Source organism: Sphingomonas phyllosphaerae (genome assembly GCF_036946485.1).
Lineage (GTDB): Bacteria > Pseudomonadota > Alphaproteobacteria > Sphingomonadales > Sphingomonadaceae > Sphingomonas > Sphingomonas phyllosphaerae_E.
Genome location: NZ_JAQIJA010000005.1, coordinates 530243 through 641629 on the forward strand (window position 1 = coordinate 530243; position 111387 = coordinate 641629).

Below are 111387 nucleotides of genomic sequence, written 5' to 3' on the forward strand. Positions count from 1 at the left end.
ATAGGCGAGGATCGCATTGCCCCCCGCCGAGCCGAGGGCCCCGACGAAGCCGCGCGCGCCGTCGAGCAGCACCAGCGGCGTCATCGACGAGCGCGGGCGCTTCCCCGCCGCCACCGCATTGGCGGCCGGGCGGCCGGCGGCGTCGCGCGGGCTGAACGAGAAATCGGTCATCTGGTTGTTGAGGAAGAAGCCGTCGACCATCCGTCCCGAGCCGAAGATCGACTCGACCGTCGTGGTGATCGACACGACATTGCCGCGCGCATCGCCGACGACGAAATGCGAGGTGCCGGTCGGCTCGAGCGTGTGGTCGGCGGCCGCGGCTGGGGCACCGGCGGGATCGCCTGGTGCGGGCGCGGGGCCGGCGCGCGTGCCGATCAGCTGCGCGCGCTTCGCCAGATAATCGGGCGCGAGCAGCCCGGCGACCGGCACGTCGACGAAGGCGGGATCGCCGACGTAGCGGTCGCGGTCGGCGTACATGAGGCGGCTCGCCTCGGCGAACAGGAACCATGCCTGGGGATCGTCCGGCCCGCGCGTCGCGATGTCGGTGCGTTCGAGCAGCCCAAGCAGTTCGAGCAAGCCGACCCCGCTGGCGGGCGGCGGCGGCGCACAGACCAGCAGCACGCGATACGGCGCGCAGACCGGCTCGCGCACGACCGGGCGATAGCCGGCAAGGTCGTCGAGCGTCATCGTGCCGGCGAGCGGCCCCTGCGTGGTGCGCGCGACGATCCGCCGCGCGGTCGCGCCGGTATAGAGTGCGTCGGGGCCCTCGTCGGCCAGCCGCGTCAGGAAGGCGGCATAGGCGGGGTTGCGGAGCCGGTCGCCCGCGCGCAGCAGCCCGCCGCCGGGGCGCGCGAAATAGGCGCGAACGTCGGGCGCGCCCAGCTCGGCATAATTGCCGCCGAGGAAGCGCGCGAGCCGCGGCGAGACGATGAAGCCGTCCTTGGCGGTGCGGCGGGCATCGCCGAACAACGTGTTCCACGGCAGCCGGCCATGTTCGGCCTGCACCATCGCCAGCATCCGCACCGCGCCGGGCACGCCGGTCGCGCGGCCGCTGAGCACCGCCTGCGCGAACGGCAGCGGCTGGCCGCTATCGTCGAGGAACATGTCGGGCGTCGCGCCCGCCGGGGCGGTCTCGCGCCCGTCGTAGATGCGGACCTGCCGTGCGGCGGCGTCATAATAGGTCAGGAAGGCACCGCCGCCGACGCCCGAGCTTTGCGGCTCGACCAGCGACAGCATCGCCTGCACCGCCACCGCCGCATCCGCCGCCGAGCCGCCACGGCGCAGTACCGCCATGCCAGCGTCGGTGGCGAGCGGGTTGGCCGAGACGACGAAGATCTGCGCCTTCGGGGTCGCAGCCGACGGGGCCGGCGGGGCGACCGCGCGCTGCGGGGCGGCGCACGCCCCCAGCAGCAACGCCGCGCCGAACAGGAAAGAGCGGAGGCGCATGGTGCCGTGTCTCGTACCGATCATCCTCGGTTCGATAGCGGCGGGGCGGGACAGCGTCCATGCTGGCGCGGCCGGGAAATCCTTGGCATGACGCAAGGGAAAGGGCGGTTCGCCCGCAAGGAGAGGAGCGGCACCATTATCCGTCGGCTGGAACCATTCCCCAATCTGGTGACGATGTTCTTCACCCGCGCCGCGGAGAAGGGCGACGCGCCGTTCCTGTGGCAGAAGCGCGACGGCCAATGGGTGTCGATCAGCTGGCGCGAGGCCGCCGAGACGGTCGCGCGGCTGGCGACGGGGCTGCGCGCGGTCGGGCTGGAACGCGGCGACCGGGTGATGCTGGTGAGCGAAAACCGTCCCGAATGGTGCCTGTCCGATCTGGCGATCATGGCCGCGGGCTGCGTGACCGTGCCGACCTACACCACCAACACCGAGCGCGACCACGCGCACATCATCGAGAACTCGGGCGCGAAGGCAGTGATCGTCTCGACCGCGAAGCTCGCCAAGACGTTGATGCCCGCGATCCTGCGCTCGATCCGGCCGCAGATGCTGATCGGGATCGACGCGATGCGGCTGGGACAGACCGCGATCGACGTCCACGACTGGCGGACGCTGATCGAACAGCATCCCGCCGACGTCGCCACCGTCGCGGCGCAGGCCGATTTCGCGCGCGGCGATCTGGCGTGCATCATCTACACCAGCGGCACCGGCGGCGCGCCGCGCGGGGTGATGCAGCATCACGGCGCGATCCTGCACAATGTCGCGGGCTGCTCGGCGGTGGTCGCGGAGGATTTCGGCTGGGGCGACGAGGTGTTCCTGTCGTTCCTGCCGCTCAGCCACGCCTATGAGCACACCGGCGGGCAGCATTTCCCGATCGGGATGGGCGGGCAGATCTATTATGCCGAGGGGATCGACAAGCTCGCCGCCAATATCGAGGAGGTGCGCCCGACGATCATGTTCGTGGTGCCGCGGCTGTTCGAGGTGCTGCGCACGCGGATCAGCAAGGCGATCGAGCGGCAGGGCGGCGTGCCCGCCAAATTGCTCGCCGCCGCGCTCGACATCGGGGCGAAGCGCGATGCCGGGCGGCTGCGGCTGGGCGACCGGCCCAAGGCGTTGCTGGTCGACACGCTGTTCAAGCCCAAGATCGCGCGCAAGTTCGGCGGGCGGATGAAGGCGATGATCTCGGGCGGCGCGCCGCTGACCCCGGAAGTGGGCGTGTTCTTCCAGTCGCTGGGGGTCACCTTCCTGCAGGGCTATGGCCAGACCGAGGCGGCGCCGGTGATCTCGTGCAACCGCCCCAGCGCCGGGGTGACGATGGACTCGGTCGGCCCGCCGCTTGCCGACACCGAGGTGCGGATCGCCAAAGACGGCGAGATTTTGGTGCGCGGCGAATTGGTGATGCACGGTTATTGGCGCAACGAGGCCGAGACGGCGCGGGTGCTGAAGGACGGCTGGCTGCACACCGGCGACATCGGCGAGATCGATCCGGCCGGGCGCATCCGCATCACCGATCGCAAGAAAGACCTCATCATCAACGACAAGGGCGAGAATGTCGCGCCGCAGAAGGTCGAGGGGCTGCTGACGCTCCAGCCCGAGATCGGGCAGGCGATGATCGCGGGCGACCGCAAGCCGCATATGGTGGCGGTGCTGGTGCCCGATGCCGAGTGGAGCGCGGAATGGGCCGCGGCGCACGGCAAGCAGGGCGCGGTGCTGGCAGAGGACCCGGCGTATCGGTCTGCGGTGCAGGCGGCGGTGGATCGGACGAACGCGATGCTGTCGGTGACCGAGCGGGTGCGGCGGTGGATTCTGGCGGACGCGCCGTTCTCGATCGAGAACGAGCAGCTGACGCCGAGCCTGAAGATCCGGCGGCATGTGTTGCGGCAGGTGTATGGAGAACGATTGGATGCGCTGTACGGGGCGGGGTGAGGGTTTAGCCTAGCGCCGTCGCCCCTGCGGAGGCAGGGGCCTATGTCTGTTTAGTCGGCGTGTGCGGGTTCGGACACATGGGCCGGTCGTGTGTCAAAACGGTCCCGCGTGACGCGACAGACATGGGCCCCTGCCTCCGCAGGGGCGACGGTGGGTGGATCACATGTTGATCTTATCCCACAGATCTTCCCAGTCGGGGTTCATCTTACCGATCAGGTTCAGCTTCCACGCGCGCTTCCACTTCTTCAGCGCCTTCTCGCGCGCGATCGCCTCCGCCATCGTGTCGTGCGGTTCGACATACACCAGCCGCGTCAGGCCGTGCTCGCGGCAGAAGTCCGAGCCCCTGCCCTCGCGGTGCTGTTGGACCCGCGCCGCGAGGTGGCCGGTCACGCCGATGTAGAGCGTGCCGCTGGGCTCATCAGTCATGATATAGACCCAGCTCACGCCTTCGCGCTCACCCGCCCGCGCTGACCCGCCAGATCGTGTTGCCGACATCGTCCGCGACCAGCAGCGCGCCGGCCTTGTCGGTGATGACGCCGACCGGGCGGCCGTGCGCCTCGTCGTCCTTGTTGAGGAAGCCTGTCAGCACGTCGACGGGCTTCGCGCCCTTCACCGGCCAGCCGTTCGCGTCGAAGGGCACGAAGACGACCTTGTAGCCCGACAGCGGCTTGCGGTTCCACGAGCCATGCTCACCGATGAACGCGCCGCGCGCGAAGCGGTCGCCGAGCTTCGCGTCCGCCGCGAAGGTCAGCCCGAGCGCGGCGACGTGCGGCCCCAGCGCATAATCGGGGCGCTTGGCATATTGCTGCAGCTGCGGGTTCTTGGGCTCGACGCGGGTGTCGATATAGCCGCCCCAGTAATACCACGGCCAGCCGAAGTGGTCGCCCAGCTCGACCGCGGTCAGGTAATCGGGGACGAGGTCGGAGCCGAGCATGTCGCGCTCGTTGACCACCGTCCACAGCCGGTTGGTGCCGGGGACCAACGCCATGCCGTTGGCGTTGCGGATGCCGGCGGCGAAGACGCGATACTTCTTGCTGTCGGGATAGACCTGCAGGATCGCGGCGCGGTCGTGCTCGGCGTCGAGCCCGTCGTCGGCGATGTTGGTGGCCGAGCCGACCGAGAGGTAGAGCGTCTTGCCGTCCTCGGCGACGATCACGTTGCGCGACCAGTGGTTGCCGCCGCCGGGATAGCGGACGACCGTTTCGGGGCGGGCGGTGATCTTTGTCTCGCCGTCACGATAGGGCACGCGGACCAGCGCGTCGGTGTTGGCGACGTAGAGCTGGCCGTTCAGCAGCGCCATGCCCGAGGGCGAGTTGAGCCCGGTCAGGAACGGCGTCTTCACCTCCGCCACGCCATCGCCGTTCGCGTCGCGGAGCAGCGTGATGCGGTTGGCGGAGGGGACGCCCGCGCCGACCTTGCCGAGCAGCTGGCGCATCACCCAGCCCTTGATCCCGCCGCCCGAGCGCGGCGGCGAATTGGTCTCGGCGACCAGCACGTCGCCATTCGGCAGGCGGTAAAGCCAGCGCGGGTGGTCGAGCCCGGTCGCGAACGCAGCGGCCTTCAGCCCGGCGGCGGCGGTGGGCGTCTCGCCGGCCTTCCAGCCGATCGGGTCGGCGGTCTTGACGGTCGGGAGCACCTGCTCGCGCGGCGGGGTGATGTCGGGGCGCGCGCCGGTCACCGCCGCCACGTCGCGGCGGGCGGCGTCGGGCCACGACAGATAGAGGAAGATCGCGACCCCGAGGGCGATCAGCAGGCCGATGACGGCGAGGACGTGTTTGCGCATGGGGCGAATGTAGGCGTGCGCGCGGGGGGACGCTACCGGGTTCGTCTGTGCGGTTCGTCATTGCGAGCGTAGCGAAGCAATCCAGGGCGTCCTGATCCGGCCCTGGATTGCTTCGCTACGCTCGCAATGACGGAATGAATGGTCAGTCCTCGACCCCCTCCGGGACCGGCACCGGCGGGTGGAGGCGCAGGCGGTTGATGCGGCGTTCGTCGGCGTCGGTCACCTCGATCCGCCAGCCGCTGGGATGGTCGATGCACGTCCCCGCCTCGGGCACATGCCCGGCCAGAACCGCGGTGAGGCCGCCGATCGTGTCGACGTCGCTTTCCGCCTCGGCGAGCCGCGCGTCGACGGTGGTGCCGACATCCTCCAGCTCGACGCGCGCATCGACGTCCCACGCGCCGCCGTCGAGCGGCACGAGCAGCACCTCGGGGGCGTCGTCATGCTCGTCCTCGATCTCGCCGACGATCTCCTCGATTAGGTCCTCGATCGTCACGAGCCCCTCGGTTCCGGAATATTCGTCGAGCACGATCGCGAGATGGCTGCGCGACTGGCGCATGTCGGCGAGCAGGTCGAGCGTGCCGCGGCTCATCGGGACGTAGAGCGGCTGGCGGATCAGCGCCTGGATCGTGGCCGGGCGCTCCCCGCCCGCCGCGAGGATCGCGAACACGTCCTTCAGGTGCACCATCCCGACGACATGGTCGAGATTGCCGCGATAAACCGGCAGGCGGCTGACGCCGGCTTCGTGGAAGACATGCACCAGATGATCAAAGGTCGTCGCTTCCTCGACCGCGATCACATCGGCGCGCGGCACACCGACGTCGCCGGCGTCGCGCTCGCTGAAATGCAGCAGGTTGCGGACCATCTGCCGCTCCAGCTGCGTCAGGTCGCCCTTGATCTCAGGCGCGGGATCTTCCTCGTAGCGGTCGATCGCCTTCTCCAGCAATTCGCGCAAGGTCGCCTCGCGCGGCTCGCCGAAGATCATGTTGCGCAGCCCGGTCCACAGGCCGCCTTCATGGTGCTCGCCGCCGTTCGCGGCGCTACTTCGGTCGTCGGCCATGGCCGTGGTGTTCAATCCTCGCGAATCAGATAGGGGTCGGCGATGCCCAGATCGGCCAGGGCATCGCGCTCGATCTGCTCCATCGCGTCGCCCTCGTCGTCGGTCATATGGTCATAGCCTAGCAGATGCAGGCAGCCATGCACCACCAGATGCGTGAAATGATCGGCCGTGCCGATGTTCCGCTCCGCCGCCTCGCGTTCGCAGACGCCGTGCGCGAGGACGATGTCGCCGAGCAGCACCTCGCCGTCGTCGCTGTTCTGCGTGACGGTGTCGATCAGGTCGGGCTGGACCATCGGGAAGGACAGGACGTTGGTGGGCTTGTCCTTCTGCCGGTACTGGCGGTTGAGCCCCTGCACCTCGTCGTCGGTGGCGAGGCGGACGCTGATCTCGACATGCGCGGGGGTGGTGATGAGGTCGCCGTACGGCGTGCGCGCGATCGCGGCGCGCGCGGCGGCGAGCGCGCGCGCCTCCCAGTCGGTGTCGGACCACGGGTCTTCGCGGGTGAGTTCGATGTGGATCATGTCAGCCGAGGTCCGTGTGGGAGAAGTCGTTGCCCTTGTAGAGCAGACGCGCGCCATGAGTCTTGGCGCAGGCGTAGGCGAAGCAATCGCCCATGTTGAGCTGCGCGGGGTGTCCGGTACCCTTGCCGTAGCGCTCGAAGGCGAGGAGCGCTGCCTGTGCTTCGCTCTCGCCGATCGGCACCAGCGTCAAGCCGCTCATGCGCGCGACGCGATCCACGATCGCCCGTGCCTCGTGGGCCGGGATATCGAACCGCAGCCGGGTGGCAGCCACGCTTTCCCACTGCGCCACGGGTGACCAGTAGCGGACAGCTTCCTCGTCCATCCGTGCCGCATGATGTTCCCAGTCCGGTTCGCGCACCGACAACGCCACGACGACCGAGGCGTCCACAAACCAGCTCACAATCCCCCCGACAGGTCATCATAGAAGGCCTTGTCGGCGATCGGGCCATTCGGTGCCGGCAGTGGATGCCGCTCCCAAAGCGCCAGCATTTTCTCACGAGTGGAGCGACGATCTACCTCGTCCAGTTCGTGCTGCAATGCCAGCTTGACCGCCGCCGTCTTGGTCAGCCCACGACGGCGCGCGAGTTCCTCCGCCAGTGCGTTGGCCTCGGGATCCTTGATGTACAGCGATGCCATCACCTACGCTCCGTATATCCCATATTCTTGGCAGGGATATACCACCGCGTCAACCGGACACCCCCTCATACGCCTCCACGATCCGCCCGACGATCGGATGGCGGACGACATCGGCGGCAGTGAAGCGGCACAGAGAGATGCCCTCCACGCCCTCCAGCCGGGTCGTCGCATCGGCGAGCCCGCTCGCACCGACGCCGCCGGGAAGATCGGTTTGGTTGGGGTCGCCACAGATTACCATCCGGCTGTTCTGCCCGAAGCGGGTTAGGAACATCTTCATCTGCGCGGGCGTGGTGTTCTGCGCCTCGTCGAGGATCACGAAGGCGTCGCCGAGCGTCCGGCCGCGCATGAAGGCGATCGGCGCGATCTCGATCTCGCCGCTCGCGATCCGCCGCTCGACCTGTTCGGCGGGCAGGCAGTCGTAGAGCGCGTCGTAGAGCGGGCGGAGATAGGGATCGACCTTCTCCTTCATGTCGCCGGGCAGAAAGCCGAGCCGCTCGCCCGCCTCGACCGCCGGGCGCGACAGGATCAGCCGCTGGACGCTGCCCGAAATCAGCTGCGCGACCGCCTGCGCCACCGCGATATAGGTCTTACCGGTGCCCGCCGGCCCGAGCGCGAAGATCATGTCGTGGGTGGTCAGCTCGCGCATGTAATGCGCCTGCGCGGGCGTGCGCGGGACGATCGTCTTCTTGCGCGTGCGGATCATCACGGACGGCGCCGGGCTGCGCTCGGCGGAGATGATCCCGTCGAGCACCGGCTCGGCCGCCATCGCGATCGAGGCATCGACGAGGCCGGTATCGACCTCCTCGCCGCGCTGGATCCGCGCGTAGAGATCGTGGAGCACGTCGCGCGCCAGCGCCACCTGCTCGGCGGTCCCCTCCAGCCCGACGCGGTTGCCGCGCGCGGTGATATAGACCCCCAGCCGGTTCTCCAGCGCCACCAGATGCTGGTCGTACTGGCCGAACAGCCGGCTCAGCAGTTGCGGACGGTCGAAGACGACCTCGACACGCGAACGCTCGCCCGTCTGGGCGGGGACGGGTTTACGGCTCATGCGGCTCCTTGGGCGATGGGCGTCACGCGACACAAACGCCGCAGGGGGCGGAATGGACGCAGCGCATGACGGCACGATGGCATCGCGGCAGAGTGTGGCAGCGGTTGCGCGTCGCGGGAAGGTGGAATCGTCATGATGGTTGTCACCCCGGACTTGATCCGTGGTCTTGCTTTCTCCGTCTGCCGGAAAGGAAGAAGAAGCGGGGCCCCGGATCAGGTCCGGGGCGACGCAGGGTCACGCCGCCGCCAGCGTCCGCACCTCGCCGGTCAGCGACAGCGGCCCGGCCTGCGTCAGCGTCACGTCGAGCACGTCGCCGATCGCGTGCGGGCCGACGACATGGACCGATTGCAGCCACGGCGACTTGCCGAGCCATTGCCCGTCGCGCTTGCCACGGCGCTCGATCAGCACGCTGCACTCCCGACCGACCGAGGCGGCGTTGAACGCGGCCTGATCGCGGTTGAGCGCGGCCTGCAGCCGCTGGAGGCGATCGTCCATGACCTCGGCGGCGATCTGCTCGCCGAGCGTCGCCGCGGGCGTGCCGGGGCGCGGCGAATATTTGAAGCTGTACGCCTGCGCATAGCCGACCGCGTCGACGAGGCTGAGCGTCTCGGCGAACTCGGCCTCGGTCTCGCCGGGAAAGCCGACGATGAAATCGCCCGACAGCGCGATGTCGGGGCGCGCGGCGCGGATGCGGTCGAGCAGGCGCAGGTAGCCGTCACGCGTGTGCTGGCGATTCATCGCGCGCAACACGCGGTCGCTGCCGGCCTGCACCGGCAGATGGAGGAACGGCATCAGGCTCTCGACATCGCGGTGCGCGTCGATCAGCCCCTGCGCCATGTCGTTGGGATGGCTGGTGGTGTAGCGGATCCGCGCCAGCCCGTGGATGCGGTCGAGCGCACGGATCAGGTCGTGGAGCCCCCGCCCCTCGCCATCGGTCCAGGCGTTGACGTTCTGCCCCAGCAGCGTGATCTCGCGCGCGCCGGCATCGACCAGCGCCTTGGCCTCGTCGACGATCGCCGCGAACGGGCGGCTGATCTCCGCGCCGCGCGTGTAGGGGACGACGCAATAGGTGCAGAATTTGTCGCAGCCTTCCTGCACGGTCAGGAACGCGCCGGGCGCCACCTTGCGGCGGGCGGGCAGCGCGCCGAACTTCGAGGCGAGCGGCATGTCGGTGTCGAGCGCGGCCTCACCCTTCGTCGCGGCGGCGACCAGCTTCGGCAGATTGTGGTAAGCCTGCGGGCCGACAACGACATCGACCTTGGCGCGGCGCACGATCTCCTCGCCCTCGGCCTGCGCGACGCAGCCGGCGACCGCGATCATCGGCGCGCGGCCCTCGGCACCCGCCACCTTGCGGACGCGGCCGATGTCCGAATAGACCTTCTCGGTCGCCTTCTCGCGGATGTGGCAGGTGTTGAGCACGACGAGATCGGCGGCATGGGCGTCGTCGGTAGCGACCATCCCCTCGGCCGCCATCAATTCCGCCATCCGCTCGCCGTCATAGACGTTCATCTGGCAGCCGAACGACTTGACGTGGAAGGTCTTCGGCGGGGTCTTCTGGGGCACGGACATGCCGCGCGCCTTAGCGGAAACGCGTCAGGCTGGCCAGCGCAGCAACATGTCGACGCGGTCAAGCCCCGGGGCATAGCCGTCCGGCACCACCCGCTCCACCTCGAAGCCGAAGCGCGCGTAGAAGCCCTGCGTGTGCTGGCTGGTGTCGAGCCGCACCTGTCGCACACCCGGCGTGGCGCGGGCGGCGTCGAGCCGCGATTGGGTGAGGATGCGCCCGATCCCGCTGCGATGCTGGCGATGGTCGACCATTCCCCAGCAGAAGCCGGCGGTTTCCCCGTCGGCGGCGACGCGGTGTCCGCCGCAGGCGACGATCGTCCCGCAGCGCTCGACCACCTGAAACGCCCAGTCGGCGGCGTGTGTATCGAGGAAGGCGGCGAAATCGACCCGCTCCTCGGCGGCGAAGAACGCCGGTGTGTTGCCGTTGAATAGCGCGAGGCAGGCGGCGCGATCGGCGGCACCGTAAGCGCGGACGCGGGCGTCGGTCATCGCTGGGTCTTGAGATAAGCGATCAGGTCGGCGCGCGCGAGCGGATCGCGGACCCCGGCGAAGGTCATCGTCGTGCCCGGCACGGCGGCGCGCGGATCGGCGAGCCAGGCGTCGAGTCGCCGGTCATCCCACACGCCGCGTTGCGCCTGCAAGGCGTCGGTATAGCCGAAGCGCGGGCGGTTCTGCGCGATCGGCGCGCCATAGACGCCGTGCAGGTTCGGGCCGTTGCGATCCGCGCCCCCGGCCGCGATCGAATGGCAGGCGGCGCATTGCCCAAAGCGGCGCGCGCCCGCCTGTGCATCGGCGACCTGCATGAACTGCGCGAGGGTCGGGTTCGGCCCGAGCCGCGCCCGCCGCTCGGCACTGTCGTCGCGCGAGCAGGCGGCGAGCGCGAGCGCGGTGCACAGGACGAGGCGGGCGATGGTCATCGCCGCGCCGTAGCGTAGCGACACGCAATCAGCCAGCGCGGGGGCCTGCGGCAGGCGCTGCACCTGCCGGCACCTCACGATGCTTGGCCACGCAGATCATCTCAACGCGACGTGCTTGCCTCGATGACGCCCGATCTGCGCAATTTCTTCGTCACCCACTCCGCGAAGTCTGCGCGATAGGCGGCGCGCAGATCGGCCTGAGCCGCTGCGAGATCATCCGGTGTCTTTGGCGGGAATGCCTTCAGCGAGTTCTTCACCTCCCCGCTGCTGATCGACGGCTTGGCCGACGCGGCCCGACCGAAGTCCCGGAACGTCCATCCGGCATTCAAGGTACCACTGACAAGCGGCGTTTTGACATAGAATATCCGGTCGCCAATCAACTCTGCATAACAGGGGGCGGCGGACGACGTCAGCCGGTTCCGTGTTTTCAAGCCAGCACGGATTGCCTCGCGACGTTGTCGAAGTGCCGGATCTGCCTTGGCCGATGCCTTCGACGGAACAGCGGGCTCCGCGATGATCCGGTATCCAGTCAGACCAAGCGCCGAAGCCACATCGGCCCTTTCCAGCTCCTCGATCTGAGCATCAGCCGGCAAGCCCTGCAACATGAGATCGGCGATCGAGGCACGCTCGGACTTTCGTCCGCTGGCATCGGCGGCCGCGCCGATGGCTCCAAACAGACCCAGCGCCCCCATATGAACACCGTCGATCTCGAGACTGGGCCAGATGTGGAGCTCGCACTCCGCTGCATTCTGGCGTTCTTGCGCCTGTACGACGTTCACAGATAGCAGCGCCACGCCCGCCATGATGATCTTTGCCGGCTTCATCACTCTCTCCCGTGGTTTCGCGCACAAACGAGGGAGTGGTGAATTTGAAGCGCCAATTCGGGTCAATTCAAACCGGAATGGAGTGATCGCCTAGTTGCACCTACAGGCTTTCGAATAAGTACGGGCGCTTGTCCGATAATCCTTCGCGATTGAAGCGCTCTGCCGTCTGTTACACAGCCGCTTCAATGCGCGCGCGAGCTTCGGCGGCGATCGCCTTGCGGTCGCCTTCGGGGACGAACGGCGCGAGGAAGTGCAGCGTCGCGACGAACGTGCCGCGGCGGTTGAGGACGCGCTTCGCATGGTCCGCACCATCCTCGGCACCGACCCACGCCACGTCGGGGGTCGCCGCACCATAATCGATCCGCACCGGCTGGACGCGGATGCCGGGCGGCGGCGGGGCGAGCGCGGCGAGCAGCCCGGCCTTGAACGGCCCGAGCGTCACGCCGTCGCCGGTCGTGCCTTCGGGGAAGATCGCCACCGGCTGCGGGCCGGCGAGCTGGCCGCGGAGCGCCGCGACCTGCGTGTCGATCCCCATCCGGTCGCCACGGCGCACGAACAGCGTGTTGTTGAGCGTGCACAGCCAGCCGACCAGCGGCGCCTCGCGCAGTTCGGCCTTGGCGACGAACGCCGCCCCGCTCGCCCCGGCCAGCGCGAGGATGTCGATCCATGTCACATGGTTGGCGAGCAGCACCGCGTCGCGGCGCAGCGGCGTGCCGATCACGCGCACCCGCGCCCCGACGATCCGCGCCACCCAGCCGAGAAAGCGCCGCGGCCACGGCGAGCGCAAGCGGAACAGCCGCCAGATGCCATGCAGGAGCAATGCGGCGAGCAACGTCACCGCCAACGCGGCGAGCCGTGCCCAGCCGCGCGCATTCAGCCGCATGTCAGTCCTTGCGGAGTGCGACGCCGTACAATTCCATGCGGTGGTCGACCAGTCGGAAGCCGAGCCGCTCGGCGATCGCCTTTTGCAGCAGCTCCAGCTCGGGATCGACGAACTCGATCACCTTGCCGGTTTCGACATCGATCAGATGGTCGTGATGCGCCTCGGGCGAGGGTTCGTAGCGCGCGCGGCCGTCGCCGAAATCATGACGGTCGAGGATGCCCGCCTCCTCGAACAGCCGCACGGTGCGATAGACGGTGGCGATCGAGATGCCGGGGTCGATCGCGGAGGCGCGCGCATAGACCTTTTCCACGTCGGGATGGTCCTCCGCCTCCGACAGGACGCGCGCGATGACGCGGCGCTGTTCGGTGATACGCAGGCCCTTTTCGTGACACAGCGCTTCGAGATCGATCTTGCGAGCCATAGTCGCCATGTAATGGATCGCGCTTGTTGCGAAAAGCGCTACCGACTCGCAAAAAAGCGATTATCGATGAATTTCGAGCGCGCGCGCATAGGTGTGTGCGTCGAACGCCTGTCCGTCGCGCCCGCGATAATAGTTGCGGCGCACCCCGGCATGACGGAATCCGTGCGCGGCGTAGAGCGCGACCGCCGGGTTGTTGGCGCGTACCTCCAGATGCAGCTTCGCCACGCCGCGCCCCTCGCACTCCGCGACCACCCCGCGCAGCAACGCCGCGCCGACGCCGCTGCGGCGCGCGGGCGGATCGACCGCGATCAGCAGCAGCTCGGCCTCGTCCATGATCGCGCGGACCAACGCGAAGCCGACCACCGCATCGTCGACGCGCGCCAGCGTCAGCCACACGCCGGGCATCGCGAGGATGCCGATGCACTGGCTGCGCGTCCACGCCTCGCCATAGCGCGAGTCGAAGGCGGCGAGCATGATGCGGTCGACCACCTCGGCGTCGCCCGCGCCGCCGGGTGCCAGCTCGATCAGCCGCACCCGCGTGCTCATGCGGCGGGCGCGGCCGCGGCGGCCGGCAGCTTGGCGTCGGGCGCGCGGCCGTAGACGGGCACCGGCGGCAGCGCGCGCGCCGCGGGCGGCAACAGCAGCGCGTGACGCGCATCGGGCAGGGTTTCGTCGAGCGGCACGCCGGCATCGAGCGCGGCGAGCCAGCGCGTGCCGCTGCCGATCGCGCGTCGGTCGCCCAGCGCGGCCAGCGCCGCCGCCGGGGTGAGCGAGCGGGCTGCGTCGAGCGCGGTGAAGGGAGCGGTGAAGCCCTGCATGAAGACCTCACCGTGCCCGCCTTCCATCACCACCGCAAGCGGGCGCGGATCGGCGGCGAGCGCGGCGACCGCGACCAGCGACGGCGCGCCATAGCCGGCGATCGACGCGCCCCAGCCGAACGCGAGCGCGCGCGCCGCGGCGATTCCGACGCGGATGCCGGTGAAGCTGCCCGGCCCGACATCGACCAGCACGCGGTCGGCGCGGCCACCCTCGGGTAGCGCGGCGATCATCGGCACCAGCCACTCGGCATGGCCGCGCCCGACCACGTCATGCGTGTGCGCGATCAGTTGCTCGTCCTCGAACAGCGCGACCGAACAGGCGGCGGTCGCGGTGTCGATCACCAACGTGCGCATCAGGCGAGGCGGTTGAAGGTCTCGAACGCCGGGCGCGGGTTGCGCGGGTGGAGCGTCGCCGGATCGCCATAGCCGAGCGTGGCGATGAAATTGGTGCGCACCGCGGGCGTATCGGCGAAGAACGCCTTGTCGACCGCGCCGGCATCGAAGCCCGACATCGGCCCGACGTCCAGCCCGAGCGCACGCGCGGCGAGGATCAGATAGCCGCCCTGCAACGACGAATTGCGGAACGCCGACGCCTCGCGCAGCTCGCGATTGCCGTCGAACCAGCTCTTGGCGTCGACGTGCGGGAACAGCTCGGGGAGATGCTCGTGGAACTCGACGTCCATGCCGAGGATCACGCTGACCGGCGCCTTCAACACCTTGTCGCGATTGGTATCCGAACAGGCGGCGGCGAGCGTCGCCTTGGCCTCTTCGGTCACGCACCACACCAGCCGCGCGGGCAATTGGTTGGCCGAGGTCGGCCCCATCTTCACCAGGCCCCACAGGGCACGCAGCGTGTCCTCGCTGACCGGCTCGTCGCGATAATGATTGAAGGTACGCGCGGTGCGGAAGAGCTGGTCGAGCGCATGGTCGTCGAGCGGGGCGGCCATCAAAAACTCCAATAATTTCAGGAAGGTCGGCGCGCGATCAGACCGCGCGCACCTCGGTCACCTCGGGGACGTAATAGCGCAGCAACTGCTCGATGCCGTTCTTGAGCGTCGCGCTCGACGACGGGCAGCCGGCGCAGGCACCCTGCATCCGCAGGAAGACCTTGCCCTTGTCGAAGCCGCGATAGACGATGTCACCGCCGTCGTTGGCCACCGCCGGGCGGACGCGCGTGTCGATCAGTTCCTTGATCTGCGCGACGATGTCGGCGTCCTCCGGGTTTTCGGCGAACGTCTCTTCCTCGGGCGGCACGCTGAACCCCGCACCGCCGGTGCGGAACAGCGGCATCTGCGCGGTGAAATGATCCATCAGGATCGCGAGCACGTCGGGCTTGAGATCGCGCCAGTCGACGCCGGGCGCCGCGGTGACCGAGACGAAGTCGCGCCCGAAGAACACGCCGGTGACGTCGCCGAGCCCGAACAGCGCGTCGGCCAGCGGGCTGGCCTCCGCCTCCTCGGGGGTGGCGAAGTCGCGCGTGCCGGCATCCATGACGGTGCGGCCGGGCAGGAACTTGAGCGTCGCCGGGTTGGGCGTGGCTTCGGTTTCGATCAGCATGGCCGCGATGTGGCGCGTACGACGCGCCGGATCAAGCGCACAGGGCGAAAGCGATCGTTTCGGGCGGGATAGGTGGAGGCATCGTCATTCCGCCACCTCCCCGTCATCCCCGCCTAAGCGACACCACTCCGACAGTACGGGACCGTGCGTTCGCGAAGCCGTACCCCGGCGGAGGCCGGGGTCCAGTCGGGAAGGTGGTGCAGTCGGTCACAAACCTTCCCCAACTGGGCCCCGGCCTTCGCCGGGGTACAGGAAGGGGACTTTGCAGAGGTCTCGCGCAGGCGGGGATTGCGGGCAGTGGCCGATCAGCCGTCCAGCTGCGCCACCGCCGCGTTCCATTTGGCGACGTTCGCGCGCGCCTCCTGCACGAAGGCGGAGCGCCGGACCGCGCCGAGGAACAGGTCCGCGATCCATTTGCCCGGACGACGTAGCGGACGCTCGAACTGGATCAGCAGCACCACGCGCGTGCCGTCGGTGTCGTTCCATACCTCATGGTCGTAGGTGTCGTCGAACACGAGCGTCTCGCCCTCCGACCAGCGGACGATCCGGTCGTGGACGCGCATCCGCACGTCGCCGTCGCGCGGGACGATCAGCGCGAGGTGGCAGGTGATGAGCCCCTTGGTCACGCCGCGGTGCGCCGGGATGTGCGTGCCGGGCGCGAGGATCGAGAAGAAAGCGGTTGTCAGCCCCGGCACGCGCGCCAGCACGTCGCGGGTGCGCGGGCAGCGGGTCAGATTGTCGTCGATCCGATAGCCATAGCCCCACAGGAAATAGGAGCGCCACTTGCCGACCTCGGCGATCGCGCGGTGATCGGGGGAGATGGTGGCGAGGCTGGGCGCGGCATCGCCGACCAGCGCCACCGCGCGCGCCTCGGCGAGAATGTCCTGCCAATGGTCGCGGAGCAAGGCGGTCCAGCCGAAATCGCGCACGTCGAGCACCGGGGCGTTGGCGACCAGCGACGACCCCGCGATCAGCCTGTCGAAGGTGCCGCGCAGCCGCTTGCCGACGCGCACCGGCCACGGACGGCCGCGCTCGGCGACCAGCGCGGACGATGGTGGCGCGGCCAGCGATCCCGATGCGGTAATTCTCAGATCGGACCTCATCATCTGTTTGTCGATCAATCACTTGCCCGCCGCCGGACAATGGGAAAGCGGCAGCGAATAGACCCGCATCACGGCCAGAACGTGGCGCACGACGGCAAAGGAAAGGCGAGCGGGCGTTGCCGCGCGCCCCGCCCGTGCCTACAATCGCGGGATGCTTTCTTATTCGCGCGCGCTCGCGAAGCCGCTCGTCGCCCTCCTGCTCGTCTCCGTCGCGCTGCCGCTCCCCGCGCAGCAGCGTGCGCGGCGCGCGCCGGTCGCGACCTCCACCGTCCCCACCCAGGCGGCCGCGCCGATCACGGTCGACACCCGCCCGTGGCTGTTCGCCGATTCGGACATCCCGCCGGACATCAACTGGCATTTCGGCGCGCTGCCCAGCGGGCTGCGCTATGCGGTGCGGCGCAATGCGGTGCCGCCGGGGCAGGTCGCGGTGCGCGTCCGCATCGACGCGGGGTCCCTTTACGAAACCGATGCCGAACAGGGCTTCGCGCATCTGATCGAGCATCTGTCGTTCCGCGGATCGAAATACGTCCCCGACGGCGAAGCGAAGCGCGTGTGGCAGCGGTTCGGCGCGACCTTCGGCAGTGATTCGAACGCCTCGACCACCCCGACGCAGACCGTCTACAAGCTCGACCTGCCCGGCGCGACCGACGTCAAGCTCGACGAAAGCCTCAAGATCTTCTCGGGCATGATGGCCGCGCCCGCGATCACCGACGCCGGGCTCGCCGCCGAGCGTCCCGCCGTGCTCGCCGAGCAGCGCGAGGCGCCGGGGCCGCAGGTCCGCTACGGCGACGCGCTGCGCCAGACCTTCTTCGCCGGGCAACCGCTCGCCAGCCGCTCGCCGATCGGCACGATCAAGACGCTGGAGGCCGCGAACCCGGCCAGCGTGCAGGCCTTTCACGACAAATGGTATCGCCCGTCGCGCGCCGTGGTCATCATTTCGGGCGACATCGATCCCGATGTCGCGGCCCGGCTGGTGGTCAAGAATTTCGGCGGCTGGCAGGGCAAGGGCGCCAATCCCGCCGACCCCGACTTCGGCACGCCGCAGACCGGTGACCCGATCGCCAAGACGATCGCCGAGCCGTCGCTGCCGCCGATCGTCGCCACCGCGGTGCTGCGCCCGTGGAAATATCAGAGCGACACGATCGTCTTCAACCAGAAGCGGATGGTCGACCAGCTCGCGATGCGGCTCATCAACCGCCGGCTGGAAACGCGCGCGCGCGCCGGGGGCAGCTTCCTGCAGGCGTCGGTCAATCTCGACGACGTATCGCGCTCCGCCAACGGCACCTTCACCAACGTCATCCCGATCGGCGACGATTGGGAAGCGGCGCTGAAGGACGTGCGCGCGGTGATCGCCGACGCGATGGCGACCCCGCCGACGCAGGGCGAGATCGACCGCGAGCTGGCCGAGTTCGACGCCGCGATGAAGAACGACGTCGACACGGCGCGCGTCGAGGCGGGCGCGAAACAGGCCGACGACATGGTCAGCGCGCTCGACATCCGCGAGACGGTCGCGGGGCCGCAGACCAGCTACGACATCCTCAAGCAGGCGCGCACGAAGGGGATGTTCACCCCGGCCGCGATGGTCGAATCGACCAACCGGCTGTTCAAGGGCGACGCCAACCGCGCGTTGGTCAACACCCGCACCCCCGACGAGGGCGCGGCGGCGAAGCTGGCGGCGGCGATGAAGGCCGACGTCTCGAAGCTGGCGGGCAAGCGCACGCAACAGGCGGCGGTCGATTTCTCGCGCGTCCCGAAGCTCGGACAGCCGGGCAAGACCGTCGCGCAGGCGCGTGTCGGCGATCCGCCGATGGAACAGGTGACCTTCGCCAACGGCGTGCGCGCGCTGATCTATCCGAACGCGTCCGAGACGGGGCGCGTCTATCTGCGCGTGCGGTTCGGCCGCGGCTATCAGGCGCTGCCGTCCGATCGGCCGACCCCGGCCTGGGCGGGCGACACCGCGCTGATCGCGAGCGGGATCGGTTCGCTCAACCAGAGCGACCTCGACCAGCTCACCACCGGGCGGCGCATGGGGCTGGACTTCGACATCGGCGACGATGCCTTTCTGTTCGGCGCGCAGACCACGCCGGGCGACTATGCCGACAATCTGACGCTGATGGCTGCCAAGCTGGCCGCGCCGCGCTGGGACAAGGCGCCGGTGGCGCGCGCGCGCGCGGCGATGCTGGCGGGCTATGCCGGGCTGTCGTCGTCGCCCGACGGCGTGCTGGCGCGCGATCTGGAAGGACTGTTGCGCGACGGCGACCCGCGCTGGGGCGTGCCGACACTGGAGCAGATCGAGAAGCTCGATGCGGCGTCGTTCAAGAAGCTCTGGCAGCCGCTGCTGGCGACCGGGCCGATCGAGGTCGATATCTTCGGCGACGTCAAGGGCGACGAAGCGATCGCGGCGGTGGCGAAGAGCTTCGGCGCGCTCAAGGCGCGGCGGGCGGACGATCCGCGCTCACCGACGGTGCGCTTCCCGGCGCATGTCGCGCAGCCGGTGCTGCGCACGCACGACGGCGACGACAATCAGGCCGCGGCGGTGATTGCGTGGCCGACCGGCGGCGGCTCGGCGGATCATGCCGAGCAGCGGCGGCTCGACGTGCTGGCGGCGGTGTTCAACGACCGGCTGTTCGACCGGCTGCGCTCGGTGGCGGGGGCGAGCTATTCGCCGAGCGCGCAGAGCCAGTGGCCGGTCGGCCAGCCCGGCGGCGGGCGACTGATCGCGATCGGCAAGGTCGCGCCCGACAAGGTGCCGCTGTTCTTCCAGCTCTCGCGCCAGATCGCGAGCGAGCTGGTCACGACCCCGGTCAGCGAGGACGAGCTGCGCCGCACGATCGTGCCGATGCTGCAATATATGGCGCGCGCCTCGTCGGGGAACCAGTTCTGGCTGCTCCAGACTAGCGGCGGGACCTTCGACCCCAAGCGGATCGAGGCGAGCCAGAGCCTGGTGAGCGACTTCACGACGATCACCCCCGCGCTGTTGCAGGCGACCGCGGCGAAGTATCTGAAGCCGGAGAAGGACTGGACGATGGCGGTGGTGCCGAAGAAGGCCGCCGCGGCGAAGTGAGGGCGTGAAGGGTAGGTTCGTCCCCTGCCCCACACGCAGTCGCCCCTGCGCAGGCAGGGGCCTATCGCTGTCTCGTGGGTCGATCAGGCTGACACATGGAGCAACGCCCGTGTGTCAGGTGGCGCGCGGCACGATACAGACATGGGCCCCTGCCTGCGCAGGGGCGACGGTGGGTTTGGCGACAGGACTTACGCCAGCAGTTTCGGGCCGTCTTTCTGCAGCTTCGCGCGCAATTGCTCGCCGAACATGCCGAGCAAACCCGGCAATTCGAACAGCGCATGGACGTTGCGTTCGGTGACGTCGAGCTGGACCGCGACGCGCTGGCCCATGCCCTCGATGACGAAATGCAGCGTATCGCCGTCCCAGCGATGCTCGCTGACGTGCCCGCCGGGGATGTAGCCGGCGAGTTTGTCGAAACCGCCGTCGATCCGCGACCGCGCGCCGGCGACGCCGAGCTGGTGCGGCAGGTCCACTTCGATCGGCTTGCTCATGCGATGAATCCATGACGTGTCATGCTGCACTGATACGCCTCGCAACCGTCATCGTCACGCCCTACCTCGCGCGCATGGCTTGCGATGCCGCGCGCGGCGTCGCAGGAGGCGATCGTAACCCGCGGCAAAGGATGCGCTGCCCTGTCCTATCGTTCCTCGATCGAAGCGTTTCCGCGGCGCTATCCGGCGCTTGCCGCACTGTTGCTGGGCGTCGCCGCGGCGTGCGGGTTCGCGCCGCTGGAATATTGGTGGCTGGCGATCGCCGCCTTCGCCGGCTGGATCGCGCTGGTCCATGCCGCGCCGACGCGCGGGCAGGCGCTGTGGCGCGGCTGGGCATTCGGGGTCGGGCATTTTACGATCAACGACAATTGGTTCCAGCACGCCTTCACCTTCCAGGACCAAATGCCGCACTGGCTGGGCTATGCCGCGCCGTTCGCGCTGGCGCTGTATCTGGCGGTGTTCCCGGCGCTTTGCGCGGGGCTGGCGTGGCGCGGGCGGAGGGCGCGGATCGACGCCGGGTTCGTGCTGCTGTTCGGCGCGTGCTGGATCTTGACCGAGTGGATGCGGAGCTGGTTGTTCACCGGTTATGCGTGGGATCCGGTCGCGGTGATGTGGGTGCCGGTGCAGCCGGTGGCGTGGCTGGCGACGTTGGTGGGCACTTATGCACTGTCCGGACTCACCATCGTGGCCGCGGGTGCGCTGTTGTTGCTGCCGGCGGGACGCAAGCAGATCGGCATCGGCATGGTCGCGTTTGCGATCCTGACGGTCGCGGAGCTGCTGAGTTACCGGCCGGGGTCGGCAGCGGCCGCCGCGGACGCGCCGCGGCTCGTCGTCGTTCAGCCCAACGTCCCGCAGGATCAGCGCGGCGAGAGCGATCAGGCGATGATGCTCGCGCGGCTGCTGCGGCTGTCGGGCACGCCGGGCGGGGCGCAGCGGCTGGTGATGTGGCCCGAGGGCGTGATCCGCGACTTCATCGAGGATGATTATCCGTTCTGGGTCTATGGCAACACCAGCCCGTGGCTGACACGGACGCGGATGGCGTCGGTGCTGGGGCCGCGCGACATGCTGCTGACCGGCGGCACCGCCCTCCAGTTCGACGGCAAGGGCGAGGTGACGACCGCGAGCAATTCGGTGTTCGCGCTCGATGCGCGCGGGCAGATTCGCGGACGCTACGACAAGGCGCATCTGGTGCCCTACGGCGAGTATCTGCCGATGCCGTGGCTGCTCAAGCCGCTGGGCCTGTCGCGGCTGGTGCCCGGCGACATGGACTTCGCGCCGGGGCCGGGACCGCGCACGATGTCGGTGCCGGGGTTCGGCGCGATCGGGATGCAGCTGTGTTACGAGATCATCTTCTCGGGTGAGGTCGTCGATCCGGCGCGGCGCCCGCGGTTGATCTTCAATCCCTCGAACGATGCGTGGTTCGGCACCTGGGGGCCGCCGCAGCATCTGGCGCAGGCGCGGCTCCGCGCGATCGAGGAGGGGCTGCCGGTCGTGCGCGCGACTCCGAACGGGATCTCGGCGGTGATCGGGGCCGACGGCGCGCTGCTGGCGACGGTGGCGCATCATGTCGGCGGTGCGGCGATCACGCCGATCCCTCCGGCCCATGCCCCGACGCTGTTCGCACGGCTGGGAAACTGGGCGGCGTTGCTGGTCGGGACAGTGCTGACGCTCGTCGCATTTGCGTTGCGGCGTCGATCGCGGTAACGACATAAAGCTATCTTTATATCGTTATCTGCCGGAGCCTCCATGCGTCAGTCGTTCATCTTCACGTCCGAGTCGGTGTCCGAAGGCCATCCCGACAAGGTCGCGGATCAGATTTCGGATTCGATCGTCGACCTGTTCCTGTCCAAGGACCCCGAGGCGCGCGTGGCGTGCGAGACGCTGACCACCACCCAGCTCGTCGTGCTGGCGGGCGAGATCCGCGGCAAGGGCGTGTACGAGAACGATCAGTGGGCGCCCGGCATCCAGGAAGAGATCGAGGCGACCGTCCGCGCGACCGTGAAGCGGATCGGCTATGAGCAGTCGGGCTTCCACTGGAACGAATTCCGCTTCCTCAACGAGCTGCACGGCCAGTCGGCGCACATCGCGATGGGCGTCGACGAGAGCGGCAACAAGGACGAGGGCGCGGGCGACCAGGGCATCATGTTCGGTTACGCGACCGACGAGACGCCGGGCCTGATGCCCGCCACGCTGTATTACAGCCACAAGATCCTCGAGCGGCTCGCCGCCGACCGTCATTCGGGCGCGGCGCCGTTCCTCGAGCCGGACGCCAAGAGCCAGGTGACGTTGCAGTATGAGAACGGCGTGCCGGTCAAGGCGACCGCGCTGGTCGTCTCGACCCAGCATGCGCCGGGCTATTGCGAGAAGGGCGACAATGCCGACGTCGCCAAGTACAAGGTCCTGCACGACCATGTGATGGGCGTGTTCAAGGACGTGCTGCCCGACGGCTTCATCGACGACGCCACCAAGATCTACATCAACCCGACCGGCCAGTTCGAGATCGGCGGGCCGGACGGCGATGCCGGGCTGACCGGGCGCAAGATCATCGTCGACACCTATGGCGGCGCGGCCCCGCACGGCGGCGGCGCGTTCAGCGGCAAGGACCCGACCAAGGTCGACCGTTCGGCGGCCTATGTCGCGCGCTATCTGGCGAAGAACGTCGTCGCGGCGGGCCTCGCCAAGCGCTGCACGATCCAGCTTTCCTATGCGATCGGCATCGCCGAGCCGCTGTCGGTCTATGTCGACCTGCACGGCACCGGGACGGTCGAGGAGGCGAAGCTGGAGGCCGCGCTGCCGCAGCTCGTCCGCCTGACCCCGAAGGGCATCCGCGAGCATCTGGCGCTGAACAAGCCGATCTATTCGAAAACCGCGGCCTACGGGCATTTCGGTCGTGATGCCGAGGGTGATCTGTTCACCTGGGAAAAGACCGATCTGGTCGACGCGCTGAAGAAGGCCGTCGCCTGATGTGACTTGGGGGGCGGTTTGCTCGCCCTCCTCTCGTCATTGCGAGCGTAGCGAAGCAATCCAGGGCGTCCTGGTCCGGCCCTGGATTGCTTCGCTACGCTCGCAATGACGATGAAATTGGCGCAAGCGCTTCCGTCTTCTCGGACCTCATGCCGGGCCCTTCGACGAAGCTCAGGAGAGCCTTGTTCCGGCATCCACCGGTCCGCACGGCAAGACGCGGCTGGTCAAGCGGTACGGTGGTCCCGGATCAAGTCCGGGATGACGGATGTGGCGAGCGGCCTGTGACCGGCGATCGGTCCGCGATGGCGTCGCCACGCTCGCAGTGACGAGGCTGATGACGCAGCCCCCGCTTTGTTCTACCGCCCTGCCTCATGATCGCGCATCTCAAGGGCATCCTGACCTCGACCGGCACCGACCATGCGGTGATCGACGTCCACGGGGTCGGTTATCTGGTCGGCGCGTCGGCGCGGACCTTGGCGGCGATCGGCCCGGTCGGCGAGGCCGCAACTTTGTTCACCGAAATGCTGGTGGCCGAGGACTTCATCCGACTGGTCGGCTTTGCGAGCGCTGCCGAGCGTGACTGGTTCCGGCTGCTGACCGGGGTGCAGGGCGTCGGCGCGCGCGTCGCGCTGGCGATCCTGTCGGCGCTGGAGCCCGCCGACATCAGCCGCGCGGTGATGGCGCAGGACAAGGCGACCGTGGCGCGTGCCAATGGCGTCGGCCCGAAGCTGGCCGAGCGGATCGTCCGCGAGTTGAAGGACAAGGTCGGCGGGGTCGCGCTGGGGCCGTCGGCGGCGGCGCAGGTGGTGCCGGTCGGTTCGGGATCGGACGCGGTGTCGGCGCTGCTCAACCTCGGCTTTCGGCCGGCCGAGGCAGCGAGCGCGGTCGCGGCGGCGGAGGAGGAACTGGGTGACGGTGCGTCGCTGGACGCGCTGGTGCGGCTCGCGCTGCGCAAGGCGGCGAAGTAGCGGGGACTGCCGCTATTCGGAGCCTGGACGCGCGGAGCTATACGAAGCTGTGTCAGAGGGGCCGGCTGGCCGCGTGCGCGGGGGTGAGAAGGTTGCGACCGTCGCCCCGGACTTGATCCGGGGCTCCGCTGCTTCCGCGCTTTAAAAGAAGAAGAAGCGGGGCCCCGGGTCGAGCCCGGGACGACGGGGCACGTTCGAGCCTCGCACCGCCGTCGTCCCTGCACAGGGGGAATCCAGACATGCCGGTCTTCGTAAGGGCCGCGCACTCAATGGCTCTGGTATTCCGTATGCGCGGGGATGACGAGGTGTCGACCGTCACCCCGACGGCGCTTACGCGCCCGCCGACGCGCCGCTGCCACCGCGACCACGGCCGCGACCACCACGGCTGCGGCGCGCCCCGCCGCCACCGGCGCTGGCGTTCGCATAATTGCGGCCGCCCTGCGCCGAACCCGGCGTCGCGCGCGGGGCGTGGCTGGCCTTCGGCCGCGCTGGGCCGCGCTGCTGGCGGGGGCGATCCTCGCGCGGGGCGGGATCGGCGCCGATCGTCTTGACGCGCTGCGCCTTGAGCTGTTCGGCCTGCTTCGTGAAGTCATCCGGCAGCGGCGACACCGCCACCTTCTGGCGGGTCAGCTTCTCGATGTCCTTCAGGTACGGACGCTCATCGTCCGCGCAGAAGGCGATCGCCTCACCGCTGCGCCCGGCGCGCGCGGTACGGCCGATGCGGTGGACATATTGCTCCGCGACATTGGGCAGCTCGAAGTTGAAGACGTGGCTGACCCCCGAGACGTCGATCCCGCGCGCGGCGATGTCGGTGGCGACCAGGATCGGCACCTCGCCCGACTTGAACAGCGCCAGCGCGCGCTCGCGCTGCGGCTGGCTCTTGTTGCCGTGGATCGCATTCGCCGCGATGCCGTTGCCGGCGAGCAGCTTCACGACACGGTCCGCGCCGTGCTTGGTGCGGGTGAAGACCAGCGCGCGGTCGATCGGCATCTGGCGCAACAGGATCGTCAGCAGCGCCTGCTTCTCGGTCTGGTTGCAGAAGATCACCGACTGGTCGACGCGCTCGGCGGTGGTCGACTGCGGCACGACGCTGACCGTCGCCGGATCGGTCAGGAACTGATCGGCGAGCTGACGGATCGACGGCGGCATGGTCGCCGAGAAGAACAGCGACTGGCGCTTGCGCGGCAGCATCCGCACGATCTTCTTGAGCGCATGGATGAAGCCGAGGTCGAGCATCTGGTCGGCCTCGTCGAGCACGAGGATCTCGAGCATCGACAGGTTGAGGAAGCCCTGCTCCACCACGTCGATCAGCCGGCCCGGCGTGGCGACGAGGATGTCGACGCCGCGCGCGACGTCGTTGCGGTTCTTGTTGATGCTGGTCCCGCCGAAGACGGTCGCGACCGACAGCTTGGAGAACTGGCCATAGGCGCGCGCCGAATCCGCGATCTGGCTGGCCAGTTCACGCGTCGGGGCGAGCACGAGCATCCGGCAATGCGTCGGCAGCACCTTCTTGCCGGCCGACAGCCGCTGGATCGACGGCAGCACGAACGCGGCGGTCTTGCCGGTGCCGGTCTGCGCGATGCCGAGCAGGTCGCGGCCCTCCAGCAACTGCGGGATCGAGTCGCGCTGGATCGGGGTGGGTTCGGTATAGCCCTTGGCTTCGAGCGCGCGGACGAGCGGCTCGGCAAGGCCGAGAGTGGCGAAAGACATGGAAGAACAGTCCTAAATACAGGCGCTATCCGCGACGTCGGAAAGACGCACGAATGGCGGGGAAGATTGACACCCCGCGTGACTTGGGAAGCCTGTGAAAAACGACCGAGGCGGAGCCGGGACCAAACGGTCCGATCACGCTGCCGACGCCTCGATGCTGCGCCACATGGCGAATTCGCTAACGGAAGTCAAGGCGACACCTTTGGCGGGTTGCGCGCAACCGTTGCGAAAGTATCGCGTTCGCAACGCCGCCATGACCGAACAACCGTCCCCCACTTTGCGTCATGCGCCCGATTCACCGCCGCTAGGTCGTTGGGATTGGGACGTCATCGCCGATCGCGTCACCTCCGATGCCGGGTTCGCCCGGCTGTATGGCGTGGCGCCGGAAACCGCTGCGGCCGGGGCGCCGATCGCCGAGTTCTTCCACGGCATCGCGCCGCAGGACCTGCCACGCGTCAAGGCCGCGATCGCGCGCAGCATCGACGAAGGCGTATCGTTCGAGGAGGAATATCGCGTCGCCGGCCCGGGCGGCCGCTGGCGCTGGGTCGCGGCGCAGGGGCGCGTCGATCGCGATGCCGACGGGCGCGTCACGCATCTGCCGGGCATCAGCTTCGACATCGACGTGCGCAAGCGCGCCGAATTGCGGCTGTCGGCGCTCGTCGAGCTGGGCGATCGACTGCGCGATCCCGGCGATGCGGGCGATCTGGCGCTGGCGGCGGCGCGCGTGCTGGGCAATGCGCTGGACGTCAGCCGCGCCGGCTATGGCACGGTCGATCCGGTCGCGGAGACGATCACCACCGAGCGCGCCTTTTGCGCCGAGGGGATCAGCGCGCTGCCCGCGATCCTGCACTTCCGCGACTATGGCACCTATATCGAGGATCTGAAGCGCGGCGTGACCGTCGCGATTTCGGACGTGCGCGCGGACGACCGCACCCGCGACACCGCGGAGGCGTTGCGCGGCCTGGCGGCGATGTCGTTCATCAACATGCCGGTCACCGAACAGGGCGGGTTCGTCGCGCTGCTCTACCTCAATCACGCCGAGCCACGCGAATGGCTGCCCGACGAACTCGCGCTGGTCCGCGAGGTGGCGGAGCGCACGCGCGACGCGGTCGAGCGGCGCCGCGCCGAGCACGAACTGGCGGCGCTCAACGAACGGCTGGAGCAGGAGGTCGAGACGCGCACCGCCGCGCTGATGGCGGCCGAAGAACAGCTCCGCCAGGCGCATAAGATGGAGGCGGTCGGGCAACTGACGGGGGGCCTGGCGCATGATTTCAACAATCTGCTGACCGGCATCTCCGGCGCGCTGGAGATGATGCAGGTCCGCGTCGCGCAGGGACGGATCGGCGAACTGGACCGTTATGTCGCGGCGGCGCAGGGCGCAGCGAGACGCGCGGCGGCGCTGACGCACCGGTTGCTGGCCTTTTCGCGCCGCCAGACGCTCGATCCGCGCCCGACCGACGTCAACCGGCTGGTCGCGGGGATGCAGGAGTTGATCCACCGCACGCTCGGCCCCGCGATCACGCTGGAGGTGGTCGGCGCGGCCGGGCTGTGGAACACGCTGGTCGATCCCAACCAGCTCGAGAATGCGCTGCTCAACCTGTGCATCAACGCGCGCGACGCGATGCCCGATGGCGGGCGGGTGACGATCGAGACCGCCAACAAATGGCTCGACGAGCGCGCGGCGCGCCCGCGCGACCTGCCGCCCGGCCAGTATCTGTCGCTGTGCGTCAGCGACACCGGCACCGGCATGACCCCCGAGGTGCAGGCGCGCGCCTTCGATCCCTTCTACACCACCAAGCCGATGGGCGAGGGCACCGGGCTGGGGCTGTCGATGATCTACGGCTTCGCGCGCCAGTCGGGTGGGCAGGTGCGGATCTACAGCGAGCCCGGTCAGGGCACGACGGTGTGCATCTATTTGCCGCGCCACCACGGCGAGGTGGACGGCGACAGCGAGGCGACGCTCCCGCTCGATCAGGCGCAGCCGGTCGAGGGGATGCCGACCGTGCTGGTCGTCGATGACGAGCCGACGGTACGGATGCTGGTGATCGAGGTGCTCGACGGACTGGGCTATACCGTGCTGGAGGCGGGCGACGGCGCGGGCGCGCTGCGGATGCTCGACAGCGGGATCAAACCCGACCTGCTGGTCACCGACGTCGGGCTGCCCGGGCAGATGAACGGGCGGCAGGTCGCCGACGCGGCGCTGGCGCGCTTCCCGACTTTGCGCGTGCTGTTTATCACCGGCTATGCCGAGAATGCGGTGATCGGCAGCGGGCAGCTCGACCCGCATGTCGCGCTGCTCACCAAGCCGTTTACGATGGAAGGACTGGCCGCCAAGGTGCGGGCGTTGCTGGCCGAGGCCTAAGACCCTAGCCCAACGGCTCCTCGACATCGGTCAGGAAGGCGGTGACGCCGGCGTCCGCCGCGGCGGCGATTGCCGCGAGCCGCTCGGCCAGCGCGCGCATCGCCATTGCGTCGTCGCCCGCCTCGCGCGCGCGGGCGAGCACGTCGCTTACCCCCGCATCGATCTGAATCGCCGCGACGCTGGCCTGACCGACATTGTCGCCGATCGCGCGCCCGGCGACGCCCTGTTCGCGGACCGCGGCGATCACGCTGGCGGACAATTCCTCGATCGCATCCACCGCGCGCACGATCCCGGCGTGACCGTCCGACACCGCGCCGATCGCGGTCCTGATGCGCGCGACATGGTCGGCGATGCCCCCCGCCGCGGCGCGGGTCTGCGTCGCCAGCGATTTGACCTCGCCGGCCACCGCGGTGAAGCCGCGCCCGGCATCCCCGGCGCGCGCGCATTCGATCGCGGCGTTGAGCGCCAGCATCCCGGTCTGCTGCGCGATCGTGTCGATCAACTCGCTGACGGTGGCAATCGCCTCGGCCGCGTCGCTGAGCGCGCGAATCTGCTCCGCGCCGGAATGGGTGCGCGCCACTGCGCGCTGCGTCGCCGCCTCCGCCGCGCGCATCCGCTGTTCGACCGCGTCGAGCGCCCCCGCGAAGTCCTGCGCACGCGTGGCGATCCGTTGCAGATTGACCGCCGCGCCCGCGGCGGCCGTGGCGACGTCCCCGACGCGCGCATCGATGGTCTGCGCGCGATCGGCGATGCGACGCGACGCCGTGCCGACCGCCTGCGACACTTCGCCGAGCCCCTGCGCCAGATCACGCGCGTCGCCACGGAAGCGCCGTGTCGCTTCCTCGATCCGCAAGGCACGGCGGCGTTCGGCCAGATGCGTGCGCCCCGCGCGTTCGGCGGCGATCCGCAACAGGCTGGGCTGGTCGACGATCCCGGCGAACCGCCCGCCGCGCGTCAGGATCAGCCCCTCCGCCGCGTCCGCCGCCCGCCACGCCGCGAGCGCGGCGACCGCGGGCGCACCGATCTCTATCGTCGGACACGCGCGCATTTTGCCCGCCACGCCCATCGGCAGGCCGCGATTGCTGAGCAAGGCATGGCCGAACGGGCTGAACAGCAATGGGCGTAGATCACGCTCCATCAAGGCGCCGCGCGGCCGATCGTGCGAGTCGACGATCGCGATCATCCGCAGATGCGGCGCGGCGCGCAGCAGCGTGACCGCATCGAGCAGGGCGGCATCGTCCGTTAAGACACTGGAATCGGTGGCCCATCCCGCCTCGACCCCATCATCGCCCTGATCGGCGAGAGGCGCGGGCGTCAGCGGCGGCAGCAGGCGGAGGACCGAGGGCATGACCACAGGGTTATCCGGCTTTAGTAAATGCCGCCTTTCCCGCGCATGACAGCGCGATGAAACCTGCCGCACGCGCGGAACCGCAGCGCGCGCCGTTCCTTTGATCCATGATACCCGCGCGTCGTCGCGCGCGGCGCCAGTGAGGATCGTCCATGACCGACATCAAGACCCGCCCGGCCGGCAACGGCGGCGAGACGCATCAGGTGACCGACGCCGATCATCCGGTGCTGACCACCAATCATGGGACGCCGGTGTCGGACAATCAGAATCAGCTGAAGGTCGGGCCGCGCGGCCCGGTGCTGCTGGAGGACGAAGTCTATCGCGAGAAGATGAACCACTTCGACCATGAGCGCATCCCGGAACGGATCGTCCATGCGCGCGGTTCGGCCGCGCACGGCTATTTCGAATGCACCGAGTCGCTGGCCGACATCACCCGCGCCGATTTGTTCCAGAAGAAGGGGCAGCGCACCGAGGTGTTCGCGCGCTTCTCGACCGTCGCGGGCGGCGCCGGGTCGGTCGACACGCCGCGCGACGTGCGCGGCTTTGCGGTGAAATTCTACACGCGCGAGGGCAATTGGGACCTCGTCGGCAACAACATCCCGGTGTTCTTCATCCAGGACGCGATGAAGTTCCCCGACCTGATCCACGCCGCCAAGATGGAGGCCGACCGCGGCTATCCGCAGGCAGCGACCGCGCACGACACCTTCTGGGACTTCATCTCGCTGATGCCCGAGGCGACCCATATGATCATGTGGGCGATGTCGGACCGGACGCTGCCGCGCAGCTTCGCGACGATGGAGGGGTTCGGCATCCATACCTTCCGCTTCGTCAATGCCGAGGGGAAGAGCACCTTCGTCAAGTTCCACTGGAAGCCGCGCGCGGGGCTCGCCTCGACGATCTGGGACGAGACGGTCAAGATCGCCGGCGCCGACCCCGACTTCCAGCGCCGCGACCTGTTCGAGCGGATCAACCGCGGCGACTATCCCGAATGGGATCTGGGCGTGCAATTGTTCGACGAGGAGTTCGCGAACAGCCAGCCCTATGACGTGCTCGACGCGACCAAGATCATCCCGGAAGAGGTGCTGCCGGTCCGCATCGTCGGCAAGATGGTGCTCGATCGCTATCCCGACAATTTCTTCGCCGAGACCGAGCAGGTTGCCTTCTGCCCGAGCCACATGGTGCCGGGGATCGACCATTCGAACGATCCGCTGCTGCAGGGCCGGCTGTTCAGCTATCAGGACACGCAGATCAAGCGGCTGGGCTCGACCAACTGGCACCAGCTGCCGATCAACCAGGCGAAGGGTCGCGCCGATGCGGCGGGCTGCCCGTTCCTGAACATGCAGCGCGACGGGCATATGCAGATGCAGGTGCCCAAGGGCCGCGCCAATTACGAGCCGAACAGCCTGCACCTCGCCGGTGAGCCCGGCGGCCCGCGCGAGGACCCGAACGGTTTCAAGAGCTTCCCCGCCGAGGAAAGCGGGCCGAAGCTGCGCATCCGCGCGGAGAGCTTCGCCGACCATTATTCGCAGGCGCGGCTGTTCTGGCGCTCGATGGACAAGGCCGAACAGGCGCATATCGCCTCCGCCTTCGTGTTCGAGCTGAGCAAGGTGTCGATCCCGCATATCCGGGTCGCGCAAGTCGCCAACCTGCGCAACGTCGATGAGGAACTGGCGCAGCGCGTCGCCGACGGCCTCGCGATCGACCTGCCCGCGTCGTCGCCGACCAGCGCGCCGGTGCGCGACATGGCGCCCTCCCCCGCGCTGCGCATCGTGCGCGGGCCGCTGGAAAAGCATACGCTGGAGGGGCGGACGGTCGGCATCCTGTTCGCCGACGGCACCGATCGCGAGGAGTTCGAGTCGACGGTCGCGGCGGTCAAGGCGGCGGGCGGTCACCCGCTGACGATCGCGCCGAAGGTCGGCGCGGTGCCGCTGTCGGACGGCACGACCGTCGCCGCCGACGCCCAGTTGTTCGGCCAGCCCTCGGTGACGGTCGACGCCTGCGCGGTGATCCTGTCGACCGACGCCTGCGCCAAGCTCGTCAAGGAAGGCGCCGCGGTGCAATGGGTGATGGACGCCTTCGGCCACCTGAAGGCGATCGGACATAATGAGGCCGCCAAGCCGTTGCTCGACAAGGCGGGGGTCGAACCCGATGCCGGGGTGACCGACCTGGAGGCGTTCGTCGATGCCGCCAAGCAGCGCTATTGGGACCGCGAGCCCAACGTCCGTACCCTGGCCTGAGGGAGCGAGGATCATGCTCGAACACGTACCGCACTGGCTGGGCAGCCTGATGCACAATGTCCGTGCCGGTCATGCCAAGCTGGCGATCGTGCAGGACGGCATCGTCACCGGCGACGCGCGACTGGACCTGTCCAGCCTCGCCTTCGCCGATGGCGCGCGCCTGCCGGAACGCTTCACCGCCGACGGCGAGGGTGTGTCGCCGCCGCTGACGTGGCGCGGCGTTCCGGCCGGTACCGCGGCGCTGGCGTTGCTGGTCGAGGACCCCGACGCCCCTGCCCCCAACCCGCTGGTCCATGCGGTGGTGTGGAACCTGCCGCCGGAGGACGGCTCGCTTTCCGAAGGGGCGATCGCGCCGGACGGGCGTGGTGCGGACGACGGGTCCGACGTCGGGCGCAACAGCTATGCGCAGGAAGGTTGGTTGCCGCCCGATCCGCCGACCGGGCATGGCAGCCACGATTATGTGTTCCAGCTCTTCGCGCTCGACAGCGCGGTGGCGCTCGACATCAATCCGGGGCGCAGCGACTTGCTGGAGGCGATCCGCGGACATGTGATCGCGGCGGGAATGCTGGTCGGCACCTATTCGCGCGGCGAGGAAGCACCGGTCGGCCCTGCTACAGCGTCGCCGCAGGTGGCCTGAGCGATGACCGCGCTGCCGCAGGTCCGCACCCCGCCGGCGGCGTTGGGCGCAGCGGGGCTGCTGCCGCAGGTCGCGTGCGTCGCGATCGCGCTGGCCGAACCCGGATCGCGGGCGGCGGCGGGGATGATCGGCGGGGGCTATGCCGCGCTGATCTTGTCGTTCCTCGGTGGGATGTGGTGGATGCAGGCCCTGCTGCGCAGCGACGAGCGCTGGTGGCCGTATCTTCTGGCGGTCGCGCCCAGCCTGATCGGCTGGTTCGCGCTGGTGGCGGCTATCGGCGGTGTGGCGCCGCCGTCCGCGGCGCTGATGCTGCTGGCGCTGGCACTGCTCGCCAGCCCGCTCGGCGATCGCGAGATCGGGCCGCTGCTGCGCGGCGTGCCGGCGTGGCGGCACTTGCGGCTGACGCTGTCGGGCGGGCTTGGCGCGCTGACGCTGGTGCTGGCGCTGGTCAGCGGGCGGGGCTGACCCCCGCCCGTCTGCCTCAATGCTTGCGCGCGGCGGCCGCCTTCTTGGCGTAATGATGGTGCGCGACCACGCAGCCGGCGGCGGCGCCCATCACGCCATGTCCCTTGCCGACCATATGCCCGGCGAGTCCTCCGGCGGCGGCTCCCCGCAGACAGCCCTTGGCCGACGCGGGCGATGCGGCGAGCACCGTGGCGGCGATGGCAGCGATCATGATGGAACGCATCTCTTCTCTCCTTGCTCGATAGGAAGAAGATAGGCGGTCGACGTGGGTTGTCCCGTTACAAACAGGACAGGCGCCGGACAGGCGCCGACAAGGCGGCACGGACGCGAAGATCCGTGCCGCCGGATCGATCTCAGGCGAACAGCGGCTGGATCGTCGCGGTCTTGCGACGACGGATCGCAGCGCCGACCAGACCGAAGCCGAGGATCATCATCGCCCAGGTCGCAGGTTCCGGCACCGCATCGGTCGGCGGCGTGGTGCCGCGGTCGAAGCGCACCTGCAGCGAGCTGTCCGGCGCGAAATAGGTGTTCGACAGATTGATGGTGACGAAACCGGCGTCGAAGCTGATGTTGTTGGGATCGAAGGCGAAGGTATTGAGGTCCGCATCGAAGTTGACGACCTTGTTCACGTCGCCCAGCTCGGCATAGGTGAACGGGTCGGTGAGGTTCGAGAAGGACAGCGTACGAAGCCCGCCCATCGCCGCGCCATCGGGCAGGTTGGTGTTGTTGCTGAAGCTGATCGTCAGCAGCCCGGCGGAGAAGTCCGCGTTCAGCGTCGTGCCGTAGACGTCGAATTCGATGCCGAACTCGCTGCCGCTGCCGACGACCGCATCGTCGACGGAGCATTCCAGGTTGACGCCGCCGCAGGTCACGGAGTCTCCCACCGACACCGTCGCGGAGGCTGGAGCGGTAATGAACGCGCCGATCAGCGCGAGGCTGCCCAAAATATGCTTCTTCATGTCACTCCCCTGTCTGGTCGGCAGGGGCCGACCTTTAACGGCGTCTTACAGCAATTCGTTAACAGATCGTTAACGATACTGCCGAGGGGATCATATGCGCGTGTAACGAAAATACCAGACCTCATGCCCCTGTCGGCGCGCCTTGCGTTCGTAGCGGGTTTCCGGCCAATCCTGCGGGCGTTCGAGGAAGTCGCGGGCGGTTTGCGCCTGCCACACGAAGTCGCGGCGCTGGTTCATCACCATCATCGACCAGCGGCAATAGGTGGGATCGTCGGTGCCGAGTCGGAACTCCGCGCCCGGCTTCAGCTTGGTGGCGATCAGGTCGAGCGGGCCGTGATTCATCATGCGGCGCTTGGCGTGGCGCGCCTTGGGCCAGGGATCGGGGTGGAGCAGATAGACGCGCTCCAGCGACGCGTCGGGAAGGCGTTCGATCACCTCCAGCGCATCGCCCATGTGGATACGGACATTGTCGAGCGCGCCGTCGCGGACATGGCCGAGCGCGCCGACCACACCGTTGAGGAACGGCTCGCAGCCGATGAACCCAGTGCCCGGCGCGGCCGTCGCCTGTCCGGCGAGATGCTCGCCGGCGCCGAAGCCGATCTCGACCTGCAACGGGCGATCGTCGCCGAACAGCCGCACGGCGTCGAGCGCACCCTCGGTGGAGACCGCGATGCGCGGCAGCAATTCCTCGACCAGTGCCGCCTGCCCGGCGCGCAACGCATGGCCCTGACGCCGGCCGTACAGGCGGCGGATCGTTGTGGGATCGTTCATGCAGGCGCGCCTACCGCACGGGCGCGCGAAACGAAACGGAGGAAGCGATGCGTGCGTGGTGGAGCGGTGTGGCGGTGCTTGTCGCGGCAGCGGCGGTGCCGGCGTGGTCGCAACTGTCGAGTCCCAAATCGATCTCGATGCTGAACGGCGACGGCGGCTGGACGCAGGCGGTGTTCGTCTGCGACTCGACCGACCGCGACCGCGTGCTGATCCTGTCCGCCCCCGATGCGCAGCGCGCCGCGACGCTGACCAGCCTGTCGAAGCCCGGGCTGGTGCGCCATCAGGTCGCGGTGCGCGTCGGCGTCGGCGATCCGGGGATGGGGCAGGTCTATTATCCGCTCACCAACGCCGCCGGGCGCGCGGTCGGCAACGTCCATGCGATCAACCCCGGCATGGTCGAGCCCGGCGCGACGACGCCGACCGTCACCGCCGTCACTTACGGCCGCGACACCACGTCATGCCGCTTCGCGCCGCAGACGCGCGTGCTGGGGGTGACCGCGAAACGCTCGGTGCAACTGACGCGCAGCGAGCGCGACGGTTTCGTCTATCGCAGCTACAATCACGACACCGACCTGCCCGCGATCGACCAGCCATGGGGTGGGCGTGACACGCGCGCCTCGTTGACGATCACCGGCGGGCGATTGATCGAGGAGCGCGGCGGGCGGCGCATCTATCAGTTCGCGAACGGCGGCTATGTCTATCGCGTGCTCGCCTCGGTCGATCCGGCGAAGGGCGGCGGCGGGGTGCAGGTGTGGCGCGACGGGCGGATGCTGCTCGCCGAACCGTTCGTCGCCTATACCGCTGCGTCCTGACCGGGACCGAAAGCGCACGCGGCTCGTTGGCAGGCGGACACCCTAGCGGAGCCGATATGGGCAAGAAGAAGAAAAAGGCGCTGCGCGCCGCCGCCGAACGCGAACATGACGCCACCGCGCCGCTGCGCGCGCTGGCGGCGGCAGGGGCGATGCGCGCGCTGGCGCCGATCGCGAAAGCCACCGACGAGCCGCCGTTGCTCGCGCTCGGGCTCGGCACGCTGGCGATCGGCGCGGTGTTGCGCCGGCCGGCGTTGGCGCGCAGCGGCGCACGGATGGTCGCGAGCCATCTGCTCGCGACGGGCCTGAAGACGGTGCTGAAGGCCGGCGTCGATCGCGCGCGGCCGAATGTCGCGGGTACCGACGCGGTGCCGCGCAAGGGGCATGGCACCGACGACACCGATCTCAACGCCTTCCCCTCGGGGCACACCGCCGGCGCGGTGGCGGTGGCGCAATCGGTCGCGCACGAAGCGCCCGGTGTCGGCGGCGTCGCGAAGCTGGCCGCGGGCACAGCGGGCGCCGTTCAGGTGGCGCGCGGCGCGCATTATACCAGCGACGTGGTCGCGGGCGCGGTGATCGGCTGGCTGTCCGAACGGGTCGCGGGCTGGGCGATCGAGGCGGGCGAGCGCTTCGCCGAGACGCGCCGCGAGGTGAAGGCGGAGGCGGAGGTCGAAGCGCACCCGAGCTGACCGCCTTTCCAGCCGTTCGTGCTGAGCTTGTCGAAGCATGTGCCCGGCACACGCCCTTCGACAGGCTCAGGACGAACGAGTTACCAAGAGCGCTGTTACAGTTGCATCGCGTACAATGCGTGATGCGCGAGGATGTAGAGCGTACGCCGGTCCGCGCCGCCGAGCAGCAGTTGCAGCGGGCGTTCGGGAACGTCGATGCGGCGGGTCAGCGAGCCATCGGGGGCGTAGACGAACACCTGTCCGTTCGCGACGTAGAGGTTGCCCGCCTCGTCGCGCGCGACGCTTTCGCCGCCGCGCGGGGCGACGACCTTGAGGTCGGTCACCTGCCCGCTCGCGCCGACCAGACCGCTGTAGGTAAGGTTCTCCGACGCGTTGGTCAGCGTCACGCGGCTGCCCGGCACCGCGCCGACGAAGCCATAGGAATCGAGCGTATCCGACCAGCGCCAGCCGAGATGATCGTCCGGCCCCTGGTTCCAGACGCGGAACGCCGGCAGCGCCAGCGACCCGTCGGGCGAGCGATATTCCTGCGGCTTGGCCTCGCCCAGCTTGGTGGTGAAGAAGGACGCGATCGGCGGATAGTTATAGGTCGCCGGGTCGATGCGATCCGCGAACTCTCCGTTCGCCCAGACGTTTACCGGCAGGAGCGTCATGGCCTTGTCGCTCGTGCGTGCGGCGGTCGCTTCGATCGGGCGGATGTCGTCGGGGTCGGCGGGGTCGAGGCTGTAGACGCTGCCGTCGCGACCGGCGGAGGATTGCACCAGCAACCGGCCGGAGCGGTCGACCGCGAGGTTGACCGGGTCGAGCGGGGCGTCGGAAACGGTCGTCAGGCCCTCGGTGGGCGTAAAGCCATGAATACGCTGGAAGAAGCGGTCGACGAAATAGAGCTTGCCCCGCGCGTCCACCGCGCCGCCGGAAATGGAATAGAAGCCGTCCGCCAGCTTGGTCACGCCGGAAGTGACGGGAATCGCCAACTCCGCCGTGGCCGTTGCGGTGGCCGTAGGAATGTCGAGGCTGGCGAACTCGCGTTCGCGGACCTCCTGGCGGCGGGTCATGTCCTTGATGCTGTTTTCGAACGGGAATTTGCTGGCGCGCAAATAGGTGCCGCAGCCCTTGGCGTCGCAACTCGCGAAGCCGCTCTCGGCGTTCACATGGACGTTGCGGAAGCGGATACCGCCTGAATTGAACAGCTTGACCGCCGCATCCATCGGCTTGATCGTCCGCGTCACGCGATAGCCGTGGTAATTGGCGAACAGGATGTCGCTCGAATCGTGGAACTCGGTCGAGACCGCATTGACGCCGTCGCGGACCTCCTGTTCGGTCTGCGGTGCCAGAAACTCCCAGTTCTTGACCCGGTCCAGCACGATTTCGGCGCGATAATGATGCTCGGCGGAGAGTTGGTAGACGTGTCCGGGCGTGCTGGTGTCGGAAACGTGGAAGCCCGCCGACGCGAGCGTGTTGGGCGACCAGATCGCCGAGAAGGTGCCGCCGCCGCCGTCGGTGACCATGATGCTGGGGTACTGGCCGTCGGTACGTGCGCGCGGGTCGTTCTGGTTGATCGGGCTGCCCTTGGTGAGCACCGTGCCGCCGCCGCCCTGGATCTTGACGTCGTTGACCTCGGACGCCGCGCCGGCTTTCCACAGCAAGGCGGTGGCGCGGCGGTTGATCGCGCCGGTCCAGAGGCCAAGGCCGTGGACGATCGCATTGCCGCCCTTCGCGCTTTCGATCAGCGCCTTCGCACCGCCGACGCCGGTAAAGGCGGGGGTTTCGTCGGGCAGATAGACGTGCGTCAGGCTGGGGTGGAGCGAGATCAGGATGCTGTCGGGGCGCAACCGGATCGTGTCGGTGACACGGTAGCGGCCCAGCGGCAGGTAGACGACGCGGTGAGTGTCGATCGCGCGCTGCAGTGCGGCGGTGTCGTCGGTGGCGTCGTCACCCTTGACGCCGAGATCGTGCGCATTCGCCCATTCGCGGACCGGCGGGAGCGCGCGGATCGCGTTGGCGGGGCGCTTCGGAATACGTGATAACGGGGTCATCGTCACGTCGGTGGCGGTTTCTCCGATCGTGCCGAGCCCCGCGAGCTTCAGCCCGTGCGAAAAATCGGCGACGCGGTAGCGCGCGCCCTGCCCCGCGATCGTCTTGCCGGAGTCGCGGAAGCGCGCGAAGGTCGGGGTGTCGATCGCCACCGCATCGTCGAAGCCGATCTGGGTGAAGACGCTCTTCTCCTCGGAGATCATCACCGCCGCCTGCGCGACGCGCTCGAAGCGGACCTGCTTGCCCCACAGCGAATCCGAATAGCCGCGGTCGATCTCGATCCCGACCGGCGTGTCGCGGATCGCGACGTTGACGAGGGTCAGGTCGACCTCATGCTCGCGGATCGCGGCGTCGCGCTGCCCGGAAAAATCGCTGTCGATCAGCGTGAACTGCCATGCCGGCGAGGTCTTCTCGGACATGATGCCGTAGCGCCCGCCGAAGAAACGCAGATCCTCGAACTCGTTGCCGGCCTGATAGACGCCGGCCAGCCCCGAGCCGATGTGGAAATCGACATGGCGGAGATAGCCGTGCTGCGCGACGCGGAAGCGCACCGCGACCGCGCCGGCATTGCCGTCGCCGATGCGGAAGTCGATGTTCGACAGCGCGGAATAGAAGGTGCTGGAGGTCGCGTCGAAGATCGCCGGGTCGAACGGGACGCTGGTTCGCGGCGGGACCGGCGCCTTGCCGACGCGATACTGGTCCTCGCCGGTGAAGGCGACCATCGCCGCGACGCCGTTGCCGAAGCCGGCGGTGTTGTCGCCGAGCACGATCTGCGGGCGGGTCTTGCCGATGCCGAACAGCCGCACCGCCGAGCGGACGAAGATCGTCCGCGAGATGCGGTAGGTGCCAGAGGGGACGAAGACCACGCCACCGTGCCCGCCCGCCGCGGCGGCGTCGATCGCCTGTTGCAGCGCGGCGCTGTCGTCGGCGCGGCCGTCGCCGACCGCCTTGAGGACGATCGCGCGCGGGTCGTCGGGCATGGTCTGGTAGACCGACGCGCCGGGCTTAATGCCTGGGGCCGCCAGTGCCGGGGTGGCGAGCACCGCTGCCAGTGCCGCCCCGATCCGCCATCCTGCCCGCATCGCCCGTCTCCCGTCTGTTTTCGCGCTTTTGCTAGCGATACCAGCGGGATGCTTCATGCGCGACGATGGTCGTAGGTGGGGGGTGCGGGGCCTTTAATTTTGAACGTCGCCCCGGACCTGATCCGGGGCCCCGCTTCCTCCTGAGACCGACAGAAGAAGCGGGATCCCGGATCAAGTCCGGGATGACGAAGAGGCAGGAGAACGGTGGCTCACGACCGGGCGTAGCCTCGGCGTAGCGCAACGCACATCATCAGCGTCCCCCGACTGGACCCCGGCCTGCGCCGGGGTGACGGGAATGCTTCAGGCGTAGCTTGTGTCGGCGCTGAGCGCCTGTGCGGCGATCGCCACCTGCGTGCGGTTGCGGACGTTCAGCTTGCGCATCAGCGCGGTCATGTGCGCCTTCACGGTCGCCTCGGCGATGCCGAGGTCATAGGCGATCTGCTTGTTGAGCAACCCGGAATGGACGCCGCGCATCACCTTGAGCTGCGTCGGGGTCAGTTGCGCCAGCATCGCGCCGCTGACCGGCGCGGGCATCTCCTGAACAGTCGCTTCCATTCCTTCCTCCCGTAACACCGCCGTCCCGTCACGCTTTCGAGCGGATTCGGTTGGACAGCTTTGTGCGTTATGCCCCGCTATGTTAGCGCTTTTCAAGTAACATGCGATAGGTGGCGGGGCAAAGTTGTCGGACAGGCGGCACAAGCTCTCGCCACTTCGCCGGCCGTCCGCTAGGTTCGCAGCGACATCGCACGGGAGGGGATCGCGGTGAGCGAGGGACGACTGGCCGACCGCGCCTATGCCGCGATCGTGCGGATCATCAACGACGAAGGGCTGACGACCGGCGACCGCCTGCCCTCCGAGGCGCGGCTGGCCGAAACCTTCGGCATGTCGCGCACGATCGTCCGCGAGGCGCTGGCGCGGCTCGCCTCCGACGGGATCACCGAGGCGCGGCGCGGCGCCGGCAGCTACGTCAAGCGGCGGCCGTCCGAGCGGCTGGGGACGCATCTGCCGCTCGACGCGCTGGCGGCGACGCTCGGCACCTATGAGGTGCGGTTCGTGCTGGAGGCGGAGGCGGCGCGGCTGGCGGCGCTGCGCCGCTCGCAGGCGCAGCTCGACGCGATCGAGGCGGCGCTGGAGGCGTTGCGCGCGGCGCTGTTCTCGAACGCCCCGGCGCATGACGAGGATTGGGCGCTGCACCTCGCGATCGTCGCGGCGACCGGCAATGCCGCCTTCGCGCCGGTGTTCGACCATCTGCGCGACAGCGTGATGCATATCCTGCGCGCCGGGGTCGACATCTCGCGCTCGCGCCCGCCGCAGGTGATCGGGGCGATGATGGAGGAGCATGACGCGATCGTCGACGCGATCCGCACGCGCGACGCCGATGGCGCGGCGCTGGCAATGCGCTGGCATCTGTCGCAGGGGCGCAAGCGATTGATGCCGTGAGCGGTCGCGTCACCGCATCTTCCTCGCCCCCTCGGCTTGCCGACGGGTCCGGTATGACGCCCTTGCAGCCGACACGAAAAGGGCCGGCCGCTCCACCGAGCGACCGGCCCTTTTTCGTCTACACCAAAGCGACGGGATCAGCCGTCGTAATCGGCGCCGAGGTTCTGGTTGCGCGGCGGGGCGACGGCGGTGAGGCGCAGCGCCTCGGCCGAGGCGGCCAGGCTGCCGATCTCGTCGGCCTCTTCCTCGTCGTCGATCTGGACACGCTGGAGGCTCTGCACCACCGACTCGTGCAGGTCCTTCGGCCGCACCGTCTCCTCGGCGATCTCGCGCAGCGCGACCACCGGGTTCTTGTCGCGATCGCGATCGATCGTCAGTTCGGCTCCGCCCGACACCTGCCGCGCGCGCTGGGCGGCGAGCAGGACCAGATCGAAACGGTTCGGGATCTTGTCGACGCAATCCTCGACAGTGACGCGCGCCATCCGCGTATCCTCTAAACGGTAAACTCAGGGAAGCTGGAGCAGGTACGCGGTGGAGGGCCATTCGTCAAGGAAAGGCTGTGCTTGCCCGGTGGCGGCGCAGTCGCCATCTGCGGGATCATGGAGGACGCCGCCCCGCAACCTGTGTTCACGGTCGACGGCAACCGGCTGACCCTGCTCGACACCGGGCCGCGGCGACTCGAGGCGGTGCTGGCGCTGATCGACGGCGCGCGCCGCTCGCTGCGCATCCTCTATTATATCTATGCCGACGATACGACCGGGCGCCGGGTCAACGCCGCGCTGATCGCGGCAGCGCGGCGCGGCGTTGCGGTCAAGCTGATCGTCGACGGGTTCGGGAGCGAGGGCGACGACTTCTTCGATCCGCTGCGCGCCGCGGGCGTGTCGGTGTGCCGCTTCTCGCCACGCGTCGGGCGGCGCTACCTGTTGCGCAACCATCAAAAGCTGGCGCTCGCCGACGCGGAGGGGGATGCCCGCATCATCATCGGCGGCTTCAATATCGAGGACGATTATTTCGGCACGCCGAGGGAGCAGGCGTGGCGCGATCTCGGGCTGCTGCTCGAAGGACCGGCGGCGGCGCGGATGGCGGGCTATTTCGACGCGTTGGAGGAGGGCATCCACAGCGGCGGCAAGATCCGGCGGCTCAACAAGGCGCTGGCGCAATGGAGCGAGCGCGAAGGCAAGCTGCGCTGGCTGATCGGCGGGCCGACGCGGCATTTGTCGCCGTGGGCGCGCGCGATCCGCGCCGACATGCGCCACGCCAAACGGATCGACATCATCGCCGGCTATTTCACCCCGAGCCCGACGGTGCTGCGGCGGCTCGACCGCGCGGGGAAGCGCGCGGCGACGGTGCGCGTCGTCACTGCTTCGCGCTCCGACAACAATGTCATGATCGCGGCGTCGCGGTTCACCTATGCCGGGCTGTTGCGCAAGGGCGTGCGGATTTGGGAATATGCCGCGACCAAGCTGCACACCAAGCTCTACGTGGTCGATGATGCGACATGGATCGGCAGCGCCAATTTCGACATGCGCAGCCTGTTCATCAATCTCGAACTGATGCTGCGGATCGAGGATGCGGCGTTCGCGGACCATGTGCGCGGCTATGTCGATGGCGAAATCGCGCAGTCGAACGAGGTGACGGTCGAGGCGTATCGCAAGGCGACCGGCTGGTGGCAGCGGTCGAAGCAGTTCGTGGCGTATCTGCTGACCGCGGTCGCCGATCCGGCGATTTCGCGCGGGCTGAACTTCGGGATCGACGAGTAGTTCGTCACTGCGAGCGGAGCGAAGCAGTCCAGGGTCGGACCCGGACGCCCTGGATTGCTTCGCTCCGCTCGCAATGACGGCTAAACCTTGCCTTTTCGTCGCCCCGGACTTGATCCGGGGCCCCGCTTCTTCCGCACGACCGTCGAAGAAGAAGCGGGATCCCGGATCAAGTCCGGGATGACGAAGGGCGGATTATCACTCCACCGCCAGCGCTTCCTCTTCCTGCTCCTGCGCCTGCCGCGCCCACATCTCCGCGTAGAGCCCGCCCTGCGCCAGCAGCGCCGCGTGCGTGCCGCGCTCGACGACGCGCCCGGCCTCCAGCACGACGATCTGGTCGGCATGGACGATCGTCGACAGCCGGTGCGCGATCACGATCGTGGTGCGGCCGCGCTCGATCGCCTCCAGCGTTTCCATGATCTCGGCCTCGGTGCGGCTGTCGAGCGCGCTGGTCGCCTCGTCGAGGATCAGGATCGGCGGGTCCTTGAGCAACGTCCGCGCGATCGCGACGCGCTGCTTCTCGCCACCCGACAGCTTGAGCCCGCGCTCGCCGACCCGCGTCGCATAGCCATCCGGCTGGCGCTCGATGAAGCGGGCGATCGCCGCGCCGCGCGCCGCCTGCTCGATCGCGGCCTGATCGGCATCGGCGCGACCATAAGCGATATTGTAGCCGATCGTGTCGTTGAACAGCACCGTATCCTGCGGGACGATCCCGATCGCGGCGCGCAACGACGGCTGCGCGACCTTCGCAATGTCCTGCCCGTCGATCGTGATCCGCCCGCCGCTGACGTCGTAGAAACGATACATCAGCCGTGCGAGCGTCGACTTGCCCGCGCCCGACGGGCCGACCACCGCGCAGGTCGTGCCCGCCGGCACGTCGAGGTCGATGCCCTTGAGGATCGGCATCCCGGCGTCATAGCCGAACATCACGTTCTCGAACCGCACCGCGCCGCGCGACACCAGCAGCGCCGGCGCGCCGGGCGCGTCGACCACCTCGGACGGCGTGTCGATCAGGTCGAACATCGCGCCCATGTCGATCGCGCCCTGCCGGATCGTGCGATAGACCATCCCGAGCAGGTCGAGCGGCCGGAACAGCTGCGAAAGCAAGGTCGAGACCAGCACCACCTCGCCCGCGGTGAAGCGGCCCTGGCTCCAGCCATAGGCGACCCACGCCATCCCGCCGCCGAGCATCGCGTTGGTGATCGCGGCCTGCCCGATGTTGAGCCACGCGAGGCTGTTCTCGCTGACCACCGCGGCATCGGCATAGGCGCGCATCGCGCGGTCGTAGCGCTGCGCCTCGCGCTCCTCGGCGCCGAAATATTTGACGGTCTCGAAGTTGAGCAGCGAATCGACCGCATGTGCGACCGCGCCGGTGTCGAGGTCGTTCATCCGCTCGCGCAAGGCCGAGCGCCAGTCGGTGACGATCCGCGTGAACCAGATGTACAGCGCGACCATCGCGACGGTGCCCGCGACCAGTTGCCAGCCGAACTTCACCCAGAAGATGCCGAGCACCAACGTCAGCTCGAGCACGGTCGGCGCGATGTTGAACAGCAGGAAATAGAGCATCGTGTCGATGCTCTTGGTGCCGCGCTCGACCACCTTGGTGACCGCGCCGGTGCGGCGTTCGAGGTGGAAGCGTAGCGAGAGCTGGTGGAGATGGCGGAAGACGCGCGCCGCGAGCCGGCGGGTCGCTTCCTGCCCCACCCGCTCGAACACGGTGTTGCGCAGATTGTCGAACAAGGTCGAGCCGAAGCGCGCCGCAGCATAGCCGACCACCAGCAGCACGACGAGCGACAGCGGCGTGGTCGGCACGGCCATGCCGTCGACCGCGCCCTGCAACGCAAACGGCGCGCCATAGACCTGCACCAGCTTCGACAGCACGACCAGCAGCATCGCGCCGACCACGCGCAGCTTCATCCCCGGCGCATCCGCGGGCCAGAGGTCGGGCAGGAAGCGGCGGAGCGTCGGCAGCAGCGGGCGCTCGGCGGCGGAGGGGGTCGGTCTGTCGGGTGGCATGGGTGACGCGGATGTCGTGCGCGAGGGCACGCGCGTCAACCGTCCCGCACCGGGACCGGCCACCGTTCGGAACAGGCCGGAAGGGCGATCGTTTTGTCCGCGAAGGGAAGACGAGATGGAAACTGCGTTCTTCGTCATGGCGATCATGGGGTGCGGCGACGCCGCCAGCACCTGCGCCACCTCCCGCATCGAGCCGGCGCATTACGCGACCGTGCAGCAATGTCAGGCGGCGATGGCCGACGCGCTCGCGCGCAACAACGACCTCGATTTCCCGGTGGTTAGCGCGGCGTGCCAGCAGAATGGCGTGCAGATGGTCGAGCGCGGGTCGGGGAAGGCGAAGGGGTAACGATCGTCGTCATCCCCGCGCCGGAAGTGACAGGTACACGTTCTTCGTCGCCCCGGACTTGATCCGGGGCCCCGCTTCTGCCGACGACCGAAGAAAAAGCGGGATCCCGGGTCGAGCCCGGGATGACGGGAATCAGCCTGCCCGCACCGCCGTTACGAAATAATCGAGCGCCGTCGAGCCGCCGAGGGTGAAGCCGGTCGCGCCGACCGACAGGCCGGTGACATCGGTGACCACGAAGCCGGCGTCCGCGATCATCGCCGATAGTTCGTCGGGGGTCAGGAACTTGTCCCAATCGTGCGTGCCGCGCGGAATCTGGCCGAGCCGCTCCGCGCCCTCGACCAGCGCGAGGCGCGACCACCACGTCCGGTTGGGCGTGCTCATCACCAGCAGCCCGCCCGGCGCGACCGCCGCCGCCAGCCCGGCGACGAACGCGCGCGGATCGGCGACATGCTCGACCACCTCCAGCGAACAAACTAGATCGAACGTCTCGCCGGCCACCGCCTCGACCCCGCCCACACGATAGTCGATCGTCAGCCCGCGCCGCGCCGCATGTTCGCGCGCTACCGCGATGCTCTCCGCCGCCGCATCGATCGCCGTCACCACACCGCCCATCCGCGCCAGCGGCTCGGCGAGCAGCCCCGCACCGCAGCCCATATCGAGCGCGCTTTTCCCCGCCAGCGGCGCGAAGCTGCGGTCGTCGAGATCCCAGTGCCGGTCGATCGCGGCGCGGATGTAACGCAGCCGCACCGGGTTCAGTCGGTGGAGCATCGCCGAGGAGCCCTTCGGGTCCCACCATTCGGCGGCCAGCTTCCCGAAATGCGCCGCCTCGCGATCCACCACCGAGGCGTGCGGGGCGGCGGGGATGGTTGCGGTTGTTACGCTTGCGTCGGTCATGCCCGCTTCCTATCAGGACGCCCCTCTCATCCCAAGGCGTTTGGATACGGCAGTGGCGCGCATCGTCATGAAATTCGGCGGCACCTCGATGGCGGGAATCGAGCGCATCCGCTCGGTCGCCGCGCGGGTGAAACGCGAGGCCGCCGCCGGCAACCAGGTCGCGGTGGTCGTGTCGGCGATGGCGGGCGAGACCGACCGGTTGGTCGGCTTCTGCCGCGAAGCCTCGCCGCTGTATGATCCGCGCGAATATGACGTCGTCGTCGCCGCGGGCGAGCAGATCACCAGCGGCTTGCTCGCGATCGCGCTGCAGGCGATCGGCGTGCCGGCGCGCTCGTGGCTGGGGTGGCAATTGCCGATCAACACCGACGACGCCTTCGCCAAGGCGCGGATCGGCACGATCGACACGGTGGCGCTCGACGCCAGCCTCGCGGCGGGCGAGGTCGCGGTGATCCCCGGTTTCCAGGGCGTCTCGGCCGAGGGGCGGATCACGACGCTGGGGCGCGGCGGGTCGGACACGTCGGCGGTGGCGATGGCGGCGGCGATGAAGGCCGATCGCTGCGACATCTACACCGATGTCGATGGCGTCTATACCACCGACCCGCGGATCGTGCCGCGCGCGCGCAAGCTCGCCAAGGTGACCTATGAGGAGATGCTGGAACTCGCCAGCGTCGGCGCCAAGGTGCTCCAGACCCGCTCGGTCGGGCTGGCGATGAAGGAGAAGGTCCGCGTTCAGGTGCTGTCGTCGTTCACCGGCGAGGACGCACCGATGGCGGATACATTGCCCGGTACGATGATCGTGGGCGAAGAGGAGATCGAAGACGTGGAACGCCAGCTCATCACCGGCATCGCGCACGACAAGAACGAGGCGAAGATCACGCTGACCAGCGTGCCCGACAAGCCCGGCTCGGTCGCCAGCATCTTCGAGCCACTGGCGGCGGCGAACATCAACGTCGACATGATCATCCAGAACATCGCGCACCGCAGCAGCGGCAGCACGAGTGCGACCGACGTGACCTTCACCGTCCCCTCCGCCGATCTGCCGCGCACCATCGAGGCGCTCAACCAGGCGCGCGAGACGATCGGTTTCGGCGAGCTGATCCACGACACGCGGGTGGCGAAGATCAGCGTCGTCGGGGTCGGGATGCGCAGCCACGCCGGCGTGGCGAGCACGATGTTCACGACGCTGGGCGCGCGCGGGATCAACATCCAGGCGATCTCGACCAGCGAGATCAAGGTCTCGGTGCTGATCCACGAAGACGAGACCGAGCTGGCGGTGCGCGTATTGCACACGGCCTACGGGTTGGACGCCGAAGAAGCGGCGTGAGGGTGAAGCGGCGGCGACGGCGCTAGGGGCTTCGTCGCCATAGCGTCAGCCGTGATGCCGGCCCGGTTCGGCGTCTGCGATTGCCCGCGCGCGCAAGCTGTCGATTCAAGGGTGCGGCGTGACGTTCGCCGCGGTGTCATCCGTGCGGGGATGTCGGGTGAGGTCTTCCACCCACGCGCGGACCTCACGGCAGAGCGCCTCCGGCGCGTGGCCGGCGTCGAGACGCAGCGCGCATTCGTCGGCGGCGGGGGGCTCAAGCGTCGCGAGCTGGCTGTCGAGCAGGCTGGGCGGCATGTAATGGCCGGTGCGGGCGCCCATGCGGCGGGCGATCTCGCCGCGATCGGTATCGAGATACGCGAAGTGCAGCGGGAGCCCCGCCGCCGCCTCCAGCCGTGCGCGATAGGCGTGGCGCAGCGCCGAGCAGGCCGCCACCGCCACGCCCTCACCGCGCGCGGCCTCGCCCAGCGCCGCGCCGAGCCGGTCGAGCCACGGCCAGCGATCCGCATCGGTCAGCGGCGCGCCGGCCTCCATCTTCGCAACGTTCGCCGCCGAGTGGAACGTGTCGCCTTCCAGGAACGGCGCGCGCCAGTGGTCGGCGAGCAGCCGGCCGAGCGTCGACTTGCCCGTCCCGCTGACGCCCATCACCACCATCGCCAGCGGCTCACCTTTCACTCCGCCTGCCACCATCGTTCCTCCCGCCGCACCGCCCGCGCTATCGGCCGCGGGGCGGCCCGCTGACCATTACGACCTTTGTCGGCGGGCCGCGCGACTTTGGTCGTAGATGCCGGTCCGTACCGCCTCTTGTATGACCTGCATCACAAAATCGCGTGCCCGCATCGGCGGTGGCGCAGCTATTTAGGGGATGGCGCATGGTCGAGGCACGTCGGCGTTCGAGAAAGTATGATACCGCTACCAGCGTTGCCGCGCTGACGCTGATGCTGCTGGCGAGCCCGGCGATGGCGCAGCAACAGGCGGGCGATCTGCCGGACTCGACGCGCACCGCCGCGCCCGCGACGCCCGAGCAGACCACGACGCCCGCCACGCCGAACGAGGCGCCCGCCACCGCCTCCGACATCGTCGTCACCGGGACGCGCATCACCGCGAGCGGCTTCAATGCGCCGACCCCGACGACCGTCATCGGCGAGGCGCAGATCCAGGCGAATGCGCAGCCCAATATCTTCAACACGATCGCGCAATTGCCGTCGCTGCAAGGCTCGACCGGTGCCGCGACGGGCACGTTCAGCACGTCGAGCGGGCAGCAGGGGCTCAGCTCCTTCTCGCTGCGCGGTTTGGGCACGATCCGCACGCTGACCTTGCTCGACGGGCAGCGCGTGGTCGGCGCGAACGTCACCGGCGTGCCCGACATCAGCCAGTTCCCGCAATTGCTGATCAAGCGCGTCGATGTCGTGACCGGCGGCGCCTCGGCGTCCTATGGCTCGGACGCGGTCGGCGGCGTCATCAACTTCATCACCGACACGCGCTTCCAGGGCGCGAAGTTCAATGCGCAGACCGGCGTCTCCACTTATGGCGACGGCGGGCAGGCGCTGGTGCAGGCGGCGCTGGGCAAGAGCTTCGCGAACGACCGGCTGCATGTCGTGCTGAGCGGCGAATATGCCAAGGATCAGGGCGTCGGGCCGGGCAATTTCGGCGAGGATCTGGCGAGCGGGCGCGACTGGTATCGCGCGACGACCTTCGTCGACACCAACATCCGCAACAGCAACAACCCGCAATTTCTGGTCCGCGATCACGGGCAGGCGTTCAAATATACGAAGTGGGGCCTGATCAACAACGGGCCGTTGCAGGGGATCGCGTTCGACGGTGACGGGCGGCCGTTCGCGTTCAACTACGGCTCGAACGGGGTGCCGGCCAAGAACGCCAATGGCGATGTGATCGGCTGTTACGTCGGCTTCTGCGTCGGCGGCGACCAGTCGGGGCATGTCGGATCGGGCACGTCGCTGCAATCGGCGCTGGAGCGGATCAACGGCTATACGCGGATCGGCTATGACGTCGCGCCCGACACCGAATTGTACCTGACCGCGAACATCGCGCAGGTGAAGACCAGCAACCAGCCGAACCCGGGCGCGGCCAAGGACAATGTCATCGTCCAGTGCGCCAATCCGTATCTGCCCGCCTCGATCCAGGCGCAGTGCGCGACGGCGGGGATCACGCAATTCCGCTATGGCCTGAGCAACGCGATCCTGCCGAACATCAAGGTCAACACCGATCGCCGCCAGTATCGCTTCGTCGGCGGGCTGAAGGGCAAGGCGGAGATCTTCGGCGACAGCTGGACCTACGATCTCTATTACGAACACGGCATCAACGTCACCGACATCAACGTCGACAATATCAGCCTCAACGGCCGCTATACGCAGGCGGTAAATGCGGTGCGGCTGAACGGCGAGATCGTCTGCGCCGACGCCGCGGCGCGCGCGAGCGGGTGCCAGCCGATCAACATCTTCGGCAACAACAAGCCCTCCGCCGCGGCGCTGGCGTATATCGTGCCTGAGAACGGGCCGTTCCAGCATACGCGTCAGACGCAGAACGCGGCGGCGGCGAGCATCTCCGGCACGCCGATCGACCTGTGGGCCGGGCCGCTGGCGATCGCGGCGGGGATCGAGTGGCGGCAGGAGGCGTATCGCGTGCGGGCGGACGCTTACGGCGCGGGCGTGTCGGACCTGAGCCCGAACAACGCCGACTATCCGGCCGATCCGTCGCTGCTGGCCGCCGGCAACAATTGGTATGCGGGCAATTACAAGAACGGCTCGGGCAAATATAACGTCGTCGAGAGCTTCCTCGAACTCAACCTGCCGCTGATCGACTCGCCCGTCGTCGGGCGCGCGAACCTGAACGGCGCGGGACGCGCGACGCGCTATTCGACCTCGGGCGTGGTCTACGCCTGGAAGGTCGGCGGCACCTGGGACACGCCGCTCAGCGGGTTCCGGCTGCGCGCGGTCACCTCGCGCGACGTGCGTGCGCCGAACCTGTCGGAGCTGTTCGCCGCGCCGACCACCACGACCGTCCCGAACTTCACCGATCCGTTCAACAACACGCAGGTGCTGATCATCCAGAACACGATCGGCAACACCGCACTGCGCCCCGAGATCGCGCGCAGCACCGAGCTGGGCGCGGTGCTGGCGCAGCCGTCGTGGTTGCCGGGGCTGAGCCTGTCGTTCGACTACTACGACATCAGGATCGACGACGTCGTCTCGTCGCTGTCGGCGCAGCAGATCGTCAACCTGTGCCGCGAGGGCAATGCCGACACCTGTAGCGCGTTCAATCTGCAGAACACCGCCGGGCCGAATTTCGTCAACGTGCAGGCGTTCAACCTCGCCTCGATCAAGACACGCGGGTTCGACATCGAGGCGAGCTATCAATGGCGCCAGCCGCTCGGGCTGCCGGGGAGCCTGACGCTGCGCGGGCTTGGTACACACGTCATCGAGTATATCACCGACTCGGGGCTCAACTCGAACGGCAAGCCGGTCGCACCGGTCGATTCGGCGGGCGCCAATTCGGGGGCGACACCGAGCTGGAAGTGGCTGGCGATCCAGACCTACCAGAACGACAATTTCAGCCTGCTGCTGCAAGAGCGCTGGTTCAGCGACGGCGTGTACGGCAACCAATATATCGTCTGTTCGCCCGGCAATTGCCCCGAGTCGACCAACGACCATCCGACGATCGACTTCAACCGGATGAAGGGCGCGTTCTACTTCGACATCGGCGCGACCGTGAACGTCACGCCGCAGGTCAGCATGTTCGTGAAGGTCGACAACCTCTTCGACCGCGATCCCGAGCCGTCGCCGCAGACCAACACCGGGCTGGACGTCAATCCGGCGCTGTATGATACATTGGGGCGGTTCTTCCGTGTCGGGGTGCGCGGGCGGTTCTGATCCTGCGTCGCACGCGGCCGTCATTGCGAGCGTAGCGAAGCAATCCAGGGCGTCCTGATCCGGCTCTGGATTGCTTCGCTGCGCTCGCAACGACGAACTCGGCGAAAAAAGGGGGTTCCGGATCGAGTCCGGGAGACGGCTACAGGAAGTCAGCCATTCCGGCCGGCGACAAGATCTCGATCCAATAGCCGTCCGGGTCGGTGATGAAGGCGATGTCCTTCATCGTGCCGTCCTGCGGGCGCTTTTTGAACGGCACGCCCAGTTCCTCGAACCGCGCGCAGGCCGCCGCGACGTCGGGCACCGAGATGCCGATATGGCCGAAGCCGCGCGGGTCGGTGTTGCCGCTGTGATAGCCGCTGAACGCCGCGTCGCTTTCGGTGCCCCAATTGTGGGTCAGCTCCAGCGTCGTCTCGCGCGTGAAGATGAAGCGCGCGCGCTCGGCCGGATCGTCGGGCACCGTCTCGCCCTCGCCCAAATAGGCGAGGAAATAGAGCGAGAAGCGCATGTCGGCGAAGTCGAGCTGCTGGAGCAGCGTCATGCCCAGCACGTCGCGGTAGAAGGCGAGTGACGGCTCGGGATCGCGGATGCGGAGCATCGTCTGGTTGAGCGCGAACCCTTCGGTGCCGGACGTGCGGGGCATGGTCTTCTCCGGATCAGGCGAGCGTCAGGCCGACATCGACGTTGCCGCGCGTGGCATTGGAATAAGGGCAGATCTGGTGCGCGGTGGCGACCAGCTGCTGCGCCTGATCCTTGTCCACGCCGGGCAGGTCGACGACGAGGTCGGCGGTGATGCCGAACCCACCCGCCGAACGCGGGCCGATGCCGACGGTTGCGGTGACCTTGGTCTCGGCCGGCACCTTCACCTTGAGCTGCTGGCCGGCGACCTTCAGCGCGCCGAGAAAGCACGCCGAATAGCCGGCGGCGAACAATTGCTCGGGGTTGCTCCCCTCGCCGCCCGCGCCGCCCAGCTCCTTCGGCGTCGACAGCGCGACCTCGAAGCGACCGTCCTCGCTGCGCGCGCGGCCGTCGCGGCCACCGGTGGCGGAAGCGGTGGTGGCATATTTGACGTCGACGGACATGGGCATGATCCTTATCTCGATAATCGGTATCGCGATATATAAATGGGCGTAACCGTGAGTCCAGTGAAAAGATTATCGCGATAAAGAAGAATCTGCTAGGCAATCGCCATGGCCGACGCACGTCCGCTTGATGAGCAGCTTTGCTTCTCGCTCTATTCCGCGAGCATGGCGGTCGGGCGCGCGTACAAGCCGCTGCTCGATGCGATCGGGATCACCTATCCGCAATATCTCGTGCTCCATGCCTTGTGGGAGCAGGATGCGCGGACGATCGGCGCGATCGCCGAGCGGCTGGCGCTCGAATCGAGCACGGTCACGCCGCTGGTCAAGCGGCTGGAGGCGGCCGGGCATGTCACCCGGCAGCGCAACCCCGACGACGAGCGGCAGGTGCGCGTGCTGCTGACCGACAGCGGGCGCGCGCTGCGCGAGCGCTGCGGATGCCTCGCCGAGGAACTGGTCGCGCGCAGCGGGCTGTCGCTCGACCAGCTTGCGCACCTCAACCGGCAGGTCGCGGCGCTGCGCAGCGCGCTGGCCGCCGATCCGCAAAGCTGAACGAACCCGTCGCGATCGCGACAAAGTGACACACTTTTGCGGGATCGGCGGGACGGGGCTGCGACAGACGCTGCCTATCTCCGTTCCCGTACCGCCGCGGATTGCGGTGCCAGTGCAAAGGAGCGTCACCATGAACCGTTTTCACCTGCTGATCGCCGGCCTCGGCCTTGCCGGCGTCACCGTTCCGGTCGCGGCCAGCGCCGCGCCGTGGCAGTCGATCAACGCGCGGCAGGCGCGGCTCGACCAGCGGATCGACCAGGGCATCCGCAGCGGCAAGCTCGATCGCCGCGAGGCGACCCGGCTACGCCGCGACTCGCGCCAGCTCGTCCAGCTCGAGACGCGCTATCGCCGCAGCGGCGGGCTGTCGAACCGGGAGCGTCAGGACCTCAACCGCCGCTTCGACGCGCTGAGCGCGCGGGTCCGCTGGGACAAGCACGATCGCCGCTGATGCGCATCGACCGTCACTGATTGCCTCTTTTCTTCTGTCATCCCGGACTTGATCCGGGATCCCGCTTCTTTGTGCGCTCGTCAGTAAGAAGCGGGGCCCCGGATCAAGTCCGGGGCGACGAAGGAGCGGGGTTCGAAGCGATCCGGCCTACCGCTGAGCGGCCTCCGCGATCAGCGCGTCGTCGATCGCGACGGCGCGCTGATAGGCCGGGCGCTGCTGGAGCCGGTCGAGATAGCGCATGAACGTCTCGCGCTTCTCCAGCAGCCCGAATTGCGTGAACCAGCCGACCGCGCTGCCGACATAGACGTCGGCGGCGGTGAAGCGGTCGCCGGTGATGTAGCTGTGCGACGACACCGCATATTCGAGCGTGTCGACCGCCTGCGCGAAGCCGCCATAGCCGACCATTCCGCGCTTCGCCTCCGGCACGTCGACCCCCAGCACCTTGTCGACCATCGCCGCCTCCAGCGGGCCGGCGGTGAAGAACATCCAGCGCAGATAGGGCGCGCGTTCCTCCGCGCGCGGCGCGAGCCCGGCGGCGGGGAACGCCTCGGCAAGATAGGCGCAGATCGCGGCCGCCTCGCTGACCACCGCGCCGTCGTGGACGAGCGTCGGCACCTTGCCGAGCGGGTTGGCGTCGAGCAGCGCGGCGGGCTTCTGCGTCCAGTCGACCAGCACCGTGTCGTAGGGCTCACCGATCTCTTCGAGCATCCAGCGCGCGATCCGGCCGCGTGACATCGGGTTGGTGTAGAAGGTCAGCGTCATGCGCGCGCATCCAGATGGCGGTGGAAGAAGTCGATCGTCCGTCCCCAAGCGAGATCGGCGGCGGGCTTGTCGTAGCGCTCGGCCGACGTGTCGTTGTTGAAGGCGTGGTCGACGCCGGGATAGTCGAACGCCTCGACCGGCTTGCCCGCGGCCTTGAGCGCGGCGACCCACGGCACGCCGGTCTGCGCGACCCGCGCGTCCTTGCCGGCGTAATGGAGCATCAGCGGGACTTGCAGCTTCGGCGCCTCGGCCGGATCGGGCGCGGGGCCGTAATAGCTGACCGCGGCGGCGAGCCCCGGCCCGGCGGCGAGCGCGACGCGGTCGACCAGCGCCCCGCCCCAGCAAAAGCCCACCGTGCCGACCTTGCCGGTGCCGTGCGAGAGTTTCGCGAGCCGGCCGACCGTCGCGACTGCCGAGGCGAGGACGGCATCCATGTCCGCCTTGCCGATCAGGTCGCGCGCGGCATTCTCATCGGCGGGGGTGCCGCCCTGTGCGGAGAGGAAGTCGGGCGCGACCGCGAAAAAGCCGGCGAGCGCGACGCGGCGCGCGACATCCTCGATATGCGGTTGCAGCCCGCGATTCTCGTGGATCACCATCACCGCGCCGACCGCGCGGCCGGGGTTGCGCGGCGCGGCGAAATAGCCGGTCATCTGCGCGCCGCCGCCGATGCCGTAGCTGCCCTTGCGGATGACGAGCCGCGCGTCGCCCGGATCGGTGAGCGCGGCGGCAGCGGGCGAAGCGGCGATCCCGCCGATCAGCGCCTCGGCGGCAGCGACTGACCCGACGAGCGCGGTCATTTGGCGCAGCAGGGTGCGGCGGTTGCGATGCTCGTGGGTGAAGGCGTCGTACAGGCCGATCGCCCGGTCGCGCAGGCTGGGGTCCATGACGGTTCCTCTCACGATTCGCTGTGGTTAGCGTGGGAGGGTAGCGGGAAGCGGTGGAGGGCGGAAGGTGGTGTGGGGGCGCTTGTTCGCGCGCCGCTCACGCCGTCGCCCCTGCGAAGGCAGGGGCCTATGGCTGCCGGCGTCTTGGTGGCGGTGTTCCGTCGCGTGGACGGTCTATGTGTCAGGCGTTCCGGCACCGGAGAGAGACATGGGCCCCTGCCTGCGCAGGGGCGACGCCATTTGTTTCATCGTCATCCCGGACTTGATCCGGGATCCCGCTTCTGCCCGACCCACCAAGAAGCAGCGGGGCCCCGGATCAAGTCCGGGGCGACGCTTAGGTCGCGTATCGCATCAACAACACGTCACGCCTTCTCGAGCGTGCATTGCAGCGGGTGCTGGTTCTGGCGCGCGAAGTCCATGACCTGGCTCACCTTGGTTTCGGCGACCTCGTAGCTAAACACGCCGCACACCCCGACGCCCTTCTGATGGACGTGGAGCATCACGCGCGTCGCCTCCTCCATGTTCATCCGGAAGAAGCGCTGGAGGCACAGGACGACGAATTCCATCGGCGTGTAATCGTCGTTGAGCATCAGGACGCGGTAGGGCGTCGGTTTCTTGGTGCGGGCACGGGTGCGCGTGGCGATGCCGATCCCGGTGCCGTCACCGTCGGCATCGTCGCTCTGGCCCGCGGCCATCGGGACAATCTGCTGCTGCATGGACACTGCGCGAATATGGCACGCGGGCGCGCGCAGGCAAGACCGCAAACGCGCAAAAAAGGCGACCGCATCGCTGCGGCCGCCCTCTTTTCATTACCGCGTCTGCGATCAGGCGGCGGTGCGGAACTTGTCGGCGGCGACCGCGACGCGGTTCTGCAGCGGCTTGGCGACGTCGCCGGCCAGCTTCAGCGTCGCTTCGGTCGAGCGCGAGGCTTCCTTGACCAGCGCGTCGAACGAGGCGCGGACGTAATCGGCGTGGAGCTGGAGCGCCTCGGTCGGCGACTTCACCGATGCCAGCGTCTGGACGAGCTGCGCGGTGCTCTCGTACCGGGCGCGCGCGAACGCGGCGGCGTCCTGACCAAACGACTCGAACGCCTGCGCGGCGATGCGGCTCGACTCGACCAGCGCCTCGACATTGCCCTTGCCGAAGTCGGCGAGATCTTCGGCGACCTTGCGGCTCTTGTCGAGCGCGACGCGCGCCTGCTCGCCGGCGTTGGCGAACGCCGCGCGGCCCTGCTCCTGCGCCTTGTCGGCGAAGGCCTTGGCCTGGTCCTGCGCCTTGTCGGCGAACGTCGTGACGGTGTCGGTCATGTTCGTGTCCTTCACTTCCAATGGCGCTGCCGGGGCAGCCGGTTCGGGTTGGGTTGCGGTTTCGGGTTCGTCGATCACGGGTGCGGGTGCTTCCGCCACCGCGGCGGCCGGCTCGTCGGCGGCGATCACCACCGGTGCGGGTTCCTCGGGCGTCGCGGGGTTGGCGAGTACCGCGGGCACCTCCGGTTCGGCGGGAACCGGCGGCAGGACGGGCTCGGTCGACACCACTGGCTTCGCCGCGGCACGCGCGCGTCCCTTGGCCGGTGCGCCCGTCTTCCTGCCCTCAACCTTGCCGGTCTGGTCCACCATCGTGTCCGCTCCGTGATTTGCTGCACTGCACAATAATGATTCGACGGCTAAGTTGCAAGAGCCTTGTGCGGCGCAGCGAAGACCCTCACCGCGCTTTGACGTAGCTGCCCGGCGCGTCCTCGATCGCCGGCAGCACGCCTGCCCCCGGCACCCGTGCGCCGTCCGCAGCGACCGTCGCCGGTCCGTGCGCGCGGAGCCATTCCGCCCAGTCGTTCCACCAGCTTCCCTTCACCTCACGCGCGCCCGCGACGAAGGCGTCGAGCGTGTCGGCGGGCTGGTCGTTGATCCAATGCTGGTATTTGCCCGCGGCCGGCGGGTTCACCACCCCGGCGATATGCCCCGACCCGGCCAGCACGAAGCGCAGCGGCCCACGCAGATGCTCGGTGAGCTTCCACACGCTTTCGGCCGGCGCGATATGATCCTCGCGCCCGGCCTGCACATAGGCCGGCGTTTCGACCTTCGTCAGGTCGAGCGGCACGCCGCCGACGCTCATCGCACCGGGCTGGACCAACAGATTGTCGCGGTACAGGTCGGTGAGATAGGCGAGATGCCATTTGGCGGGCAGGTTCGTGACGTCGCCGTTCCAGTGGAGCAGGTCGAACGGCGCGTAATCCTTGCCGAGCAGATAGTTGTTGGTGACGTAATTCCAGATCAGGTCGCGCCCGCGCAGCAGGTTGAAGGTCGCGGCGAGATAGCGACCGTCGAGGAACCCCTGCGGGCTGAGCGTCGCGATCATCTTGAGCTGTTCGTCGTCGACGAAGTGCAGCAACTCGCCCGCGCGGGAGAAATCGACCTGCGCGGTCAGGAAGGTTGCGCTCGCCACCTTGTCCGCCTGCTCCTTCGCGGCGAGCCACGCGAGCGTCGCGGCCAGCGTCGTCCCCGCGACGCAATAGCCGACCGTATGCACCGCCGGCACCCCCAGCAGATCGCGGACGGTGTCGATCGCTTCGACCTGCGCGGCGACGTAATCGTCCCAGATCACGTCGGCCATCGACGCGTCCGCCGACCTCCACGAGACCATGAACACGGTGATCCCCTGCGCCACCGCCCAGCGGATGAAGCTCTTCTCCGGCGTCAGGTCGAGAATGTAGAAGCGGTTGATCCACGGCGGGAAGATCAGCAGCGGCGTGGCGAGCACCGTGTCGGTGGTCGGCGCATATTGAATCAGTTCGTACAGATCGGTGCGCTTGACCACCTTGCCCGGTGTCGCGGCAAGATTGCGCCCGACCTCGAAGGCGGTGCCGTCGGTATGCGTCAGCTGCCCGCGCCCGATATCGGACAGCATGTTGGTGAGCCCGGTGAGCAGATTCTGCCCGCGCGTCTCGATCGTCTTCTCGATCACCTCCGGGTTGGTCACCGCGAAGTTCGACGGGCTCATCGCATCGACGAAGCCGGACGTGGCAAATTTGAGTTGCGCGCGCGTCCGCTCGTCTACGCCTTCCAGCGCATCGACCCCGCGCAGCATATGGTCGGCGATCAGCGCATAGCTCTGCCGCATCCAGTCGAACGCCGGGTTGCTGCGCCACGCGGGGTTGGCAAAGCGGCGGTCCTTCTCCTTGGGCCGCTCCGCTTCCGGTGCGGCGGGCGTGGTGAAGCGCTGCCACAGTGCGAGATAGTCGGTCCAGAAATCGCGCGTCTGCTCGGCGATGCTGTCCGGCGGGGCGAGCGGGACGCCGGCCTCCAGCATCAACTGCTGCGCGCGGCCCATCAGCCATGTCCAATGCTGAAGATCGGCGAGATCGGGCAGCGCAATCTTCGGCGGGGCGTTCGGCTCGGTCACGCGGAATCCTCTCTCTCGGCTGCCGTAACGTAACGACGTTGCAGCGCGAAGTCAGGTCCACGGCTTTTTGTTGCGCGGGGTGCCCGGCGCGCGCGAATGGCTGTATAGCCGGCGGCGCAAAGGAGTATCAGCCCCGTGTCCGACGAATTCTACCGCATGAAGCGCCTGCCGCCCTATGTCATCGCCGAGGTCAATGCGATGCGGGCACAGGCGCGTGCGGGTGGCGAGGACATCATCGATCTCGGCATGGGCAACCCCGATCTGCCCCCGCCCGACCATGTGATCGCCAAGCTGATCGAGGTGGCGCAGAAGCCGTCGGCGCATGGCTATTCGCAATCGCGCGGCATCCCCGGCCTTCGGCGCGCGCAGGCCAATTATTATGGCCGCCGCTTCGGGGTCGATATCGATCCCGAGACCGAGGTGGTGGTGACGATGGGGTCGAAGGAGGGGCTGGCGAGCCTCGCCACCGCGATCACCGCGCCCGGCGACGTGGTGCTCGCCCCCAACCCGAGCTACCCGATCCATACCTTCGGCTTCATCATCGCCGGCGCGACGATCCGCGCGGTGCCGACCACGCCCGACGAACATTATTTCGAGAGCCTGCAACGCGCGATGGAATTCACGATCCCGCGCCCGAGCGTACTGGTCGTCAATTATCCGTCGAACCCGACCGCCGAGACCGTCGACCTCGCCTTCTACGAGCGGCTGGTGGCGTGGGCGCGCGAGAACGAGGTGTGGATTCTGTCCGACCTCGCCTATTCGGAACTGTATTTCGACGGCAAGCCGACCGTCTCGATCCTGCAGGTGCCGGGCGCCAAGGACGTCGCGATCGAGTTCACCAGTTTGTCGAAAACCTATTCGATGGCCGGGTGGCGGATTGGGTTCGCGGTCGGCAACAAGAAGCTGATCGCGGCGATGACGCGCGTGAAGTCGTACCTCGATTATGGCGCGTTCACGCCCGTGCAGGCGGCGGCGTGCGCGGCGCTCAACGGGCCGCAGGACATCGTCGAGAAGAACCGCCAACTCTATCACAAGCGCCGCGACGTGCTGGTCGAGAGCTTCGGGCGCGCCGGCTGGGACATCCCGGCCCCGCCCGCCAGCATGTTCGCCTGGGCCCCCTTGCCGCCGGCGTTGCAGCATCTGGGGTCGCTGGAGTTCTCCAAGCAGTTGCTCACCCACGCCAAGGTCGCGGTCGCGCCGGGGGTCGGCTATGGCGAGAACGGCGAAGGCTATGTGCGGATCGCGATGGTCGAGAACGAGCAGCGGCTGCGACAGGCGGCGCGCAACGTGAAGCGCTACCTGCAGAGCATGGGGGTCAACACGCCGGGCAAGGTGGCGGGCTAACGGTAGCATTGACGTGGCGGGTCGACCGGATCGACACGCCACGGCCATCGCGGGTCAGGGGTAAGGCAGCGACGTCACGCTCGACAGCCTCGGACGGCCTTCGCCACCCTGCCCGCCCGCCTCAATCCTGCGCGACGACCTCGCCCGCGACCTGCGCATCGGGGATGCGCGTGCGTTCCGCCTGAAAGCCCAAGGTCGCGCGGCCATGCGCGGTGCCCGCGACATCGGCGATCAGGTACAGCGGGCGGCGCTTCGCCTCGATGTACAGCCGGCCAAGATATTCGCCGATCATCCCCAGCACGAACATCTGGATCGACGACAGCACCACCACCACCAGCATCGTCGAGGTCCAGCCCTGCACATGGTCACCGACGAAATACCCCCAGCCGATATAGATCAGCAGCAGCATCGAACAGGCAGCCAGCACCACCGACAAATGGCTCGCCCAGCGTAGCGGCGCGGTCGAGAAACCGGTCACCGCATCGAGCGCGAGCCGCACCATCTTGCCGAGCGGATAATTGGTTTCGCCGGCATGGCGCTCGGCACGGTCATAGGGGAACGGCACCTGGCGAAAGCCGACCCACGCCACCATGCCGCGGATGAAGCGCGCCTGTTCGGGCAGCGCAAGGAACGCGTCGAGCGCGCGTCGGGTCATCAGCCGGAAATCGCCGGTATCGAGCGGGATCGCCGTGTCGGTGACACGGTCGAGCACGCGATAGAATGCCGCGGCGGTCGCCTTCTTGAACAGCGTCTCGCCCTCGCGCTTGCGCCGCACGGCGTACACGACATCGGCCTGCTCGCGCGCCATCGTCAGCCGCATGTCGGACAACAGCTCGGGCGGGTCCTGCAGATCGGCGTCGATGATCAGGATCTGCTCGCCCGCGCACATGTCGAGCCCGGCGGTCAGCGCCAGTTGATGTCCGTGGTTGCGCGACAGATTGATCGCCACGACGTGCGGGTCCTCGGCAGACAGCCGTTGCATCGCCGCCCAACTGTTGTCGCGCGAGCCGTCGTTGACCAGCACGATCTCGTGATCGTCGCCCACCGCCGCACGCGCCGCCGCGGAGACGCGCGCATGAAGCAGCGGCAACGTGGCCTCTTCGTTATAGCAGGGGATGACAACCGAAAGCGCGGGACGATGCATAGCGCCCGCATCTAGCCGACGGTCATCCGCGCGTCACGATCTTTACCAAACGCCCGGGCGTCAGTTGCGCCTCATCTTCGATCGCGTTGAGCGTCATGAAACGATCGCGCTGGAGCGTATCATAGGCCATGCGCCGCGACAGCGAGTCGATCGTGTCGCCACGCTTGACGGTGACGATGCGGATGCGCTTGCCCGAACCTTTCTCGTCATAGGCCAGCCCGTCGAGCTGGCGGAGGAAGGTCACGTCCTGCGGCGGTTCGGTCAGCGGGCGTCCGGTCGCCTTGGCCAGCGCCGCGGCGCGGCGCACGCGCTCGGCGCTGTTGGGATGGGTCGACGCCCAGGTCGGCACCTGTTGCCCGCCACGACCGCCGACCTCGGCCTGAAGCTGGCTTTGCGCGTCGAGCTGCGCAAGCATGTCGGCGGCGGCATAGGGATCGTAGCCGGCGGCGGTGATATATTTCACGCCCAGTCCGTCGGCGGCATATTCCTGATCGCGGCCGTATTTCAGGACATAGAGCTGCGCCCCGCTGCGTGCCGCGGTGCCGACAAGCTGCCCCGCCGCGCTGTTGCCCGCCGCCGCGCCGACCACCGCCGCCAGCACGCCGCCGATCGTCGCACGCTGGTTACGCGATGCGGAGTGGCGGGCGGCGACGTGGCCCACCTCATGCCCCATCACCGACGCCAGTTCCGCCTCTGTATTCATCAGCGCGAGAAGCTGGCGCGTGACGTAGATATAGCCGCCGGGGATCGCGAAGGCGTTCTCGACCGGCGAATCGAGCAAGGTGACGATGAAGTCGCCTTGCGCGTTCGACAGGCCCGACTGGACCGCCACCCGCTTGCCGACGCGGTCGACATAGGCCGCCTGTGGTCCGCTATATTTGCCGCCGAACTGTGCCAGCAGCTCGGGATTGGCGCGGGCGCCGAGCGCCTTGTCGTTCGCCGAAATCGACTGTGCCGCCACCGGCGTTGCGGTGGTCGCCAGCGCCACAGCGAGCAGCATGGATCGTAACATCGATGATTCCTCCCGTGCGTCCAAAATGCGGAAAGACGCGGCCGGTTTCCATCAATCCTCTCGATCCGGGTCACCGGGCCGTCCCGATAGGCGCGAGTGAGGATGGATGGATTATTATCCTGCATCAGGACCTATCACGACCGTGGCCTGTTCGATCCCGCAATGATGGGAGACGGATGGTGGGCAGGTTGGAACGGGTGATCGGCGCTGGCACCGGGTTGTTGGCGCTGGCGCTGTCGGGTTGCGTGAACCCGTCCGCGCGGATCGCCTCCTCGCTGGAAGGTTATGGCTTCGCACCCGATCATTCGCAATGCGTCGGGGACCGGCTGGAGAAGAACCTCTCGATCGGGCAGCTTCAGCAATTGGGGCGCGCGGCGCGTGCGACCCGCGAAGGCGATACGACCCCGGGCCGGTTGACGATCGGCGACTTCATCCGCGTGGCCGGGCAGGTGAAAGACCCCAAGGTTCCGCTCGAAGTCACCAAGGCTGCGGCCGGCTGCGGGATCGTCACGAGCGCACCCGCTGTGCTGTAGGACGAAGCCGTCATCCCGGCCGCTTCTACGAAGCCCGGGAGCGCCGAAGGTTCGGCCGAGAGGTGGCGGTCAGACCCGCTCGGCCGCGTTGACTGCATCGGCCGCGCGCAAGGCGGACAGCAGCCGCATCAATTGATGGGCGTCATGCACCTCCACATCGATGACGTTGGTGTGGAATTGCGTGTCGCGATTGTCGAGCCGCAGGTTGATGATGTTCGCCTTGTGCTGTCCGATGATCGTCGCGAGCATCCCGAGCGCGCCGGGCTGGTTGCGCACCTCGACCGAGATGCGCGCGGTCGCGCCCTCGGTGGCGTGGCCCCATTGCACGTCGATCCAGTCGGTCTCGTCCTCGCTGCGCTCGGCCAGATCGGCGAGCACGCGGCAGTCGATCGCATGGACCTCGATCGACGCATCGGGGCGGCGCAGACCGACGATCCGGTCGCCCGGCACCGGATGGCAGCAATCCGCCAGCTCATAGGCAACGCCGGGCGCCAGCCCCTCGATCGAGATCGCGCTCGATTGCGGCGGCGCGTGCGCGACATCCGCCCCCGCCGACCCCGGCATCAGCGCTTCCATCACCTCGCCGTCGGTCAGCGTGCGCCGCGCGATCGCCTGCATCAGCGCCGCCTCGTCCGGCAGTTTCAGCCGCTTGAGCGCCTCGTCGATCGCATGATCGGCGAGCGTCGCGGGCAGGCGCTGGACGATGTCGTCGTACAGCTTGCGCCCCAGCGCGATCGTCTGCTCGCGCTCCTCGTTGCGCAGGTGGCGGCGGATCGCGGCGAGCGCCTTGGCGGTGATCGCGACCTTCAGCCACGCCGGCTGCGGCACCTGCGCCTTGGAGCGCAGCACCTGCACCTGATCGCCATTCTCCAGCACCGTCGACAGCGGCACGACGCGCCCGTTGACCTTCGCGCCGACCGCCTGATCACCAAGATCGGTGTGGACCGCATAAGCGAAGTCGATCGGCGTCGCGCCCTTCGGCAGCTGGATCAGCTCGCCCTTCGGGGTGAAGGCGAAGATGCGATCCTGGTACATCGCGATGCGGGTATGTTCGAGCAGTTCCTCGGGCGTCGCGGCGGTGTCGAGGATTTCGACCAGATCCTTGATCCAGTCCTGCTGCTGGTCGGGGCGGACCGGATGCGCGCCGACCGACTGCTTGTACGCCCAATGCGCCGCCAGCCCGAACTCGGCCTCGGCGTGCATCTCGGCGGTGCGGATCTGGATCTCGATCCGGCGGTTCTCGGCGTGGATCACGCTGGTATGGAGCGAGCGATAGCCGTTGCGCTTCGGCGTCGAGATATAATCCTTGAACCGCCCCGGCACCGCCGGCCAGCGGCGGTGGATCAGCCCCAGCGCGCGGTAACAATCCTCGATCGTCGGGACGATCGCACGAAAGGCCATGATGTCCGACAGCTGCTCGAAGCTGATGTGGCGCTCCTGCATCTTGCGCCAGATCGAATAGGGGTGCTTCTCGCGCCCGGACACCTGCGCCTCGACGCCGGCGCGGCCGAGCAGCAGCTTCAGCCCCGAGCCGATCTTCGCGATCCGGTCGCCGCCCGATCCTTCCTTGAGCTGCTCGAGCCGCTTGGTGATCGACTCATACGCCTCGGGCTCGAGTTGCGCGAAGGCGAGCGTCTGCATCTCCTTCATGAACTCGTACATGCCGATCCGCTCGGCGAGCGGGGCGTAGATGTCCATCGTCTCCTTAGCGATGCGGCGGCGCTTCTCCGGCTTGGGGATGAAGTGCAATGTCCGCATGTTGTGGAGCCGGTCGGCCAGCTTCACCAGCAGCACGCGGATGTCGCCCGACATCGCCATCAGGAACTTGCGTAAATTCTCGGCGGCGCGCTCGTTCTCGGTCTGCGCCTCGATCTTGCTCAGCTTGGTCACGCCGTCGACCAGCCGCGCGATGTTCGCGCCGAAGATCCGCTCGATCTCCTCGGGCGTGGCGACGGTATCCTCGACGGTGTCGTGGAGGATCGCGGTGGCGATCGTCTCGTCGTCGAGATGCAGCTCGGTCAGGATGCCGGCCACCTCGATCGGGTGGCTGAAATAAGGATCGCCGTTGGCGCGTTTCTGCGTCCCGTGCGCGTTGACCGAGAAGACATAGGCGCGGTTGAGCATCGCCTCGTCGGCGTCGGGGTCGTAATCGAGGACCCGGTCGATCAGTTCATATTGTCTCAACACGGGATGAGGATGGGGCCGGGCACGGCCGCATTGCAACATTCCCGTGCAGAAAAAAGCCGCCACGCCGCGCGGCGTGGTAATTCGGCATCGCTTTTGTCCGCGCTGCGGGTCAGCGCGCCGCCCAGCGAACCGCGTTGGTCAGCATCCGGCGCACGTTGACATCGTCGTAGACCGCCGGCTCGTGCCCCAGCGCCGAGTAGAAGACCCGGCCCTTGGCGCGGGGATTGACCCAAGCGACCGGGTGCGTCGCGCCCATCGCCAGCTTGCCGCCGACGCGGTAACTCTTCTCGTCGACCCTCGCCAGCACGGTCATGCCGCGCGTCACGGGATCGTTCGAGAAAGAATACCATTCGTCCGACAGCGGGAAGGTCCGCGCCACGCCCGCCATCACCGGATGCTGCGGCTGGTCGACGATCACCTGCGCGGTCTGGATATGGTCGTCGCCATTGGGATGGCCGATGAAGGTCGTGCCGATGATCGTGCGGTCGTACCACGGCTCCTTGTGGCTGTCGTCGCCCGCGGCATGGAGCGCGACCACCCCGCCGCCACGCGCCACGAAGCGCTCGAACGCCGCGAGCTGATCGGGGCTCAGGAAATTGCCGCTCGCGCTGTTGAGCACGACGACCGCAAAGTGGCTGAGATCGCGATCGTTGAAGACCGCGGCATTCTCAGTCGCGAAGCTCTTGCGGCCGAGCTGCTTCGCGATGTCGCCCAGCACCTCGTTGGAATGCGGGATATGCTCGAAATGCCGCCAGCCGTTGGTCTTGGAGACGATCAGCACCGCGCCCTTCAGCCCGGCGGGAAGCGTCGGCGCGACGGTGTCAACGACCGGGGCGGGCAGATGCGGATTGTCGGGCGCCTGCGCCGCCGCCAGCATCGCGATCATCACCAGTGATTTCAGCATTATCCGTCTCCTGCCGGCAGCGTAGACGGGGATGTGGCGGAGGTGAAGCGGACTTTGGTCGTGGGAGCATCCTCGTCACCCCGGACTTGATCCAGGGTCCCGCTTCTTCCTCGATCGGGGCAGAAGAAGCAGGGCCGCGGGTCGAGCCCGGGGCGACGGAGACGGCTTAATCGATCAGCGTGACGCTCATCGTGATCCGCTGCTCCCCATGCGCGGGCACCTCGAACACACCGGGCTTGTCGCGATATTCGCCATCGAAGCCTTCCGGATCGGCGATGCCGTGCCACGGCTCGACGCAGACATAGGCCGCGCCCGGCTTGGTCCAGATGCCGAGCTTCGGCGTGTCGGGAAAGGCGATGTCGAGCTGCGGCGCGCCCTCCACGCCGTAGCGCACCGACTGCGACTCGACCGGTGCCCACACCAGAGCGTCGTCGGCGAACAGATCGTCGGCGAGGTGCAGCACCCGCCCGTCGAGCGGCGAGGGGCGCTCAGTCGCGGCGATCGTGCCGTCGGTGGCAATCACCTTGAGCGCGCCCGGCTCGTCCTTTTCGAACGTAATGCGGTGCGCGGCGCGATCCTGTCCATACGGCAGCGGCCAGGCGAAGGCGGGGTGGAAGCCGAAGCTGGCGGGCAGCGGCTCATCGGCCGGGTTGCAGACGGTCACCTCGATCGCCAGCGTCGCGTCACGCAGCTCGAACGCCACCTCCAGCCGGAACGCGAACGGATAGGCGGCGCGTGTCGCCTGGTCGTCGGCGAGCGCGAACACCGCGCGCGTCGCGCTGGTCTCGATTACCGAAAAGACGCTGCGCCGCGCGAAGCCGTGCTTGGCGATCGGATAGGATACGCCATCGACCTTGATCGCACCGCTGGCGGTCATCCCGACCACCGGAAACAGCAGCGGCGCGCGCCCGGTCCAGAAGCGCGGGTCGGCATCGGTCATCAGCTCGCGCCCGTCGGCGTCGGTCAGCGACGACAGCTCCGCGCCCAGCGGGTTGATCGCGGCGGTCAGCGTGCCGTTCGAGATACGGATCCAGTCGTCAGCCACGTAATTGCGCTCCCTGCTTGGCGGCGGCGGCGACCACCTTATCGGCGATCGCCTTCAGATCGGCGTCGGTGAAGCTCTTGTCGGCGGGTTGCAGCACCACCTCGACCGCGACCGACTTGTGTCCCTCGGCGACGCCGGTGCCGGTGAACACGTCGAAGACGCGCGCGCGGGTGATCGTCGCCTTGTCCGCGCCCTTGACCGCGCGTACCAGCGCCTCGGCCGAGACATCGGCGGGGACGAGGAACGCAAAGTCGCGGCGCACCGGCTGGAGCACGGGCGGCGCATAGGCCGGGCGCATGAACCCCGATCCACGCTTGGCCGGGATCGCGTCGAGGTACAGCTCGACCGCCGCGACCTGCCCCGACAGATCGAACGCCTTCATCACCGCCGGATGCACCGCGCCGAACGCCGCCAGCACCGTCTTCGGCCCGAGCCGCAAGGTGCCCGAGCGACCGGGGTGGAAGGCTGCGCCCGCCTCGCCCATCACCTGAAGGTTGTCGACCGGCGCGGCCGCCGCCGCCAGCAGCGCCAGCGCCTCGGTCTTGGCGTCATAGGCGTCGAACCCGGCGGCCTTGCCGTCGCGCCAGCCGCGCGCGCGCTTGTCGCCCGCCAGCACGACGCCGACCGTCGCGCGCTCGCCCTCGGACAGATAGCGGCGCCCGATCTCGAACAGCCGCACGGTCTCGATGCCCTGCCGCAGGTTGCGCTCGGCAGCGGACAGCAGCCCGGGGAGCAGCGACGGGCGCATCACCTTCAGCTCCTCGCTGATCGGGTTCGCCAGCCGCCATGCCGCCACGCCGAACGGTGCGACCTGTTTCTCGCTGAGAAAGCTCCACGTCACCGCTTCGTCGAGCCCGCGCGCCGCGGCGGCGCGGCGGGTGCGGCGCTCGATGCGCTGTTCGGGGGTCGCGGTCGGGCGCGCGACACCGGGGGTGCGCGGGAGCGGCACCGGGGCGACCTTGTCGATCCCCTCGATACGGATCACTTCCTCGACCAGATCGGCGGTGCCGTCGACGTCGCGCCGCCACGTCGGCGGGGTGACGTTCCATGCCCCGTCGACGGTGAAGCCGAGCGACTCGAGGATCGCGCGCTGCCGCTCCGGTGCGACCGCGAGTCCGCCAAGGGTTTCGGCGCGCGCCGGGTCATAGGCGTAGGAGCGCGTGCCGAGCGGCGGCTCGCCCGCGCGGGTCACGCCGCTGGCGCTGCCGCCGCAATATTCGAGGACGAGGAAGGTCGCGATCGCGAGGCCATCGTCAAGGAACGCCGGGTCGACGCCCCGCTCAAACCGCTGGCGCGCGTCGCTGGTCAGCGCCAGCTTCTGCCCGGTGCGGGCGATCGCCTCGGGGGTGAAGTAGGCACATTCGATCACGACGTCGGTGGTCGTCTCCGACACGCCCGAATGCGCGCCGCCCATGATCCCGCCGATGTCGTGCACCGCGACATCGTCGGCGATCACCGTCATGCCGGCCGACAGCGTATAGGTCTTGCCGTTGAGCGCCTCGACCGTCTCGCCGTCGCGCGCCTGCCTTGCGACCAGCCCGCCCGACAGCTTCGCCTTGTCATAGACGTGCAGCGGGCGGCCGAGATCGACCGTCAGGTAATTGGTGATGTCGACCAGTGCCGAGATCGGCTTCTGCCCGATCGCGCGCAGCCGCTTCGTCATCCACTCGGGCGCGGCGCCGTTGGTGATCCCGCGCACCTCCTGCGCGAAGAACGCCGGGCAGCCCGCCGCGTCCTCGATCCGCACGTCGGGGCCGGCGCCTTCGCCCGCGACCTCGGGGACGGTCGGCGCGACCAAGGTACCGAGCCCCGCCGCGGCGAGATCGCGCGCGATGCCGTGGACGCCCATGCAATCCTGCTTGTTCGGCGTCACCGACACTTCGATCACCGGATCGCCGAGCCCGGCGTAATCGGCGAAGGCGGTGCCGACCGGCGCGTCCTCGGGCAGTTCGATGATGCCGTCGTGATCCTCGCCCAGCTCCAGCTCGCGGGTCGAGCACATCATGCCGTTCGACTCGACCCCGCGGATCGCTGCGACCTTGAGCACCATGCCGTTCGCCGGCACCGCTGCGCCCGGCTTGCCGAACACGCCGACCAGCCCGGCGCGTGCGTTGGGTGCGCCGCACACCACCTGCAACGGCCCGTCGCCGGCATCGACCGACAGCACCTGCAACTTGTCGGCCTGCGGATGGCGTTCGGCGGTGAGCACGCGCGCGACGGTGAAGCCGTCCAGTTTGGCGGCGGGATCGGTGACGCCCTCCACCTCCAGCCCGATGTTGGTGAGCGCGGTCACGATCTCGTCGAGCGACGCGGTCGTTTCGAGATGGTCCTTGAGCCAGGAGAGGGTGAATTTCATTTTACTTCCCGTCGCTCCTGCGCAGGCAGGAGCCTATGTCTCTACGTAGTGGCACACCCACCAGCCATGGGCCCCTGCCTTCGCAGGGGCGACGACACTATGCCGGCGTGCCGACGCCGCCCGACAGGGTCGGCATGTCGAGCGCGCTGAACCCGTAATGCTTCAGCCAGCGGATATCGCCGTCGAAGAACGGGCGCAGATCGTCCATGCCGTATTTCAGCATCGCCAGCCGATCGATCCCGCAGCCGAACGCAAAGCCCTGCCATTCCTCGGGATCGAGCCCGCACGCCGCGATCACCTTCGGATGGACCATGCCGCTGCCCAGCACTTCCATCCAGCCTTCCGACCCGCCGATCACGCGCTTGCCCTTGACCACCGAATAGCCGACGTCGACCTCCGCCGACGGCTCGGTGAACGGGAAATAGCTCGGGCGCAGGCGGAGCACGATGTCGTCGCGCTCGAAGAACGCCTTGAGGAACGTCTCCAGCGTCCATTTCAGGTGGCCGAGCGTGATCCCCTTGTCGATCACCAGTCCCTCGACCTGATGGAACATCGGCGTGTGCGTCGCGTCGCTGTCGGAGCGATAGGTGCGCCCCGGCGCGATGATGCGGATCGGCGGCTTGTTGGCCAGCATCGTGCGGATCTGCACCGGCGAGGTATGCGTCCGCAGCACGCGCGGCGTCTCGCGGTCGTTGGGATCGCTGTCCTCACGCCCGGCGAGGTAGAAGGTGTCGTGCATCGCGCGCGCCGGGTGCGTCTCGGGAATGTTGAGCGCGCCGAAATTGTGCCAGTCGGTTTCCATTTCCGGCCCGCTCGCCACCGCGAAGCCGAGGTCGGCGAAGATTTCCGCCAGTTCGTCCATCACCTGGCTGACCGGATGCACCGTGCCCGCGAGCGGCGCATCGGCGGGCAGCGTCATGTCGAGCGCCTCGCTGGCGAGCTGCGCGTCGAGCGCGACCTGCTCGAGATGGCTCTTGCGCGCCGCGATCGCGTTGGTCACCGCCTCGCGCAGCCCGTGGATCGCGGGGCCGCGCGTCTGGCGCTCCTCGGGGGAGAGCGCGCCCATCGTCTTGAGCAGCTGCGTGACGCGCCCCTGCTTGCCCAGCGCATCGACCCGCACCGCCTCCAGCGCGTCGAGCGAGGCGGACGCCTCGATCGCGACGAGCAGATGGGTCTTGAGGTCGTCGGTGTCGGTCATCGTGTTATCCGTCATGCCTGCCGTCCAAGCCGATGCTTGCCGCCAAGTCCAGCCCCGGCGCAGATCGACACTCATCAGCGCCGTCATCCCGGACTTGATCCGGGATCCCGCTTCTCACTTCTGTGGCGAAGAAGCAGGGCCCCGGATCAAGTCCGGGGCGACGCGACAGGGGTATGCCCGTCTCGTGGATCGCGCAATCCAAGAGGAGATGGCCGGCCAGCCGGGCGCCACCCCCAAACAGAAACGGGGCGCCGGTGTTGCCACCGACGCCCCGCATCTCGTTCTCGCGTCAGATCGCCTCAGGCGGCCTGCGGGAGTGCCGCCTTCGCCTGCGCGATGATGGCGCTGAACGCCTCACCCTCGTGCATCGCGATGTCGGCCAGGACCTTCCGGTCGAGTTCTACACCCGCCAGCTTCAGGCCGTGCATGAACTGGCTGTAGGTCAGACCCTCGGCGCGGACGCCGGCATTGATGCGCTGGATCCACAGGCCGCGGAAGGTGCGCTTCTTCACCTTGCGGTCGCGATAGGCGTACTGGCCGGCCTTTTCGACCGCCTGACGGGCGACGCGGATCGTGTTCTTGCGACGACCGCGATAGCCCTTGGCCTGTTCCAGGATGTTCTTGTGCTTGGCGCGAGTGGTTACGCCCCGCTTGACGCGTGCCATAGTCTATTCCTCCTCGTCGCTCAGTTCAGGCCGTACGGCGCCCAGGCCTTCACCGTCGCGGTGTCGGCCTTCGACAGCACCGTGGTGCCGCGGTTCTGGCGGATGTACTTGGCGTTGTGGCTGATGAGGCGGTGACGCTTGCCGGCGACGCCGTGCTTGATCTTGCCGGTGGCGGTGAGCTTGAAGCGCTTCTTCACGCCGCTCTTGGTCTTGAGCTTGGGCATTTTCATCCTTTCTGCTGCGCGAATCGACTGAGACGGCCGCGGCAGCCCTCGTTGGCCGGGCCGTCCGTATCCGCCGATCGCTCGGGAAGCGGGCCGCATAGCGACATGAGGCGCGGAAAGCAACCATAGGGAACCCGCGCCGCGATCTCGCGATTGTACCGCGATGGCAACGACCGCACCCGCGCCGCAGACCAAACCGCGCTGGCGGCGCATTGCGCGCAACGTCGCGGTCGGGCTCGTGGCGGCGATCGCCGCGATCTGGCTGGTGCTGTTCATCACCAAGGGCCGCTTCCTGAAGGGCACGTTCGAGCGCGTCGTCGGCGGGCTGACCAACCGCCCGGTGACGGTCGGCGGTGATTTCCAGCTCTATTTCGCGCCGCTGAAGATCAAATTCTATGCCGAGAAGCTCGCGATCGCCAATCCGGCGTGGGCGACGCGGCCGTATCTGTTCACCGCCGACCGGATCGACACGCGCATCGCGCCCTTGTCGCTGCTGTTCGGCAAGCGGCGGCTCTACTGGCTCGACCTGACCAACGGCGCGGTCGACCTCGAATGGACCAACGCGCACGACCATAACAGCTGGACGTTCAGCGAGAAGAAGGGTGGCAAGCCGCTCGACCTGCCGCGCATCGACCGCGCGACCGTCACCGGAACGCAGGTTCGCTATCTCGACCCGCGGCTGCAATTGCTCGCCGACGTCAAGCTCGACACGATCCGCTCCACCGATGCCCGGATCGGACAGGCGGTCGGGCTCGACGGCGGCGGACGGCTGCGCGGGACGTCGTTCACGGTCGTCGCGCGGCTGCTGTCGCCAGACGCCACCGTCGCGCGCGGCAAGAACGAGCTGGTGATGCGCGCGCGGGCGGCGGGCAACACGCTCGACGTCGCCGGCACGCTGCCGAGCATCGCGGCGTTCGAGGGCGTGCCGCTGGCGGTGCAGGCGCGCGGGCGCAACCTCGCGACATTGCTCGAAATCATCGGCGTCGCGATCCCGAACACGCGTACCTACCGGCTGCGTGCGCAACTGGTGCAGAGCGGGCCGGAATATCGCTTCACGCATCTGCGCGGGACGTTCGGCGACAGCGACGTGCGCGGGCGGCTGACGATCGCCAATCGCGAGCGGCTCCACCTCGATTCGCAACTGACCACGCGCCAGCTCGACATCGTCGATGCCGCGCCGTTCATCGGCTACAATCCGGACATCGTCGCCGAGAAGGGCGCGGTCGCCGCCGCCGCCGCGACCGGGGCCGCGCCCGCGCGCATCCTGCCCGACGCAGCATTGCCGATCGCGACGATGCAGCGCTTCGACGCCGATCTGAAATGGCATATCGACCGCGTCCGTTCGAAGCGGCTGCCGATCGCCGATATCGACATGGTGCTCGATCTCGACCGCGGACGGCTGGCGCTGTCGCCGCTCACCATGGCGATGGCGCGCGGTAATCTCGCCAATGACATCGTCTTCGACACCCGCCAGCGGCCGAGCGCGGTCAGCTATGACGTGCGGCTCGCCCCCACCCCGCTCGGCCGGCTCCTCGCCGGCTATGGCGTCGCCGAGTCGGGCACCAGCGGCACGATCCGCGGGCGCATCCAGCTGAAGGGGCGCGGCGACACGATCCACGATTCGCTCGCTTCCTCGAACGGGCGCATCGCCTTCGTCATCCCGAGCGGCAGCCTGTGGACGCGCAACGTCCAGCTCGCCGAGATCGACCTCGGCGTCTTCATTCAGAAGATGTTCGAGCAGGAGCTGAAAGAGCCGGTGCAGATCAACTGCGGGCTGGTCGCCTTCACGGTGCGCAACGGCGTCGCGGCGACCGATCCGATCCTGATCGACACCAAGAAGAACGTCATACTCGGCAACGGCGGCTTCAGCTTCAGAAGCGAGGCGCTCGACCTCGCCTTCCGCGCCGATGCCAAGAAGTTCAGCCTGTTCTCGGGTCAGTCGCCGGTCGGGGTCAGCGGCTATTTCGCGTCGCCGTCGCTCAACGTGATCTCGCCGCAGCTGGTGGCGCGCGCCGGTGCGGGGCTGGGGCTGGCGATCGTCGGCACGCCGGTCGCCGCGCTGCTGGCGTTCGTCGATCCGGGTGACGCCAAGGCCGCGCAATGCGGCCCGGTGCTCGCCGCCGAGCCCGCCGCCGCGCAGCGCGACAAGGACGGCAAGCCGCGCAAGGACGTCGGCGAGGGCAAGGTCGAGGGGCAGAAGCGCAAGAAATTTCTGGGTATCTTCTGACGTGCACGCTTTCGCCGCCCTGCTCGACGCGCTGATCTACACCCGCTCGCGCAACGCCAAGCTGAAGCTGATCGGCGACTATCTGCGCGAGACGCCCGATCCCGATCGCGGCTGGGCGATGGCGGCGCTGACCGGCGAGCTTGACCTGCCCGGGGTCAAGCCGGCGGTGATCCGCGCGCTGGTCGAGTCGCGCGTCGATCCGGTGCTGTTCCGGATGAGCCGCGACTATGTCGGCGACACCGCCGAGACGGTCGCGCTGCTGTGGCCCGAGCCCGACCATCCGCCCGAAACCGCCGAGCCGTTGACGGTCGCGACCGTAGTCGACCGGCTTGGACGCCTGTCGCGCTCGGATGCACCGGCCGCGCTGGCGGCGATGCTCGATCGGCTCGATGCCGAGGAGCGGTTCGCGCTGCTCAAGATGGCGACCGGGGGCCTGCGCGTCGGCGTGTCGTCGCGGCTCGCCAAACAGGCGCTGGCGGACGCGTTCGGGCTCGATGTCGAGGCGGTCGAGGAAGTATGGCACGGGCTGGAGCCGCCCTATCCGACGCTGTTCGCCTGGGCGGAGGGCACCGGGGCGCAGCCGACCGCCGCCGACGTGCCGGTGTTCCGCCCGTTCATGCTCGCGCACCCGCTCGACGATCTGCGCGTCGACCTCGCCGATTATGCCGCGGAGTGGAAATGGGACGGCATCCGGGTCCAGCTGGTGCATGTGGCGGGCGAGACACGGCTCTACAGCCGCACCGGCGACGATGTGACGCGCGCCTTCCCCGATGTCGCCGCCGCCTTCGCGACGCATAGCGTCGTCGACGGCGAGTTGATGGTGCGCGGCGACTTCCAGGGCGGCGAGGCGGGCAGCTTCAACGCGCTGCAGCAACGGCTCGGGCGCAAGGTGGTGTCGGCGAAGATGCTGGCGGAAGCGCCGGCGTTCGTGCGGCTCTACGACATATTGTTCGACGGCACCGAGGACCTGCGCGCGCTGCCGTGGACCGAACGGCGCGAGCGGCTGGAGGCGTTTGCCGCGCGGCTCGACCCCGGGCGCTTCGATCTCAGCCGCGTGGTCGAGGCGGAGGACTTCACCGCGCTGGAAGGTATTCGCGCCGGCGCGCGCGACGCGGCGATCGAGGGCATGATGCTCAAGCGCCGCAATTCACCGTATGTCGCGGGGCGGCGCACCGGGCTGTGGTACAAATGGAAGCGCGACCCGCTGACCGCCGATTGCGTGATGATGTACGCGCAGCGCGGCAACGGGCGGCGATCGAGCTGGTACAGCGACTATACCTTCGGCTGCTGGACTGAGGACGGGGAGCTGCTGCCGGTCGGCAAGGCCTATCAGGGGATCACCGATCAGGAGATCGCGCAACTCGACCGCTTCGTGCGCCAGCATACGCTGGGCCGCTTCGGGCCGGTGCGGGAGGTCGAGAAGTCGCTGGTGCTGGAGATCGCGTTCGATTCGATCCACGAATCGAAGCGGCACAAGTCCGGGCTCGCGATGCGCTTCCCGCGGATCGCGCGGATCAGGACCGACAAACCGGCGGCGGAGGCAGACACGCTGGCGGGGCTGAGGAAGCTTGTTACCTGACTCGCCCCGTCGTCATTGCGAGCGCAGCGAAGCAATCCAGTGTTCCGCGCGCTGCCCTGGATTGCTTCGCTGCGCTCGCAATGACGGTGTGAGCAGTCTGCACCCTCTGTCCCCCGCCCCGCGCTTCTGGCAAAGCGCGCCATCATGAGCTTCAACACCTTTGGCCGCGTCTTCCGTTTCACCACCTGGGGCGAGAGCCACGGCCCGGCGCTCGGTGCGGTGGTCGATGGCTGCCCGCCGGGGATCGCGCTGAGCGAGGCGGACATCCAGCCGTGGCTCGATCGCCGCCGCCCCGGCCAGTCGCGCTTCACGACGCAGCGGCAGGAGCCCGATCAGGTCCGCATCCTCTCCGGCGTGTTCGAGGGCCGCACCACCGGTACGCCGATCAGCCTGATGATCGAGAATGTCGACCAGCGGTCGAAGGACTATTCCGCGATCGCGCAGGCCTATCGCCCCGGCCACGCCGATTACGCCTATGACGCCAAATACGGCTTCCGCGACTATCGCGGCGGCGGGCGCTCGTCGGCGCGCGAGACGGCGGCGCGCGTCGCGGCGGGTGCGGTGGCGCGCGCGGTGATCCCGCAGGTCCGCATCCGCGCCTGGGTCGAGGCGATCGGCGGCGACGCGATCGACTATGCCGCGTTCGACGATGCGCAGATCGACGAGAACCCGTTCTTCTGCCCCGATGCCGGTGCCGCCGCGCGCTGGGAAGCGAAGATGGACGCGGCACGCAAGGCCGGCTCGTCGCTGGGCGCGGTGATCGCGTGCGAGGCGACCGGGGTGCCGGCCGGCTGGGGCGCGCCGCTTTATGCCAAGCTCGACAGCGAACTCGCCGCCGCGTGCATGTCGATCAACGCGGTCAAGGGCGTCGAGATCGGCGACGGCTTCGCGGCCGCGGCGCTGTCGGGCGAGCAGAATGCCGATCCGATGCGCCCCGGCGCGGACGGCACGCCCGACTTCCTCGCCAACCATGCCGGCGGGATCGCGGGCGGGATCGCGACCGGGCAACCGGTGCGCGTGCGCGTCGCGTTCAAGCCGACCAGCTCGATCCTCACCCCCGTTCCCAGCATCACCCGCGATGGCACCGCGACCGAGGTGATGACCAAGGGCCGCCACGATCCGTGCGTCGGCATCCGCGGGGTGCCGGTGGTGGAGGCGATGGTCGCGCTGGTGCTGGCCGATCAGGCGTTGCTCCACCGCGCACAATGCGGCATAAGTTAGGCGATGCCCGCCGATTATCAGGAACGTTCGGCGTTCACGCATCGTTGACGAGCCATTCCGGACAAGGAGAGGTTCGATGCGTACCTATATCGCGATGACCGCCGCTGCGCTGTTGCTTCCCGCCGCCGCCATGGCGCAGACCACCGGTGCCGGGGGCACAATGGGCCAGACCGGCGGCACGATGGGTGGCACGATGCAGCCCGGCGGCACGATGGGCGGGACCATGGGTCAGCAGCCCGGCGGTACGATGGGCGGGACCACCATGGACCCGATGACCACCTCGCCGCAGACCACCACGCCGAGCACGTCGACCGATCGCAGCACCACGACCACCACGCGCTCGTCGCGTCGCGCGCGCAACAACAGCACGACGACGACCGGGCCGGACGCAGTGACCAACTCGCGCACGACGATGGGCCAGCCGCAGCAGGGCCAGCCGACCGAGGCGACGAACACGCCGCCGGATCAGCTGCCGCAGGGTGGCGCGGCGGGCACCGCGACCCAGCCGGGGCCGCGCAACTAAGCCGCGCTTCGTCGTCCCGGGCTTGACCCGGGACCCCGCTTTATCCCGGTGAAAGTGAAAGCGGGATCCCGGATCCAGTCCGGGATGACGGCAGTGATCAAACGCCGAGCGGCGACGGAAAAGACCTTCCGCCGCCGCTCTCCGTTCCTCAATCCGCGAACGGATCGCGGACGAGGATCGTGTCGGCGCGCTCGGGGCTGGTCGACACCAGCGCCACTGGGCAGCGGATCAGTTCCTCGACGCGGCGGATGTACTTGATCGCCTGCGCCGGCAGATCGGCCCAGCTCCGCGCACCCGCGGTCGATTCCTGCCAGCCCGGCATCGTCTCATAGATCGGCTCGACCAGCGCCTGATCGGCGGCGTGGGTCGGATAATAATCGATCACTTGCCCACGCAGGCGATAGCCGGTGCAGATCTTCACTTCCTCGAACCCGTCGAGCACGTCGATCTTGGTGAGCGCGATCCCGGTGATCCCGCCGACCGCCGCCGATTGCCGCACCAGCACCGCATCGAACCAGCCGCAACGGCGCTTGCGACCGGTGACGGTGCCGAACTCATGCCCGCGCGTCCCCAGCCGCTCGCCGGTCTCGTCGTCCAGCTCGGTCGGAAACGGTCCCGAGCCGACGCGCGTGGTGTACGCCTTGGCGATCCCCAGCACGAAGCCGACCGCCGCCGGCCCGAGCCCCGACCCGCCCGCCGCGCTGCCCGCGATCGTGTTCGACGAGGTGACGAACGGATAGGTGCCGTGGTCGATGTCGAGCAGCACGCCCTGCGCGCCCTCGAACAGGATGCGCTTGCCGGCTTCCTTGGCGAGGTTGAGATCGCGCCATACCGGGCGCGCGAATTGCAGCACGAAGTCGGCAATGGCGCGCAGCTCCGCCACCAGCGCGTCGCGGTCGATCGGCGGCTCGCCGAACCCGGCGCGCAGCGCGTCGTGGTGCGCGGTCAACCGGTCGAGCTGCGGCCCGAGATCGTCGAGGTGCGCCAGATCGCAGACGCGGATCGCCCGGCGGCCGACCTTGTCCTCATAGGCCGGACCGATCCCGCGCCGCGTCGTGCCGATCTTGCCCGCGCCGCTCGCGTCCTCGCGCAGTCCATCGAGATCGCGGTGGAAGGGCAGGATCAGCGCGCAATTATCGGCGATCCGCAACGTCTCAGGCGTGGCGGTGACGCCCTGCCCCGCCAGCCGCTCGATCTCCGCCTTGAGCGCCCACGGATCGAGCACCACGCCGTTGCCGATCACCGACGGCGTGCCGCGCACGATCCCCGAAGGCAGCAGCGAGAGCTTGTAGACGTTCTCGCCGACCACCAGCGTATGCCCGGCGTTGTGCCCGCCCTGGAAGCGGACGACCATGTCGGCGCGCTCCGCCAACCAGTCGACGATCTTGCCCTTGCCCTCGTCGCCCCATTGCGCGCCGATGACTGCCACATTTGCCATGGATGCGATTCCCCGCCTGCCGCTGCGAACCCGCGCGCCCTTCGACAGGACTCGGCACGCGGGCGGTTCAGGAATGTCGGGGGCGCGGGTAGCGGGCGGGCGGGAGCGGGTCAACCATGTGCGTGACGGGACCGACACACGCAGCGGCGGCGGTCAGCGGACGTCGATATCGACCAGCACCCGCCGCACCCGGCCTTCGGAGGTCGCATTCTGCAGGACGAGCTTGTCATGGCCGTGGAAGCCGGCGTCGGCGGTGTAGAAGGCCTGCACGCCGTCCACCTTCTGCTTGTCGCAGATCACGCGCGGATTGGGGGCGACGAAATTGGGAAAGACCTTGTCGGTCGAAATGTCGGCATGGCCATGCTGCGGCGGGCTGACGATCTGCGTCGTCATCGTGCCCGCCGGCGAGCAGTCGGGATTGGTCAGCGTCGCGAACCAAACCCGCACCTTCTCGCCGGGCAGCGCCGCGCGCGAAAGATGAATGTCGTGATAGCCCTTCATATTGCTTTCATCGACACGCCGCACGACGAAGGTCTGCGCCCCGCCGACAGCGGGAAGCAAAACGCCCGCGAGACAAAGAAGAGCAGTGGGGAAGCGACAGCGGCTGTTCGGCATGACATCACCCTCAATCAAGGCGTTACGACCAGCCTATGCCTGCGCGGCCACGCCGTAAACGACGCGCCGCGCAGATTACCACTTTGTCATGTCAGAGCTGTCGCGCCTCGCCCTCGGCGAACAGGTGCGTGCAGACCTGCGCCTCGGGCGTGTCGCCCGCCGCCAGCGCCGCCACCGTAACCCAGCCCGCCGCGCGCAGCCGCGCCGCGTCGGCCGGTGACGTGCCGAGCGGGAGGAACAGCCGGCGGCGGTCGTGCACCGGCGGATCGCCGAGCAAGCGGTCGGCATAGAGCGAGAAGCCAGTCGCCGCTTCCTCAGCGCCGCCTTCGTGGACGACGGTATAGGTGCCGCCGCGCCCGATCTCGGTCCCCGAGCCGCCACCGAACAGCGAGAAGCCAAGCCACGTTTGATATTCGAAGCCGTGCCGCTCGGTCGGGTCGAGCGTCATCGCCACCCGATCGCCGACCGTCGCCGCGATCGCCGCCAGCCCGTCGAGCCGCGTCGCCAGTGCGCCGCTGCGGTCGAACGCACGCAGCCGCGCCAGCGCCTGGTCGAACGGCCCGGCGGCTTCGATCAGCGGAAGGTAATCGGGCGCGACCGCCGCGACGCCGCCGGCATCCTTGGCGTCGAGCCGCTGGCGCAGCGTGTCGAGCGCGTCGGGCGCGACCGGGAGCGGCCCGGCGGCAAGCGTGTCGACGAGATCAGGGAGCGTGAAGTCGATCGACGCGCGCGTGACACCCGCCGCATCGAGTGCGTCGATCGCGACGGCGACGACCTCCTGCGCGGCGGCGAGCGAATCGAGGCCGAACAATTCCGCGCCGATCTGCCGCGTCTCGCGCGCGGGCGACAATTGGCTGGCGCGCAGCTTGAGCACCGCGCCGGCATAGCTGAGCCGCACCGGACGCGGGTGGTGCCCCATCCGCGTCGCCGCGATCCGCGCGACCTGCGCGGTCAGGTCGGGGCGGATCGCCAGCGTCCGCTGCGACACCGGATCGACAAACCGCACCGCGTCGTGGAGCGCCCCCGCCTTCAGCCGCGTGCCCAGCCCGTCGGCGAATTCGGCGAGCGGTGGATCGACGCGCTCATAGCCATGTGCCCCGATCGCGGCGAGCACCCGCGCCTCGATCGCGGCGGCGGCATCGGCGAAGGGCGGCAGGCGGTCGCGAAGACCTTCGGGCAGGAGCGCGGTCATTATCGCCCTCTCCCCTCAGGGGAGAGGGTTGGGTGAGGGGCGGTCGTCGACGCGACGGCAATCATCTGAAGCACCCCATCCAAATTCATCGTCACATCCGCATTGCTGAAGCGAAGAACCCGATAGCCTTGCGCTTCGAGCCACTCGGTTCGCCGGTCGTCGCGGGATTGGTCGGTGTGGGTGTCGCCGTCAACCTCGATGATGACACGAGCGCTGCGGGCGCAGAAATCGGCGATGTAGGGGCCGATCGGGACTTGGCGGGAGAACTTGACGCCGTGCAGGCGCTTGCCGCGAAGTGCGAGCCACAGGCGCGTCTCCGGTTCGGTCATCTGGCGGCGCATCTTGCGCGCACGGTCGAGGAGGAGAGGGTCGGTTTGCATCGGCGCGCACCATCATCAGCGGTGGCGTTCGCGGCAACCCCTCACCCAACCCTCTCCCCAAGGGGGAGAGGGCTAGAAGCACCTAAAAAGCCCTCTCCCCTCCGGGGAGAGGGTTGGGAGAGGGGCGGTGTCTCACCGAGACCGCCCCCAACCCCTCAAGTAATCAGAACGACAACCCCATCGCGGTCTTCACGCCCGGCAGCGCCTTGACCTGCGCCAGCAACTCCGCGTCGACCGGCTGGTCGACCGACAGCAGCAGCACCGCCTCGCCGCCCGCCTCGCGACGGCCGAGGTGGAAGGTGCCGATGTTGACCCCGGCCTCACCCAGCAGCGTCCCGATCCGGCCGATGAAGCCCGGCGCGTCCTCGTTGACGACGTACAGCATCGCGCCGGTCAGGTCAGCCTCGACCTTGATCCCGAACAGCTCAACCAGCCGCGGCGCGCTGTCGCCGAACAGCGTCCCCGCCACCGAGCGCTCGCCGTCGGCGGTGCGTACCGCGACGCGCAGCAGCGTGTGGTAATCGCCCTCGCGCTCGGTGCGGATCTCACGCACCTCCATGCCGCGGTCGCGCGCCAGCACCGGCGCATTGACCATGTTCACCGTGTCGGTCTGCTGGCGCAGGAAGCCGGTCAGCACCGCGCTGGTCAGCGGCTTCGGATTGAGGTCCGCCGCCGCGCCCTCGCGGTGGATCGACACGCGGTCGATCGCGCCGGTCGCGAGCTGCCCGACCAGCGAGCCGAGCTTCTCGGCCAGCCCCATATACGGGCGCAGCTTCGGCGCTTCCTCGGCCGAGAGGCTGGGGACGTTGAGCGCGTTGGTGACGCCGCCCGACACGAGATAATCGGCCATCTGCTCGGCGACCTGGATCGCGACATTGACCTGCGCCTCGGTGGTCGACGCGCCGAGGTGCGGGGTCGAGACGAAGTTCGGGGTGCCGAACAGCGGGCTCTCCTTGGCCGGCTCGGTGACGAACACGTCGAGCGCCGCGCCCGCGATATGCCCCGAATCGAGCCCTTCCTTGAGCGCGGCCTCGTCGATCAACCCGCCCCGCGCGCAATTGACGATCCGCACGCCCTTCTTGGTCTTGGCGAGGTTCTCGGCCGACAGGATGTTGCGGGTCTGGTCGGTGAGCGGCGTGTGGAGCGTGATGAAGTCGGCGCGCGCCAGCAGCTCGTCGAGCGTCACCTTGGTCACGCCCAGCTCGACCGCGCGCTCCTCGGTGAGGAACGGATCGAAGGCGACGACCTTCATTTTCAGCCCGAGCGCGCGGTCGGCGACGATCGAGCCGATGTTGCCCGCACCGATCAGCCCCAGCGTCTTGCCGGTGACCTCGACGCCCATGAAGCGGTTCTTCTCCCACTTGCCCGCCTGCGTCGAGGCGTCGGCCTCAGGCAGCTGGCGCGCGAGCGCGAACATCAGCGCGATGGCGTGTTCGGCGGTGGTGATCGAATTGCCGAACGGCGTGTTCATCACGACCACGCCCTTGGCGGAGGCGGCGGGGATGTCGACGTTGTCGACGCCGATCCCGGCGCGGCCAACGACCTTCAGGTTGGTGGCGTGATCGAGGATGTCCTTGGTGACCTTGGTCGAGCTGCGGATCGCCAGCCCGTCATATTCGCCGATAATCGCCTTCAGCTCGTCTGGGGTCTTGCCGGTGATCACATCGACCTCGACCCCGCGCTCGCGGAAAATCTCGGCAGCGCGCGGGTCCATCTTGTCGGAAATCAGTACCTTGGGCATGTGGGTGCTCCGGTAGGAAAATGGGGGACATAGCTCCCTCTCCCCCGCGGGGAGAGGGCTGGGGTGAGGGGCAGGAGCCTCGCAGAGAAGTCGGTCTCGGTGAGACGTCAGCCCCTCACCCAACCCTCTCCCCAGCGGGGAGAGGGCTAAGATTGGTCACGCCTTGGCGGTCGCGTAGGCCCAGTCGAGCCACGGGCCGAGCGCCTCGATATCGCCGGTGTCGACGGTCGCACCGCACCAGATGCGCAGCCCGGCCGGCGCGTCGCGATAGCCCGCGACGTCATAGGCGGCGTCTTCCTTTTCGAGCAGCGCGGCGAACTTCTTGATGAAGTCGGCGTCGGCACCCTCCACCGTCAGGCACACGCTGGTCTTCGACCGCGACGCCTCGTCTTCGGCGAGATGCCCGAGCCAGTCGCGCTCGGCGACGATCCGGTCGAGCGCGGCGGCATTGGCGTCGGAGCGCGCGATCAGCCCGCCCTTCCCCAGCCCCTTGGCCCATTCGAGCGCCCAGATCGCATCCTCGACCGCCAGCATCGACGGCGTGTTGATCGTCTCGCCCTTGAACACGCCCTCGACGAGCTTGCCCTTGGAGACGAGGCGGAACACCTTCGGCAGCGGCCAGGCCGGCGTGTACGTCTCCAGCCGCTCGACCGCGCGCGGCCCGAGGATCAGCACGCCATGCGCGCCCTCGCCGCCCAGCACCTTCTGCCAGCTGAACGTCGCGACGTCGATCTTGTCCCACGGCAGGTCATAGGCGAACACGCCGCTGGTCGCGTCGGCGAAGCTCAGACCCGCACGATCTTCGGGGATCCAGTCGCCGTTCGGCACGCGCACGCCGCTGGTGGTGCCGTTCCAGGTGAACAGCACGTCGTTCGACCAGTCGATCTGCCGCAGGTCGGGGAGCTGGCCGTAATCGGCTCGGATCACCGTCGGGTCGATCTTCAGCTGCTTGACCGCGTCGGTCACCCAGCCCTCTCCGAAGCTTTCCCATGCCAGCGCGGTGACCGGGCGCGCGCCGAGCATCGTCCACATCGCCATCTCGAACGCACCGGTGTCGGAACCGGGGACGATGCCGATGCGGTGCGTGTCGGGCAGGTTCAGAAGCTCGCGCATCAGGTCGATGCAATATTGCAGCCGCTGCTTGCCGAGCTTCGAGCGGTGCGACCGTCCGAGGACGTCGGTCGCGAGCTTGGCGGGATCATAGCCGGGGGGCTTGGCGCACGGGCCGGACGAGAAATGCGGACGCGCCGGCTTCGTGGCGGGCTTCGTCGGCGCAAGGGTGGCGTCGGCGGCAATCGAATCAGTCATGTCTGTCTCTCCTTACAGAGAGCACGCGCGGCGTTGGGACCGCGTGGCCCGTCGACGGCCCTAGCGGCGCGCCCGCGATCTGGCAACATGGATTGACCGGATCGTCGCGACCTCGACTCCACCCGTCACCCCGGCCTTGTGCCGGGGGCCACCGTGCCGCACACCAAAAAGATGCGAGGTGCGCGGAAAAGTAGATGCCGGAACCGGTCCGGCATGACGATCGCGGTGGCGCTCGCGCTCGCCGGCTGCGGACGGACCGAGCGCCCTGCCGCGCCAACGCAGCGCGCGCGGGTCGAGCTGCCTTCGGCGCGCGAAACCCGGCAATGCTTCGCCGACCTGCGCGCGCTCGGGGTCGATTTCCAGCCGCTGCCCGACAAGGATTTCGGCGGCGGGTGCGGGCTGACCGGGACGGTCAAGCTGCTCGACATCGGCGTGCCGACCGCCAATCTCGGGGCGGTGCGCTGCGGCGCGGCGCGCGCTTATGCCGCGTGGGCGCGCAACGGCGTCGCGCCCGCGGCCTATCAGATCCTCGGATCGGAACTGTCGCGCGTCGTCAGCATGGGCAGCTATGCCTGCCGCAACACCGTCGGGACCAGCGGGCCGGCGCGCCGCTCGGGCCATGCGATCGCCAATGCGATCGACATCGGCGCGTTCGAGCTGAAGGACGGGCGGCGCATCTCGATCCTGCGCGACTGGAATTCCAGCGATCCGCAGGTGCGGCAGTTCCTGCGGGTCGTCCACACCTCGGCGTGCCGACGGTTCGGGACGGTGCTGTCGCCCGATTACAATGCGGTGCACCGCGACCACCTGCATCTGGAGGACGATAACACGCGCTTCTGCCGCTGAGCTTGCAGGCGTAACATTGCCGTCCTATCCCACGGGAAATGAGTGATACCCGAGTACCGAGCCGCGTCTTCCCGCGTGCCAAGCAGGATGCCGAGGTCGCCAAGACCAACGTCTCCACCCCGCAGACCGAGAGCCCGGCCTACCGCCTCGCCTTTCAGGACATGGACTTCCTGCTGCGCGAGGATCTCCGTCCGGTCCGCTTCCAGCTCGAACTGCTCAAGACGCAGCTGATCTTCGAGGAAGCGCATATCGGCTCGACCTTCGTCTTCTACGGCTCGGCGCGCATCCCCGAACCCGCCAAGGCGCAGGCGCTGCTCGATCTCGCCACCGACGAGAAGAGCCGCCGGATCGCGCAGAAGCTGGTCGACAAGAGCAAATATTACGACATGGCGCGCGAGCTGGCGCAGCTCTGCTCGAACTTCCCGCGCGACGAGGCGGGCAAACGGCACTTCGTGGTCTGTTCGGGCGGCGGCCCGTCGATCATGGAGGCGGCCAACCGCGGCGCGGCCGACGTCCATGCCGAGTCGATCGGGCTGAACATCGTCCTGCCGCATGAACAGGCGCCCAATCCGTACGTCACCCCGGCGCTGTCGACGCAATTCCACTATTTCGCGCTGCGCAAGATGCACTTCCTGCTCCACGCGCGCGCGCTGGCGGCGTTCCCGGGCGGGTTCGGGACGTTCGATGAATTGTTCGAGCTGCTGACGCTGATCCAGACCGGCAAGGTCGAGCCGATCCCGGTGCTGCTGTTCGGGCGCGAATTCTGGGAGCGCGTCGTCAATTTCGAGGCGCTGGTCGAGGAAGGCGTGGTGTCGGAGCGCGACCTCGGCATCTTCCGCTATGTCGAGAGCGCGGCGGAAGGCTGGGCGGTGGTGCAGCAATTCTACCGCGACCGGCAGGCCGCACGCGAGGCGGCAGGGAAGTAGCTTTTTCCGTCGCCCCGGACGTGATCCGGGGACCCGCTTCTTCCTGGCGACGGGAAAAGCGGGATCCCGGATCACATCCGGGATGACGGACGTACCGCTACGCCGCCGCCGGCTCGGGCACGATCTCGGCGGCTTCGCGCTGCGGGAGCGGCGGCATGCCCAGCCGGCGGATGTCGATCGCGGTCAAACGGTTGAGCACGACCGCGCCCAGCCGGCGGTCGCGCGTCTCGATCAACACGCCGCCGTCGATCAACCGCAGCATCGGCCAATCGACTTCGCGCGCGCGCACCCGCGCACCGCGCGCCACGACCAGCGCCAACCGGCCGGTCGCGTCGATCGTCAACGCCGCGCGGCCGTCGTCGCCGATCGCGGCGTCGAACGCCGCGAAACCGGGCAGCGCCTCCGCCACCGCTTCGATCGCTTCATCGACCGTGTGGATCAACCGTTCCGCCCGACCGAAACCGAGCAGCGCCCCCAGCCGCACCGGCCTCAGCCCGAATGCGCGACCGCGTCCATCGCCGGGCGCAACCCACGCAGGTCGTATCCGGCCTGCGCGGCCTTACCGGTCAACACCTCCGCATCGTCACCCTGCGCGGCGCGTGCGAGCGCCCACAGGTTGCACGACCGCGTGCCCGAGCGGCAGTACGCCAGCACCGGCCCGTTCGCCGCCGCCAGCGCCGCCGCCATCGCATCGACCTGCGGGCGCGAGAAACCGGCATGGGTGATGGGAATGGCGGTATAGGCAAGCCCCGCCGCCTCGGCAGCAGCGCGGATCGCGTCGCCTTCGGGCTGCCCAGGCTCCTCGCCATCGGGGCGATTGTTGACGATCGCGACATAGCCGGCGGCGGCGATCGCGGGGACATCGTCGGGGGTGATCTGCGGGGCGACCGCGATCGTCGGATCGAGAGGGCGAAGCATCGCGCTTCCCTAGCGAAACAGGCGCCGGTCGTCAGCCGGAAAGATCACCCATGCGCGCGTACCGTATCGAGAAAGGCCTGTCCGTAGGCGTCGAGCTTGCGCTGCCCGACCCCCGCGATCCGCCCGAGCGCGGCGAGCGATGTCGGGCGCAACGCGGCCATCTCGCGCAGCGCCGAGTCATGGAAGATCACATAGGGCGGCACCCCCGCCTCCTTCGCCAGCTCGCGGCGGGTGGCGCGCAGCGCCTCGAACAGCGGATCGTCGACCGGGTTGTCCGCCGCCCCGGCCCCGCGCCGCCGCCGTTCGCGCTTGGGCGGCTCGACCAGCGACAGCGTCGCCTCGCCCTTCAGCAGCGCGCGCGCCGCCGGGCCGAACTCCAGCCCGCCATGCGGATTGGTGCGCAGCGCGTCCTTGAGCAGGAGCGCGCGCCCGACCGGCTTCAGCATCGCCACCTCGCCACCGTCGACGATGTTCCACACCGATAGCGCCTCATGCCCGTTCATCAGGCTGCGCTCACTCGACTTTCCGGTCAGCACTTCCTCGATATAGGTCGCGCCGAACATCTGCCCGGTGCGGAACACCGCCGACAGATATTTGCGCGCGGTCTCGGTCGCATCGATCGCCGCCGGGGGCGACAGGCAATTGTCGCAATTGCCGCAGGTTTCGGGCGGATGCTCGCCGAAATGGCGCAGCAGGATCGCGCGGCGGCACCCGGCGGTCTCGACCAACGCGCCGAGCGCCGCCAGCCGTTGCCGCTCGCCGGGCTGTCGATGCTCCTCGACCTCGCCGATCCGTTGCCGCGCGCGCGCGAAATCCTCCGCGCCCCAGAACAGATGCGCGACCGCCGGGTCGCCGTCGCGACCGGCGCGGCCGGTCTCCTGATAATAGGCCTCGATCGACTTCGGCAGCCCGGCGTGCGCGACGAAGCGGACGTCGGGCTTGTCGATCCCCATCCCGAACGCGACCGTCGCGCACATCACCATGTCCTCGGACGCGACGAAATCGGCCTGGTTCTTCGCGCGCACCGCCGGGTCGAGCCCGGCGTGATAGGCGCGCACCGGACGACCGGTGATCTGCGTGAGCTGCGCCGCCAGCTTCTCGGTCGCGGCGCGCGTCTGGACATAGACGATGCCGGGGCCCGGCGTGTCGCGCACCACGTCGGCGATCTGCCGCGTGCTGTTGTCCTTCGGGCGGATCGCATAGCGGATGTTCGGCCGGTCGAACCCGGCGACGACCATCCCCTCGTGCGGGATGCCGAGCTGTTCGAGGATGTCGGCGCGGGTATGCGCGTCGGCGGTGGCGGTCAGCGCGAGCCGCGGCACGTCCGCAAACGTGTCGAGCAACGGGCGCAGCAGCCGGTAATCGGGGCGGAAGTCGTGGCCCCATTCGCTGACGCAATGCGCCTCGTCGATCGCGAACAGCGCCGGGCGGCCGCGCGTCAGCAGGTCGCGGAAGTCGGCGGTCGAAGCGCGCTCGGGCGCGACGTACAGCAGGTCCAGTTCGCCATCGAGATAGCGCCCGCGCGTCTCGGCCTTGTTCTCGTCGACGCTGGTCAGCGTCGCGGCGCGCAGGCCCACTGCGGTCGCCGCGCGCAGCTGGTCGTGCATCAGCGCGATCAGCGGGCTGACGACGACGCAGGTGCCGTCGAGCATCGCGGCGGAAAGCTGGTAGCACAAGGACTTGCCCGCCCCGGTCGGCATCACCGCCAGCGTCCGCTCGCCGGCGAGCACGCGCGTCACCACCTGCTCCTGCACGCCGCGGAACGCAGGAAAGCCGAAGATGCGGTGGAGGTCGGGAAGCGGATCGCGCGCCATGTGCACCGGCGCACCTAGGCGCGCGGGGCCGCTTCCGCAACCGTGGCGGGAACGGCGGGCGGCGCTGATGCGTAATGCGCGGACCATCGACCTGCCGAAAGACCGCGATGCGCGTGCGCCCCAATCTCGCCCTGTTCACCTTCGCCGCCGCGTCGGCCCTGTCGGCGTGCGAACGTCAGTCCCTGGATGCTACCGGTCAGGCCGACACGCCGCGCCCGATCGCTCCCGCCGCCAAGGGTGTCGACGCCCCGCCCGAAGCGCCGGCGGCGGCACGATGAGCGTGGAGCGCGTCAAGGATCACCGCTCCGAGCAGGAGTTCGCGCTGGAGGTGGACGGCCACCGCGCGGTCGCGGCCTATCAGCTGGAGGGCGACACGATCGTGTTCACGCACACGGTCGTGCCGCCCGAGATCGAAGGACGCGGCGTCGGCACGAAGCTGATCCGCGGCGCGCTCGACATCGTGCGCGACCGCGGGTTGAAGGTGGTGCCGCAATGCCGCTTCGTGCGGGCGTATATCGAGAAGCACCCCGAGACGCGCGACCTGCTGGCGTAGGCTTCTGTACCCCGGCGAAGGCCGGGGCCCAGTTGGGAAGGCCGAAGTAACGGAGCACGGCGCGCCGTTAGGATCGTTCCGTAACTGGGCCCCGGCCTTCGCCGGGGTACAGAGAGTCGCGGGTCACTCCGCCGCGACGCGGCTCCCGTCGGCGTTCAGCCCCAGATCGTGGAGCAGCGGCCCGACTTCCGGGTCCTTGCCGTTGAAGGCGCGGAACATCGGCGCGTAATCCTCGGTGTGGCCCTTCGACAGGATCATGTCGCGGAAGCGCTGGCCGTTGGCGCGCGTCAGCCCGCCGTGATTCTCGAACCACGCATAAGCGTTGGCGTCGAGCATCTTGGTCCATTGATAGGCGTAATAGCCCGCCGAATAGCCGTTCCCCCAGATGTGGAGGAAATAGCTCGACCGGTAGCGGGGTGGCACGTCGTCGGTGTCGAGCCCGGTCGCGGCGAGCGCCTTCGGCTCGAACACATCGACGTCCTGCCGCCCGGCGCTCGCGGGAAGCGAATGCCAGCTCATGTCGAGTTCGGCCGCCGCCAGCGCCTGACCGAAGCTATTGCCGGTGTTGAAGGTCGCGGCGCGCTTGATCTTGGCGACCAGCGCGGGCGGGATCACCTGCCCCTCACGGTTGACCGCGTAATGCGGCAGCACCTTGGGGTCGAGCGCCCAATGCTCGTTGAATTGCGACGGGAATTCGACGAAGTCGCGCGCGGTGTTGGTGCCCGACACCGACGGATAGGTCTGGTTCGCGAACAGCCCATGCAGCGCATGGCCGAATTCGTGGAACATCGTCGTCACGTCGTCGAAGGTGATCAGCGCGGGCTGGCCCGCCGCCGGCTTGGTGAAATTGCCGACGTTGTAGATCACCGGCTTGGTGCCGAGCAGCTTCGACTGGTTGACGAAGTTCGACATCCACGCGCCACCGTTCTTGTTGTCGCGCTTCCAGTAATCGAAGTACATCAGCCCGATCGGCGTGCCGTTCTCCTCCGACACCTCATAGACCATCACGTCCGGCTGATAGACGGGAATGTCGGTGCGGCGCTTGAAGGTGATGCCGTACAACTGGTTGGCGGCGTAGAAGACGCCGTCGGTCAGCACCTTGTTGATCTCGAAATACGGCTTCAACTCGTCCTGGTTGAGGTCGTACTTCGCCTTGCGCAGCTTTTCCGAATAGAGATCCCAGTCCCATGGCTTGAGCTGGAAATTGCCGCCCTCGGCCTTGATCTGCTGCTGCAATTCGGCGGCCTCGCGGCGCTGCTCGGCGCCGACCGGCTTGCCGAGCTGCTGCATGAAGCCGAGCGCGGTGGTCGGGTTCTTCGCCATCTGGTCGGACAGGACGTAATCGGCCCAGGTCGCAAAGCCGAGCAGCTTGGCCTTTTGCGCGCGCAGCTCGGCGATCTGGCTGATCGTCGCGCGCGTGTCGTTGGCGTCACCCTTTTCAGCGCGCGTCCAGCTCGCGTTGAACAACGCCTCGCGCGTGGACCGATCGGTCAGCGCGGCGAGCGCCGGCTGCTCGGTGGTGTTCTGGAGCTTCAGGACGTACTTGCCCGTCAATCCGCGCTCCTTGGCGGCGTCGGCGGCGGCGGCGATCTCCGCCTCCGACAGCCCGGCCAGCTTGGCACGATCGTCGACGACCAGCGCGCCCGCCTTGGCGGCGGCGAGCAGCTTCTGCTGGAACGCCGTCTCCAGCGTCGAGAGCTGCGCGTTGAGCGCGCTCAGCTTCGTCTTGTCGGCGGGCGACAGCTTCGCGCCGGCGCGGACCATATTCTCATAGGTCAGCGTCAGCACCTGCAACTGCTCAGGCGTCAGCTTCAGCGTCTGGCGCGCGTCGTACAGCGTGCGGACGCGCGCGAAGAGCTGCGGGTTGAGCTGGATCGCATCCTGATGCGCCGCGAACTTGGGCGCGAGCACTTCCTGCGTCTTCTGGAGCACGTCGTTGGTGTTCGCGCCGTTGACGCCGTAGAAGGCGAGCGCAGCACGCTCCAGCAGCCGGCCCGACCGCTCCAGCGCGGCGATTGTGTTGTCGAAGGTCGGCATCGAGCGGACGCGGACGATGTTGTTCACCTCGGCGAGCTGCTCGGCCATCCCGGCCTCGAGCGCCGGCTGATAGTCGGCGTCCTTGATGCGGTCGAACGGCGGCGCCTCGAACGGCAGCGTGCTCGGCTTGGCGAAGGGGTTGCTGGCCGGCAGCGGCGCGGCGGTTTGCGCGGCGGCGATCGGCACGGCGGCAGAGGTCGTCATCGCGGTCAAAAGGACGGCGGCGAAAGGCAAACGCATCGGAACTCCTCGGGAACGGTACCTGCGCGCGGTGATGCACCCGCGCGCAGGTTGGGGCAAGATGGCTGCCCTGTTTCCCGGGATATCAGACCGAATCCTTCACCTTCTTCCCCGCGACCACCCCCAGCACGAGGAAGATCAGGAACAGCGCGAGCGCGATGAAGAACAGGATCTTGGCGATGCCGACGAACGCGCCGCCGATCCCGCCGAAGCCGAGGGCACCGAGCACGAGCCCGGCGATGAGGAAGATGACGGCGAGTTTCAGCATGGCGAGTCTCCGTGGCGATGGTGGACGGGCATCAGCCCTTGCGGCTGGCCTCGAACAGGAACCAGGCGCGCTCCTCGGCCTGATCGGTCCATTCGTCGACGATCCCGCTGGTGGCATTGTCGCCGGCGTCCTCGGAGGCCTGCTTCACCTCGCGAAAGCGCTCGACCAGGGTGAGATTGTCGTCGCGCAGCTCGGCCAGCATCTCGTCGGCGGGCACGAAATCGCGGTCATTGTCCTTGATCGACTGGCGGCGCGAGATGTCGCCGATCGAACGCAAGGTGGTGTTGCCGGTCTTGCGGACGCGCTCGGCGATCGCGTCGGTCACGCCCAGGATCTGCGCGGCTTGGTCGTCGAGCAGCAGGTGATAGTCGCGGAAGTGCGGCCCGCTGACGTGCCAGTGGAAGTTCTTGGTCTTCAGGTACAGCGCATAGCTGTCCGCCAGCGCTGCGTTCAGCGCGTCGGCGACGGTGCGCGTATCGTTGCGCGCCAGATCGGTCGGCGTTTCGAGAGCAGGATTGGTGTCGGTCACGTTTCGCTCCGTACGGATCAGGTGTCGGAGGCGAAACGATCAGCGGTGGGTTTGGCTCCCGGCCATCCGCCGCGCTCAGGCGGCGCGGCGTGGCGCCTCCGCGCGATCGGTGGCGACCGCCTGGCCAAGCAATTGCAGCAGGCGATGCACCGGAACGCCGCGCTCGCCGCGCGCCAGCGCGAGCCGAAGCTGATTCGCGACGTCGACCGCGGCGGGCAGATGATGGTGGCGCGCCAGTTCGTGGATGCGCTCGATGTCGGGCGCCAGCCGCGTCGGGCCGGCCCGCCATTCGATCGCGGCGATTCGGCGGGTCAGTTCGGCGCGGGCGGTGATGATATCGTCGTTGCTCATGACGGCTATCTCCTCTTGCGCCCCTTGTAGCGGGTCGCGCGTTACCGAGGGCTTAACCGCGCCGATGCTTGACTCTGCGCGCCACATGGGCCAAGCGCCCCAGCCTGACGCGGCGGAGGAGCCTTCGCCGCATTTTTCGTTTTCATTCGCTAGGAACTGGTCATGGCAAAGCCGACCACCGTCAAGATCAAGCTCGTCAGCTCGGCCGACACCGGCTTCTTCTACGTCACCAAGAAGAACCCGCGCACCAAGACCGAGAAGCTCAGCTTCAACAAGTACGATCCCGTCGTGCGCAAGCACGTCGAGTTCAAGGAAGCCAAGATCAAGTAACCCGACGAGTCGCGTAGCGGTCGTTGGGTTATCCCGGCGAAGGCCGGGATCCAGAGCCGCACGCGATTCGTCTTTTGCTTGCTTCCCGAAAGCCGCCCGCGCCCTGCGCCGGCGGCTTTTCCGCGTGGCGCGTCAGGGCCGACCCACAGTCACCGAGCCCCCCTTTTACCGTCATCCCGGACTTGATCCGGGATCCCGCTTTTACTTCGGCTGGCAAACAAAGCGGGGCCCCGGATCAAGTCCGGGGCGACGAACCGCGGCGGCTACCGATCTATCAAACGAACGATCAACTTCAGGTCAGTTCGGTCACGGCGGCCATGAACCGCGCCAGCGTGATCGGCTTCGACACATAGGCGTCAGCCCCGGCGGCGCGCAGCCGCTCCTCGTCCTCGCGTCCGGCATAGGCGGTGACCGCCATCACCGGAATGTGGCGCAACGCCGCATCGGCCTTCAGCTGCAACAGCAGCTCATAACCGGTCACATGCGGCATCTGGATGTCCATGACGACCAGATCGGGCGCGAAGGCACGCGCGCGCTCCACCGCCTCGCGTCCGTCACGCACCGGCTCGACAACGAAGCCGTGCGCCCGGAGCAGGTCGCTGAAGAGCTTCAGATTGAGTTCGTTGTCCTCGACAACGAGCACCCTTTTTGCCACGCGACGAACACTCCCAACAGGGCGACGATAGATAATGGTGCGTAACGACACAAATGATGAAAATGCCGTGACACGTGCGCTCGATGCCTTGACCTTTATCCTTAACGATCCGTTACGCGCCGGCCGCTTTCTCGACACGACGGGGCTTACACCCGACAACCTGCGGGAATGTCTTACGGATCCATCGACGCTTGCGGCAACGCTCACGTTCCTCGAGGCGCATGAGCCCGATCTGATCGCCTGCGCCGACTCGACCGGACACAGCCCGGAAGCGCTGGTCGCGGCACGGCGGGTGCTGGAGCAGTCACGATGACGCGGCCGCTGCTGATCTCCGACTGCGATGAAGTGCTGCTGCACATGGTGCGGCATTTCGCCGACTGGCTGGGGACGGTGCACGAGGTCGACTTCACGATCGGCACCTGGGAACTTGCCAAGAGCATGAAGCGGCGCGGCAGCGACACGCCGATGACGCGCGAGGAGATGTTCGGCTATCTCGGCGGCTTCTTCCCCGACGAGATGCACCGCCAGACGCTGGTCCCCGGCGCCGCCGAAGCGTTGGCGATGCTCGCCGAGCGCGCCGATATCGTGATCCTCACCAATCTCGAGGATCATTGCCGCACGCATCGCATCGACCAGCTCGCCGGGCACGGGATCGCGCACCGGGTCGAATGCAATCAGGGTGGCAAGGGCGCGCCGGTCGCGCGGCTGGTCGCGGAATATGGCCACCCGGTCACGGTGTTCGTCGACGACCTGCCGCACCATCACGAATCGGTCGCAGCACACGCACCGGGCGTGTGGCGGCTGCACATGGTGTCCGAGCCGCAGCTCGCCCCCGGCGTGCCGCCCTCCCCGCACGCCCATGCGCGGATCGACGACTGGGCGATCGCGCAGGAGTGGATCGCGGCGCGCTTCGACGAAGGGGTGCCGGCGGAGGCTTGACCGCGGCGGGGCGCAGGCGGCAAGCATCGCCGCATGACCGACCGCATCGATCGCGCTCTCGAAGAGCTGGGCCTCACGCTGCCGCAGGCGGCCGCCCCCGTCGCCGCTTATGTCCCCGTCGTCGAGGCGGGCGGGCTGCTCCACATCTCGGGCCAGTTGCCGTTCAAGGATGGCGCGGTGGTGACCGGCCGGCTCGGCGACGACGTGTCGTTGGAAGATGGGCAGGACGCCGCACAGCGGTGCGCGCTGATGCTCGTCGCACAGATCAAGGCGCATTGCGGCAACCTCAGTCGCGTGACGCGGGTCGTGAAGCTGGGCGTGTTCGTGAACTCGACCGCCGACTTCACCGACCAGCCGAAGGTCGCGAACGGCGCGTCGGAACTGATGGTCAAGCTATTCGGCGATGCCGGCAAGCACGCCCGCTCGGCGGTGGGCGTCGCGGTGCTGCCGCTCGGCGCGGCGGTCGAGGTGGACGCGATCGTGGAAATCGCCTCCGCCCTTTGATCGCGGCCTACGCGGTCCTATCTCGCGCGCGATGACCTCGCTTACCGCGCGCCTGGTGCCCGGCGTTTCCGCCATCCCCGCCGAGCAATGGGATGCGTGCGCCGGCACCGCCAACCCCTTCGTGGGCCACGCCTTTCTAAGCGCGCTGGAGGAGTCCGGCAGCGTCGGCGGACGTAGCGGCTGGCAACCGGTGCCGATCGTCGTCGATGGCGCGGATGGCGCGCCGATCGCGATCGCGCCCGCCTATGCCAAGGGGCACAGCCAGGGCGAATATGTCTTCGACCATGGCTGGGCCGATGCGTGGGAGCGTGCCGGTGGCCGCTATTACCCCAAATTACAGATCGCCGCGCCCTTCACCCCCGTCCCCGGCCCGCGGCTGCTGCTGCGCGACCCGGACGCCGCGCCGGCGCTGATCGGCGCGATCGAGGCGGTGGTGGCGCAGCACGACCTGTCCTCGGCGCACGCGACCTTCGTCACCGCCGAGCAAGTGCCGCTGTTCGCCGCGGCGGGGTGGCTGGTGCGCGAGGGGACGCAATTTCACTGGCAGAATGACGGCTATGCCACGTTCGACGACTTCCTCGCCGCGCTCGCCAGCCGCAAGCGCAAAGCGATCCGCAAGGAGCGCGCCGCCGCGGTCGCGGGGCTGACGATCCGCCACCTGACCGGCACGGCGATCGGCGAACGTGAATGGGACGCCTTCTGGCGCTTCTATCAGGACACCGGCAGCCGCAAATGGGGGCGGCCGTATCTGACGCGCAGCTTCTTCCCGCTGCTGGGCGAAGCATTGGGCGAGCGCGTGCTGCTGATCCTCGCCGAGCGCGACGGGGTGCCGATCGCAGGCGCGCTCAACCTGATCGGCGCGGACGCACTCTATGGCCGCTACTGGGGCGCGACCGAGGAGGTGCCGTTCCTCCATTTCGAGCTGTGCTATTATCAGGCGATCGACGCCGCGATCGCGCGCGGGCTGGCGCGGGTCGAGGCGGGGGCGCAGGGCGAGCACAAGCTGGCGCGCGGCTATGCGCCGGTGTCGACCTGGTCGGCGCATTATATCCCCGACCCGAACTTCCGCCGCGCGGTCGCCGACTTCCTCGAACAGGAGCGCGTTGCGGTCGAGGGCGAGCAGGCGTTTCTGGGTGAGCTGACCCCGTTCAAGCGGGGGTAGCTTCCGTCATCGCGAGCCTAGCTCGCAATGACGGTCTTACCGCGCCTGCTCGACCCGCAACCGTTCCAGCCGCTCTTCCTCGCGCTCGCGCCGTTCGCGCAGCGCCTCCAGCCGCTCGCGCCGCCGCTTGATCCGCTCGATCAGCCAGCGCGGCACGCCCAGTTCCTCGTCGCTCGCTTCGGGCACCACTGCGTCATGGTCGATGCGGAACAGCACCGAATTGCTGGTCGGCGAACGCCAGATCGGGATCAGTCCGATCGTGAAGCGCGGATTGTAGACCGGCGGGCGGATCAGCCACACATAATCGAACGCCTCACGCGGGAAACGGGCCAGCGCGTAATTGGCCGGCCGCCACCATTCCGCCGGGCATTTCACCGAGGTCACGATCTGCGTCGGGTCGTGCGCATAGGGGCCGGCGGCGGTGTAGCGCGACGTCAGCAACTGCGCACCGGCCATCGACCATTGGTCGTCGGTATAGGCCAGCCGCCGCACCAGCGCGAGCGCGGGCAGATGCTCCAGCCGCGACATCCGCCACGCATTGTGGCAATTGTGCCCGACGAAGCTGATCAACCGCGCGCCGACCGGCACATGCGGCAGCGCCGCCAGCTCCTCGTCGTAATCGCGATCGAATTCGAGATAGCTGATCGTCGTCCCCGCCAGTCGCACGACGAAGAAGGCAAACCCCAGCGCCGCCAGCACCGCGGCATGGCGGAAGGTCGTGCCCGGCTTCGGCCGGATCGCGATCACCGCCACCGCGATCATGTACGGCGCCATGCGCATATCGGCATAGGCCGAGCCGAACACGATCCGCGGCAGCACGATATAGACCGCCAGCATGAACAACGCCGACAGCCCCAGGTGGCGCGAATAGCCGATCCGAGGGTCGCGTAGCGCCTTGAACAGCACGAGGTAGATCACCGCCATGCTGCCGACGTCGAACCACAGCCAGCGGTCGCGCAGCGCCATCACGATCCACGCGATCTTGGTGCGCCAGTAGAAGAAGTCGGCGGTCTGCCCGGTGACGTCCGCGCCCGATCGCCACGCGATCATCAGCAGCATCGGCAGCGCGAGCGGCGCGCAGCCGAGCCCGGCGCGGATCAGGCTTTCGAGCCAATGCCCGCTGCCCGCGTCCTTGCGCCGGTCATGCTGGCGGATCAGCTCGCTGGAAAAGGCCAGCACGCCCAGCACGCCCCAGCCGAAGGTGTGCACCACCCACAGGATGCACGACAGCGGCACGAACAAGGCGACCCGCAACCAGATCCGCCCGAGCCGCGCCAGCCGCAGCCACAGCGCGAACAGGCACAGCGCCAGCCCCATCGACAGCGCGAAGTTCACGAACCCGAACTGGACCGGATAGCCATAAGCGAGCGGCAGCGCGAACAGCGCGGTTGCGGGGATGCGCCCATGCACCTCGCGCGCGATCCACAGCAGCCCGGCGACCGTCAGCATCGGGATCGCGATGACGATCAGCTTGACCGCCGTCTCCAGCCCGACCAGCGGCGCGAGCGGCTCGATCAGCAGGTCGACGCCGAGATTGCCGATCAGCGCCCATTTGAAGGAATACCAGTCGGCCAGCCACGGATGCGCGCCGCGATCGAGCTGGACGCGGTAGCGCCCCATATGCCCGGGCAGGTCGACGATCGGCGGAATGTCGGGCCACAGCAGCGGGATCGCCGCCGCCAGCACCGCCGCGATCACGAACCATCGCGTCTGCCACCAGTGAAGCCGGTCGTCGTGCATCGGCGCGCGTTAGCGGGCCGACCCGCCTTCCCGCAAGGGGCGGATGACGCGCCAGACCAGCGCGGGGCCGCGCACTGGCACCGGACGCAGCCAGTCGAAGCGCTCCCCGCGTTCGAGCCGCGCCCACATCCCGTCCGGCGCGCGGTCGCGATAGGCGATCATCTCCTGCATCCCCGGACAGACCGCGAGATAATCGGCGTGGGTTGCAAGGATCGCCGCCTGCGCCTGTGCCGGCGGGGCGAGGAAGCCGGTAATGACGCGCGCCATCGCCGCGGCGCTGCGATGATAGCCCCCCGCGATGGCCCGATGGGGGGTGTCGAGCAACAACGCCGGGGTGAGGTCGATCGGCGCGAACACGATCCCCGGCGGCAGCGCTCCGAGCACGCGCATGTCGCGGGTGCTGGCGCAGGAGGGCCGATGGCTGATCTGCGTCTTCGGCGCTGCGCCGCGCGGAAAGGCATGGAGCGCGGTCGCAGCGAGCGTGCCGGGGGCCGCCAGCGCCAGCACCGCCACCGTCGCCAGGACGCGCGGCACCGGCCTTGTCAGGTTCCGCGCCCGCGCCAGCAGCCTCGCGAGCCACACCGCCGCGGCGGGCGCGGCGAGCGCATTGGCGGTGGCACCGGCGCGGCTGACCGCGACCGCGATCAGCGTTGCGGCGAGCAGCAGCAACCCGAACATCGCCCAGCGCTGGCGCGCTTCACCCGCCGCGCTTCGCCACCCGAGCCCGGCGCCGATCAGTCCGGCCAGCGGCAAGGCCAGCGTCGCCGCCGCCCATACCGGCTCCTGCTCCCAGACCGGACGACCTTCGAGCACCCCCAGATACCAGACCTGATAGACCAGCGGCGGCAAGGTCGCGAACGGCCCGGCCAGGCAGACCGGCGCCAGCATCAGCAACGTGGCAGCTGCGGCCGCCGCCGCGACGCCCAGCGCAGCCAGACGCGCGACCACCCCGAAACGCCCCACTGCCACCGCGATCACGACGCCGACCGTCGCGACCCCCAGCACCGCAAGCCATGCCGGCGCGAGCGCGTCGCACGCCGGTAGCCAGAACCCCGGCCCGCGCGTCGCCACCTGAAGAACCGTCGCGCCGCCGACCAACGTCAGCATCAACGTGCGCAGCATCGGGCTGCGCTGCGGCTGGACGACCCAGGCGAGCGCCGCCACCCCGCAGATCGCCGCAGCGATCGGCAGCCCCTCCAACGAGATCGTCAGCAAGGTCGCCAGCGCCGCGCCGGTCAGCAGCCCGCTCCGCGCATCCGGCTGCGCAATCACCATGCGCGCGGCGGCAAGCGCGAACACGGTCTGCCAGCCGTGATGATCGATCCGCAGCGGCGATAGCTGGAAGGTGAGCGGGATCGTGAGCCCCGCCATCAGCATCGCCGGGATCACCAGCGTGTCGCCGCCCAACCGGCGCGCGATCGACGCGACCAGCGCCAGCGCGGCGAGCAACGTCAGCAACGGCACCACGACGACCGCGACCTGTTCGGCAAGCGCCCCGCCAAGCACCGGGCGCAATGCCACGATCACCGCGGCCAGCGGCAGGTCGACGAGCCGCGACCAGTGCATCGGGAAATCGCCGCCGTTCAGGCGATGCTGCGCAACATCGAACCAGCTTTGCCCCGCCAGCCAGTCGCGTACTTCGAGCAGCCGCATCGAATCGTCGGCGTCCGGCAGCGCGCGCACCATGATCGCGCTCCACCCGGCGACCAGCAGCACCAGCGACGCCAGCGCCCAGCCGCCGAGCACGACGGCGACATGACGACGGTCGGGCGACAGCTTATGCGGCCTTCAGCGCGGTCGGCACCTGCCGCAGGCTGGCGAGTGCCGCCGCTTCACCCTCGTTGCCGCTCTCGTGATATTCGGCGTCCTCGTTCACCGCCCAGACGTCGTAGACGCGCGCACCGGCCTGGATGTTGCGGACCGTCAGCATCGCGGTCATCATCGCATGATCCTGATTGTTGTAGCGGTGCATCCCGTTGCGCCCGACGCAATGCAGCGTCGCATAGCGGCCCTCGATCTCGCGGCGGAGCATGTCGACGTTCTGCGCATAATCCTCGTCATAGACGGGATAGGCCTTCTCCTGCCGCACCACCACGCCGCCAGTCACCTGCGCCGGATCGCACAGCCCGAGCGTCGCCATCTCGGCGGTGGCGAGCGCGATCAGCTGCTGGTCGCTCGACGTCCACAGCCCGTCGCCCTCGAAGCAGAAATATTCGAGCCCGACGCAGGCGATCGCGGGATCGGGCACCATCTCGGGCGACCACGACCGGAAGTTCTGGATGCGGCCGACCTTCACCTTGGGATCGTGGATGTAGATCCAATTGTCCGGGAACAGCTCGGGCGAACGGATCATCAGCGCGACCGTCAGGAAGTCGCGATATTTCAGGTTTGACGCCTCGGGCAGCGACGCGGGCAGCGGATGGATGCGGCTCGCCAGCTCGCGCATCGGCGCCGAGGAGATGACATGCGCGGCGTTGAGCGCGACCAGACCGTCGGCACCGTTGGCGGTGACCGTCCAGCGCCCGGTCGCCTCGCTCAACCGCAATTGGTGGAGCGCATGGCCCATCAGCACCTGCCCGCCGCGCTCGACGATCCGGTCGCGCGCCGCGTCCCACATCATCCCCGGGCCGAGCCGCGGATAGCGGAAATTCTCCAGCAATGTCTTGGCCTGCCCGACGCCGTCGTTCGGCCGGCGGTTGAGCCCGAGCGAGCGCTTCATTCCGTCGACCACCGCGCCCCACAGCGACAGCCCCTTGATCCGCTGCGCCGCCCAGTCCGCGCTCATCCGGTCGCACGGCATCCCCCACACCTTCTCGGTATAGGTCTTGAAGAAGATCGAATAGAGCTTCCGCCCGAAGGCGTTGACGGTCCAGTCCTCGAAGCTCTTCACGTCACGCTTCGGGAACAGTTTCGCCTTGGCGAAGCTCGCCATGCACAAGGCCGAGCGCACCACGCCGAGGTTGCCGAGCGCCTCGAACGCGCGCAGCGGATAGCTGTAGAACTTGCCCTCGTAATAGATGCGGCTCATCCGCGGGCGTTCGATGAAATCGTCGGGCAGCAGCTCGTTCCAAAGGTCGACGACCTCCTTCGAGCGCGAGAAGAAGCGGTGCCCGCCGATGTCGAAGCGGAAACCCTGATGTTCGACGGTCCGGCTGATCCCGCCGACGTACACGTCGTCCTTTTCGAGGATCGCGACCGAGTAACCCGCCTTGGTCAGCAGATAGCCCGCGGTCAGCCCCGCAGGGCCTGCGCCGATGATCGCTACGTCGACCGTAGTGCCTGACTTCGCCATCCCGCCCGTTCCGCTTTTAGTGGATGAGGACGCAATGAAGGAAACTGGTTGAAGCGGGGTTAACGCCGGATGGTGGCACAGCCCTGCGCTCCTGTTCTATAGCCCGCCGGATGCGCGCTTTTCTTCCTCCCGTGCTGGCCCTGGCGGCCGCGGTCTCGCTGACGCTGCCCGCCCCGGCGACGGCGCAGAGCACCACCTTCGATCTGGCCGGCCCGGCGCTGACGATGCGGGTCACGCGTGGCGACGTGACGCTGCCCGCCGGGCAGGTGCCCGGCATCCGCGTCGGCGACAAGCTGGAGGTGCGCGCCGACCTGCCCGCCGATCAGTCGGCGCGCTACGTGCTGGTCGTCGCCTTCCTGCGCGGCGCGACCAACCCGCCGCCCAAAGACTGGTTCTTCAAGGCCGAGACGTGGGACAAGAACCCGAAGAAGTCCGGCCTGTCGATCACCGTGCCCGAGGGCGCGCAGCAGGCGATCGCGTTCATGGCCCCGGAAACCGGCGGCGGCTATAATGCACTGGTCAAGGCCGTGCGCGGGCGGCCCGGCGTGTTCGTCCGTGCCGCGCAGGATCTGTTCCAGGCGTCGCTCGATCGCGCGCGACTGGAGACCTTCGTCAACGGCGTCGCGCGCGTCGAGGAAACCGCGCCCGAACGGCTGGTGCCGGTGTCGACCGCGCTCGCCGGCACGCTGGCGATCAAGCTCAACGCCGATTGTCTGACGCGCGCGCGTTCGCTTCAGGCGTCGTGCCTGACGCAGAACCGCGACGGCATGGTTCTCCAGACCGGCGGCGGGACGACGCTCGCCGAGGTGCTGGGCGGCACGACGACGCAATTCGCCTATAGCCTTGCCGCCACCAAGGAGGGCGGCGCGGGAATCTACAGCCCCTATATCTCGCTGGCGCGTGACTTCGCGCGGCTGTTCGGGGTGTTCCGCAGCGCCAGCTATCAATATGCCCCCGCGCTGGCGGTCGGATCGGGCGAGCGGCTGCGCTTGCAGCTCAACAACCCGCCATCGTTCCAGAACCCGCAGACCGTGCTGGTCGCCCCGCTGCCCCCGATCGGCAGCAGTGCGCCGCCACCGCTACGCGCCGCCGCCAAGGACTCGCTATGCCTCGCGCAACCGGGGCTGGTGCTGCGGCTCGACGATGCCCCGCTGTTGTTCGCGACCGATTATGCGCGCGACCTGCGGCTGAAGCTGGGATTGCAGGACGGACGCAGCATCGAGCTGCCAGTGACCGCCGATGCCGAGCGTGGCGGGCTGGTCGTCGCCGATGCGCAGAAGGTCGGCCAGTCCGGGATCAGCGAGGCGGCGCTGGTCGGACGCTGGGGCTTCGACAATTTCACCGGCCCACGCTTCGCGGTGCAAAACGGCGCGCCGACCGCGTGGCAGCCCAAGCCCGACGATGCGGTGGTGGTCGGCCGCGACGCGCCGCTGACGCTACAGGGCGGCGCGTCGTCATGCGTCGAGCAGGTCGCGCTGCGCGACCGCGCCGGCGCGACCCGTCCCGTCGAGTGGAAGGCGAGCGCCCCGGACGAGATCACGGCGACACTGCCGCTCGCCCGCACCCGACCCGGCGAGTTGACGCTGCTGGTCGCGCAATATGGCGCGGCGCAACCCGCGCAACTGACGCTCAAGGGCCAGACCGAAGCGAGCCGGCTGGAAGGCTTCACCCTCTATACCGGCGACAAGGAAGGCCGGCTGATCGGCGCGCGGCTCGATCAGGTCGCGAAGCTGGAGGTGGCGGGCGTGACCTTCGTCGCGGGCGCGCTGACCCGCGATCCCGGCGGCGGCGACCGGCTGGCGCTGACCACCGAGGCGAATACCGAAACGCTGGCGCAGGGCGCGAGCGATGCGAAGGTGACGCTCAGGGACGGCCGCACCACGACGGTGCGCGCGACGATCACTCCGCCGCGCCCGCGGCTGGAGCTGGTCGGTGCCCATGTCGACGCCCCCGCCGCCGCGGCGAAGGTGCCGCTGACGCTGCCCGCCGGGCTGCTCGCACCCGAGGCGACGCTGACCTTCTCGGTGCGGGCGGTCGGCACGCGGCTGACCAATGACGATGCGATCGAGGTCGCGACCGCCGACGACGATGCGACGACCAGGCTGACCGTCGCGTCGGGCAAGCTGCAATCGCTGGGTGGCGATGTGGCGGTGAGCACGTTCGCGCCGCGACAGGCGCTCGGCGCGGCGGCGGTCGGCGCGCTCAAGATGCGGCTGGTGCAGGGCGAGACGCTCGGCGAGTGGCAGCCGCTGGCGCGCGTCGTCCGCTTGCCCGTGCTGACGAAGGTGACGTGCACCGACAAGGCGTGCACGATCGACGGCGACGACCTGTTCCTGATCGCGGGCATCGCCGGCACCCCGGATGGCGCGACCGCGCAGCCGGTGCCGGTCGGCTTCGTCGGCACGTCGCTGCAGGTGCCCCGCCCCGCCGGGGACGCGCTGTACCTCAAACTGCACGACGCACCCGACGATCTGGTGAAGATCGCGATCGCGCCGGAGCGGAAGGAGTAGCACCCGCCACCCCTTCCGCGATGGGTCCTTAGAACGTCACCCCGATCCCGCCGCTGACGGTTTCGCCGCTGTCCTTGCCGGTGAAGGCGCCGGCGCGGTTCTCGGTGTTCCAGTGGATCAGGTTGAACTGCATCCGGATGATGCTGTCGAGATACCAGTTTACCCCGGCCGTCACCGCCGAGCCCTTGCCCGCGGTCGGCACGCCCGAGAAGTCGAGGTTCTCGTAGCGGGTGAGCAGCTCGATCGCGCCCGGCCCGCCGTCGAACACCGGGCGCAGCACGCGCGGCTGCGCGAAGGTGCCGAGCCGCGGATTGTACGGCGGCAGGTCACCGGTCAGGAACCAGCCACCCGACAGGCTCCACGCCTTGGTGACCAGATCGTCACGCCCGCCGCTGAGGCGCGCATGACGCTCGCCGGCCTCGCCCATCACCCACAGCGGGCCGGCATAGCCGCCGACTTCCGCGCCATAGCCGGTGGTGCCGGTGCCGCCGGTCAGCGTGCCGGTCGACACGCGCAACAGGCTGTTGAAGCGCCCGCCGATCACGGTGTTGCGGGTCAGCGTCCCCGGCCCGTTCGCCAGCTTCTCGTCGAAGCCCCACAGGCCGAGGTGGACGATCGAACGATCGGTCTTCAGCGGATTCCAGTGCGCGCGCGCCAGCACCGTGCGGCTGTCCGACACCGCCTGGCTGGCGTCGACGTTGTCGCCGCTCAGCGTGATCGACGCGTGCCCGCTTTTCCAGAAGATGCGCGGCATCAATGCGATCCCGTAGAAGCCGCGCTGCGGGATGATCGAGGTCGCGACGACGTTGCGCTCCAGGAACGGCGGCGCATCCGACCCGCTCGACCCTTCGAAGCTGCGGTCGTTGAACATGTTGCCGAAGCGGACGTCGTAGGAGATCTGGCCGACGTCGTTGCGCCAGCCGACGAACATCGTGCCGACGTCGGAGACGTTGTCGGCGAAGTCGTTCTCGAACTGGTAGAAGAAGTGCGTACCGATCGCGCCCTCGATGCCGATGCGCAGCGCGCGCGCGCCGGTGGTCGTGATGTTGCGCGCGTCATACTTCGATCCGAACGTCGAGCTGACGTGGTTGATGATGCGGCCGCGCATCTTGAACGTGTACTTGCCGTCCGCCGAATGGAAGATCGGCAGGCCACCGCGCCATTCGGTAGTGACACCCGACGGGTTCATCGCCGCGGCGCGCGCCTGCGCCACCGTCTGCTCGGCAGGGCTCGGCGGGATGATCTGCGGCGCGAACGACACCGTCTCGCTATCGTTGCCGACCGTCGAGGAGGCCGATGCGACCCGTTGCGGCGCGGTCGTCGGCGTAGCGGCGGCCGTCACCGGCGCGGCGGCGGGCGTCTTGTTCTCGACCGCTTCCAGCCGCGCGCGCAACGCCGCGATCTCGCTGGCCTGGGCGCGGAGCAGCGCGAGGATTTCGGCCTGATCGCCTTGCGTGTTCTTGGCGAGCGCCGGGGTAGCAAGCAGCAGGGCAGAAACAGAGGCGCCCGCGCAGAGAAGACGTTTCATAGACCAAGCCTGTTGGGGTGAAGCACCGGCATGACGTCGCGGTGTCGACCGGCGCGCGGCATCGATCCGGGAAGGCGATCACAAACGCCCTGCCCGTCCTTGCAACAACCGATCCTGACCGGCGCCCCCCCAAGGCCCCACCGAATTTCGGGAGCGCTCGGTATAAGAAAGCCAAGTTAATTAGTGACTAAGCGAAAACTGCCGGCAACAATGCGGCATTGTTGACGATGCGCGGCGGTGCAGGAGAAGCCTTTTCGACACGTCGGTGAGAGGACGTGCAACGCGCCGCTGGGCGTCTTCTGGCACGCCGGCATGTTATGCAGTCAGTCCCCAGTCACACGCCCCTCGTCGTCCTTCAGCTTCGACGCGACACGCTGTGCCCGCACCTCATCGATGAGGCCCGTGAGTTCGTGGATCAGATAAATGCCCTGCATCGTCTTGAGGTCATTCTCGTCCTCGGCTTCGAGAAAGATCGCTTTCATGCGCGCCGCGATGTCGATTGCCTTGGCGTACCGATCTTCCCCGATCTTGTCGCGGACCATGCCAAAGCCCTCGACGAGCGCGTAAAATTCGGAATCGATACTTTGCTTGGGAAAATATCCGGTGTCATCTTTCAATTTAGGCGCATCTCCCATCATGGGCACGACCTGATCCATGAGTTCGCTTAATTTTCGGGGATGTACGGCTTATAGCCCGTTACCTTCCTGCCTTCGCTTACTGATGATGCCAGTGGGGCGCCAATCCGCGCGACTATAACGATCAGTCCCCCGTCACGCCCCCCTCGTCATCCTTGAGCTTTGCCGCCACTCGTCGCGCCCGTGACGCATCTATGATATCAATAAGCTCGTGAATGAGAGAGATACCTTGCCGCGTCTTGCCGTTAGTCTCATCGGGATCTTGCAGAAACAACTCTTTAGCCCGCGCGGCTATATCGATCGCTGCAGCGTAACGATCTTCGCCGATCTTATCGCGAACCTTTCCGAAGCCCTCGACGAGTACGTGAAATTCCGTGTCGATATTCCGCCAAGGGAAATACCCGGTATCATCTTTGAAACTGGGGGCATTTCCTTGCATAGGAACGACGAAATCGTTTAGCTCGCTCAGCGTTTCAGGAATATATAAATCAGGATTGTTATAGTAATTTCTCGTATATTCTTTCATTTTCCCGACCTCGGTCTAGTGATAAGATAACTGCTTTCCGCTCCAATTTGGCGTGGCCTAATTATGACCACGTAGTTGGGCTTAAAATCTGCATTGAAAAATCCCCTTATTTGAGGGCTTTTTAAATCTTTTCGGGATAACGTTACATCAAAGGCAACGTCCCCAATCCTTGCGTCAGGCCGCCGGTACGACCTCTCTGGCTTGGAGGTGTCATATTCACGTCTATTGACCCTAACTTGATCGCTAACCGCTTTCAAATCAAAGCGCTTGTACATGCTCCTTAAATTCGTACGAACCTCATTATCAATGTATGTGCCAATAGCCTCTTCCTTCGACAACCGCCCCCTTAATTTTCCGCTTTCATACGCGCTTAGCGCTCTGCTGTAAGCACGATCCGTTAGATCTTGAATGACCCGCGTGGTTTCGACCTGCATTGGTTGCAGATCACCCTTGATCCTCACGAATGCGGCCGCGCGCTGAAGGCGTAGGTCATTTATCTGATTGCGCATTCCGTCCCACGTTGCTGGGAGGCCAAGTGACTGGAAACTCCACTTTGGATCGATGGAGCTGATCTGATCTATAAGCAGCTTGCTTCGATCTTTCGTCATCGCGGACATCCATTCATTCGCAGGCGCCGTAAAACCAAACACATTATCCAGCAGCGAGATGACGGCGCCTCCGGGTGCATCGCGCAGACCGGGAAAGGTCTGCTCGAGCGTCATCGGATCTTCAAAAGCGCGGCTATTGCTACGAAGCGGTTCTCGCGAGGGTTCGAATTGTGTTTGCTGCAGAGCTCCGTCGTCGCGACCCGGATGATAGACCGCATCGATAATCGCTGCCTGATCTTTAGCCTCCGCCGATTGGTCGAACGAAGCGTTCCGCCACTCGTCCTGTGAGAGTTGCCGCGACGCCAATGCCGCACGTCGACGCGCTGACGCGCTCCGCTCCGAGGACGCGACCCCGCCCGGGCCCCAGGTGAACTGGCCATTTCGTGGATCGTGATACGGATTGAACTTCAGCTCGATACCGTCAGCGGTTCGCGTCGGGCGTCGCCCCGTTCGAAGCCACACTGAAAAGTTGCGCCGTTGATCGATGCTAGTGACGAGATTGTTCATGCTTCGCCCCCCACGTTTTCTTGAGAACATATAAAGAACATAGCGCGCGAAGTCAATAAAAAGGCCGACTCTTCGCGTCGAAGAGCCGGCTCGAATAATAAAGAAACAATATAGTCGGCAGATTCAAGCGCCTTACCGGTCGCGCCGCCCCAGCAAGCGCAGCCGCAGCGCGTTGAGCTTGATGAAGCCCGCCGCGTCGCGCTGGTCGTACGCGCCCTGATCGTCCTCGAACGTCACGACCTTTTCCGAGTACAACGAATTCGGCGACTTGCGCCCGGTCACATGGGCCGCGCCCTTGTAGAGCTTAAGCCGGACGGTCCCCGCCACCTTCTCCTGCGAATGGTCGACCGCCGCCTGCAGCATCTCGCGCTCGGGCGAGAACCAGAAGCCGTTATAGACCAGCTCGGCATAACGCGGCGCGAGTTCGTCCTTCAGGTGCGCGGCGCCGCGGTCGAGCGTCAGCTGCTCGATCGCGCGGTGCGCCAGCGCATAGATCGTCCCGCCCGGCGTCTCGTACATGCCGCGGCTCTTCATCCCGACGAAGCGGTTCTCGACCAGATCGAGCCGGCCGATGCCGTGCTTGCGTCCCAGCTCGTTGAGCTTGGCCAGCAGCGACGCCGGGCTGAGCGCCTCGCCATTGACCGCGACGCCGTCGCCACGTTCGAAATCGATCGTGATCGTCTCCGGCTGGTCGGGGGCGTCCTCCGGATTGACGGTGCGCGAGAAGACGTAATCGGGCACCTCGTCCCACGGATCCTCCAGCACCTTGCCCTCCGAGGAGGTGTGCAGCAGGTTCGCGTCGGTCGAGAACGGCGCCTCGCCGCGCTTGTCCTTGCTGACCGGGATCTGGTGCGATTCGGCGAACTCGATCAGCCGGGTGCGGCTGGTCAGGTCCCACTCGCGCCACGGCGCGATCACCTTGATATCCGGGTTGAGCGCATAATAGCCCAGCTCGAAGCGGACCTGATCGTTGCCCTTGCCGGTCGCGCCGTGGCTGACCGCATCGGCATTCACCAGCTTGGCGATCTCGATCTGGCGCTTGGCGATCAGCGGCCGCGCGATCGAGGTGCCCAGCAGGTACAGCCCCTCGTAGAGGGCATTGGCGCGCATCATCGGGAAGACGTAATCCTTGACGAACTCCTCGCGCAGGTCGTCGATGAAGATGTGCTCGGGCTTGATCCCCATCAGCTCGGCCTTGGCGCGCGCCGGCTCCAGCTCCTCGCCCTGTCCGAGATCGGCGGTGAAGGTGACGACCTCGCAGCCATATTCGGTCTGGAGCCATTTCAGGATCACGCTGGTATCCAGCCCCCCGGAATAGGCGAGAACGACACGCTTGATCTGATCGGTCATGGGCAAGGCTCCTTCTTGCGCGGGCCGCTACGCGCTCGCGCGCGCAAGGGCAACCGTCTTGCCGACCCGCGCCGCGCCGTTCAGCGCGGGTAAAAGCGGCCCGCGGCAGGCGGGGCGGTATGAAGCATCATCTCACCCTCGCCGCCGCGCTCGTCGCCCTGCTGTCGCTGCCGGCGCTGACCGTCACCGCGCTGGGTCAGGAAACGCGCGCCTCCGCCACCGCCAAGCTCGATCGGGAATTTGCCGCGTCCGACACGAACAAGGACGGCTTCCTCTCGCCCGCCGAGATCGAGGCGCGGATGGGGAAGATGAAGGTCGGCCCGGGCAAGACGCTCGACGCCACCCATGCGAAACGCGTCGCGGCGCTGTTCCTCGCGCGCGCCGACACCAACAAGGACGGCAAGGTCAGCAAGGCCGAGTCGAATGCGCTGATGGGCGCGGTGTTCAACGCCTATGACAAGAACGGCGACGGCAAGGTCGACGGCACCGAAGCCGCCCGCGCAAGAGCGGCTGCCAAGGGCGCGGCGCAGGGCAAGGCGGCGCCGAAGCGGTAGGAAATTGTCGTCGCCCCGGACTTGATCCGGGGCCCCGCTTCTTCTTGTCCGCCGCTAGATCCCCCGCAAGCGCCGCTCTTCCTCGAACATGTAATCGCGCGTCAGCGGCAGCGCGAGGCGGTCGCGGCTGAACTGGATCTGGTAATTGACCAGCGGCCCGTTGGTGAACGACACGATCGCGCCGGCCAGATAATAGGTCCACATTCGGTGGAAGCGTTCGTCGTACAGCGCGACGATCTGGTCGTGCGCCGCCACCGTCCGCTGGTACCAGTCGCGCAGCGTCATCGCATAATGCATCCGCAGCACCTCGATGTCGGTGACGAACCAGCGGATATATTCGTTCGCCTTCAGCACCTCCGACAGCGCCGGGATGTAGCCGCCGGGGAAGATGTACTTGTCGGTGAACTTGTCGGTAAAATTCGGCCCGTCGCCGCGCCCGATCGTGTGGAGCAGCATCACGCCGTCCGGGGTCAGCAGATCGCGGCACTTGTTGAGATAGGTGCGGAAGTTGCGCAGCCCGACATGCTCGAACATGCCGACCGACACGATCCGGTCGAACGGCCCCTCCAGCGCGCGATAGTCGATCAGCTCGAAGCGCACCTTGTCGGCGACCCCGGCCTCCTCCGCACGGCGCTTCGCGACCTTCAGCTGCTCTTCCGACAGCGTGATCCCCAGCACCTCGGCGCCAGTCTTCGCGTGGATATACAGCGCCATCCCGCCCCAGCCGCAGCCGATGTCGAGCACGCGCATCCCCGGCCGGATGGCGAGCTTGGCGACGATATGCGCCTTCTTGTCGGCCTGCGCCTGTTCCAGCGGGTTGGCCGGATCGGTGTAATAGGCGCAGCTGTACTGCTTATCGACGTCGAGGAAGAGGTCGTAGAGCCGGTCGGACAGGTCGTAATGGTGCGCGACGTTGCGCTTCGACTGGAGCGCCTTGTTTGCGGTCAGGAAACGATGGCGGATCTGCCCGCCGAGCCGCCTGAGCGGGCTGGCGGCGAGCTTGTTGCTGCCATTCTCCCAGCGGCTGTTGCTGGTGGCCAGCATCAGCAGGTCGAGGATATCGCCCTCCTCGACGATCAGCCGCCCGTCCATGAACGCCTCGGCGACGCCCAACGCGGGGTCGGCGGCGATCTCGCGATAGACCTTGGTGTCGGTGATGCGGAACGACACCGGCTTCAGCGCGGGATCGTCCTGCCCGAAGGTCGCGACCGATCCGTCGGGCTTGGTGAGGGTGAGGCGGCCGCGCTGGATGGCGCGGCGGAGGAAAACGTCGATCAATGCCATAAGCACCTGCTAAACCCAGCCTTGGGCGATGCGCAACCGGCGAGGCATTGCGCAGGGTTGCCTCGCCTTCTAGGCAGCGCCCATGCGCTACGTCAGCACCCGCGGGAACGCGCCCGCGCTCGACTTCGCGGGCGTCACGCTCGCCGGCCTCGCCTCCGATGGCGGGCTGTACGTGCCTGAAATCTGGCCGACCCTGTCGCCCGACGAGATCGGCGGGCTGAAGGGCCTGTCCTATGTCGACACCGCCGTGGCGGTGATGGCGCCGTTCGTCGAGGGCACGCTGACCCGCGAGGAACTGCGCGGGCTGTGCGACGCGGCCTATCGCGCGTTCAGCCATGATGCGGTGACCCCGCTGGTGCAGCTCGATCACGATCAATGGCTGCTGGAGCTGTTCCACGGCCCGACGCTGGCGTTCAAGGACGTCGCGCTGCAATTGCTGGGGCATCTGTTCGAGCGGTTCCTGAAGGGCACCGACCAGCATCTGACGATCGTCGGCGCGACCAGCGGCGACACCGGCTCGGCGGCGATCGACGCGGTGGCGGGGCGCAGCGGCGTCGACATCTTCATGCTCCACCCCGAAGGCCGGGTGAGCGAGGTGCAGCGCCGCCAGATGACCACCGTCGGCGCCCCCAACGTGCATAACATCGCGATCCGCGGCGACTTCGACACCGCGCAGGCGCTGGTGAAGGCGATGTTCAACGACACGTCGTTCGCCGGCCGCTTCCGGCTGTCGGCGGTCAATTCGATCAACTGGGCGCGGTTGATGGCGCAGGTCGTCTATTATTTCTACGCCGCGGTCCGGCTCGGCGCGCCCGCGAAGCCGGTGGCGTTCAGCGTCCCGACCGGCAATTTCGGCGACGTCTTCGCGGGCTATGTCGCGGCGAAGATGGGGCTGCCGGTCGCGAAGCTGGTCGTGGCGACCAACGTCAACGACATCCTCGCGCGCGCACTGGCGAACGGCGATTATTCGAGCCGCACGGTCGTCCCGACCCCGACGCCGTCGATGGACATCCAGGTGTCGAGCAATTTCGAGCGGCTGCTGTTCGACCTCGGCGGGCGCGACGGCGCGGCGCTGGCCGACCAGATGCGCAGCTTCGAGGATGCGCGCAGCATCCGCCTGACCAATGCGCAGACGCAAGGCGCCGCGCCGCTGTTCGTCGGCGAGCGCGTCGACACCGACGAGATGGCGCTGGCGATGCGCCACGCGCACGAGCGCGCCGGGCAGATCGTCGACCCGCACACCGCGATCGCGTTGGCCGCCGCGCACCGCCACGCCGCCGAGGGCGTGCCGATGGTGACGCTGGCGACCGCGCATCCCGCGAAGTTCGGCGACGCGGTGGAGCGCGCCACCGGGGTCCGCCCGCCGCTGCCGCCGCGCGTCGGCGACCTGTTCGAGCGCGAGGAACGGTTCGTGACGCTCGACGCCACCTATGAGGCGGTGAGCGGCTATGTGGCGCAGCACGCGGTGCCGCGCGGCTGATGGAGCTGTCGACTCTCATCGGCGAGCCGTGGGCCGACTACGGGCTGGTCGACTCGGGCCACGGCCGCAAGCTCGAACGCTACGGCCGCTTCCGCTTCATCCGCCCCGAACCGCAGGCGCTCTGGGCGCCCGCCAAGCCCGACTGGCGCGCGCAGGGCGAGTTCGTGCCCGGCAGCGACGAGGATGGCGGCGGGCAATGGCATTTCGCCGAGCCCGTCCCGCGCGACGGCTGGCCGCTGGCGTGGAGCGAGGGCGACGCGCGGGTGAAGTTCACTGCGCAGACCACGCCGTTCCGCCATCTCGGCTTCTTCCCCGACATGGCGCCGGTCTGGTCGTGGATGCGCGGACGGATCGCCGGCATGACGGAGCCGGAGTGCCTCAACCTGTTCGGCTATACCGGGGCCGGCACGCTGGCGCTGTCGGCGGTCGGCGCGAAGATGGTGCATGTCGACGCCTCGAAGAAGTCGGTCGAGGCGGCGCGCGGCAATGCGGCGCTCTCCGGGCTCGCCGACGCGCCGGTGCGCTGGATCATCGACGACGCCGCCAAGTTCGTCGCGCGCGAGGTGCGGCGCGGGCGGCGCTATGACGGCATC

At 68.2% G+C, this 111387-nt stretch carries 107 protein-coding genes (2 of these 107 only partly in view); 37 read left to right on the forward strand and 70 right to left on the reverse strand.

Going from position 1 to position 111387, the window contains the following annotated elements; translation table 11 throughout:
* Positions 1-1446, reverse strand: the 5' portion of a protein-coding gene (locus PGN16_RS11095; protein WP_335309460.1) for a gamma-glutamyltransferase family protein. The gene continues 285 nt to the left of window position 1, outside the view; only the first 1446 of its 1731 coding nucleotides appear in the window; its start codon is at positions 1444-1446; its stop codon lies beyond the left edge, outside the window.
* Positions 1447-1584: 138 nt separating this feature from the next.
* On the opposite strand from PGN16_RS11095, the gene PGN16_RS11100 reads away from it, so the two are divergent.
* Positions 1585-3369: an AMP-dependent synthetase/ligase gene (locus PGN16_RS11100; RefSeq protein WP_335310326.1), complete on the forward strand. Its 1785-nt coding sequence runs from the start codon at positions 1585-1587 to the stop codon at positions 3367-3369.
* 159 nt (positions 3370-3528) lie between these two features.
* Here the strand turns inward: PGN16_RS11100 and PGN16_RS11105 are convergent, their stop codons facing one another.
* The 18 genes from PGN16_RS11105 to PGN16_RS11190 all read right to left on the reverse strand — a co-directional run bounded on the left by PGN16_RS11105 (position 3529) and on the right by PGN16_RS11190 (position 16503).
* A complete protein-coding gene (locus tag PGN16_RS11105; protein ID WP_335309461.1) occupies positions 3529-3864 on the reverse strand; it encodes a GIY-YIG nuclease family protein in 336 nt (111 codons plus the stop codon).
* The gene (locus PGN16_RS11110) at positions 3824-5152 is read right to left on the reverse strand and encodes a PQQ-dependent sugar dehydrogenase (protein WP_335309462.1); all 1329 of its coding nucleotides are present in this window, start codon (positions 5150-5152) and stop codon (positions 3824-3826) included. The genes PGN16_RS11105 and PGN16_RS11110 overlap by 41 nt, the downstream gene beginning before the upstream one ends.
* A gap of 142 nt (positions 5153-5294) precedes the next feature.
* A complete protein-coding gene (locus PGN16_RS11115; protein ID WP_335309463.1) occupies positions 5295-6209 on the reverse strand; it encodes a hemolysin family protein in 915 nt (304 codons plus the stop codon).
* Between the two features lie 11 nt (positions 6210-6220).
* The gene (gene ybeY / locus PGN16_RS11120) at positions 6221-6730 is read right to left on the reverse strand and encodes an rRNA maturation RNase YbeY (protein WP_335309464.1); all 510 of its coding nucleotides are present in this window, start codon (positions 6728-6730) and stop codon (positions 6221-6223) included.
* 1 nt (position 6731) lies between these two features.
* Positions 6732-7118 (reverse strand): type II toxin-antitoxin system VapC family toxin, encoded by a 387-nt coding sequence (locus tag PGN16_RS11125; protein ID WP_335309465.1) that lies wholly within the window; start codon positions 7116-7118, stop codon positions 6732-6734.
* Positions 7119-7126: 8 nt separating this feature from the next.
* Positions 7127-7366: a type II toxin-antitoxin system VapB family antitoxin gene (locus tag PGN16_RS11130; protein WP_335309466.1), complete on the reverse strand. Its 240-nt coding sequence runs from the start codon at positions 7364-7366 to the stop codon at positions 7127-7129.
* A 49-nt stretch (positions 7367-7415) separates the two neighbouring features.
* Positions 7416-8414: a PhoH family protein gene (locus tag PGN16_RS11135; protein ID WP_335309467.1), complete on the reverse strand. Its 999-nt coding sequence runs from the start codon at positions 8412-8414 to the stop codon at positions 7416-7418.
* A gap of 234 nt (positions 8415-8648) precedes the next feature.
* Positions 8649-9983 (reverse strand): tRNA (N6-isopentenyl adenosine(37)-C2)-methylthiotransferase MiaB, encoded by a 1335-nt coding sequence (gene miaB / locus PGN16_RS11140; protein WP_335309468.1) that lies wholly within the window; start codon positions 9981-9983, stop codon positions 8649-8651.
* A gap of 24 nt (positions 9984-10007) precedes the next feature.
* Entirely contained in the window at positions 10008-10469 is a 462-nt protein-coding gene (locus PGN16_RS11145; RefSeq protein WP_335309469.1) for a GNAT family N-acetyltransferase, read from the reverse strand.
* Positions 10466-10960 (reverse strand): c-type cytochrome, encoded by a 495-nt coding sequence (locus PGN16_RS11150; protein ID WP_443019625.1) that lies wholly within the window; start codon positions 10958-10960, stop codon positions 10466-10468. Before PGN16_RS11150 ends, PGN16_RS11145 begins: the two co-directional genes overlap by 4 nt.
* A gap of 38 nt (positions 10961-10998) precedes the next feature.
* Positions 10999-11721, reverse strand: a complete 723-nt coding sequence (locus PGN16_RS11155; RefSeq protein ID WP_335309470.1) for a hypothetical protein — start codon at positions 11719-11721, stop codon at positions 10999-11001.
* Positions 11722-11890: 169 nt separating this feature from the next.
* Positions 11891-12604, reverse strand: a complete 714-nt coding sequence (locus PGN16_RS11160; RefSeq protein WP_335309471.1) for a lysophospholipid acyltransferase family protein — start codon at positions 12602-12604, stop codon at positions 11891-11893.
* A gap of 1 nt (position 12605) precedes the next feature.
* Positions 12606-13025, reverse strand: coding sequence for a Fur family transcriptional regulator (locus PGN16_RS11165; RefSeq protein WP_028967193.1), 420 nt, complete (start codon positions 13023-13025; stop codon positions 12606-12608).
* Between the two features lie 60 nt (positions 13026-13085).
* Positions 13086-13571, reverse strand: coding sequence for a ribosomal protein S18-alanine N-acetyltransferase (rimI, locus tag PGN16_RS11170; protein ID WP_335309472.1), 486 nt, complete (start codon positions 13569-13571; stop codon positions 13086-13088).
* Positions 13568-14197 carry a tRNA (adenosine(37)-N6)-threonylcarbamoyltransferase complex dimerization subunit type 1 TsaB gene (tsaB, locus tag PGN16_RS11175; RefSeq protein ID WP_335309473.1) on the reverse strand — a complete coding sequence of 210 codons (630 nt, stop codon included), beginning with the start codon at positions 14195-14197 and terminating at the stop codon, positions 13568-13570. Before tsaB ends, rimI begins: the two co-directional genes overlap by 4 nt.
* Positions 14197-14790 carry a malonic semialdehyde reductase gene (locus PGN16_RS11180; protein WP_335309474.1) on the reverse strand — a complete coding sequence of 198 codons (594 nt, stop codon included), beginning with the start codon at positions 14788-14790 and terminating at the stop codon, positions 14197-14199. The genes tsaB and PGN16_RS11180 overlap by 1 nt, the downstream gene beginning before the upstream one ends.
* 37 nt (positions 14791-14827) lie before the next feature.
* Positions 14828-15400, reverse strand: a complete 573-nt coding sequence (locus tag PGN16_RS11185; RefSeq protein ID WP_335309475.1) for a NifU family protein — start codon at positions 15398-15400, stop codon at positions 14828-14830.
* Between the two features lie 305 nt (positions 15401-15705).
* Positions 15706-16503: an aspartyl/asparaginyl beta-hydroxylase domain-containing protein gene (locus tag PGN16_RS11190; protein ID WP_335309476.1), complete on the reverse strand. Its 798-nt coding sequence runs from the start codon at positions 16501-16503 to the stop codon at positions 15706-15708.
* Positions 16504-16654: 151 nt separating this feature from the next.
* On the opposite strand from PGN16_RS11190, the gene PGN16_RS11195 reads away from it, so the two are divergent.
* Complete coding sequence (locus PGN16_RS11195) at positions 16655-19567, forward strand: M16 family metallopeptidase (protein WP_335309477.1); 2913 nt, start codon at positions 16655-16657, stop codon at positions 19565-19567.
* Between the two features lie 188 nt (positions 19568-19755).
* Here the strand turns inward: PGN16_RS11195 and PGN16_RS11200 are convergent, their stop codons facing one another.
* Positions 19756-20058: a polyhydroxyalkanoic acid system family protein gene (locus PGN16_RS11200; protein ID WP_335309479.1), complete on the reverse strand. Its 303-nt coding sequence runs from the start codon at positions 20056-20058 to the stop codon at positions 19756-19758.
* Between the two features lie 84 nt (positions 20059-20142).
* Between PGN16_RS11200 and lnt the strand changes: the two genes are divergently transcribed.
* The 3 genes from lnt to ruvA all read left to right on the forward strand — a co-directional run bounded on the left by lnt (position 20143) and on the right by ruvA (position 23990).
* On the forward strand, positions 20143-21762 hold the full coding sequence (gene lnt, locus PGN16_RS11205; protein WP_335309480.1) for an apolipoprotein N-acyltransferase: 1620 nt from the start codon (positions 20143-20145) through the stop codon (positions 21760-21762).
* A gap of 42 nt (positions 21763-21804) precedes the next feature.
* A complete protein-coding gene (metK, locus tag PGN16_RS11210; protein ID WP_335309481.1) occupies positions 21805-23022 on the forward strand; it encodes a methionine adenosyltransferase in 1218 nt (405 codons plus the stop codon).
* Between the two features lie 371 nt (positions 23023-23393).
* Positions 23394-23990, forward strand: coding sequence for a Holliday junction branch migration protein RuvA (gene ruvA / locus PGN16_RS11215; RefSeq protein ID WP_335309482.1), 597 nt, complete (start codon positions 23394-23396; stop codon positions 23988-23990).
* Positions 23991-24320: 330 nt separating this feature from the next.
* Here the strand turns inward: ruvA and PGN16_RS11220 are convergent, their stop codons facing one another.
* A complete protein-coding gene (locus tag PGN16_RS11220; RefSeq protein WP_335309483.1) occupies positions 24321-25700 on the reverse strand; it encodes a DEAD/DEAH box helicase in 1380 nt (459 codons plus the stop codon).
* A 253-nt stretch (positions 25701-25953) separates the two neighbouring features.
* Here PGN16_RS11220 and PGN16_RS11225 point away from each other — a divergent pair, with 253 nt between their 5' ends.
* Positions 25954-28062: an ATP-binding protein gene (locus tag PGN16_RS11225; protein WP_335309484.1), complete on the forward strand. Its 2109-nt coding sequence runs from the start codon at positions 25954-25956 to the stop codon at positions 28060-28062.
* 4 nt (positions 28063-28066) lie between these two features.
* On the opposite strand, the gene PGN16_RS11230 is transcribed toward PGN16_RS11225, so the two are convergent.
* A complete protein-coding gene (locus PGN16_RS11230) occupies positions 28067-29410 on the reverse strand; it encodes a methyl-accepting chemotaxis protein (protein WP_335309485.1) in 1344 nt (447 codons plus the stop codon).
* A gap of 152 nt (positions 29411-29562) precedes the next feature.
* On the opposite strand from PGN16_RS11230, the gene PGN16_RS11235 reads away from it, so the two are divergent.
* Genes PGN16_RS11235 through PGN16_RS11245 form a run of 3 tightly spaced genes read left to right on the forward strand, consistent with a single transcriptional unit; the run spans position 29563 to position 32749 of the window.
* Positions 29563-31647, forward strand: a complete 2085-nt coding sequence (locus tag PGN16_RS11235; protein ID WP_335309487.1) for a catalase — start codon at positions 29563-29565, stop codon at positions 31645-31647.
* A gap of 13 nt (positions 31648-31660) precedes the next feature.
* Positions 31661-32284 (forward strand): YbhB/YbcL family Raf kinase inhibitor-like protein, encoded by a 624-nt coding sequence (locus PGN16_RS11240; RefSeq protein ID WP_335309488.1) that lies wholly within the window; start codon positions 31661-31663, stop codon positions 32282-32284.
* Between the two features lie 3 nt (positions 32285-32287).
* Complete coding sequence (locus PGN16_RS11245) at positions 32288-32749, forward strand: DUF3429 domain-containing protein (protein ID WP_335309489.1); 462 nt, start codon at positions 32288-32290, stop codon at positions 32747-32749.
* A gap of 16 nt (positions 32750-32765) precedes the next feature.
* On the opposite strand, the gene PGN16_RS11250 is transcribed toward PGN16_RS11245, so the two are convergent.
* The 3 genes from PGN16_RS11250 to trmB all read right to left on the reverse strand — a co-directional run bounded on the left by PGN16_RS11250 (position 32766) and on the right by trmB (position 34479).
* Positions 32766-32972, reverse strand: a complete 207-nt coding sequence (locus PGN16_RS11250) for a hypothetical protein (protein WP_335309491.1) — start codon at positions 32970-32972, stop codon at positions 32766-32768.
* A 130-nt stretch (positions 32973-33102) separates the two neighbouring features.
* Positions 33103-33708 carry a PEPxxWA-CTERM sorting domain-containing protein gene (locus PGN16_RS11255; protein ID WP_335309493.1) on the reverse strand — a complete coding sequence of 202 codons (606 nt, stop codon included), beginning with the start codon at positions 33706-33708 and terminating at the stop codon, positions 33103-33105.
* Positions 33709-33798: 90 nt separating this feature from the next.
* Complete coding sequence (gene trmB / locus PGN16_RS11260) at positions 33799-34479, reverse strand: tRNA (guanine(46)-N(7))-methyltransferase TrmB (RefSeq protein WP_335309494.1); 681 nt, start codon at positions 34477-34479, stop codon at positions 33799-33801.
* 47 nt (positions 34480-34526) lie between these two features.
* Between trmB and PGN16_RS11265 the strand changes: the two genes are divergently transcribed.
* Both PGN16_RS11265 and PGN16_RS11270 read left to right on the forward strand, forming a co-directional pair.
* The gene (locus PGN16_RS11265) at positions 34527-35291 is read left to right on the forward strand and encodes a hypothetical protein (RefSeq protein ID WP_335309495.1); all 765 of its coding nucleotides are present in this window, start codon (positions 34527-34529) and stop codon (positions 35289-35291) included.
* Between the two features lie 56 nt (positions 35292-35347).
* The gene (locus PGN16_RS11270; RefSeq protein WP_335309497.1) at positions 35348-35977 is read left to right on the forward strand and encodes a phosphatase PAP2 family protein; all 630 of its coding nucleotides are present in this window, start codon (positions 35348-35350) and stop codon (positions 35975-35977) included.
* Positions 35978-36072: 95 nt separating this feature from the next.
* On the opposite strand, the gene PGN16_RS11275 is transcribed toward PGN16_RS11270, so the two are convergent.
* Positions 36073-39090, reverse strand: a complete 3018-nt coding sequence (locus PGN16_RS11275) for a glycosyl hydrolase family 28-related protein (protein WP_335309498.1) — start codon at positions 39088-39090, stop codon at positions 36073-36075.
* A gap of 300 nt (positions 39091-39390) precedes the next feature.
* Positions 39391-39645 carry a helix-turn-helix domain-containing protein gene (locus PGN16_RS11280; RefSeq protein ID WP_335309499.1) on the reverse strand — a complete coding sequence of 85 codons (255 nt, stop codon included), beginning with the start codon at positions 39643-39645 and terminating at the stop codon, positions 39391-39393.
* Positions 39646-39852: 207 nt separating this feature from the next.
* Here PGN16_RS11280 and PGN16_RS11285 point away from each other — a divergent pair, with 207 nt between their 5' ends.
* Positions 39853-40530, forward strand: a complete 678-nt coding sequence (locus PGN16_RS11285; RefSeq protein ID WP_028967214.1) for a FadR/GntR family transcriptional regulator — start codon at positions 39853-39855, stop codon at positions 40528-40530.
* 137 nt (positions 40531-40667) lie between these two features.
* On the opposite strand, the gene rpoZ is transcribed toward PGN16_RS11285, so the two are convergent.
* Entirely contained in the window at positions 40668-41012 is a 345-nt protein-coding gene (rpoZ, locus tag PGN16_RS11290; protein ID WP_028967226.1) for a DNA-directed RNA polymerase subunit omega, read from the reverse strand.
* Positions 41013-41129: 117 nt separating this feature from the next.
* Between rpoZ and PGN16_RS11295 the strand changes: the two genes are divergently transcribed.
* Positions 41130-42290: a phospholipase D-like domain-containing protein gene (locus tag PGN16_RS11295; RefSeq protein ID WP_335309500.1), complete on the forward strand. Its 1161-nt coding sequence runs from the start codon at positions 41130-41132 to the stop codon at positions 42288-42290.
* A gap of 195 nt (positions 42291-42485) precedes the next feature.
* Here the strand turns inward: PGN16_RS11295 and PGN16_RS11300 are convergent, their stop codons facing one another.
* Complete coding sequence (locus PGN16_RS11300) at positions 42486-44303, reverse strand: ABCB family ABC transporter ATP-binding protein/permease (RefSeq protein WP_335309501.1); 1818 nt, start codon at positions 44301-44303, stop codon at positions 42486-42488.
* A gap of 115 nt (positions 44304-44418) precedes the next feature.
* On the opposite strand from PGN16_RS11300, the gene PGN16_RS11305 reads away from it, so the two are divergent.
* Positions 44419-44649, forward strand: coding sequence for a hypothetical protein (locus tag PGN16_RS11305; RefSeq protein WP_335309502.1), 231 nt, complete (start codon positions 44419-44421; stop codon positions 44647-44649).
* A gap of 132 nt (positions 44650-44781) precedes the next feature.
* Here the strand turns inward: PGN16_RS11305 and ubiG are convergent, their stop codons facing one another.
* The gene (gene ubiG / locus PGN16_RS11310; RefSeq protein WP_335309503.1) at positions 44782-45543 is read right to left on the reverse strand and encodes a bifunctional 2-polyprenyl-6-hydroxyphenol methylase/3-demethylubiquinol 3-O-methyltransferase UbiG; all 762 of its coding nucleotides are present in this window, start codon (positions 45541-45543) and stop codon (positions 44782-44784) included.
* 52 nt (positions 45544-45595) lie between these two features.
* Here ubiG and PGN16_RS11315 point away from each other — a divergent pair, with 52 nt between their 5' ends.
* On the forward strand, positions 45596-46867 hold the full coding sequence (locus PGN16_RS11315; RefSeq protein ID WP_335309504.1) for an aspartate kinase: 1272 nt from the start codon (positions 45596-45598) through the stop codon (positions 46865-46867).
* A gap of 105 nt (positions 46868-46972) precedes the next feature.
* Here PGN16_RS11315 and PGN16_RS11320 read toward each other — a convergent pair whose 3' ends face one another.
* Positions 46973-47554, reverse strand: a complete 582-nt coding sequence (locus PGN16_RS11320; RefSeq protein ID WP_335309505.1) for a gluconokinase — start codon at positions 47552-47554, stop codon at positions 46973-46975.
* Between the two features lie 182 nt (positions 47555-47736).
* Here PGN16_RS11320 and PGN16_RS11325 point away from each other — a divergent pair, with 182 nt between their 5' ends.
* Positions 47737-50754, forward strand: coding sequence for a TonB-dependent receptor plug domain-containing protein (locus tag PGN16_RS11325; protein ID WP_335309507.1), 3018 nt, complete (start codon positions 47737-47739; stop codon positions 50752-50754).
* Between the two features lie 139 nt (positions 50755-50893).
* Here PGN16_RS11325 and gloA read toward each other — a convergent pair whose 3' ends face one another.
* Both gloA and PGN16_RS11335 read right to left on the reverse strand, forming a co-directional pair.
* The gene (gloA, locus tag PGN16_RS11330; RefSeq protein WP_335309509.1) at positions 50894-51394 is read right to left on the reverse strand and encodes a lactoylglutathione lyase; all 501 of its coding nucleotides are present in this window, start codon (positions 51392-51394) and stop codon (positions 50894-50896) included.
* 13 nt (positions 51395-51407) lie between these two features.
* Positions 51408-51833 (reverse strand): organic hydroperoxide resistance protein, encoded by a 426-nt coding sequence (locus PGN16_RS11335; RefSeq protein WP_335309511.1) that lies wholly within the window; start codon positions 51831-51833, stop codon positions 51408-51410.
* Positions 51834-51941: 108 nt separating this feature from the next.
* Here PGN16_RS11335 and PGN16_RS11340 point away from each other — a divergent pair, with 108 nt between their 5' ends.
* Together PGN16_RS11340 and PGN16_RS11345 are read left to right on the forward strand one after the other, a co-directional pair.
* Positions 51942-52382: a MarR family winged helix-turn-helix transcriptional regulator gene (locus tag PGN16_RS11340; RefSeq protein ID WP_335309513.1), complete on the forward strand. Its 441-nt coding sequence runs from the start codon at positions 51942-51944 to the stop codon at positions 52380-52382.
* A 130-nt stretch (positions 52383-52512) separates the two neighbouring features.
* Positions 52513-52830 carry a hypothetical protein gene (locus PGN16_RS11345; protein ID WP_335309515.1) on the forward strand — a complete coding sequence of 106 codons (318 nt, stop codon included), beginning with the start codon at positions 52513-52515 and terminating at the stop codon, positions 52828-52830.
* A gap of 147 nt (positions 52831-52977) precedes the next feature.
* On the opposite strand, the gene PGN16_RS11350 is transcribed toward PGN16_RS11345, so the two are convergent.
* From PGN16_RS11350 to PGN16_RS11370, 5 genes are all read right to left on the reverse strand, one after another.
* Complete coding sequence (locus PGN16_RS11350) at positions 52978-53592, reverse strand: glutathione S-transferase family protein (RefSeq protein ID WP_335309517.1); 615 nt, start codon at positions 53590-53592, stop codon at positions 52978-52980.
* A complete protein-coding gene (locus tag PGN16_RS11355) occupies positions 53589-54476 on the reverse strand; it encodes a dienelactone hydrolase family protein (protein ID WP_335309518.1) in 888 nt (295 codons plus the stop codon). The genes PGN16_RS11350 and PGN16_RS11355 overlap by 4 nt, the downstream gene beginning before the upstream one ends.
* A gap of 362 nt (positions 54477-54838) precedes the next feature.
* Positions 54839-55192 carry an ATP-dependent Clp protease adapter ClpS gene (gene clpS, locus PGN16_RS11360; RefSeq protein ID WP_376699699.1) on the reverse strand — a complete coding sequence of 118 codons (354 nt, stop codon included), beginning with the start codon at positions 55190-55192 and terminating at the stop codon, positions 54839-54841.
* 108 nt (positions 55193-55300) lie between these two features.
* On the reverse strand, positions 55301-56092 hold the full coding sequence (locus PGN16_RS11365) for a phasin family protein (protein ID WP_335309519.1): 792 nt from the start codon (positions 56090-56092) through the stop codon (positions 55301-55303).
* An 85-nt stretch (positions 56093-56177) separates the two neighbouring features.
* Positions 56178-57872 (reverse strand): PHA/PHB synthase family protein, encoded by a 1695-nt coding sequence (locus PGN16_RS11370; RefSeq protein WP_335309520.1) that lies wholly within the window; start codon positions 57870-57872, stop codon positions 56178-56180.
* Positions 57873-58007: 135 nt separating this feature from the next.
* Here PGN16_RS11370 and PGN16_RS11375 point away from each other — a divergent pair, with 135 nt between their 5' ends.
* On the forward strand, positions 58008-59216 hold the full coding sequence (locus tag PGN16_RS11375; protein WP_335309521.1) for an LL-diaminopimelate aminotransferase: 1209 nt from the start codon (positions 58008-58010) through the stop codon (positions 59214-59216).
* A gap of 121 nt (positions 59217-59337) precedes the next feature.
* Here the strand turns inward: PGN16_RS11375 and PGN16_RS11380 are convergent, their stop codons facing one another.
* Both PGN16_RS11380 and PGN16_RS11385 read right to left on the reverse strand, forming a co-directional pair.
* The gene (locus PGN16_RS11380) at positions 59338-60360 is read right to left on the reverse strand and encodes a glycosyltransferase family 2 protein (protein WP_335309522.1); all 1023 of its coding nucleotides are present in this window, start codon (positions 60358-60360) and stop codon (positions 59338-59340) included.
* A gap of 22 nt (positions 60361-60382) precedes the next feature.
* Entirely contained in the window at positions 60383-61360 is a 978-nt protein-coding gene (locus tag PGN16_RS11385) for a M48 family metalloprotease (RefSeq protein WP_335309524.1), read from the reverse strand.
* 191 nt (positions 61361-61551) lie between these two features.
* Between PGN16_RS11385 and PGN16_RS11390 the strand changes: the two genes are divergently transcribed.
* Positions 61552-61905 carry a hypothetical protein gene (locus tag PGN16_RS11390; RefSeq protein WP_335309525.1) on the forward strand — a complete coding sequence of 118 codons (354 nt, stop codon included), beginning with the start codon at positions 61552-61554 and terminating at the stop codon, positions 61903-61905.
* 69 nt (positions 61906-61974) lie between these two features.
* Here PGN16_RS11390 and PGN16_RS11395 read toward each other — a convergent pair whose 3' ends face one another.
* From PGN16_RS11395 to rpmI, 7 genes are all read right to left on the reverse strand, one after another.
* Complete coding sequence (locus PGN16_RS11395) at positions 61975-64092, reverse strand: RelA/SpoT family protein (protein WP_335309526.1); 2118 nt, start codon at positions 64090-64092, stop codon at positions 61975-61977.
* A 109-nt stretch (positions 64093-64201) separates the two neighbouring features.
* Positions 64202-64996 carry a ThuA domain-containing protein gene (locus PGN16_RS11400; RefSeq protein WP_335309527.1) on the reverse strand — a complete coding sequence of 265 codons (795 nt, stop codon included), beginning with the start codon at positions 64994-64996 and terminating at the stop codon, positions 64202-64204.
* 166 nt (positions 64997-65162) lie between these two features.
* A complete protein-coding gene (locus PGN16_RS11405) occupies positions 65163-66041 on the reverse strand; it encodes an aldose 1-epimerase family protein (protein WP_335309529.1) in 879 nt (292 codons plus the stop codon).
* Positions 66034-68397, reverse strand: coding sequence for a phenylalanine--tRNA ligase subunit beta (pheT, locus tag PGN16_RS11410; protein WP_335309530.1), 2364 nt, complete (start codon positions 68395-68397; stop codon positions 66034-66036). Before pheT ends, PGN16_RS11405 begins: the two co-directional genes overlap by 8 nt.
* Before the next feature lie 97 nt (positions 68398-68494).
* On the reverse strand, positions 68495-69595 hold the full coding sequence (gene pheS, locus PGN16_RS11415; protein ID WP_335309533.1) for a phenylalanine--tRNA ligase subunit alpha: 1101 nt from the start codon (positions 69593-69595) through the stop codon (positions 68495-68497).
* A gap of 299 nt (positions 69596-69894) precedes the next feature.
* On the reverse strand, positions 69895-70260 hold the full coding sequence (rplT, locus tag PGN16_RS11420; protein ID WP_022687966.1) for a 50S ribosomal protein L20: 366 nt from the start codon (positions 70258-70260) through the stop codon (positions 69895-69897).
* 20 nt (positions 70261-70280) lie between these two features.
* Positions 70281-70484 carry a 50S ribosomal protein L35 gene (gene rpmI / locus PGN16_RS11425; protein WP_058755056.1) on the reverse strand — a complete coding sequence of 68 codons (204 nt, stop codon included), beginning with the start codon at positions 70482-70484 and terminating at the stop codon, positions 70281-70283.
* A 163-nt stretch (positions 70485-70647) separates the two neighbouring features.
* On the opposite strand from rpmI, the gene PGN16_RS11430 reads away from it, so the two are divergent.
* The 4 genes from PGN16_RS11430 (at position 70648) to PGN16_RS11445 (ending at position 76034) form a co-directional block, all read left to right on the forward strand.
* Positions 70648-72711 carry an AsmA family protein gene (locus tag PGN16_RS11430; protein WP_335309537.1) on the forward strand — a complete coding sequence of 688 codons (2064 nt, stop codon included), beginning with the start codon at positions 70648-70650 and terminating at the stop codon, positions 72709-72711.
* Between the two features lies 1 nt (position 72712).
* The gene (locus PGN16_RS11435) at positions 72713-74290 is read left to right on the forward strand and encodes a cisplatin damage response ATP-dependent DNA ligase (protein ID WP_335309539.1); all 1578 of its coding nucleotides are present in this window, start codon (positions 72713-72715) and stop codon (positions 74288-74290) included.
* 144 nt (positions 74291-74434) lie between these two features.
* Complete coding sequence (aroC, locus tag PGN16_RS11440) at positions 74435-75511, forward strand: chorismate synthase (protein WP_335309541.1); 1077 nt, start codon at positions 74435-74437, stop codon at positions 75509-75511.
* Between the two features lie 76 nt (positions 75512-75587).
* Positions 75588-76034: a hypothetical protein gene (locus PGN16_RS11445; protein WP_335309542.1), complete on the forward strand. Its 447-nt coding sequence runs from the start codon at positions 75588-75590 to the stop codon at positions 76032-76034.
* Positions 76035-76182: 148 nt separating this feature from the next.
* Here the strand turns inward: PGN16_RS11445 and PGN16_RS11450 are convergent, their stop codons facing one another.
* From PGN16_RS11450 to PGN16_RS11475, 6 genes are all read right to left on the reverse strand, one after another.
* Positions 76183-77472, reverse strand: coding sequence for an adenylosuccinate synthase (locus tag PGN16_RS11450; protein WP_335309543.1), 1290 nt, complete (start codon positions 77470-77472; stop codon positions 76183-76185).
* Between the two features lie 153 nt (positions 77473-77625).
* Positions 77626-77997 carry a hypothetical protein gene (locus PGN16_RS11455; protein ID WP_335309544.1) on the reverse strand — a complete coding sequence of 124 codons (372 nt, stop codon included), beginning with the start codon at positions 77995-77997 and terminating at the stop codon, positions 77626-77628.
* 181 nt (positions 77998-78178) lie between these two features.
* Positions 78179-79279 (reverse strand): ATP phosphoribosyltransferase regulatory subunit, encoded by a 1101-nt coding sequence (locus tag PGN16_RS11460; RefSeq protein WP_335309545.1) that lies wholly within the window; start codon positions 79277-79279, stop codon positions 78179-78181.
* On the reverse strand, positions 79279-79659 hold the full coding sequence (locus tag PGN16_RS11465; RefSeq protein WP_335309547.1) for an endonuclease domain-containing protein: 381 nt from the start codon (positions 79657-79659) through the stop codon (positions 79279-79281). Before PGN16_RS11465 ends, PGN16_RS11460 begins: the two co-directional genes overlap by 1 nt.
* A 163-nt stretch (positions 79660-79822) precedes the next feature.
* Positions 79823-81400 (reverse strand): phosphoglycerate dehydrogenase, encoded by a 1578-nt coding sequence (gene serA, locus PGN16_RS11470; RefSeq protein ID WP_335309548.1) that lies wholly within the window; start codon positions 81398-81400, stop codon positions 79823-79825.
* Positions 81401-81556: 156 nt separating this feature from the next.
* Positions 81557-82708, reverse strand: coding sequence for a phosphoserine transaminase (locus PGN16_RS11475; protein WP_335309549.1), 1152 nt, complete (start codon positions 82706-82708; stop codon positions 81557-81559).
* Positions 82709-82921: 213 nt separating this feature from the next.
* On the opposite strand from PGN16_RS11475, the gene PGN16_RS11480 reads away from it, so the two are divergent.
* Both PGN16_RS11480 and PGN16_RS11485 read left to right on the forward strand, forming a co-directional pair.
* Positions 82922-83554: an extensin family protein gene (locus tag PGN16_RS11480; RefSeq protein WP_335309550.1), complete on the forward strand. Its 633-nt coding sequence runs from the start codon at positions 82922-82924 to the stop codon at positions 83552-83554.
* Between the two features lie 38 nt (positions 83555-83592).
* Complete coding sequence (locus PGN16_RS11485; RefSeq protein WP_335309551.1) at positions 83593-84480, forward strand: LOG family protein; 888 nt, start codon at positions 83593-83595, stop codon at positions 84478-84480.
* Between the two features lie 97 nt (positions 84481-84577).
* On the opposite strand, the gene PGN16_RS11490 is transcribed toward PGN16_RS11485, so the two are convergent.
* The 3 genes from PGN16_RS11490 to recQ are packed head-to-tail and all read right to left on the reverse strand — an operon-like array spanning position 84578 to position 87212.
* Positions 84578-84964 (reverse strand): hypothetical protein, encoded by a 387-nt coding sequence (locus tag PGN16_RS11490; RefSeq protein ID WP_335309552.1) that lies wholly within the window; start codon positions 84962-84964, stop codon positions 84578-84580.
* A 5-nt stretch (positions 84965-84969) separates the two neighbouring features.
* Positions 84970-85398: a TIGR01244 family sulfur transferase gene (locus tag PGN16_RS11495; protein WP_335309553.1), complete on the reverse strand. Its 429-nt coding sequence runs from the start codon at positions 85396-85398 to the stop codon at positions 84970-84972.
* Positions 85399-85442: 44 nt separating this feature from the next.
* The gene (gene recQ, locus PGN16_RS11500; protein ID WP_335309554.1) at positions 85443-87212 is read right to left on the reverse strand and encodes a DNA helicase RecQ; all 1770 of its coding nucleotides are present in this window, start codon (positions 87210-87212) and stop codon (positions 85443-85445) included.
* A 74-nt stretch (positions 87213-87286) separates the two neighbouring features.
* On the opposite strand from recQ, the gene PGN16_RS11505 reads away from it, so the two are divergent.
* Entirely contained in the window at positions 87287-87490 is a 204-nt protein-coding gene (locus PGN16_RS11505; protein WP_335309555.1) for a hypothetical protein, read from the forward strand.
* Positions 87487-87765 (forward strand): GNAT family N-acetyltransferase, encoded by a 279-nt coding sequence (locus PGN16_RS11510; RefSeq protein WP_335309556.1) that lies wholly within the window; start codon positions 87487-87489, stop codon positions 87763-87765. The genes PGN16_RS11505 and PGN16_RS11510 overlap by 4 nt, the downstream gene beginning before the upstream one ends.
* A 123-nt stretch (positions 87766-87888) precedes the next feature.
* On the opposite strand, the gene PGN16_RS11515 is transcribed toward PGN16_RS11510, so the two are convergent.
* From PGN16_RS11515 to PGN16_RS11530, 4 genes are all read right to left on the reverse strand, one after another.
* Entirely contained in the window at positions 87889-90006 is a 2118-nt protein-coding gene (locus PGN16_RS11515) for a M3 family metallopeptidase (protein WP_335309557.1), read from the reverse strand.
* A 121-nt stretch (positions 90007-90127) separates the two neighbouring features.
* On the reverse strand, positions 90128-90310 hold the full coding sequence (locus PGN16_RS11520; protein WP_159753689.1) for a DUF1328 family protein: 183 nt from the start codon (positions 90308-90310) through the stop codon (positions 90128-90130).
* Positions 90311-90341: 31 nt separating this feature from the next.
* Positions 90342-90839, reverse strand: a complete 498-nt coding sequence (locus tag PGN16_RS11525) for a Dps family protein (protein ID WP_335309558.1) — start codon at positions 90837-90839, stop codon at positions 90342-90344.
* A gap of 75 nt (positions 90840-90914) precedes the next feature.
* Positions 90915-91190 carry a hypothetical protein gene (locus PGN16_RS11530; protein WP_335309559.1) on the reverse strand — a complete coding sequence of 92 codons (276 nt, stop codon included), beginning with the start codon at positions 91188-91190 and terminating at the stop codon, positions 90915-90917.
* Positions 91191-91352: 162 nt separating this feature from the next.
* Here PGN16_RS11530 and rpmG point away from each other — a divergent pair, with 162 nt between their 5' ends.
* Positions 91353-91520 carry a 50S ribosomal protein L33 gene (gene rpmG / locus PGN16_RS11535; RefSeq protein ID WP_007407030.1) on the forward strand — a complete coding sequence of 56 codons (168 nt, stop codon included), beginning with the start codon at positions 91353-91355 and terminating at the stop codon, positions 91518-91520.
* A gap of 292 nt (positions 91521-91812) precedes the next feature.
* Here rpmG and PGN16_RS11540 read toward each other — a convergent pair whose 3' ends face one another.
* Positions 91813-92175, reverse strand: a complete 363-nt coding sequence (locus tag PGN16_RS11540; RefSeq protein WP_159753698.1) for a response regulator — start codon at positions 92173-92175, stop codon at positions 91813-91815.
* A gap of 34 nt (positions 92176-92209) precedes the next feature.
* Here PGN16_RS11540 and PGN16_RS11545 point away from each other — a divergent pair, with 34 nt between their 5' ends.
* Genes PGN16_RS11545 through PGN16_RS11560 form a run of 4 tightly spaced genes read left to right on the forward strand, consistent with a single transcriptional unit; the run spans position 92210 to position 94780 of the window.
* Positions 92210-92488 carry a DUF3572 domain-containing protein gene (locus PGN16_RS11545; RefSeq protein WP_335309560.1) on the forward strand — a complete coding sequence of 93 codons (279 nt, stop codon included), beginning with the start codon at positions 92210-92212 and terminating at the stop codon, positions 92486-92488.
* Positions 92485-93114 (forward strand): HAD family hydrolase, encoded by a 630-nt coding sequence (locus PGN16_RS11550; protein WP_335309561.1) that lies wholly within the window; start codon positions 92485-92487, stop codon positions 93112-93114. Before PGN16_RS11545 ends, PGN16_RS11550 begins: the two co-directional genes overlap by 4 nt.
* A gap of 33 nt (positions 93115-93147) precedes the next feature.
* Positions 93148-93618 carry a RidA family protein gene (locus PGN16_RS11555; protein WP_335309562.1) on the forward strand — a complete coding sequence of 157 codons (471 nt, stop codon included), beginning with the start codon at positions 93148-93150 and terminating at the stop codon, positions 93616-93618.
* Positions 93619-93649: 31 nt separating this feature from the next.
* Positions 93650-94780 carry a GNAT family N-acetyltransferase gene (locus PGN16_RS11560; RefSeq protein WP_335309563.1) on the forward strand — a complete coding sequence of 377 codons (1131 nt, stop codon included), beginning with the start codon at positions 93650-93652 and terminating at the stop codon, positions 94778-94780.
* 36 nt (positions 94781-94816) lie between these two features.
* Here PGN16_RS11560 and PGN16_RS11565 read toward each other — a convergent pair whose 3' ends face one another.
* Genes PGN16_RS11565 through PGN16_RS11575 form a run of 3 tightly spaced genes read right to left on the reverse strand, consistent with a single transcriptional unit; the run spans position 94817 to position 99812 of the window.
* Entirely contained in the window at positions 94817-96520 is a 1704-nt protein-coding gene (locus tag PGN16_RS11565) for a hypothetical protein (RefSeq protein WP_335309564.1), read from the reverse strand.
* A gap of 9 nt (positions 96521-96529) precedes the next feature.
* Entirely contained in the window at positions 96530-98266 is a 1737-nt protein-coding gene (locus tag PGN16_RS11570; RefSeq protein WP_335309565.1) for a hypothetical protein, read from the reverse strand.
* 31 nt (positions 98267-98297) lie between these two features.
* Positions 98298-99812 carry an NAD(P)/FAD-dependent oxidoreductase gene (locus tag PGN16_RS11575; RefSeq protein WP_335309566.1) on the reverse strand — a complete coding sequence of 505 codons (1515 nt, stop codon included), beginning with the start codon at positions 99810-99812 and terminating at the stop codon, positions 98298-98300.
* A 131-nt stretch (positions 99813-99943) separates the two neighbouring features.
* Here PGN16_RS11575 and PGN16_RS11580 point away from each other — a divergent pair, with 131 nt between their 5' ends.
* Positions 99944-102322 carry a hypothetical protein gene (locus tag PGN16_RS11580; RefSeq protein ID WP_335309567.1) on the forward strand — a complete coding sequence of 793 codons (2379 nt, stop codon included), beginning with the start codon at positions 99944-99946 and terminating at the stop codon, positions 102320-102322.
* 28 nt (positions 102323-102350) lie between these two features.
* Here PGN16_RS11580 and PGN16_RS11585 read toward each other — a convergent pair whose 3' ends face one another.
* The 5 genes from PGN16_RS11585 to PGN16_RS11605 form a co-directional block, all read right to left on the reverse strand.
* The gene (locus tag PGN16_RS11585; RefSeq protein ID WP_335309568.1) at positions 102351-103850 is read right to left on the reverse strand and encodes an OprO/OprP family phosphate-selective porin; all 1500 of its coding nucleotides are present in this window, start codon (positions 103848-103850) and stop codon (positions 102351-102353) included.
* Positions 103851-104173: 323 nt separating this feature from the next.
* Positions 104174-104506, reverse strand: coding sequence for a hypothetical protein (locus tag PGN16_RS11590; protein WP_335309569.1), 333 nt, complete (start codon positions 104504-104506; stop codon positions 104174-104176).
* Between the two features lie 103 nt (positions 104507-104609).
* Complete coding sequence (locus PGN16_RS11595) at positions 104610-105011, reverse strand: hypothetical protein (RefSeq protein ID WP_335309570.1); 402 nt, start codon at positions 105009-105011, stop codon at positions 104610-104612.
* Positions 105008-106126: a hypothetical protein gene (locus tag PGN16_RS11600; RefSeq protein WP_335309571.1), complete on the reverse strand. Its 1119-nt coding sequence runs from the start codon at positions 106124-106126 to the stop codon at positions 105008-105010. The genes PGN16_RS11595 and PGN16_RS11600 overlap by 4 nt, the downstream gene beginning before the upstream one ends.
* A gap of 132 nt (positions 106127-106258) precedes the next feature.
* The gene (locus tag PGN16_RS11605; protein WP_335309572.1) at positions 106259-107476 is read right to left on the reverse strand and encodes an argininosuccinate synthase; all 1218 of its coding nucleotides are present in this window, start codon (positions 107474-107476) and stop codon (positions 106259-106261) included.
* A gap of 119 nt (positions 107477-107595) precedes the next feature.
* Between PGN16_RS11605 and PGN16_RS11610 the strand changes: the two genes are divergently transcribed.
* A complete protein-coding gene (locus tag PGN16_RS11610; protein WP_335309573.1) occupies positions 107596-108030 on the forward strand; it encodes an EF-hand domain-containing protein in 435 nt (144 codons plus the stop codon).
* A gap of 54 nt (positions 108031-108084) precedes the next feature.
* Here the strand turns inward: PGN16_RS11610 and PGN16_RS11615 are convergent, their stop codons facing one another.
* On the reverse strand, positions 108085-109314 hold the full coding sequence (locus PGN16_RS11615; RefSeq protein WP_335309574.1) for a cyclopropane-fatty-acyl-phospholipid synthase family protein: 1230 nt from the start codon (positions 109312-109314) through the stop codon (positions 108085-108087).
* An 82-nt stretch (positions 109315-109396) separates the two neighbouring features.
* Here PGN16_RS11615 and thrC point away from each other — a divergent pair, with 82 nt between their 5' ends.
* Both thrC and PGN16_RS11625 read left to right on the forward strand, forming a co-directional pair.
* Positions 109397-110794, forward strand: coding sequence for a threonine synthase (gene thrC, locus PGN16_RS11620; protein WP_335309575.1), 1398 nt, complete (start codon positions 109397-109399; stop codon positions 110792-110794).
* A protein-coding gene (locus PGN16_RS11625; protein WP_335309576.1) for a class I SAM-dependent methyltransferase crosses the window boundary here: on the forward strand, positions 110794-111387 show its 5' portion. 288 nt of this gene lie beyond the right edge of the window; the window shows 594 of its 882 coding nt (coding positions 1-594); the start codon lies at positions 110794-110796; the stop codon falls past the right edge of the window. The genes thrC and PGN16_RS11625 overlap by 1 nt, the downstream gene beginning before the upstream one ends.

What these genes read in the sequence shown, in the direction of transcription:
- PGN16_RS11520 (WP_159753689.1), bottom strand. Translation starts at nt 90,310, where the DNA reads ATGCTGAAACTCGCCGTCATCTTCCTCATCGCCGGGCTCGTGCTCGGT.
- PGN16_RS11385 (WP_335309524.1), bottom strand. Translation starts at nt 61,360, where the DNA reads ATGCTGCTCGCTGTGGCGCTGGCGACCACCGCAACGCCGGTGGCGGCA.
- PGN16_RS11230 (WP_335309485.1), bottom strand. Translation starts at nt 29,410, where the DNA reads ATGCCCTCGGTCCTCCGCCTGCTGCCGCCGCTGACGCCCGCGCCTCTC.
- PGN16_RS11590 (WP_335309569.1), bottom strand. Translation starts at nt 104,506, where the DNA reads ATGGATCAGGTCGTGCCCATGATGGGAGATGCGCCTAAATTGAAAGAT.
- PGN16_RS11475 (WP_335309549.1), bottom strand. Translation starts at nt 82,708, where the DNA reads ATGACTGATTCGATTGCCGCCGACGCCACCCTTGCGCCGACGAAGCCC.
- ruvA (WP_335309482.1), top strand. Translation starts at nt 23,394, where the DNA reads ATGATCGCGCATCTCAAGGGCATCCTGACCTCGACCGGCACCGACCAT.
- PGN16_RS11545 (WP_335309560.1), top strand. Translation starts at nt 92,210, where the DNA reads ATGGTGCGTAACGACACAAATGATGAAAATGCCGTGACACGTGCGCTC.
- PGN16_RS11255 (WP_335309493.1), bottom strand. Translation starts at nt 33,708, where the DNA reads ATGAAGAAGCATATTTTGGGCAGCCTCGCGCTGATCGGCGCGTTCATT.
- PGN16_RS11320 (WP_335309505.1), bottom strand. Translation starts at nt 47,554, where the DNA reads ATGGTGGCAGGCGGAGTGAAAGGTGAGCCGCTGGCGATGGTGGTGATG.
- tsaB (WP_335309473.1), bottom strand. Translation starts at nt 14,197, where the DNA reads ATGCGCACGTTGGTGATCGACACCGCGACCGCCGCCTGTTCGGTCGCG.
- thrC (WP_335309575.1), top strand. Translation starts at nt 109,397, where the DNA reads ATGCGCTACGTCAGCACCCGCGGGAACGCGCCCGCGCTCGACTTCGCG.
- PGN16_RS11460 (WP_335309545.1), bottom strand. Translation starts at nt 79,279, where the DNA reads ATGACCGCGCTCCTGCCCGAAGGTCTTCGCGACCGCCTGCCGCCCTTC.
- pheT (WP_335309530.1), bottom strand. Translation starts at nt 68,397, where the DNA reads ATGAAATTCACCCTCTCCTGGCTCAAGGACCATCTCGAAACGACCGCG.
- PGN16_RS11160 (WP_335309471.1), bottom strand. Translation starts at nt 12,604, where the DNA reads ATGCGGCTGAATGCGCGCGGCTGGGCACGGCTCGCCGCGTTGGCGGTG.
- PGN16_RS11610 (WP_335309573.1), top strand. Translation starts at nt 107,596, where the DNA reads ATGAAGCATCATCTCACCCTCGCCGCCGCGCTCGTCGCCCTGCTGTCG.
- rplT (WP_022687966.1), bottom strand. Translation starts at nt 70,260, where the DNA reads ATGGCACGCGTCAAGCGGGGCGTAACCACTCGCGCCAAGCACAAGAAC.
- PGN16_RS11600 (WP_335309571.1), bottom strand. Translation starts at nt 106,126, where the DNA reads ATGAACAATCTCGTCACTAGCATCGATCAACGGCGCAACTTTTCAGTG.
- PGN16_RS11505 (WP_335309555.1), top strand. Translation starts at nt 87,287, where the DNA reads ATGCGCGGACCATCGACCTGCCGAAAGACCGCGATGCGCGTGCGCCCC.
- aroC (WP_335309541.1), top strand. Translation starts at nt 74,435, where the DNA reads ATGAGCTTCAACACCTTTGGCCGCGTCTTCCGTTTCACCACCTGGGGC.
- PGN16_RS11565 (WP_335309564.1), bottom strand. Translation starts at nt 96,520, where the DNA reads ATGCACGACGACCGGCTTCACTGGTGGCAGACGCGATGGTTCGTGATC.
- PGN16_RS11430 (WP_335309537.1), top strand. Translation starts at nt 70,648, where the DNA reads ATGGCAACGACCGCACCCGCGCCGCAGACCAAACCGCGCTGGCGGCGC.
- PGN16_RS11555 (WP_335309562.1), top strand. Translation starts at nt 93,148, where the DNA reads ATGACCGACCGCATCGATCGCGCTCTCGAAGAGCTGGGCCTCACGCTG.
- PGN16_RS11165 (WP_028967193.1), bottom strand. Translation starts at nt 13,025, where the DNA reads ATGGCTCGCAAGATCGATCTCGAAGCGCTGTGTCACGAAAAGGGCCTG.
- PGN16_RS11130 (WP_335309466.1), bottom strand. Translation starts at nt 7,366, where the DNA reads ATGGCATCGCTGTACATCAAGGATCCCGAGGCCAACGCACTGGCGGAG.
- PGN16_RS11450 (WP_335309543.1), bottom strand. Translation starts at nt 77,472, where the DNA reads ATGGCAAATGTGGCAGTCATCGGCGCGCAATGGGGCGACGAGGGCAAG.
- PGN16_RS11180 (WP_335309474.1), bottom strand. Translation starts at nt 14,790, where the DNA reads ATGGCCGCCCCGCTCGACGACCATGCGCTCGACCAGCTCTTCCGCACC.
- PGN16_RS11365 (WP_335309519.1), bottom strand. Translation starts at nt 56,092, where the DNA reads ATGGTGGACCAGACCGGCAAGGTTGAGGGCAGGAAGACGGGCGCACCG.
- PGN16_RS11480 (WP_335309550.1), top strand. Translation starts at nt 82,922, where the DNA reads ATGACGATCGCGGTGGCGCTCGCGCTCGCCGGCTGCGGACGGACCGAG.
- PGN16_RS11185 (WP_335309475.1), bottom strand. Translation starts at nt 15,400, where the DNA reads ATGCTGATCGAAACCGAAGCCACGCCCAACCCGGCGACGCTCAAGTTC.
- PGN16_RS11355 (WP_335309518.1), bottom strand. Translation starts at nt 54,476, where the DNA reads ATGGACCCCAGCCTGCGCGACCGGGCGATCGGCCTGTACGACGCCTTC.
- PGN16_RS11295 (WP_335309500.1), top strand. Translation starts at nt 41,130, where the DNA reads ATGGAGGACGCCGCCCCGCAACCTGTGTTCACGGTCGACGGCAACCGG.
- PGN16_RS11250 (WP_335309491.1), bottom strand. Translation starts at nt 32,972, where the DNA reads ATGCGTTCCATCATGATCGCTGCCATCGCCGCCACGGTGCTCGCCGCA.
- PGN16_RS11240 (WP_335309488.1), top strand. Translation starts at nt 31,661, where the DNA reads ATGCTCGAACACGTACCGCACTGGCTGGGCAGCCTGATGCACAATGTC.
- PGN16_RS11275 (WP_335309498.1), bottom strand. Translation starts at nt 39,090, where the DNA reads ATGCGGGCAGGATGGCGGATCGGGGCGGCACTGGCAGCGGTGCTCGCC.
- lnt (WP_335309480.1), top strand. Translation starts at nt 20,143, where the DNA reads ATGCCGCGCGCGGCGTCGCAGGAGGCGATCGTAACCCGCGGCAAAGGA.
- miaB (WP_335309468.1), bottom strand. Translation starts at nt 9,983, where the DNA reads ATGTCCGTGCCCCAGAAGACCCCGCCGAAGACCTTCCACGTCAAGTCG.
- PGN16_RS11335 (WP_335309511.1), bottom strand. Translation starts at nt 51,833, where the DNA reads ATGTCCGTCGACGTCAAATATGCCACCACCGCTTCCGCCACCGGTGGC.
- PGN16_RS11325 (WP_335309507.1), top strand. Translation starts at nt 47,737, where the DNA reads ATGGTCGAGGCACGTCGGCGTTCGAGAAAGTATGATACCGCTACCAGC.
- PGN16_RS11400 (WP_335309527.1), bottom strand. Translation starts at nt 64,996, where the DNA reads ATGCTGAAATCACTGGTGATGATCGCGATGCTGGCGGCGGCGCAGGCG.
- rpmG (WP_007407030.1), top strand. Translation starts at nt 91,353, where the DNA reads ATGGCAAAGCCGACCACCGTCAAGATCAAGCTCGTCAGCTCGGCCGAC.
- PGN16_RS11615 (WP_335309574.1), bottom strand. Translation starts at nt 109,314, where the DNA reads ATGGCATTGATCGACGTTTTCCTCCGCCGCGCCATCCAGCGCGGCCGC.
- serA (WP_335309548.1), bottom strand. Translation starts at nt 81,400, where the DNA reads ATGCCCAAGGTACTGATTTCCGACAAGATGGACCCGCGCGCTGCCGAG.
- PGN16_RS11350 (WP_335309517.1), bottom strand. Translation starts at nt 53,592, where the DNA reads ATGACGCTGACCTTCTACACCAACCCGATGTCACGCGGCCGGATCGCG.
- rimI (WP_335309472.1), bottom strand. Translation starts at nt 13,571, where the DNA reads ATGAGCACGCGGGTGCGGCTGATCGAGCTGGCACCCGGCGGCGCGGGC.
- PGN16_RS11495 (WP_335309553.1), bottom strand. Translation starts at nt 85,398, where the DNA reads ATGCTTCGCCCTCTCGATCCGACGATCGCGGTCGCCCCGCAGATCACC.
- PGN16_RS11200 (WP_335309479.1), bottom strand. Translation starts at nt 20,058, where the DNA reads ATGAGCAAGCCGATCGAAGTGGACCTGCCGCACCAGCTCGGCGTCGCC.
- PGN16_RS11245 (WP_335309489.1), top strand. Translation starts at nt 32,288, where the DNA reads ATGACCGCGCTGCCGCAGGTCCGCACCCCGCCGGCGGCGTTGGGCGCA.
- PGN16_RS11550 (WP_335309561.1), top strand. Translation starts at nt 92,485, where the DNA reads ATGACGCGGCCGCTGCTGATCTCCGACTGCGATGAAGTGCTGCTGCAC.
- ybeY (WP_335309464.1), bottom strand. Translation starts at nt 6,730, where the DNA reads ATGATCCACATCGAACTCACCCGCGAAGACCCGTGGTCCGACACCGAC.
- PGN16_RS11510 (WP_335309556.1), top strand. Translation starts at nt 87,487, where the DNA reads ATGAGCGTGGAGCGCGTCAAGGATCACCGCTCCGAGCAGGAGTTCGCG.
- PGN16_RS11225 (WP_335309484.1), top strand. Translation starts at nt 25,954, where the DNA reads ATGACCGAACAACCGTCCCCCACTTTGCGTCATGCGCCCGATTCACCG.
- PGN16_RS11585 (WP_335309568.1), bottom strand. Translation starts at nt 103,850, where the DNA reads ATGAAACGTCTTCTCTGCGCGGGCGCCTCTGTTTCTGCCCTGCTGCTT.
- PGN16_RS11605 (WP_335309572.1), bottom strand. Translation starts at nt 107,476, where the DNA reads ATGACCGATCAGATCAAGCGTGTCGTTCTCGCCTATTCCGGGGGGCTG.
- PGN16_RS11560 (WP_335309563.1), top strand. Translation starts at nt 93,650, where the DNA reads ATGACCTCGCTTACCGCGCGCCTGGTGCCCGGCGTTTCCGCCATCCCC.
- PGN16_RS11305 (WP_335309502.1), top strand. Translation starts at nt 44,419, where the DNA reads ATGGAAACTGCGTTCTTCGTCATGGCGATCATGGGGTGCGGCGACGCC.
- PGN16_RS11300 (WP_335309501.1), bottom strand. Translation starts at nt 44,303, where the DNA reads ATGCCACCCGACAGACCGACCCCCTCCGCCGCCGAGCGCCCGCTGCTG.
- metK (WP_335309481.1), top strand. Translation starts at nt 21,805, where the DNA reads ATGCGTCAGTCGTTCATCTTCACGTCCGAGTCGGTGTCCGAAGGCCAT.
- PGN16_RS11190 (WP_335309476.1), bottom strand. Translation starts at nt 16,503, where the DNA reads ATGAGGTCCGATCTGAGAATTACCGCATCGGGATCGCTGGCCGCGCCA.
- PGN16_RS11515 (WP_335309557.1), bottom strand. Translation starts at nt 90,006, where the DNA reads ATGACGACCTCTGCCGCCGTGCCGATCGCCGCCGCGCAAACCGCCGCG.
- PGN16_RS11270 (WP_335309497.1), top strand. Translation starts at nt 35,348, where the DNA reads ATGGGCAAGAAGAAGAAAAAGGCGCTGCGCGCCGCCGCCGAACGCGAA.
- PGN16_RS11265 (WP_335309495.1), top strand. Translation starts at nt 34,527, where the DNA reads ATGCGTGCGTGGTGGAGCGGTGTGGCGGTGCTTGTCGCGGCAGCGGCG.
- trmB (WP_335309494.1), bottom strand. Translation starts at nt 34,479, where the DNA reads ATGAACGATCCCACAACGATCCGCCGCCTGTACGGCCGGCGTCAGGGC.
- PGN16_RS11115 (WP_335309463.1), bottom strand. Translation starts at nt 6,209, where the DNA reads ATGGCCGACGACCGAAGTAGCGCCGCGAACGGCGGCGAGCACCATGAA.
- PGN16_RS11445 (WP_335309542.1), top strand. Translation starts at nt 75,588, where the DNA reads ATGCGTACCTATATCGCGATGACCGCCGCTGCGCTGTTGCTTCCCGCC.
- PGN16_RS11530 (WP_335309559.1), bottom strand. Translation starts at nt 91,190, where the DNA reads ATGAGCAACGACGATATCATCACCGCCCGCGCCGAACTGACCCGCCGA.
- PGN16_RS11465 (WP_335309547.1), bottom strand. Translation starts at nt 79,659, where the DNA reads ATGCAAACCGACCCTCTCCTCCTCGACCGTGCGCGCAAGATGCGCCGC.
- PGN16_RS11380 (WP_335309522.1), bottom strand. Translation starts at nt 60,360, where the DNA reads ATGCATCGTCCCGCGCTTTCGGTTGTCATCCCCTGCTATAACGAAGAG.
- PGN16_RS11145 (WP_335309469.1), bottom strand. Translation starts at nt 10,469, where the DNA reads ATGACCGACGCCCGCGTCCGCGCTTACGGTGCCGCCGATCGCGCCGCC.
- PGN16_RS11135 (WP_335309467.1), bottom strand. Translation starts at nt 8,414, where the DNA reads ATGAGCCGTAAACCCGTCCCCGCCCAGACGGGCGAGCGTTCGCGTGTC.
- PGN16_RS11345 (WP_335309515.1), top strand. Translation starts at nt 52,513, where the DNA reads ATGAACCGTTTTCACCTGCTGATCGCCGGCCTCGGCCTTGCCGGCGTC.
- recQ (WP_335309554.1), bottom strand. Translation starts at nt 87,212, where the DNA reads ATGGCGCGCGATCCGCTTCCCGACCTCCACCGCATCTTCGGCTTTCCT.
- rpoZ (WP_028967226.1), bottom strand. Translation starts at nt 41,012, where the DNA reads ATGGCGCGCGTCACTGTCGAGGATTGCGTCGACAAGATCCCGAACCGT.
- PGN16_RS11595 (WP_335309570.1), bottom strand. Translation starts at nt 105,011, where the DNA reads ATGAAAGAATATACGAGAAATTACTATAACAATCCTGATTTATATATT.
- PGN16_RS11220 (WP_335309483.1), bottom strand. Translation starts at nt 25,700, where the DNA reads ATGTCTTTCGCCACTCTCGGCCTTGCCGAGCCGCTCGTCCGCGCGCTC.
- PGN16_RS11195 (WP_335309477.1), top strand. Translation starts at nt 16,655, where the DNA reads ATGCTTTCTTATTCGCGCGCGCTCGCGAAGCCGCTCGTCGCCCTCCTG.
- PGN16_RS11575 (WP_335309566.1), bottom strand. Translation starts at nt 99,812, where the DNA reads ATGGCGAAGTCAGGCACTACGGTCGACGTAGCGATCATCGGCGCAGGC.
- PGN16_RS11340 (WP_335309513.1), top strand. Translation starts at nt 51,942, where the DNA reads ATGGCCGACGCACGTCCGCTTGATGAGCAGCTTTGCTTCTCGCTCTAT.
- PGN16_RS11235 (WP_335309487.1), top strand. Translation starts at nt 29,563, where the DNA reads ATGACCGACATCAAGACCCGCCCGGCCGGCAACGGCGGCGAGACGCAT.
- PGN16_RS11110 (WP_335309462.1), bottom strand. Translation starts at nt 5,152, where the DNA reads ATGCGCAAACACGTCCTCGCCGTCATCGGCCTGCTGATCGCCCTCGGG.
- gloA (WP_335309509.1), bottom strand. Translation starts at nt 51,394, where the DNA reads ATGCCCCGCACGTCCGGCACCGAAGGGTTCGCGCTCAACCAGACGATG.
- PGN16_RS11280 (WP_335309499.1), bottom strand. Translation starts at nt 39,645, where the DNA reads ATGGAAGCGACTGTTCAGGAGATGCCCGCGCCGGTCAGCGGCGCGATG.
- clpS (WP_376699699.1), bottom strand. Translation starts at nt 55,192, where the DNA reads ATGCAGCAGCAGATTGTCCCGATGGCCGCGGGCCAGAGCGACGATGCC.
- PGN16_RS11155 (WP_335309470.1), bottom strand. Translation starts at nt 11,721, where the DNA reads ATGAAGCCGGCAAAGATCATCATGGCGGGCGTGGCGCTGCTATCTGTG.
- PGN16_RS11485 (WP_335309551.1), top strand. Translation starts at nt 83,593, where the DNA reads ATGAGTGATACCCGAGTACCGAGCCGCGTCTTCCCGCGTGCCAAGCAG.
- pheS (WP_335309533.1), bottom strand. Translation starts at nt 69,595, where the DNA reads ATGACCGACACCGACGACCTCAAGACCCATCTGCTCGTCGCGATCGAG.
- PGN16_RS11105 (WP_335309461.1), bottom strand. Translation starts at nt 3,864, where the DNA reads ATGTCGGCAACACGATCTGGCGGGTCAGCGCGGGCGGGTGAGCGCGAA.
- ubiG (WP_335309503.1), bottom strand. Translation starts at nt 45,543, where the DNA reads ATGACCGACGCAAGCGTAACAACCGCAACCATCCCCGCCGCCCCGCAC.
- rpmI (WP_058755056.1), bottom strand. Translation starts at nt 70,484, where the DNA reads ATGCCCAAGCTCAAGACCAAGAGCGGCGTGAAGAAGCGCTTCAAGCTC.